General features: G+C 55.3%; 77 protein-coding genes and 4 pseudogenes (2 of these 81 cut by a window edge). 61 read left to right on the top strand and 20 right to left on the bottom strand.

What is annotated here, in order from left to right; translation table 11 throughout:
• The 4 genes from ACP26L_RS18875 to ACP26L_RS18860 all read left to right on the top strand — a co-directional run.
• Positions 1 to 119, top strand: partial view of an aminoglycoside phosphotransferase family protein gene (locus tag ACP26L_RS18875; protein ID WP_426445370.1) — the final stretch only. 916 nt of this gene lie to the left of the window's left edge; the window shows 119 of its 1,035 coding nt (coding positions 917–1,035); the start codon falls outside the window, past its left edge; it ends in the stop codon at positions 117 to 119.
• 253 nt (positions 120 to 372) lie between these two features.
• Positions 373 to 1,443: an ankyrin repeat domain-containing protein gene (locus ACP26L_RS18870; protein ID WP_426445368.1), complete on the top strand. Its 1,071-nt coding sequence runs from the start codon at positions 373 to 375 to the stop codon at positions 1,441 to 1,443.
• A gap of 84 nt (positions 1,444 to 1,527) precedes the next feature.
• Positions 1,528 to 1,926: an Imm10 family immunity protein gene (locus ACP26L_RS18865; RefSeq protein ID WP_426445366.1), complete on the top strand. Its 399-nt coding sequence runs from the start codon at positions 1,528 to 1,530 to the stop codon at positions 1,924 to 1,926.
• Between the two features lie 125 nt (positions 1,927 to 2,051).
• Positions 2,052 to 2,516, top strand: coding sequence for a hypothetical protein (locus ACP26L_RS18860; protein WP_426445364.1), 465 nt, complete (start codon positions 2,052 to 2,054; stop codon positions 2,514 to 2,516).
• A 1,146-nt stretch (positions 2,517 to 3,662) separates the two neighbouring features.
• Here the strand turns inward: ACP26L_RS18860 and ACP26L_RS18855 are convergent.
• Positions 3,663 to 4,064, bottom strand: a complete 402-nt coding sequence (locus tag ACP26L_RS18855; protein ID WP_426445363.1) for a VOC family protein — start codon at positions 4,062 to 4,064, stop codon at positions 3,663 to 3,665.
• Positions 4,065 to 4,350: 286 nt separating this feature from the next.
• Here ACP26L_RS18855 and ACP26L_RS18850 point away from each other — a divergent pair, with 286 nt between their 5' ends.
• The 7 genes from ACP26L_RS18850 (at position 4,351) to ACP26L_RS18820 (ending at position 33,473) form a co-directional block, all read left to right on the top strand.
• On the top strand, positions 4,351 to 4,575 hold the full coding sequence (locus ACP26L_RS18850; protein ID WP_426445361.1) for a hypothetical protein: 225 nt from the start codon (positions 4,351 to 4,353) through the stop codon (positions 4,573 to 4,575).
• A gap of 199 nt (positions 4,576 to 4,774) precedes the next feature.
• On the top strand, positions 4,775 to 5,257 hold the full coding sequence (locus ACP26L_RS18845) for an ASCH domain-containing protein (RefSeq protein ID WP_426445359.1): 483 nt from the start codon (positions 4,775 to 4,777) through the stop codon (positions 5,255 to 5,257).
• Entirely contained in the window at positions 5,254 to 5,466 is a 213-nt protein-coding gene (locus ACP26L_RS18840) for a hypothetical protein (RefSeq protein WP_426445357.1), read from the top strand. The genes ACP26L_RS18845 and ACP26L_RS18840 overlap by 4 nt, the downstream gene beginning before the upstream one ends.
• A complete protein-coding gene (locus ACP26L_RS18835; protein ID WP_426445355.1) occupies positions 5,444 to 5,725 on the top strand; it encodes a hypothetical protein in 282 nt (93 codons plus the stop codon). Before ACP26L_RS18840 ends, ACP26L_RS18835 begins: the two co-directional genes overlap by 23 nt.
• Positions 5,726 to 6,305: 580 nt before the next feature.
• Positions 6,306 to 6,677, top strand: a complete 372-nt coding sequence (locus tag ACP26L_RS18830) for a helix-turn-helix domain-containing protein (RefSeq protein WP_426445354.1) — start codon at positions 6,306 to 6,308, stop codon at positions 6,675 to 6,677.
• Between the two features lie 367 nt (positions 6,678 to 7,044).
• Positions 7,045 to 7,566 carry a GrpB family protein gene (locus tag ACP26L_RS18825; protein WP_426445352.1) on the top strand — a complete coding sequence of 174 codons (522 nt, stop codon included), beginning with the start codon at positions 7,045 to 7,047 and terminating at the stop codon, positions 7,564 to 7,566.
• Positions 7,567 to 7,985: 419 nt separating this feature from the next.
• Positions 7,986 to 33,473 (top strand): non-ribosomal peptide synthase/polyketide synthase, encoded by a 25,488-nt coding sequence (locus ACP26L_RS18820; RefSeq protein WP_426445350.1) that lies wholly within the window; start codon positions 7,986 to 7,988, stop codon positions 33,471 to 33,473.
• Between the two features lie 68 nt (positions 33,474 to 33,541).
• On the opposite strand, the gene ACP26L_RS18815 is transcribed toward ACP26L_RS18820, so the two are convergent.
• Both ACP26L_RS18815 and ACP26L_RS18810 read right to left on the bottom strand, forming a co-directional pair.
• Entirely contained in the window at positions 33,542 to 34,408 is an 867-nt protein-coding gene (locus ACP26L_RS18815; protein ID WP_426445348.1) for a hypothetical protein, read from the bottom strand.
• A 129-nt stretch (positions 34,409 to 34,537) separates the two neighbouring features.
• A complete protein-coding gene (locus ACP26L_RS18810) occupies positions 34,538 to 35,077 on the bottom strand; it encodes a cupin domain-containing protein (RefSeq protein WP_426445346.1) in 540 nt (179 codons plus the stop codon).
• Between the two features lie 294 nt (positions 35,078 to 35,371).
• On the opposite strand from ACP26L_RS18810, the pseudogene ACP26L_RS18805 reads away from it, so the two are divergent.
• The 5 genes and pseudogenes from ACP26L_RS18805 to ACP26L_RS18785 all read left to right on the top strand — a co-directional run bounded on the left by ACP26L_RS18805 (position 35,372) and on the right by ACP26L_RS18785 (position 42,978).
• A pseudogene (locus ACP26L_RS18805) lies at positions 35,372 to 36,001 on the top strand (X2-like carbohydrate binding domain-containing protein).
• Between the two features lie 226 nt (positions 36,002 to 36,227).
• Positions 36,228 to 36,454, top strand: a pseudogene (locus ACP26L_RS18800) (Crp/Fnr family transcriptional regulator); the annotation flags it as partial.
• A gap of 235 nt (positions 36,455 to 36,689) precedes the next feature.
• Complete coding sequence (locus tag ACP26L_RS18795; protein ID WP_426445344.1) at positions 36,690 to 40,499, top strand: S-layer protein; 3,810 nt, start codon at positions 36,690 to 36,692, stop codon at positions 40,497 to 40,499.
• 381 nt (positions 40,500 to 40,880) lie between these two features.
• Entirely contained in the window at positions 40,881 to 42,377 is a 1,497-nt protein-coding gene (locus ACP26L_RS18790) for a monooxygenase (protein ID WP_426445342.1), read from the top strand.
• Positions 42,378 to 42,492: 115 nt separating this feature from the next.
• Positions 42,493 to 42,978, top strand: a complete 486-nt coding sequence (locus ACP26L_RS18785) for a MarR family transcriptional regulator (protein WP_426445341.1) — start codon at positions 42,493 to 42,495, stop codon at positions 42,976 to 42,978.
• A gap of 8 nt (positions 42,979 to 42,986) precedes the next feature.
• Here the strand turns inward: ACP26L_RS18785 and cntE are convergent, their stop codons facing one another.
• Complete coding sequence (cntE, locus tag ACP26L_RS18780) at positions 42,987 to 44,192, bottom strand: staphylopine family metallophore export MFS transporter CntE (protein ID WP_426445339.1); 1,206 nt, start codon at positions 44,190 to 44,192, stop codon at positions 42,987 to 42,989.
• A 228-nt stretch (positions 44,193 to 44,420) separates the two neighbouring features.
• Between cntE and nikA the strand changes: the two genes are divergently transcribed.
• From nikA to nikE, 5 genes are read left to right on the top strand one after another with little or no spacing between them, the layout of a single operon-like run.
• Entirely contained in the window at positions 44,421 to 46,058 is a 1,638-nt protein-coding gene (gene nikA, locus ACP26L_RS18775) for a nickel ABC transporter substrate-binding protein (protein WP_426445337.1), read from the top strand.
• A gap of 18 nt (positions 46,059 to 46,076) precedes the next feature.
• Positions 46,077 to 47,021 (top strand): nickel ABC transporter permease subunit NikB, encoded by a 945-nt coding sequence (nikB, locus tag ACP26L_RS18770; protein ID WP_426445335.1) that lies wholly within the window; start codon positions 46,077 to 46,079, stop codon positions 47,019 to 47,021.
• Positions 47,018 to 47,851, top strand: a complete 834-nt coding sequence (gene nikC / locus ACP26L_RS18765) for a nickel ABC transporter permease subunit NikC (RefSeq protein ID WP_426445333.1) — start codon at positions 47,018 to 47,020, stop codon at positions 47,849 to 47,851. Before nikB ends, nikC begins: the two co-directional genes overlap by 4 nt.
• A gap of 16 nt (positions 47,852 to 47,867) precedes the next feature.
• Positions 47,868 to 48,701: an ABC transporter ATP-binding protein gene (locus tag ACP26L_RS18760; protein ID WP_426454998.1), complete on the top strand. Its 834-nt coding sequence runs from the start codon at positions 47,868 to 47,870 to the stop codon at positions 48,699 to 48,701.
• A gap of 21 nt (positions 48,702 to 48,722) precedes the next feature.
• Entirely contained in the window at positions 48,723 to 49,544 is an 822-nt protein-coding gene (gene nikE, locus ACP26L_RS18755; protein ID WP_426445331.1) for a nickel import ATP-binding protein NikE, read from the top strand.
• A 106-nt stretch (positions 49,545 to 49,650) separates the two neighbouring features.
• Here nikE and ACP26L_RS18750 read toward each other — a convergent pair whose 3' ends face one another.
• Complete coding sequence (locus ACP26L_RS18750; RefSeq protein WP_426454997.1) at positions 49,651 to 50,442, bottom strand: ABC transporter permease; 792 nt, start codon at positions 50,440 to 50,442, stop codon at positions 49,651 to 49,653.
• Positions 50,443 to 50,740: 298 nt separating this feature from the next.
• On the opposite strand from ACP26L_RS18750, the gene ACP26L_RS18745 reads away from it, so the two are divergent.
• The 9 genes from ACP26L_RS18745 to ACP26L_RS18705 all read left to right on the top strand — a co-directional run bounded on the left by ACP26L_RS18745 (position 50,741) and on the right by ACP26L_RS18705 (position 62,194).
• Complete coding sequence (locus ACP26L_RS18745) at positions 50,741 to 51,328, top strand: TetR/AcrR family transcriptional regulator (protein WP_426445329.1); 588 nt, start codon at positions 50,741 to 50,743, stop codon at positions 51,326 to 51,328.
• A 259-nt stretch (positions 51,329 to 51,587) separates the two neighbouring features.
• Positions 51,588 to 52,508: a TauD/TfdA dioxygenase family protein gene (locus tag ACP26L_RS18740; protein WP_426445328.1), complete on the top strand. Its 921-nt coding sequence runs from the start codon at positions 51,588 to 51,590 to the stop codon at positions 52,506 to 52,508.
• A 23-nt stretch (positions 52,509 to 52,531) separates the two neighbouring features.
• Positions 52,532 to 53,581, top strand: coding sequence for an aliphatic sulfonate ABC transporter substrate-binding protein (locus ACP26L_RS18735; protein WP_426445326.1), 1,050 nt, complete (start codon positions 52,532 to 52,534; stop codon positions 53,579 to 53,581).
• A gap of 52 nt (positions 53,582 to 53,633) precedes the next feature.
• Positions 53,634 to 55,001 (top strand): LLM class flavin-dependent oxidoreductase, encoded by a 1,368-nt coding sequence (locus ACP26L_RS18730; protein WP_426445324.1) that lies wholly within the window; start codon positions 53,634 to 53,636, stop codon positions 54,999 to 55,001.
• A gap of 466 nt (positions 55,002 to 55,467) precedes the next feature.
• Positions 55,468 to 56,949, top strand: coding sequence for a ribosomal protection-like ABC-F family protein (abc-f, locus tag ACP26L_RS18725; protein WP_426445323.1), 1,482 nt, complete (start codon positions 55,468 to 55,470; stop codon positions 56,947 to 56,949).
• A 488-nt stretch (positions 56,950 to 57,437) separates the two neighbouring features.
• A complete protein-coding gene (locus ACP26L_RS18720; RefSeq protein WP_426445321.1) occupies positions 57,438 to 57,905 on the top strand; it encodes a hypothetical protein in 468 nt (155 codons plus the stop codon).
• 116 nt (positions 57,906 to 58,021) lie between these two features.
• On the top strand, positions 58,022 to 59,425 hold the full coding sequence (locus ACP26L_RS18715) for an MATE family efflux transporter (protein WP_426445320.1): 1,404 nt from the start codon (positions 58,022 to 58,024) through the stop codon (positions 59,423 to 59,425).
• Between the two features lie 51 nt (positions 59,426 to 59,476).
• Entirely contained in the window at positions 59,477 to 59,956 is a 480-nt protein-coding gene (locus ACP26L_RS18710; protein WP_426445318.1) for a DUF6530 family protein, read from the top strand.
• Between the two features lie 33 nt (positions 59,957 to 59,989).
• A complete protein-coding gene (locus ACP26L_RS18705; protein ID WP_426445316.1) occupies positions 59,990 to 62,194 on the top strand; it encodes an AAA family ATPase in 2,205 nt (734 codons plus the stop codon).
• 76 nt (positions 62,195 to 62,270) lie between these two features.
• On the opposite strand, the gene ACP26L_RS18700 is transcribed toward ACP26L_RS18705, so the two are convergent.
• Entirely contained in the window at positions 62,271 to 63,107 is an 837-nt protein-coding gene (locus ACP26L_RS18700; RefSeq protein ID WP_426445314.1) for an alpha/beta fold hydrolase, read from the bottom strand.
• 302 nt (positions 63,108 to 63,409) lie between these two features.
• On the opposite strand from ACP26L_RS18700, the gene ACP26L_RS18695 reads away from it, so the two are divergent.
• From ACP26L_RS18695 to ACP26L_RS18645, 11 genes are all read left to right on the top strand, one after another.
• Positions 63,410 to 64,249, top strand: a complete 840-nt coding sequence (locus tag ACP26L_RS18695; RefSeq protein ID WP_426445312.1) for an SPL family radical SAM protein — start codon at positions 63,410 to 63,412, stop codon at positions 64,247 to 64,249.
• Positions 64,250 to 64,704: 455 nt separating this feature from the next.
• Complete coding sequence (locus ACP26L_RS18690; RefSeq protein ID WP_426445311.1) at positions 64,705 to 66,120, top strand: FAD-linked oxidase C-terminal domain-containing protein; 1,416 nt, start codon at positions 64,705 to 64,707, stop codon at positions 66,118 to 66,120.
• The gene (locus ACP26L_RS18685; RefSeq protein WP_426445310.1) at positions 66,113 to 67,510 is read left to right on the top strand and encodes a (Fe-S)-binding protein; all 1,398 of its coding nucleotides are present in this window, start codon (positions 66,113 to 66,115) and stop codon (positions 67,508 to 67,510) included. The genes ACP26L_RS18690 and ACP26L_RS18685 overlap by 8 nt, the downstream gene beginning before the upstream one ends.
• 181 nt (positions 67,511 to 67,691) lie before the next feature.
• Positions 67,692 to 68,285 carry a TetR/AcrR family transcriptional regulator gene (locus tag ACP26L_RS18680; protein ID WP_426445308.1) on the top strand — a complete coding sequence of 198 codons (594 nt, stop codon included), beginning with the start codon at positions 67,692 to 67,694 and terminating at the stop codon, positions 68,283 to 68,285.
• Positions 68,286 to 68,336: 51 nt separating this feature from the next.
• Positions 68,337 to 68,771, top strand: coding sequence for a DoxX family protein (locus tag ACP26L_RS18675; protein WP_426445307.1), 435 nt, complete (start codon positions 68,337 to 68,339; stop codon positions 68,769 to 68,771).
• A gap of 151 nt (positions 68,772 to 68,922) precedes the next feature.
• On the top strand, positions 68,923 to 69,330 hold the full coding sequence (locus ACP26L_RS18670; protein WP_426445305.1) for a MerR family transcriptional regulator: 408 nt from the start codon (positions 68,923 to 68,925) through the stop codon (positions 69,328 to 69,330).
• A complete protein-coding gene (locus tag ACP26L_RS18665) occupies positions 69,327 to 69,953 on the top strand; it encodes an NADPH-dependent F420 reductase (RefSeq protein WP_426445303.1) in 627 nt (208 codons plus the stop codon). Before ACP26L_RS18670 ends, ACP26L_RS18665 begins: the two co-directional genes overlap by 4 nt.
• Before the next feature lie 243 nt (positions 69,954 to 70,196).
• Positions 70,197 to 70,991, top strand: coding sequence for an SMI1/KNR4 family protein (locus ACP26L_RS18660; protein WP_426445302.1), 795 nt, complete (start codon positions 70,197 to 70,199; stop codon positions 70,989 to 70,991).
• Positions 70,992 to 71,009: 18 nt separating this feature from the next.
• Entirely contained in the window at positions 71,010 to 72,065 is a 1,056-nt protein-coding gene (locus ACP26L_RS18655) for a hypothetical protein (protein WP_426445300.1), read from the top strand.
• A 106-nt stretch (positions 72,066 to 72,171) separates the two neighbouring features.
• Complete coding sequence (locus ACP26L_RS18650; protein ID WP_426445298.1) at positions 72,172 to 73,827, top strand: DUF6138 family protein; 1,656 nt, start codon at positions 72,172 to 72,174, stop codon at positions 73,825 to 73,827.
• A gap of 73 nt (positions 73,828 to 73,900) precedes the next feature.
• Entirely contained in the window at positions 73,901 to 75,151 is a 1,251-nt protein-coding gene (locus tag ACP26L_RS18645) for an MFS transporter (RefSeq protein ID WP_426445297.1), read from the top strand.
• Positions 75,152 to 75,351: 200 nt separating this feature from the next.
• Here the strand turns inward: ACP26L_RS18645 and ACP26L_RS18640 are convergent, their stop codons facing one another.
• The gene (locus ACP26L_RS18640) at positions 75,352 to 75,603 is read right to left on the bottom strand and encodes a hypothetical protein (RefSeq protein WP_426445295.1); all 252 of its coding nucleotides are present in this window, start codon (positions 75,601 to 75,603) and stop codon (positions 75,352 to 75,354) included.
• A gap of 165 nt (positions 75,604 to 75,768) precedes the next feature.
• Positions 75,769 to 77,148: an NADP-specific glutamate dehydrogenase gene (gdhA, locus tag ACP26L_RS18635; RefSeq protein WP_426445293.1), complete on the bottom strand. Its 1,380-nt coding sequence runs from the start codon at positions 77,146 to 77,148 to the stop codon at positions 75,769 to 75,771.
• A gap of 145 nt (positions 77,149 to 77,293) precedes the next feature.
• On the opposite strand from gdhA, the gene ACP26L_RS18630 reads away from it, so the two are divergent.
• On the top strand, positions 77,294 to 78,199 hold the full coding sequence (locus ACP26L_RS18630; RefSeq protein WP_426445292.1) for a LysR substrate-binding domain-containing protein: 906 nt from the start codon (positions 77,294 to 77,296) through the stop codon (positions 78,197 to 78,199).
• Between the two features lie 82 nt (positions 78,200 to 78,281).
• Here ACP26L_RS18630 and ACP26L_RS18625 read toward each other — a convergent pair whose 3' ends face one another.
• On the bottom strand, positions 78,282 to 79,073 hold the full coding sequence (locus ACP26L_RS18625; RefSeq protein ID WP_426445290.1) for an AraC family transcriptional regulator: 792 nt from the start codon (positions 79,071 to 79,073) through the stop codon (positions 78,282 to 78,284).
• 235 nt (positions 79,074 to 79,308) lie between these two features.
• Between ACP26L_RS18625 and ACP26L_RS18620 the strand changes: the two genes are divergently transcribed.
• From ACP26L_RS18620 to ACP26L_RS18605, 4 genes and pseudogenes are all read left to right on the top strand, one after another.
• A complete protein-coding gene (locus tag ACP26L_RS18620) occupies positions 79,309 to 81,345 on the top strand; it encodes a carbohydrate-binding protein (RefSeq protein ID WP_426445288.1) in 2,037 nt (678 codons plus the stop codon).
• A 36-nt stretch (positions 81,346 to 81,381) separates the two neighbouring features.
• Positions 81,382 to 81,714 (top strand): annotated as a pseudogene (locus ACP26L_RS18615) (suppressor of fused domain protein); the annotation flags it as partial.
• An 856-nt stretch (positions 81,715 to 82,570) separates the two neighbouring features.
• Positions 82,571 to 84,004 (top strand): MDR family MFS transporter, encoded by a 1,434-nt coding sequence (locus tag ACP26L_RS18610; RefSeq protein WP_426445286.1) that lies wholly within the window; start codon positions 82,571 to 82,573, stop codon positions 84,002 to 84,004.
• Between the two features lie 269 nt (positions 84,005 to 84,273).
• The gene (locus ACP26L_RS18605; RefSeq protein WP_426445284.1) at positions 84,274 to 86,529 is read left to right on the top strand and encodes an ATP-binding cassette domain-containing protein; all 2,256 of its coding nucleotides are present in this window, start codon (positions 84,274 to 84,276) and stop codon (positions 86,527 to 86,529) included.
• A 316-nt stretch (positions 86,530 to 86,845) separates the two neighbouring features.
• Here the strand turns inward: ACP26L_RS18605 and ACP26L_RS18600 are convergent, their stop codons facing one another.
• The gene (locus ACP26L_RS18600; protein WP_426445282.1) at positions 86,846 to 87,736 is read right to left on the bottom strand and encodes an AraC family transcriptional regulator; all 891 of its coding nucleotides are present in this window, start codon (positions 87,734 to 87,736) and stop codon (positions 86,846 to 86,848) included.
• 296 nt (positions 87,737 to 88,032) lie between these two features.
• Here ACP26L_RS18600 and ACP26L_RS18595 point away from each other — a divergent pair, with 296 nt between their 5' ends.
• A complete protein-coding gene (locus ACP26L_RS18595; RefSeq protein ID WP_426445280.1) occupies positions 88,033 to 88,563 on the top strand; it encodes a hypothetical protein in 531 nt (176 codons plus the stop codon).
• A gap of 251 nt (positions 88,564 to 88,814) precedes the next feature.
• Positions 88,815 to 89,795, top strand: a complete 981-nt coding sequence (locus ACP26L_RS18590; RefSeq protein WP_426445279.1) for an aldo/keto reductase — start codon at positions 88,815 to 88,817, stop codon at positions 89,793 to 89,795.
• A gap of 103 nt (positions 89,796 to 89,898) precedes the next feature.
• Here ACP26L_RS18590 and ACP26L_RS18585 read toward each other — a convergent pair whose 3' ends face one another.
• Positions 89,899 to 90,780 carry an AraC family transcriptional regulator gene (locus ACP26L_RS18585; protein ID WP_426445277.1) on the bottom strand — a complete coding sequence of 294 codons (882 nt, stop codon included), beginning with the start codon at positions 90,778 to 90,780 and terminating at the stop codon, positions 89,899 to 89,901.
• 217 nt (positions 90,781 to 90,997) lie between these two features.
• Between ACP26L_RS18585 and ACP26L_RS18580 the strand changes: the two genes are divergently transcribed.
• A complete protein-coding gene (locus ACP26L_RS18580) occupies positions 90,998 to 92,071 on the top strand; it encodes a Gfo/Idh/MocA family protein (RefSeq protein WP_426445276.1) in 1,074 nt (357 codons plus the stop codon).
• Positions 92,072 to 92,270: 199 nt separating this feature from the next.
• Here the strand turns inward: ACP26L_RS18580 and ACP26L_RS18575 are convergent, their stop codons facing one another.
• Positions 92,271 to 93,152, bottom strand: a complete 882-nt coding sequence (locus ACP26L_RS18575) for a helix-turn-helix domain-containing protein (RefSeq protein ID WP_426445274.1) — start codon at positions 93,150 to 93,152, stop codon at positions 92,271 to 92,273.
• A gap of 219 nt (positions 93,153 to 93,371) precedes the next feature.
• On the opposite strand from ACP26L_RS18575, the gene ACP26L_RS18570 reads away from it, so the two are divergent.
• Both ACP26L_RS18570 and ACP26L_RS18565 read left to right on the top strand, forming a co-directional pair.
• Positions 93,372 to 95,066, top strand: a complete 1,695-nt coding sequence (locus tag ACP26L_RS18570) for an ABC transporter substrate-binding protein (protein ID WP_426454757.1) — start codon at positions 93,372 to 93,374, stop codon at positions 95,064 to 95,066.
• A gap of 16 nt (positions 95,067 to 95,082) precedes the next feature.
• Positions 95,083 to 96,458, top strand: a pseudogene (locus ACP26L_RS18565) (glycoside hydrolase family 43 protein).
• Between the two features lie 126 nt (positions 96,459 to 96,584).
• Here ACP26L_RS18565 and ACP26L_RS18560 read toward each other — a convergent pair.
• Positions 96,585 to 96,722 carry a hypothetical protein gene (locus ACP26L_RS18560; RefSeq protein ID WP_426454755.1) on the bottom strand — a complete coding sequence of 46 codons (138 nt, stop codon included), beginning with the start codon at positions 96,720 to 96,722 and terminating at the stop codon, positions 96,585 to 96,587.
• A gap of 325 nt (positions 96,723 to 97,047) precedes the next feature.
• On the opposite strand from ACP26L_RS18560, the gene ACP26L_RS18555 reads away from it, so the two are divergent.
• The 7 genes from ACP26L_RS18555 (at position 97,048) to ACP26L_RS18525 (ending at position 103,808) form a co-directional block, all read left to right on the top strand.
• Entirely contained in the window at positions 97,048 to 98,277 is a 1,230-nt protein-coding gene (locus ACP26L_RS18555; protein WP_426454754.1) for an MFS transporter, read from the top strand.
• A gap of 111 nt (positions 98,278 to 98,388) precedes the next feature.
• The gene (locus ACP26L_RS18550) at positions 98,389 to 99,627 is read left to right on the top strand and encodes an aspartate aminotransferase family protein (protein WP_426454753.1); all 1,239 of its coding nucleotides are present in this window, start codon (positions 98,389 to 98,391) and stop codon (positions 99,625 to 99,627) included.
• A 68-nt stretch (positions 99,628 to 99,695) separates the two neighbouring features.
• Positions 99,696 to 100,739 carry a zinc-dependent alcohol dehydrogenase gene (locus ACP26L_RS18545; protein WP_426454751.1) on the top strand — a complete coding sequence of 348 codons (1,044 nt, stop codon included), beginning with the start codon at positions 99,696 to 99,698 and terminating at the stop codon, positions 100,737 to 100,739.
• Between the two features lie 2 nt (positions 100,740 to 100,741).
• Positions 100,742 to 101,488, top strand: coding sequence for an HAD family hydrolase (locus ACP26L_RS18540; RefSeq protein ID WP_426454749.1), 747 nt, complete (start codon positions 100,742 to 100,744; stop codon positions 101,486 to 101,488).
• Positions 101,485 to 102,177 (top strand): uridine kinase, encoded by a 693-nt coding sequence (locus ACP26L_RS18535; RefSeq protein ID WP_426454748.1) that lies wholly within the window; start codon positions 101,485 to 101,487, stop codon positions 102,175 to 102,177. Before ACP26L_RS18540 ends, ACP26L_RS18535 begins: the two co-directional genes overlap by 4 nt.
• 136 nt (positions 102,178 to 102,313) lie before the next feature.
• On the top strand, positions 102,314 to 102,835 hold the full coding sequence (locus tag ACP26L_RS18530; RefSeq protein ID WP_426454746.1) for a DUF421 domain-containing protein: 522 nt from the start codon (positions 102,314 to 102,316) through the stop codon (positions 102,833 to 102,835).
• Between the two features lie 280 nt (positions 102,836 to 103,115).
• Entirely contained in the window at positions 103,116 to 103,808 is a 693-nt protein-coding gene (locus ACP26L_RS18525; RefSeq protein ID WP_426454744.1) for a GGDEF domain-containing protein, read from the top strand.
• 104 nt (positions 103,809 to 103,912) lie between these two features.
• Here the strand turns inward: ACP26L_RS18525 and ACP26L_RS18520 are convergent, their stop codons facing one another.
• From ACP26L_RS18520 to ACP26L_RS18505, 4 genes are read right to left on the bottom strand one after another with little or no spacing between them, the layout of a single operon-like run.
• Positions 103,913 to 105,700: an alpha-glycosidase gene (locus tag ACP26L_RS18520; protein ID WP_426454743.1), complete on the bottom strand. Its 1,788-nt coding sequence runs from the start codon at positions 105,698 to 105,700 to the stop codon at positions 103,913 to 103,915.
• Positions 105,701 to 105,751: 51 nt separating this feature from the next.
• The gene (locus ACP26L_RS18515) at positions 105,752 to 106,576 is read right to left on the bottom strand and encodes a sugar ABC transporter permease (protein WP_426454741.1); all 825 of its coding nucleotides are present in this window, start codon (positions 106,574 to 106,576) and stop codon (positions 105,752 to 105,754) included.
• Positions 106,573 to 107,886: a carbohydrate ABC transporter permease gene (locus ACP26L_RS18510; protein ID WP_426454740.1), complete on the bottom strand. Its 1,314-nt coding sequence runs from the start codon at positions 107,884 to 107,886 to the stop codon at positions 106,573 to 106,575. The genes ACP26L_RS18515 and ACP26L_RS18510 overlap by 4 nt, the downstream gene beginning before the upstream one ends.
• A gap of 45 nt (positions 107,887 to 107,931) precedes the next feature.
• Positions 107,932 to 109,263: a sugar ABC transporter substrate-binding protein gene (locus ACP26L_RS18505; RefSeq protein ID WP_426454739.1), complete on the bottom strand. Its 1,332-nt coding sequence runs from the start codon at positions 109,261 to 109,263 to the stop codon at positions 107,932 to 107,934.
• A gap of 311 nt (positions 109,264 to 109,574) precedes the next feature.
• Here ACP26L_RS18505 and ACP26L_RS18500 point away from each other — a divergent pair, with 311 nt between their 5' ends.
• On the top strand, positions 109,575 to 110,378 hold the full coding sequence (locus ACP26L_RS18500) for an aminoglycoside N(3)-acetyltransferase (RefSeq protein WP_426454737.1): 804 nt from the start codon (positions 109,575 to 109,577) through the stop codon (positions 110,376 to 110,378).
• On the opposite strand, the gene ACP26L_RS18495 is transcribed toward ACP26L_RS18500, so the two are convergent.
• The 3 genes from ACP26L_RS18495 to ACP26L_RS18485 form a co-directional block, all read right to left on the bottom strand.
• Entirely contained in the window at positions 110,375 to 110,872 is a 498-nt protein-coding gene (locus tag ACP26L_RS18495; protein WP_426454735.1) for a glycoside hydrolase family 2 TIM barrel-domain containing protein, read from the bottom strand. The two genes, ACP26L_RS18500 and ACP26L_RS18495, sit on opposite strands and share 4 nt — an antisense overlap.
• Before the next feature lie 21 nt (positions 110,873 to 110,893).
• A complete protein-coding gene (locus tag ACP26L_RS18490; RefSeq protein WP_426454734.1) occupies positions 110,894 to 111,373 on the bottom strand; it encodes a sugar-binding domain-containing protein in 480 nt (159 codons plus the stop codon).
• A 271-nt stretch (positions 111,374 to 111,644) separates the two neighbouring features.
• Positions 111,645 to 112,496: an AraC family transcriptional regulator gene (locus ACP26L_RS18485; protein WP_426454732.1), complete on the bottom strand. Its 852-nt coding sequence runs from the start codon at positions 112,494 to 112,496 to the stop codon at positions 111,645 to 111,647.
• A 165-nt stretch (positions 112,497 to 112,661) separates the two neighbouring features.
• Between ACP26L_RS18485 and ACP26L_RS18480 the strand changes: the two genes are divergently transcribed.
• A complete protein-coding gene (locus ACP26L_RS18480; RefSeq protein WP_426454730.1) occupies positions 112,662 to 114,053 on the top strand; it encodes a glycoside hydrolase family 4 in 1,392 nt (463 codons plus the stop codon).
• A 41-nt stretch (positions 114,054 to 114,094) separates the two neighbouring features.
• On the top strand, positions 114,095 to 115,343 hold the 5' portion of the coding sequence (locus ACP26L_RS18475) for a rhamnogalacturonan lyase (RefSeq protein WP_426454729.1). The gene runs 1,025 nt beyond the window's last position; only the first 1,249 of its 2,274 coding nucleotides appear in the window; its start codon is at positions 114,095 to 114,097; the stop codon falls past the right edge of the window.

Genomic DNA, 115,343 nt, shown 5'->3' with positions numbered 1-115,343 from the left:
TGGAGGGGTATCTCCACACAGAGGCTGATGACGAGAAGACAAAGCATTTTCAAACTCTCCAAAAAATCTATGAAATAAAGACCATACCCTTGACGGTCACATCTGGCTGCTTAACCTAAGGCTAAGAAAGGATTAGAAACTGAGTTACATCATATGCATAGCTCAGCACACCACATCACCTATAAATTAGGTGTACTGAATAACATGTGCACATATAAGTGATACATGAAAAAACGGGATGCTCTCCAGATGATGTGATGGAGGCATCCCTTTTTCGGCAAATTTGGTAATCTAACGGGTAGATTAACGCAATAATAGATCAGATTACTGATATAATGAAAAAATCTACTACTTCCAAAATCGGGGGAGCTTATGAAGGACTTTCTAGAAAAAGTACAAAAATATTTGAAGGAAGGCGATTACAGCAAGTTCTTGGATACGCTGAAAAAATACAACTATCCCAAAGGCTCTGTGTTACCGTTTCAGGTGTTGGGGAAAGCACTTGAATCTAACCGAATAGCTTGGGCTTCCGATATCCTAGACAGCTACAGCATTGATAATATAAATGATAAAAAAGAACCTGTGATCACTACAGCCGCTCGATATGGGAATAGGGCGATTTTCGAAAAACTCTTAGCGCACGGAGCAGATCTCCATGCACTGAATCATGTAAAGTCATCCGCTCTCTGGAGAGCCCTTGCTTTTAAGAATTATAAAGGTGTCCGTGCATTAATTGAGCTGGGCTTCGATTTGAAATCGAATGGCGGGGATGCTCTTCGAACTGCAGCTGGGGACGGTAAATTTGAAATGGTCCGTTTGTTCGTCGAACATGGGGCGGATGTCAATTTCAATGGCCCGGATCAAGTCTTTCCGTACTGTACGACTCCTGTCCAAATGGCCGCGAATGGGAATCACTTTGAAATCGTTACCTATTTGGTGGAGCATGGCGCAGACGTGACGATGAAGGATAAGTACGGGAATCGTGCGTTTCTGGAGGCGAAACGGCATAAAAATACAGAAATGATGGAGTATATTAAGCAATTTGAACCGTCCATTTGGCATGAAGCGGATAAAAGGGCGGCAGAACTCAAGAAAATGGGGTTGCCATCTGACATTATGAAGTGGCTTGGAACCGAAAATCGTCGTATTGACCTTCCTGAGACCTGTCCCGCACCATACATCGAGTTCGAAACGATTTTTGACGTTAAGCCTATAGAGTGGCAGGGTAGAGTTTTCCTCGACTTAACGAAAGAAGTGGAGGGCTATAACAGCACTGGTTTTGTCATTTGGATCCCTGACCAAAAATGTTTAGGGAGCTTGGATGTCGAGCATGAAGAATTGTACATTTATGGAGGCATGAAGTGGAACAAATTTATTAAAAAACTACCCATTATTGTAGATATCGTGTTGGACGGTCTTCCGATCGACGAACTTTATCAATAATGTTATACACTAGGAACACGGAAGTTTTGGGAGCGATAGTCCAGGGCAGTCGTAAATTTAGCGGAAATCAGGTGAAGGATACCCATGTTCATTCAAAACGCCCATTTTTTATATTCGAATGTTGATGAAGAGATAGATGTTGTACTGGTTGGTTTTGCCGATCAAGAATTTGAAACAAAAGAATATATCCTTCTTCAGAGATCCACAGTGAGTGATGACCAAGACAAGGCTCTAGGGCTTGATAAAGTGCATATCACCCTAAATAGAGAAGATTGTTCAGACTACTGCGATATCAAAGAAATCAAATTGCGTAGGGACTCCTTGGAGATCATCCTTGATGACACAACAGCCAAAGTGCACAGAGTACCCAATCATGTCGTAATTAGGTTCCATGCCGCTATAGATCAACTTCAATCCATAAGAAATCATCTTGAACTTATGTTTCAAAATGAGCCTGGGACGCTGAAGTGTACGGATATATAGCGATTGTGCTATTAAGCTCGCGGGGAACGGTAGTCCAACGAGACACGATGGCAGCTGGCCAGATGATCGGCTGCCGTTATCACTGAAAATAACCGGCAGTTATCATCATTTAATGAGGGGTAAATATGAAGCAATTTACGATTGCTGGATGGATTATTGAAGTTGATGTCGATAAGACAAGTGAATATTATGCAAGCGAACGAACACATGCTGAAGCTTGTAGTTGTATATATTGTAGAAATTACGTAATGGCTTTTGAAACAATCCCTAAGAGCGTGTTAATTTTCCTTAACTCTTTAGGTATCGACCCCATAAAACAAGTGGGCGAAATATTTGAGAGCTGCCGAAATGAGAATGGATCACACTTATATCACGGTTGGTATCATGTAGTGGGTCGAATTATTCAGGGAATAGATTGCATGGTTCCCCCAACAAATTGGCGTGAGATAGATTTATACATCGTTGATGGTATCAAGTTTGGTTTTACAAACAAACTTGAATTGGTCGCAGAAAATTTTCCTGAACCAACAATCCAGTTAGAGTTTGAAGCAAATATTCCATGGGTACTTAATGAACCGCCAGAATCATAAAAAATAAAAGTTCATCATTAAACAATCTGGGGACGATTGTCCAACAACCAGGGCGAGGATTGTCGCGCGGCTGCTGTTATTTAGTTACTAACGAAGTGGGTTGATTAATGTGAATGATTTAGTTGTTCGGAGAAACCAAGATTTAGAAGGAGTTGCAGTATCTTGTTCTTCTGAAGCTAATCTCAAATTCGAAGTTAAAATCATCAATCGTGGGCAAGAAGTCATTCAAGTTATTGGCATCTTAGAAGTGAGGAACTGGTTGGCTTCGCTTGTCCCATTTGTCCCAAATGTTACTTGCGTCATCTTGCGGATACATGCCTACTGTGATTAACATTGTTAAAACGATAACAACTATCCAAATGAAGGTTGAGCCAAATCGATTCAACTTATTACTTACAGTCAGTCCTAATATTACAACAGCGATATTCATTACAACGCTAAACGGCAACGCTACAATTAGCCCTAGCCCAGTGTTCGGAAATAACATGAGAAGCATTCGAAGTAAAATAAGACTTGGTGACATTAACAGAATCATCTTAACAATATAAGTTAACACGTCTCTTAGCATGCAATAAACTCCTTCGAAACTCAACTCAATTTGACTTATTTTTTTATTGTGCACGTATTTCTTTTTTTTCTTCTATGTGTGCAATAAAAATGCCCAATCTAAATGATGTGATGGGGCCGTTGAAGTAGCGGGGGACGATAGCTCAATGACCAGGGTCGCCGTGGCGCGGCAGCTGCTCCCTGATTTCATTGGAGTTACCCGAAAGGATAAGGTAATGTCTTCTTAGTAAAATAAGTCAATGATGCATTTTCCCAAGCGCAGCCTTTTCTTCCGCTAAGAAAGGATTAAGAACTGAGTACCATCTTATACATTGGTCATCACACTACTTCACCTATAACTTAGAGCACTAAAGAACATACGCACATATAAGTGCTACGTAATAAAGGGGATGTCCTCCAGATGATTTGTGGAGGCATCCCCTTTTTGGTAAAGTTGATTAAGCTAACCCAGGTGATTTGTATTCGTTTAACTCACAAATTTATCCTTCTAAGCAATGATATTGATTAGATGAAAGATAAGAGATTATATGGGGTGTAAAGAACGCCGGTGACCTTAAGCAGGTAACCGGCGTTTCCATATTAGCGTTTCGGCATTTTGCTCTTATCCATGTACAGCAGGTTCCAGCGGTGACCGTCCAGGTCGGCAAATCCTGCACCGTACATCCAGCCGTCAATTTCACTCGGCTTGCCAAAGATGCTTCCTCCGGCAAACTCTACTTTTTGAATCAAGGCATCTACTTCTTCTCTGCTTTCAGCGCCAATGGAAAATATTACTTCCGCGCTATGGGAAGTATCTGCGGTCTTTGAACCTGTAAATTTCTCAAACGCCGCATCCGGGAACAGCAGAATCGTTGTTTGGCCTATGGCAAGCTTGGCTCTCTCGTTACCAAAGCTCACCGCATTGAATCCAATCTCATTGAAAAAGGCAGTTGATCTCTCAACATCTTTGACCGGCAGGTTAATCCAAATCTCCTGTGACATGGCTGCAGCCTCCTGGAATATATTATCGCCTACTCCTATTATACTCCTTCTGGAAGCAGAAGCGAATCTTATAAAGCAACCGCAAGGTATGACATTCCTGTAAGGCAGCCGGAGCCCTCATGGTCGGCTGCCTTGTTCATATACAAACAGTACAAATAACGCAACTAAATTGCAAAATAATACGTTTAGACTGAGAGGGGAACCGTTAGTTGGGATGGGATTATTATTTTGGGGGTGCATCTTGAACAATAAGCCTCTGTATTCAGCCTTATTTCTGAGTGTTATAGTGAACGTCGTTATTTTGCTCATTTTTGTTACAATGCCAAAGGAAGAAAAAGAGTACCCTAGTAATTTTCGTGGAGATTTTTCAATTAACGAAGGTGGGATCTCTACTGCTGTAACTCCAGTCGGTGATCTCTGGATATACATCTCAAGTGAAAATAAGGTTTATAATGTCTCAAAAAACGAATCAGGAAAAATCGAAGTTTCGACAAGCCAACTCCCAAAATAATGGGCAAATGAGTGTATCGGTCCATTATAGCTAAATCAAAAACATGACTTCAACCGGCCCAAAAGACCGGCTGAAGTGGTTGCACTAACAGGAGGTCTTCTCCCTACAAAGGGAAAATTCGCTATTATCGAATAATATCTAGCAACGACTTTATAGTACTTATTGGTATAGATCTGAGAATGATTTTGGGGGGACAGTTATGTCTTATGACCCATCTGTTCATAGGATGTGGGAGAAATTCGTAGAAACCAGCAGAAAGAATGGGGTACAGCCCAGGTCGTATAAATTTGTCTTTCGTTTTGGAGACAATAAAGAGAGTTCGGATGGATTGCTATCATTAGTTCTTCAGCGGCGTAAGCCTACTGCTTATTCACCTTGGTTTTTCGAGCATGACGGACAGCCTCTGCCACAGGTTGGAGATTACAGCATCGTGACCAATTGGGAAGGTATCCCCCGGTGTATTATCCAAACTGTTCATACACGTACAGTACCATTTATCGAGGTAGATGAAGAATTCGCGAAAATGGAAGGAGAGGGAGATCTGAGTCAGTCTTACTGGAGAATGGCGCATGAATCATATCTGTCCAGGGAGTGCAAGCGTACAAAGAATATCTTCTCCCACCAAATGCCTGTATTCTGTGAAGTGTTTACCGTAGTTTTTGAGCAGGAGGTCCTGTATTGAAAAGATGGATTTCATTATTCCTTTTAGTCGGAATCATTTTGGGGATATCTTACTACTACATCTTCAATCAAGCCAAGGATGCACTCGCCATAGATGCCTCATACGGAATGATGGAGTCGGCTGCCCATAGTCTAATTAACACCGAACAGAAGTATGGTTTTAGGTTAGTCAACGAAAGCGATAAGGATGATCACGTTATTAGAAATTGAACTACAAGGTTTTGAAGGTATTAAGTTAAATGGTCTAACAATTGATGGGAACCCAATTACTCCCCTGCTAATACCTAGTCACAGAGTCTATATGAGTTCGGAAAATTGGTCAACCAACAGCCAAGGCGTTAATGTTGATTATCTTGCTAAAATTATGAAGGAAACGAGAAGGAACCCTGATAGTGCAAAAATCACATATCCCTACAAGGGAATTAAGTACAAACAGATCCTAAGAATGCCTGTAACTCAATTACGCTGACTGTGGATGATATAATAATTTGCAGGTTGTGGAAGTCGCACCCTCTTAATTGAAGTAAAGCTAACGTCATAATGGAGGTAATGGATTTAAGGATGATGAAAAGGGCCATTATTAGTTTTATTCTGACTGTAGTCATTTTTAGTGGGATTGTTTGGTATTCCCATAAGGCATATACTGGAGAAGTGGCGACTGTTATAGCGGTAAATGAAAGAAGTATTCTTGTTCGGAATTATGAGGGACGATAGACCAGTGTTTTATTACCGGAGGGTATAAGTAAGTTGATTAATCAAAATAAAGAATACTTAATCAGTTATGAAACACGAAGATGGAGCCAACCCGTTCTTGTACATATTGAGCCATTTTCAGAGTAGTTCATAAAGCTGGCAGCTGGCTAAGATGATGATAAGCTCCCTATACGGTAGACAGGTAAAAAAATAAAAACCTGCTGCAGAAGGGGAGCTTTTTCATGTCTAAAGTAAAATAGTGCTTCGGAGAAACTTGCTATCCTTGAAGAGATCTCAGTTGGAAAAATCGGTTTTCTTGCTGCAGCAAGGAAAACTCCAAACGGTGAAGGTTTACCATGAGAGGGGCCAAGAGTCGCTCTACAACATGGGATGAGAGGATCGATATCGTTCACTACCGCCTGGCGAATCTGCACGACTATCATAAGACAGCGGGCCAGTTTCAGGCTTCCTACCAGAAAGTATATCAATGGGTTAAGAAATTCGAAGCTGGCGGCCCGGATGCGTTAAAAGATGGCCGGGGGCAAAAGAAGACGCCAGAAGAGCTGGCGGAGGCAGATCACCAGAAGCTCGAGATGAAGAAGATGGACTACGAAAAGGAACGGCTTCGGGCGGAGAATGCATTTCTAAATATATATGGCATCTTAATCACTTTCAGCCGCTCATTCTCCTGCTCACGAGAGCTGGGTTTTGTGGGGATGTGGGCGTAATTTTTTTGCTTACGACCCAGCTTGCCGCGGCAGCGGGCCATTGATCACGGGTGAAACGAATCTGCTTTACGGATCATAAATTAGTCGTTATTACAAGTACTTGGCTGTAATCCAAGGGGGCATGTATTTGAGGGCGATCAAAAACTCGATTTTGAAAGAGAATTAGAATTAAGAGATCAGCTGAACTATTTTTTCTTGCTACGTCATCATTGAGAATCACGCTAAACGGGGAGTGATAGCATTATTAACCCATGAAGGCCGCCGACTTGGAGAATCGGCGGCTTTCGAGTGCTAAGGGGTAGGATAAACCAGTAGGATATGAGTATATGGAACATATACCGATAACCTGTTTCGTAGGAGGAGTATTATGAAGGTCAGACTCAGTGAATATACCGAGGATTGGAATAGGCTTTTTCAAGAAGAAGCCGGCTTCCTGATGTCGATATTCAAAGATGAGATCCTACAAATCGAGCATTTTGGAAGCACTTCAGTTCCTGGGTTAAAAGCTAAGCCTATCATTGACATGATATGTATTGTGAAAAGCATTAGTATTATTGATTTGTTTAACGATAAAATGCATTCCCTCGGCTATGATGCTGCCGGAGACTGGGGCATTCCGGGAAGAAGGCTATTCCGCAAAGGTGGAGAAAATAGAACGCATCACATCCATTTTTATCAAGCCGACAATCCTCAAATCGAAAGGCATTTAATATTCAGGGATTATTTGAAAAGTCATCCTGAGGAAGTGGCCAGATACAGCCGGTTCAAGGAAGAACTAGCTCAACGCTTTGAAAACACAAGCGAATATAGTCCAGCCAAGAAAGCCTTTGTGACGAACATGGAGAAGCTTGCACTAACATGGTTTGCAGAGACTCGTCAAAGTAACTAACCTTGTTGTTCATCTACCGGATAACATTAGTTCAAAGACAGAAGTGTATTTTGCCTAGGCAAGATACCCTTCTGTTCGTTGTCAATTGTCCCATCGCTCCAATATCGCAGCGGCATTTTTCGCGTTTGCGGGCGCTGTTCCTTCTTTGTTGTCATTCTCGTAAAGATTTAGTTAACAGAATGTTAAATTATAGTATAAGGACTTCAAAGCGCAAAAACCTGTGATATGATTTGGTTAATTCACCTTATTAAGCATAGTCTGACAAAATACTTCCTTCTCGTATGACCCAAACACATCACCTAAGCGAAACGTCCACACATCGATATCAATCCCTCCCGGCCCGGATTCACCTTCCTGTTGTTCTTGTTCATCAACCTGTTCAATTTCAATTCATAGTATCCATAGAGGAGAGAACGAGATTGAGACCCGAGACGACGAAAATCAGACCGCTTACAGAAGCCCAGCAGAGAATCTGGTACACAGAACAGCTATTCCCCTCAACAACCGCCTCGTGGATTGCCGGAAGAATTGTAATCCTCGGAACACTGGATGCCGGCATTCTGGAACAGGCCGTGTGTGATGTGATCCGGGAGCACGATGCGTTTCATATCCGGATCTCAACCGGAGAGGAAGGGGCGGGACAGTATGTGCAGCCGCCTGTGGATGACCTTCGTGTGCCTCTCTTGGATTTCCAGGGGGATAAGGAAGAGGCCGAGTGCTGGCTGAACACCGTCAACCGGACGCCCGTTCCTTGGCTGGACACGGAGCTCTATACCTTCTCGATCCTGAAGATCGGCGGGACGGAGCATTGGCTGCATTTCAAAGCGCACCATATCGCCTTCGACGGCATCTCCTCCCAGCTGATCGGCGAGCGGATCATGGAATGCTATATGCATCGGAAAGAGGGCCGCTCTTCTGCAATCAACAGACGCGGGTTTCTAGAGACGCTGTCCGCCGAGCAAGCCTATGAAGTCTCCGAACGGAGAGCGAAGGACCGTCAGTACTGGCTGAACAAGTTCAGTTCCCTGCCGGAAGGGGCGGAGCTCAAGCCCCGCCTGACCGCCGTGGAAGATACATCGGCCAAGCGGCATTCGGTTCATCTGGACAGCGGAATGTACAGCACCTTGAAGGAGCTTTGCGCAGCCCGGCAGGTGAGCCTGTTTACGTTCTTCTTCGCGGCCTATGCGCTCTATATCCACAAGGTCACCGGGGGTCTGGACATTCCCGTCGGAACGATATATACCAACCGGACCGGGCCGCAGGATAAAGAGCGCATCGGCATGTTCGCCAGTACGGCCGCTGCCCGTGTCGTCATCGACCCGGCTTCCAGCACCGCCATGCTGCTGAGGAGCACGGCGAAGGAGCAGTCAGGCATGCTGCGCCACCAGAAGTATCCCTATAACCGGCTGATCCAAGAGCTGCGGGAAGTTCTCCGCGCACCGGGTCTGAACCGGCTGTTTGGCGCCGCCATCGAATACCGCCCGATGAAAAGCCAGGGCTACGGAGATCTCTCGGCCACACTGCATACCGATTTTTGCGGACATGAGATCAATGATCTGCTGCTGCGGGTGGAAGAGCTCACCGATGAAGGGCAGATGCGGCTTCATTTTGATTTCCGGACCTCGCTGTTCAGCGAGGAAGAAATCCTCCTGATGAGCCGCCGGCTGTTGACCTTGATCGGCAGGAAGGCGGAGAATCCGGAGGCACCGCTGTCCACCTTATCCGTTATGGATGCGGGCGAAGAGGCGCAGCTTGCCGCGTTCCATCTGACCTCCTCCCCTTATCCCGCGGGAAGCACGATCCACGGCTTGTTCGAGGAGCAGGCGCAGCGGACGCCGGAGCATACCGCCGTCGTATACGGCGAGCGGGCCGTGAGCTACAGGGAGCTGAACGAGCGGGCGGGACGGCTGGCGCTCACCCTGCGGGAGCACGGACTGAAGGAAGGTGAGCTTGCAGCGCTTCTGGCCGACCGCTCGGTCGAGATGATCGTCGGCATGCTGGGCATACTCAAAGCGGGCGGAGCCTACGTGCCTGTGGATCCCGAGTATCCGCAGGAGCGGATCGCCTACATGTTGGAGGATTCGGGGGCGAAGCTGCTGCTCGGCGCAGCCGATATGCTGGACCTTGTCGCGTTTGAGGGGACCCGCATCCCGTTGACGGAAGATCGTGCCGCTGCTGGCGGCACGCCGAACCTGCCTTCCTTCGCCGGCCCCGGCTCGGCTGCCTATGTCATCTATACGTCAGGTACGACGGGCAGGCCCAAGGGCGTCGTGGTGGAGCACCGGGGATTATGCAATCTCCAGCCCTACTTCCGCCACACCTTGGGGATACGGGAAGAAGACCGGGTGGTGCAGTTCGCCAGCGCTTCGTTCGACGCATCCGCCTGGGAGATCTATATGGCGCTCTTCTGCGGAGCGGCGGTATGCCTGCCGGCCGCTTCGGACATCACGAACTACCGCTCCTTCGAAGCATACGCCGCAGAGCAGGGGATCACGACGGCGACACTGCCTCCGGCCTATGCCATCCACCTGGATCCGGCTTCGATGCCTTCGCTGGCAAGGCTGATTACCGCAGGTTCAGCGGCTTCCCCCGATCTCGTCCACCGCTGGAAGGAGCATGTCCGCTATTACAATGCGTACGGACCGACGGAAGACTCCATCTGTACCACGGTCTGGTCTCCGGAAGCGCCGCTGGACGCGTTCTTCGAGGTGCCGATCGGCTCGCCGCTGCCGAATCACCGCGTGTATATCGTGGATGCGGATCTCCAGCAGGTACCCATCGGTGTGGCCGGGGAACTGTGCATTGCAGGCGAGGGGCTGGCCAGGGGGTACCTGAACCGTCCCGAGCTCACCGCCGAGAAATTCGTACGCAATCCGTTCGAGCCCGGCGGACGGCTGTACCGCTCAGGGGATCTCGCCAAGCGCCTGCCAGATGGAAGCATCGTATACCTGGGACGGATCGACCAGCAGGTCAAAGTACGCGGCTACCGGATCGAACCGGCGGAGGTCGAATACCGGCTGAAGCGGGCCGAGCCCTCGATCCGGGAAGTCGTGGTGGCCGCCAGGGAAGACGGCAGCGGCCATTCCGTGCTAGCAGCCTATCTCACTTCAGAAGCGATACTTGAGCCCGGCAAGCTAAGGGAGGCCTTGTCCCGTGAGCTGCCCGCCTACATGGTGCCGACCTACTTCATGCAGCTGGAACGGATGCCCCTGACCCCCAACGGCAAAATCGATGCAAAGGCGCTGCCGGCACCTCAGGCGGAGCTGTCCGCAGCTGCGGCATACGAGCCCCCGAGCGGTCCGTCGGAAGAGCTCCTGGCTTCCGTGTGGCAGTCCGTGCTCGGCTCCGGGCCGGTCGGCCGGTTCGACCGGTTCTTCGACCTCGGCGGCGACTCGATCAAGGCGATCCAGGTATCCTCCCGGCTGCTGCAGGCCGGCTACCGGCTGGAGATGAAGGATCTCTTCCAGCATCCTACGATCGCTGAGCTCAGCAGCCTGCTGCACCCGGTAACCCGCCGGGCCGACCAGAGAGAGGTCCAGGGTGCGGTTCCCCTTACGCCGATCCAGAGCTGGTTCCTCCAGCAGCGCTTTGCGGAGCCCGGTTATTTCAACCAGGCCGTTATGCTGTTCCGGGAGGAGCGCTTCGAGGAAGGGGCTCTGCGGACGGCGGTGGAAGCCATGGTGAAGCATCATGATGCTCTTCGTTTGATTCTGCGCACCGGTCCAAGCGGGAAGATCGAAGCATGGAACCGCGGGGCCGGAGAGGGCGCACTGTTCCACCTCGAGACCGCCGACTTTACGGGGTGGCAGGGGGCAGGTCTGCAGGAGGCGGTTACCTCCAAGGCGGAGGAAGTGCAGAGCGGCATGGATCTGGAGCGGGGGCCGCTCGTGCGGCTCGGGCTGATGCGCTGCCCCGACGGTGATCACCTGCTGATCGCCGTGCACCACCTGGCCGTCGACGGAGTGTCCTGGCGGATTCTCCTGGAAGATCTGGCGGCGGGCTACGCGCTGGCGGCCTCCGGACAAGTGCCGGTCTTCCCGGCGAAGTCCGATTCCTTCCGCGACTGGGCCGAGGGATTGTCCCTCTATGCCGGCAGTGAAACCGCACAGCAGGAGCGAAGCTACTGGGAAGCAGCGGCAGCCAAAGAGAGCTTGCCTCTTCCCAAAGATGCCCAGGGAGGCTCTCTGAAGAATAAGGACAGCGAGACGCTCACCGTAGAATGGACCAAGGAAGAGACGGAGAAGCTTCTGACCGAAGTGAACCGCGCTTACCGTACGGAAATCAACGATATTCTGCTCGCCGCCCTTGAACTGGCTGTCGGGCAGTGGTGCTCCCTGCCGCGTGTCCGGATTACCTTGGAAGGGCACGGCCGGGAGCCTGTGGTTCCGGAGCTGGATATCTCCCGAACCGTGGGCTGGTTCACAAGCAGATATCCTGTCGTCCTCGAGACCGGGACGAAGGAGCCGCTGCCTGGAAGGATCAAGCGCGTCAAAGAACGGCTCCGCGAAGTGCCGGCCAAGGGAATCGGCTATGGCCTTCTCAAGTACTTGAGCGAGGACGGCTTCGAGACGGGCGAAGAACCTGAGATTTCGTTCAATTACCTGGGACAGTTCGATCAAGATCTGCAGGCGCACGGCCTGCAGATCTCTCCCTTTCCGGCAGGAAGACTGCAGAGCGGGGAAGGAATCCGAAGCGTACCGCTGGATATCAATGCCTGGATCCGGGATGGCGTGCTGTCACTGACGATCGCCTACAGTCCGGGGGAGTTCCGTAAGGAGACGGTGCAGCGGCTCGGCAGCGGGCTGCACCGCGATCTGCGGGAGATCATCGCGCACTGTGCTTCCAAGGAAGGGCAGGAGCTGACGCCAAGCGACGTGCTCGCCCAAGGCATCACGCTGGAAGAGCTGGAACGGTTCACGGCCGAAGTGCGGTCGGCTGGGGAGCTGGAGAACATATATCCCCTCACGCCGATGCAGCAGGGAATGCTGTTCCATTCGCTGCTCGATGCGGAGTCTTCCGCTTATTTTCAGCAGGCATCCTTTGATGTGCTAGGATCGCTCGATCTCGAAGCGTTCTCGGCGAGCTACCATGCCTTAGTCCAGCGGCACGACGTGCTCCGGACCCGGATTTTCACCGGATGGATAGACGAACCCCTGCAGGCGGTGCTCCGTAAGAGCACCGGAGAGCTGCGAGTGCTGGATCTTCGGGATACGGCTGAAGCCGCGATGGAACGCAAGCTCGATGCGCTGGCCCGGCAGGATCGAGCCAGGGGCTTCCGGATGGACCGGGAAGACCTCATGCGCCTGACGGTGATCCGTACGGGGCCGGAGGCTTACCGCTTCCTGTGGAGCTTCCACCACATCATCATGGACGGCTGGTGCCTGTCCCTGATCACCAAGGAAGTATTCGAGACTTATGCGCAGCTGGCGGGAGCTGCGAAGCCAGGGCCGTCCGCTGCGATCACCCCGTTCAGCGAGTATATCCGGTGGCTGGCGGAGCAGGACGCGGATGCGGCGGAGCGGTATTGGCGGGACGTGCTGGCCGGCTTCGAAGGGCCGGTACAGCTGCCGGACGCAGCCGAACCCGGGACGGTACAGGGCTATGACCCTCAAGTCCTTGTGCATGATCTGGACGGCGCCCTCAGCCGGGAGCTGGGCAGGCTGGCCAGGGAAACACAGGTTACGCTGCACTCTTTGATCCAGGCGGCCTGGGCCATTCTGCTTGCCAAATCATGCGGCAGGGAGGACGTCGTCTTCGGCACCGTGGTATCGGGCCGTCCGGCGGAGATCCAGGGCATCGAGCGGATGGTGGGGCTTTTTATCAATACGATTCCTGTACGGGTCTGCTGCGGCGCGGAAACCACGGTTGCCGAACTGCTGGCACAGATCCAGGCGGACGCCTTGGCTTCGAGGCGGTACGAGACGTACCCGCTCTACCGGATTCAGGCGCTGGCCGGCCCGTCGCAGGAGCTGTTCCGCAGCCTCGTCATCTTCGAGAACTATCCGGTGGAGGATCAGGTTCAGCAGTGGGGAGAGCGCACCGGTACCGGCCTGCGGCTCACGAATGTGACCCTTACAGAACAAACGAACTACGAGCTGAACCTGACCGTCATTCCGGGCGAGACGCTTCGCCTTCAGCTGGAATACAATGCCCTGGCCTTCGGGGCAGGTGCCATGGAGAGCATTGGGGACCGGCTGCTGCATCTTCTAAGCCAAATGGTCAGCCATCCGTCAGCCTCCGTGAAAGAGCTTAAGCTTGCGACGGAAGCGGAAACGGCACAGATGCTCAGCGGCTTCCATCCTGCCTTCCGGGAGGAAATGCCGCCGCATGCCGGAAAGACGGTTCATCAGTTATTCGAGGAGCAGGTGGAGAAAACCCCGGAGGAGCCGGCGGTAGTCTTCGGCGAAGAGACGCTGACGTACGGGGAGCTGAACCGGAGGGCCAACCGGCTTGCCCGGACGCTTCGCGCCCAAGGGATCGGCGCGGACCGGCCGGCGGCCATCATGGTTCGCCGCTCCGCCGGGATGATTGTCGGCATCCTCGCCATCCTGAAGGCGGGAGGGGCTTATGTGCCGGTCGATCCGGAGTATCCGCAGGAGCGCATCCGTTACCTGCTCGAAGACTCCGGCGCTGCCGTGCTGCTTACCCAGCGGGAGCTGGCGGAGCGGACGGTCTTTGACGGAGCGGTGGTCCTGCTGGACGAAGAGGCGGCCTACAGCGGGAGCCCCGACAACCTGGAGCCTCAGTCCGAAGCCTCCCACCTGGCCTACATCATCTATACCTCGGGCACAACCGGGCTGCCCAAAGGCGTCATGATCGAGCACCGACAGCTGGCGGCGACGGCAGCTGCCTGGAACGAAGCGTACCGTCTGGACGAAGGCGGTGTCCGGGTGCTGCAGTGGGCCAGCTTCTCCTTCGACGTGTTTACGGGCGATCTCGTCCGTGCACTGCTCCACGGCGGCCGGCTAATCCTGTGTCCTTCCGAGGTCCGCATGGATCCGGAGGGGCTCTACGAGCTCATGGCACGGCATCAAGTCAGCTTTTTCGAATCCACGCCTGCTCTGATTCTTCCTCTCATGGACTATGTCCACGGCCGAGGACGGGAGATCGGATTCCTGAAGACGCTCGTTCTCGGTTCCGATGTATGCCCGCCGGATGCCTTCGCGCAGCTGCAGACGCGGTATGGAAGACAAATGAGGATACTCAACAGCTACGGGGTGACGGAAGCCTGCATCGACTCCTGCTTCTACGAGCCGGCCGAGCCGCAGACCCGCCGCCCGCTCCCCATCGGCAGGCCGCTGCCCGGCGTGAGGATGTACATCCTGGATGAACAGTTATCCCTTCAGCCGGCAGGCATCCCGGGCGAGCTGTATATCGGCGGGCACGGCACAGGAAGGGGCTATTGGAAGCGCGAGGAGCTGACCGGGGAGAGGTTTATCGCGGACCCCTTCCTGCCCGGAGGACGGATGTACCGGACGGGCGACCTGGCAAGGTGGCTGCCGGACGGGAACATAGACTATCTGGGACGGATGGACCAGCAGGTCAAAATCCGCGGCTTCCGGATTGAAACGGGCGAGGTGGAGGCGGCGATTCTTCGCCACCCCGACGTGAAAGAAGCCGCAGCGGCCGCAAGGGAAGACGGGAGCGGGCAGAAGGTGCTGTGCGCCTACCTCGTCTCCCGCGACGAGTTGGAGACTCTGGACCTCGTCGGGCTGAAGGCCATGCTCTCGGGCGCGCTGCCCTCCCATATGGTGCCGGCCCACTGGATACAGCTTCAGCGGATGCCGCTTACACCGAACGGGAAGGTGGACCGCAAAGCGCTGCCGGCCCCTCAGGCGCAGGACCTGCCTGCCGCCGAATACGTACCGCCGCGCACCCCGCAGGAGCAGGCCGTCGTCTCTGCCTGGCAGTCGGTGCTCGGAGGCAGGGCCGTCAGCGTGCTCGACAGCTTCTTCGAGCTCGGAGGGGATTCCATCAAGGCAATCCAGGTCTCCTCCAAGCTGCTGCAGGAGGGGTACCGGCTCGATCTCAAGGATCTGTTCCGTTATCCGACACCCGCAGAGCTTGCCCCGCATCTGAGTGCGGCAGGGAGCCGCGTCGACCAAGGGGAAGTGTCCGGTGATGTGCCACTGACACCGATTCTGCATTGGTTCAAAGATCAGGACCTCGCCGAGCCGCATCACTATAATCAGGCCGTCATGCTGTACCGTCGGGAACGGTTCGAACCGGAAGCCCTGCGCCGGGCGGCGGAAGCCATTGCCGTCCATCATGACGCACTCCGGCTCGTATGGCTCACGGATGAGCACGGCGGCACGCAGGTGAGGAACCGCGCCGCAGCCGAAGGCGACGCCTTCCGCATGGAGGTCGTTGATCTGCGAAGGCAGGCGCCGGAGCACATTGCCGCAGCGGTGGAAGCCAAAGCGGAGGAGATCCAAAGCGGGATCGACTTCAGCGCCGGCCCCCTGCTGAACCTGTGCCTGTTCCAGTGCCCTGACGGCGACCATCTGTTCATCGCCCTCCATCATCTCGCGGTGGACGGGGTTTCGTGGCGCATCCTGTTTGAGGATTTGGCCGCCGGGTACTCACAGGCACAGAGCGGTCAGAACATCCGGCTGCCGCAGAAGTCCTCTTCCTTCCGGGAATGGGCGGAGCGGCTGCAGCGGGACGCGGAGAGCGGGGCATGGGAGCGCGAGTGGGCGTACTGGGAAGGAATCGAAGCCGCGGATCCCGGAAGGCTGCCGAAGGACAGCGAATGCCCGGCGCCCGTCATCGGCGACAGCGATACAGTCGTCCTTCAGCTGACGGAGACGGACACAAGCCGGCTGTTGAAGGAAGTTCACGGCGTCTACCATACGGAACCCAACGATATTCTGCTCACGGCGCTGGCGCTGGCCGTGCACCGGTGGAGCGGACTCCGTCAGGTGAAGGTGAACCTCGAAGGGCACGGCAGGGAAGAACTGCCCGGCGGGCCCGACCTCTCCCGCACGGTCGGCTGGTTTACGAGCCAGTACCCGATCCTTCTCCAGGCGGCGGAAGGCGTGCCGCTGGGCCGGCAGATCAAAACCGTGAAGGAGAACCTGCGGGCGGTTCCGTACAAAGGACTCGGCTACGGTATCCTGCGGTATATGTCCTCCGGGAAGCTGGAAGCGGCGGCGGAGCCGGAGATCTCTTTTAACTATCTGGGACAGTTCGACCAGGACCTGAAGGGGAGCGGCTTTGCGCTCTCTCCTTACGGGATCGGTGCGGCCGTCAGCCCGCTGGCCCGGCGTCCATATGTGCTCGATATCAACGGGATGATCACGGAGGGAAGGCTGTTCTTTGAGATCAGCTACTGCCGCAGCGAGTTCCGAAGGGAGACCCTGGAGAGACTGGCCGATCAGCTGCAATCCTCCCTCGAGGAAGTGATCGCCCACTGCGCCGGTCAGAAGACGGTGGAGCTGACGCCAAGCGACGTTCTCGTCAGGGGACTGGGCATCGAGGAGCTGGAGGTCTTCGCGGAAGAAGTGCGGGGGACCGGAGAGCTGGAGAACCTGTACCCGCTCACACCTATGCAAAAAGGGATGTTGTTCCACCACCTGCTTGGCAGCCGGCCGGAAGCTTATTTTGAGCAAACGGCGGTTGACCTCCACGGCAGACTGGATCTGGATGCCCTGGCACACAGCCTGCGCCTGCTTGTGGAGCGTCATGCCATTCTACGCACCAACTTCAGGCAGAGGGGAACCGGAGAGCCGGTGCAGGCGGTATTCCGCCGGAGGGAGCCCGAGCTCCGGTATACCGATCTGAGAGAGCTGGACGGGAAAGCGGTGCCGGCCCGTCTGGATGCGTATGCGTCCGAGGACAGGGCGGAGGCCTTCGAGCTCAGCTCGGGGACCCTGATGCGCGTGAGCGTGCTGCGGACGGGGGAAGAAGACTACCGCTTCCTGTGGAGCTTCCACCATATTCTGATGGACGGGTGGTGCCTCGCGCTGATTGTCGAGGAAGTGTTCACCGCGTATGCTTCCCTTATGGAGAAACGTATACCGGAGCTTCCCGCCGCAGCGCCTTACAGCAGGTATATCGATTGGCTGGAACGCCAGGATGCCGGACAGGCCTCAGCTTACTGGAGCGAATATCTCGAGGGGTACAGCGGACAGACGCAGGTGCCCGGCGCCCTGCCGGGCGGGACCGGAGAGCCGCAGGCGGAACGGGTTTCCTGCGCCATCGGCCGCGAGTTGACAGGCCGGTTGAGCCGGGCGGCGGCAGAGCGGCGGACTACGCTGTCCAGTTGGATTCAAGCGGCGTGGGGCATTCTGCTTCAGCATTATAACGGCTCACAGGATGTCGTGTTCGGATGCGTCGTATCAGGAAGGCCGGCAGAGCTGGCCGGAGCGGACCGCATGCTCGGTCTGTTCATCAATACGGTGCCCGTGCGGGTGGCATGCGGGCCGGACAGCACCTTCGCCGGCGTGGCCAAACAGGTGCAGCAGACGGCTGCGGCCGCCCGGGCATACGAGAGTTATCCGCTCTATGAGATCCAGTCCCGCTGCGGACAGGGGCAGGAGCTCGTGAATCATATCCTCGCATTCGAGAACTATCCGGCTGAGGAGCTCCTTGGAGGTACGGACGGACTTCAGGGAACCGGATTGACGGTGACCGGTGTCCATGCGTCCGAACAGACGAACTACGATCTCAATGTCATTGTCATCCCCGGTGACAATCTGCAGATTCATCTGGAGTACAATGCCCGGCGTTACCCGAGGGAGGCGGTGGAGCGGATCCGCGGACATCTCCTTTGCCTGCTCGAGCAGACGGCAGAGCAGCCGGATGGTCCAGTCGTCTCGCTTGATCCGCTTACCGCAGAAGAACGGGAGCAGATCCTGCAGGTGTTCAACGATACGGCAGCGGAGTATCCGCGGGAGCAGTCGATCTGCGCTCTGTTCGAGGAGCAGGCGGAGCTCTATCCGGGCCGGGCGGCCGTCGTTCTTGGCGGGAAGAGCCTTTCCTACCGGGAGCTGAACGAACGCGCCAACGGGCTGGCAGGCTTGCTGCGGGCACGTGGGGTACAGGAGGGAAGTGCCGTCGCCATTATGGCGTCCCGCACACCGGAGACCGTGATCGGGCTGCTCGCCATTCTCAAGGCGGGTGGAGCCTACGTACCGGTGGATCCGGCCTATCCGCAGGAACGCATCCGTTACATGCTCGAGGATTCGGGAGCGGAGCTCCTTCTGGTACAAGATCTTGTACAGGATCTTGTACAGGATGAAGAGAAGAGGGCCGCCGGCTTTGGCATCACCTGCGTTTCCATTGGAGAAAAGGCCGCCTTGGATGAAGAGCGCCGTAATCCGGAGCCGGCCGCCGGTCCTCGGAGCCTGGCCTATATCCTCTACACCTCGGGCACAACGGGACAACCGAAGGGCGTCATGGTGGAACACCGCAGTGTGGTGCGGCTGGTCCGGAATACGGATTACACCGAGTTCCGGCCGGATGACCGGATTCTGCAGACCGGGGCCCTTGTCTTCGATGCATCGACCTTCGAGATCTGGGGCGCGTTGCTGAACGGTCTGAGCCTTCACCTGGTGGAAGAGCATGCCTTGCTCGACGCCTTCCTGCTGGAGGAGACGGTATGCCGAGAGCGGATCACCGTCATGTGGCTGACTTCTCCGCTCTTCAACCAGCTTGTTCAGCAGAATGCGGCGCTCTTCATCGGTCTCCGTACGCTGATTGTCGGCGGAGACGCCTTGTCGCCCGTGCACATCCGCAAGGTCAAGGACGCGCATCCCGGGCTGCTGGTCGTCAACGGCTACGGCCCGACGGAGAATACCACGTTCTCCACGGCTTATCCGATCAGCGAGCCTATCGGCACCTCGATTCCGATCGGACGGCCGATCCGCAATTCGCGTGCATACATCGTGGACGCGAGAGACCGTCTGCTTCCAGTAGGCGTGGCGGGCGAGCTGTGCGTAGCGGGAGACGGGCTGTCCCGGGGGTACCTGGGCCGGCCGGAGCTCACTGCGCAGAAGTTCGTCGACGACCCGTTCTTCCCGGGAGAGCGGATGTACCGCACAGGCGACCTGGCCCGCTGGCTGCCGGACGGTACGATCGAGTATCTGGGACGTCTGGATCATCAGGTCAAAATCCGCGGCTACCGCATCGAGCTCGGGGAGATCGAAAGCAAGCTTCTAGCCCTCACCGGCGTGCGGGAAGCCGTCGTGGCCGCATACGAGGCCGAGGCCGGCCAGAAGCAACTGTGCGCTTACTTCACAGCGGACCGGACTTACACCGGACGCAAGTTGAAGTCCGCTCTATCCGCATCGCTGCCCGGGTATATGATGCCGGCCTCCTTCGTTCAGCTCGAGCAGATGCCGCTTACGCGCAACGGCAAGGTCGACCGGCAGGCCCTGCCATTACCTGAGCCTCGCGGCATGGAGGAAGGCGAAACCTACACCGCACCGGGATCACCGCTGCAGGTGCAGCTGGCGTCGCTCTGGCAGGAGGTGCTCGGCGTCAGCAGGGTAGGCCTGCACGATGATTTCTTCGAGCTCGGCGGGCATTCGCTCCGGGCGGCAGCGCTGGCCGCCCGGATTCACCAAGATCTGCAGCGCCGCATTCCGCTGGCCGACCTCTTCCGCTTCACCACGCTCGAAGGGCAGGCGGAGCGGCTGGAAAGCTTGGACCGTGCGGAGCTAGCTCCAATCCCCGCAGCGGACGTGCGGGAAACGTATCCGGTGTCCTCCGCCCAGCAGCGGATCTATCTCCTCAGCCTCCGGGAGGGCGGCGAGCTCAGCTATAACATGCCGGGTGCGCTGACCGTCCGCGGGGCGCTCGATCCGGCCCGGCTCGAAGCCGCGTTCCGGGAGATGATACAGCGTCATGAGTCGCTCCGCACGAGCTTCCATACCGTGAACGGGGAGACGGTACAGCGGATACACGACGAGGTGGACTTCCGGCTGGAGCTGCCCGCAGAGGTGATCGCCGAAGCAGACGATCTCACGGCTTGCATACGCCGGTTCGTACGGCCGTTTCCATTAGCGGAAGCGCCTCTTCTGAGAGTAGGCTGCGTCCGTCAGGCTTCCGGCTCCCATGTCCTGCTGTTTGACATGCATCATATCATCTCGGACGGGGTTTCCATGGGGATTCTCATGGAGGAATTCGCGGCCCTCTACGCCGGAGAGACGCTGCCTCCGCTGAACATCCAGTACAAGGACTACACACTGTGGCGTCAGGCGGAGCTGGAGAGCCCGGCGATGAAGCGCAAGGAAGCCTATTGGCTGCAAACCTTCGAAGGCAGCCTGCCCGTGCTGGAGCTGCCCACGGATTATCCGCGCGGTGCTGTCCGGCACTACGAGGGCGACGCGTTCCGGTTCACGATCGACGCGGATGCCGGCCGCCGGCTGCGGGAGCTTGCCGCCCGGACCGGCACGACCTTGTATATGGTGCTGCTTGCGGTGTATACCACCCTGCTGTCCAGATACAGCGGGGCCGATGATCTGGTGGTCGGCACCCCAGCGGCGGGGCGCCATCATCCCGATCTCGAACCGCTGATCGGGATGTTCGTGGACACGCTTGCCCTCCGCTGCCATCCGGTCAGCGGCATGACCTTCCTTGCTTATTTGCAGGAGGTAAGAGAGACAGCCCTTCAGGCTTTCGAGCATGGCGATTATCCGTTCGACAAGCTGGTAGAGAAGCTGGGAGCGGCCGCAGACAGCAGCCGCAGCCCGCTCTTCGACACGATGTTCGCTCTGCAAAATACGAAGCGGCAGGCATGGGAAGCGGAAGGGCTCAGGCTGGAGCCTCACGAGCCGGTCACCCCGGCAGTAAAGTTCGATCTGGTTCTGAACGCGGTGGAGCGGGAGGAGACCATCGAATGCACATTGGAATTCGCCACAGCGCTCTTCCAGCGGGAGACCGCCGAGCGGATGGCCGAACATCTGCTGCAGCTGGTTCGTGCCGTCTGCAGCGCCCCGGACACCAAGCTCTCGGAGCTGCCGCTGTTGACACCGGCGGAAGAAGCGCAGCTGCTTCACGGCTTCAATACGGCCGGCGGCGACAGCAGGCAGTGGAGGAGCACGCTGCATGAAGCCTTTGAAGCGCAGGAGGAGCGGACGCCGGATGGAATCGCCGTCTCCTTCGGCGACGAAAGGTGCACCTACCGCGAGCTGAACACCCGGGCGAACCGTCTCGCGCGTACGCTGCGACGGGCCGGTCTTAGTACCGGTATGCCGGCAGCACTGCTCACGAACCGTTCCCTTGAGATGGTCGTCGGCCTCCTGGCCATCCTCAAGGCCGGCGGCGCCTATGTGCCGATCGATCCGGATTATCCGGAGGCACGTATCCGCTACATGCTGGAAGATTCAGGGGCACGGCTGCTGCTCCTGCAGCAGGACCTATCTCCGCGGGTCTCCTACGAAGGACCGCGGATTGGGGTAGACGATCCGTCCTCCTACGATGAGGACGGCTCCAACCTGGGGTCTGCCTCATGCCCGGATGACCCGGCCTACATCATCTATTCATCGGGTACGACCGGGCGGCCGAAGGGCATCCTGACCGCCCACCGCAGCGTGCTGCGGGTGGTGAAGGGAACGAACTATCTGGCGCTCGATGAGCGTGACCGGATTCTTCAGCTTTCCAACTATGCGTTCGACGGCTCCGTGTTCGATCTCTGGGCTGCCTTGGCGAACGGTGGCCGGCTTGTGCTCCTTCCCATGGAAGAGATCCTGGATCTGCACCGGCTGGCCCGGACACTGGAGAGAGAAAAGATCACCGTGCTGTTCCTGACGACATCCCTGTTCAATGCCTTGATCGACACGGACGCGGGGGCGCTGTCGGGGACCCGGAAGGTTCTCTTCGGCGGCGAGCGGGCATCGGTGCGGCATGTCAGCATAGCGCTGGAGCATCTGGGTCCGGGACGGCTCATGAACGTGTACGGTCCTACGGAAACCACGGTGTTCGCCACATTCCATGAGCTGGACAGGCTGGAGGAACACGTGCCGAATGTGCCGATCGGGCGGCCGCTGAGCGGCACAACCGCTTATGTGGTGAGCAGGGAAGGCGCTCTGCAGCCGGTCGGCGTACCGGGAGAGCTGTGCCTCGGAGGGAGCGGACTTGCGCTCGGGTATCTGGGGCAGGAAGGCTTGACGGCACAGAAGTTCACGGAGAATCCGTTTGTCTCCGGCGAGCGCCTCTACCGCACGGGAGACCTGGCCCGTTGGCTGCCGGACGGTACGCTCGAGTATATCGGGCGGATCGACCAGCAGGTGAAGATCCGAGGCCACCGGATCGAGCTCGGTGAGATAGAGGCCCGGCTCCTGCGGCTGGAGGGGATCGAGGAGGCCGTTGTGAGCGCAGGGGAGCGTGCAGACGGCAGTATCGAGCTCGCCGCTTACTTCACCTCCGGCCGCGAAACGGCTCCATCCGAACTCCGGCAGGCTTTGGCCGCAGAGCTGCCCGGCTATATGATCCCCGCGTTCTTCGTGCAGCTTGAGCGGCTGCCGCTGACGCCTAACGGCAAGATCGACCGGGCGGCTCTGCCGGCTCCGGGAGAGCACAGCCGCGGTGGCATGGTCTATGAAGCCCCGCAGACGGCGACGGAGCTGAGGCTTGCAGGCATCTGGTTCGAGGTGCTAGGCGGGGGGAGCTATGGAAGGAAAGACAGCTTCTTCGAGGTCGGCGGTCATTCGCTGCGGGCGGCCGCGCTGTCGGCCCGTATCTACCGGGATCTGCACCGCAATGTGCCGCTTGGCGGCATCTTCCGCCACCCTACGCTGGAAGCCATGGCCGAGCTGATCGATGCCGGGGAGCAGGGCGCATACGTTCCCCTTCCCCGGGCGCAGGAGCAGGCGTATTACCCGGTTTCCTCCACGCAGAAACGAATCTATATCCTCAGCCAGCTCGTCGGCGGTGAGCTCAGCTACAATATGCCGGGCGTCGTATCCGTGGAGGGCCCGCTGGATCCTCTCCGGTTCGAGGAAGCGTTCCGGACACTTATCGCAAGACACGAAGCCCTTCGGACCAGCTTCGAGATGATCCACGGCGAGCCGGCGCAGCGTGTCCAGGAGGGGGTAGAATGGGCGGTCGAACATCTGCCGCCCCTCAGCGGTCAGAGTCCGGAAGAGATCGGGGCGCGTATTCGCGAATTCATCCGTCCGTTCCGGCTGGATCAGGCGCCGCTGCTGAGAGTCGGCCTGCTGGAGACGGCTCCCGGCCGATATCTGATGCTGTACGACATGCATCATATCATCTCGGACGGTACGTCCATGAACATCCTTACTCGGGAGTTCGCCGCGCTGTATGAAGGAAATCCGCTGCCTCCGCTGAAGAATCAATACAAGGATTATTCGGTGTGGCAGCGCGAAGGTCTGGGCCGGGCCGCGCTCGAGGCCCAGGAAGCCTACTGGCTGGGCATCTTCGAAGGGGAGCTCCCGCTTCTCCAGCTGCCAACGGATAAACCGAGGAGCGGGCGGCCCGGTTTTGAGGCAGGCACTGTGGATTTTGTCATCCAAGGGGCCCAGCTCTCCGGTCTGCGCCGTCTCGCGGCCGCTTCCGGCACGACGATGTATATGCTGCTGATGGCGCTCTATCATGTGCTGCTCGCCAAGTACAGCGGACAGGAAGACATCATCGTGGGCACCCCGGCAGCGGGAAGACCCCACCCGGACCTTGAGCCGCTGATCGGCATGTTCGTCGGCACCTTGGCTATGCGGAGCAGACCCGAAGGCCGCAAACCCTTCCTTGCCTTTCTTGGGGAAGTCAAGGAAGCCACGCTGGCGGCGCTCGAGCATCAGGACTATCCGTTCGAAGAGCTGGTGGACAAGCTGAACGTTCCGCGGGACACCGGACGGCATCCGCTCTTCGACACGATGTTTGCTCTGCACAATAGGGAGCGTGACATGACGGGAGACAGCGGTCTTGAACTGAAGCCTTATCCGTCGGCGGCGCCGGCGGCCAAATTCGATCTGACGCTGAATGTGTCGGAAGACCGGCATGAGATCCACTGCAGCCTGGAGTACCGCAGCGCCTTGTTCCATGAAAGTACGATCGAACGCATGGCGGCCCATTACCTGCAGCTCATTGACGCTGTCCTGGAAGCGCCGGGGTCCCCCGTGGCCTCCCTGGGGATCATTACGGCCTCCGAGACAAAAGAGCTCCTCCAAACGTTCAACGATACGGCTGCAGCGTATGAAGAGGAGCAGACGATTCACGGGCTCATCGAAGATCAGGCGGCCCGGACGCCGGAAGCGGCGGCTCTCCTCAGCGCAGCCGTTCAGCTAACTTACCGGGAGCTGAACGAGCGGGCCAACCGGCTCGCCCGGACCCTGCTGGGGCTCGGAGCAGGCGCAGGAAGCATCACGGCGGTTCTCGCCGACCGATCGGCCGAGTCGGTTATCGGCATCCTGGCGGTGCTCAAAGCCGGAGGTGCCTATGTACCGGTGGATCCCGAGTATCCGGAGGAACGCCTCCGCTTCATGCTCGAGGATTCCGGCGCCGGGCTGCTGCTTGTGCCGGGGAGCTGCCGAGCCGACGTTCCCTTCGCAGGCACAAGGATCGCGCTGGATGACGAGGCTTCTTACCATCCGGACGGCTCCAATCCGGATACGGGGGCTGCCCCCGGGGATCTCGCATATGTCATCTATACATCAGGAACGACGGGTCGGCCCAAGGGCGTCATGGTGGAGCACCGCGGCATCGTGAACTTCAAGCTGGCTTACGACGGAGTATTCGGTGTCCGTGGCGAGGACAAGGTCGTTCAATTTGCTTCTATGTCATTCGACGCTTCCGTGTCCGAGATCACCATGGCACTCTTCTGCGGGGCCGCGCTCTATCTGCCGTCCGCCGAAGAGGTGAAGGATTACCGCCTTCTCCGCGAGTATATCGGCCGGCACGGGATTACCGTCGCTACGCTGCCGCCCGCCTACGCGGCTTACCTGGCTCCGGAGGAGCTGCCGAGCCTGCGGATTCTGATTACGGCGGGCTCGGCGTCCACCAGCGAACTGGTCCGCCGGTGGAGCGGCAGGGTCGCCTACTTCAATGCCTACGGACCGACGGAGGATTCGATCTGCACCACGATCTGGCCGGCCTCCCTGGAGGCTGCGGTCGACCGGAGGGTGAGCATCGGCCGGCCCATCGCCAACCACCGGGTCTACATTCTGGGCAGCGAGGGCCAGCTTCAGCCGCCGGGCATTGCCGGGGAGCTCTGCGTCTCCGGTGCCGGTCTGGCCCGGGGCTATCTCGGAAGACCGGAGCTCACGGCCGAGAAATTCACGGACCACCCGTTCGTGCCCGGAGAGCGGCTGTACCGGACGGGAGACCTGGCTCGCTGGCTGCCGGACGGCACCCTCGAGCACCTCGGCCGCATCGACCATCAAGTCAAGATCAGGGGATACCGGATTGAGCTGGGTGAAGTGGAGGCCCGGCTGTCCGAGCTCCCGGGCATTGTGGAAGCGGTCGTGCTTGCACGAGTAGAGGAGGACGGCGAGAGTCAGCTCTGCGCTTACTTCACCGCGGAGGGAGAAGTGACCCCGCCGGCCGTGAGGGCCGCTCTCGCGAAGGGGCTGCCAGGCTATATGGTTCCGGCCCACCTCATTCGCCTGGAGCGGATGCCCCTGACCCCGAACGGCAAGATCGACCGCGGCCGGCTGCCGGCACCGCAGGATAGCGGACTCCGCTCTCCGGCAGCGGCAGGCCCCAGAACCGCGCTCGAAGCCTCGCTTGTCCGGATCTGGGAGGGCGTGCTCGGTACCCGGCCTATCGGGATTACAGACTCATTCTTCGAGCTCGGCGGGCATTCGCTGAAAGCTGCCGCACTTGCGGCCAAGCTTTACGAGGAGCTGGACATCAGCGTCTCCCTCAGGGACATCTTCGAGTCTCCGACCATCGAGGGCTTGGCGCAGGTAATACTCCATTCGGACCGCAGGACGGCGGCGCCTATCCCCGCGGTGGAACACCGGGAGTACTATCCCGTTTCCTCCGCCCAGCGAAGGCTGTACCTTCTCAGCCAGCTCGAAGGGGGAGAGCTCGCTTACAACATGCCGGGCGTACTGCTGCTTGAAGGCCCGCTCGATCTCACCGGGCTGGAGGATGCGCTCCGCGGCCTGATCCGCCGTCACGAAGCGCTGCGGACGAGCTTCCATCTGGTACAGGGCGAGCCGGTGCAGCGCGTGTGGGCGGAAGCTCCTTTTGCCATCGAACGATGGGAGCGGACAGCCCTTCCGACCGGGGCCGGTGAGGACGAGTCCATCCGTGCCGCCATGCGGCGCTTCGTGCGCCCCTTCAACCTGGAACAGGCGCCGCTGCTGCGCGCCGGCTTGATGGAGCTTGCGGACGGGCGGCATCTGCTTCTGCTCGACATGCACCATCTCATATCGGACGGCGCCTCCATGCGCATGCTGTCGGCGGATTTTGCCGGATTGTACGCCGGTCATGAACCTGCGCCGGTACAACGGCAGTATAAAGATTACGCAGTATGGCAGCAGGAAGGGGAGGGCCTGCGGCAGGCGCAAACCCAAGAGGACTATTGGCTGAACCGTTTCCGGGGTGAACTGCCGGTCCTGGAGCTGCCTGTGGACTTCGGCAGAGCCGCCCGGCGGAGCTTCGAAGGCTCATCGTTCGAGTTCCGGATTCATCCGGAGCGTACCCGCGGGCTGAAAGAGCTCGCCTCCCAGTCGGAATGCACCTTGTATGTAGTTCTGCTCGCCGTCTATACGGTGCTTCTCGCCAAGTACAGCGGTGCTTCCGATGTGATTGTCGGTACGCCGTCAGAAGGCAGAGGGCATCCGGACCTCGCCGCCGTCCAAGGTATGTTCGTCAATACCTTGGCCCTGCGGACCTGCCCGGTTGGAACCCAATCCTTCCTCGGCTATCTGCAGGAAGTAAGAGAGACGGCTCTCGGAGCCTTCGAGCATCAGGATTACCCCTTCGAGTCCCTGATAGACAAGCTTGAAATCCCACGGGACCCGAGCCGCCATCCGCTGTTCGATACGATGTTTGCCCTCCAGCAGGCCATGGAAGGTCCACTGGAAGTGGGCGGGCTCGTGCTGAAGCCCTGCGGCGGGGAATCGGCCGCAGCCAAGTTCGACCTGTCACTGACAGCGGAGGATCAAGGCGAGAGCCTCATCTGCACCTTCGACTTTGCGGCCGCCTTATTCCGGCCGGAGACGGTGGAACGCTTCGCTGAGCATTACCTGCAGCTGATCGATTCGGTGCTGGACACTCCGCAAGCGTCCATCGCTTCCCTGCGGATGATCACGTACGCGGAGCGCCAGCACCTCTTGGAACGTTTTGGTCAAATCGGAGAAGAAGCGGCCGGGGCGACGGCGCACACGCTGCATGGACTGTTCGAGGAACAGGCTGCCCGGACGCCGGGGGCCGTCGCCGTTGTCTGCGGCAAAGAGCGCCTGACCTATCGGGAGCTCAATGAAAGGGCGAACGGTCTGGCGGTAACTCTGCGGAGCCTGGGCATCGGTGCTGGGTCAGCAGCGGCCTTGATGACGAAGCCCTCGGTGGAGATGATCGTCGGCATCCTCGGTATTCTCAAATCGGGCGCGGCTTACGTGCCGATCGGCACGGAGCTGCCTCCGGAACGCATCCGTTACATTCTTGAAGATGCCGGGGCGCAAGCGGTGGTACTGCAGCAGGAACTGATGGAACGGATTCCCGGTACCCTGCGGGCCGTCCTGCTGGATGACGGTGCTTCGTGCACTCCGTCTTCCCGCAATCCCGAGCCGGCAGGCGGCCCCGGCGAGCTGGCCTACCTTCTCTATACCTCCGGGACGACGGGAAGACCGAAGGGCGTACAGATCGAGCACCGAAGTATCCTGAACACGGTCACGTGGTTCCATGACACCTATGCCCCTTACCTGCAGCCGGCGGTCATGCTGACCACGGAGTATACCTTTGACCCGAGTCTCGAGCAGATCTTCGGCACGCTGCTCTATGGGGCCGAGCTGCACTGTATCCCTAAGGAAACCCTGCTGAACGGACCGGTGTTCCGTCACTATATCGGACGGCATGGGATCAAGCTGCTCAATACGACGCCGATGCTGATGAGAGAGCTTCTCGCCGAAGAAGAACGGATCGAATCGCTTCAGGCCCTGATCTGCGGAGGGGAACGGCTCGAGGAGGAATTGAAGGATGCCCTCCTTGCCAAAGGCTACGAGCTCTTCAACCATTACGGACCGACGGAAGCCTCGGTGGATGTGCTTGTCAGCCGCTGCAGAGCGGATGAACGGGTTACCTTGGGCCATCCGATCAAGCATATGGCCGTCTGCATCCTGGATGAGTACGGCGGGCTGCAGCCGGCCGGCGCGGCGGGCGAGCTGTACCTGGCGGGCGCAGGGCTTGCCAGGGGATATGCCAACCAGCCCGGACTCACGGCGGAGAAATTCACGGAGCGTCCCGCGCTCCCCGGCATCCGGCTGTACCGGACAGGGGACAGGGCCCGACGGCTGCCGGACGGCAGCATCGAATTCCTGGGACGGACCGACGATCAAGTCAAAATCCGCGGCTACCGCATCGAGCTGGGCGAAATCGAAGATGCCCTCAGGCGGATCCGCGGCGTAACCCAAGCGGTTGTCAACGCCAAGGAGGACGGGAGCGGACAGATGCAGCTCTACGCCTACTACACGGCGGAGGTGGAGCTGCAGGCCCGGGATATCAGGGCGGGCCTCTCCCGCGAGCTGCCGGGGTATATGGTCCCTGCCGCCTGCATGCAGCTCGAACGCATACCGCTCACCGCGAACGGGAAGGTCGACCGCAGCGCACTGCCTGCCGCTGACCTCACTCTCATCAGCCGCGAAGCTTTTGCCGCCCCGCGCAGCGACACCGAGACGAGGCTTGCGGCACTCTGGATGGAAGTGCTCGGACTGCCACAGCCGGTCGGCATCAAGGACCATTTCTTCGAGCTTGGCGGCCACTCCCTTCGGGCGATGACCTTGGCAGCACGGGTCTACAAAGAGATGAACCGCACGCTTCCCCTGCGGGAGATCTTCCGCCTTCCCGTGCTGGAGGATATGGCTAAGGCGCTGGAACGGTCCGAACGGAGCGCCGATCTGCGCATTCAGCCGGCAGAGCCTCGCGAGGTTTACCCGGTGTCTTCGCCGCAGAAACGGCTCTATATTCTGAGCGAGCTGGCCGGAGAGCATACAGGATATAATATGCCGGGTGTCCTTCTCGTGGAGGGCCCTCTGGAGCCCGGCCGCTTGGAGGAAACGTTCCGTTCCTTGATCCGGCGCCATGAGGCGCTGCGGACGTCCTTCACTGCCTTGAACGGGGAACCGGTTCAACGCATCCTCCCGGATATTCCGTTCGAGATGCAGCGGTTCACAGACGATGCCTCCGAGCCGGAAGCGATCCCCCGGGTCATCCGGCGGTTCGTCCGTCCGTTCTCCCTGGCTTCGGCTCCGCTGCTTCGCGCAGGTCTTCTGCCGCTTGGACAGGATCGGCATTTGCTGCTCTTCGATACCCATCACATCATCTCGGACGGCATCTCGATGTCGGTGCTGGTCAGGGAGCTGGCCGCGCTGTATGCGGGCCATGCCCTGCCGCCGCTGCCGCTTCAATACAAGGATTATGCGGTGTGGCAGCAGGAGGAGCTGGCCGGGGGGATCATCCGCGAACAGGAGGAGTACTGGCTGGGCGTATTCCAAGGCGAGCTGCCGGTGCTCAGCCTGCCGGCCGATTATGCAAGAGGAGCGCGGCAGAGCTTCGACGGCGGACTTGTCGAATTCACTCTTGACGCGGCGGCAAGCCTGAAGCTGCGCCAGCTCGCCGACAGCTCCGGCTCCACGCTGTACATGGTCCTGCTGGCAGCTTACAGCATCCTGCTGTCCAAGTACGGCGGCGACGAAGACATGATCATCGGCACGCCGACCGCGGGAAGGCCGCACGCGGATTTGGAACAGGTCCTCGGCATGTTCGTGGGTACCCTGGCGCTGCGCGTCAAACCGAGACGGGATCTTACGTTCCTTGACTATCTTCAAGAGGTTAGGGAAACGGCACTCGGTGCGTTCGAACACCAGGAATATCCGTTCGAGCTGCTGGTGGAGAAGCTCGGCGTACGCAGGGACCTCAGCCGCAATCCGCTGTTCGACACCATGCTCGTGCTCCAAAATACCGAACGGCAGGAGCTTCAAGCCGGCGGATTGACCCTGAGCCCGTACCCGGCGGAGCATACCGTATCCAAGTTTGACCTAACCCTGAACGCAGCGGAAGAAGAGGATGGACTGCACTTCGGGTTCGAATACAGCTCGGCTCTCTTCAAAAGGGAGACGGTCGAACGCATGGCAGCCCATTTCCTCCAACTGATCGGCAGCTTGTTGGAGGCACCGGAGGGCAGACTGGATTCCTTCGACATCTTGACCGATGCGGAGAGGGTCCGGCTCACCGAAGATTTCAACGCGACGGAAGCCTGCTGGCCCGCCGCGCAGACCTTCCATCAGCTGTTCAAGGAACAGGCGCTGCTGCATCCGGACCGTCCTGCGGTGGTTGGCCGTGCAGGACGGCTCACCTACCGGGAACTGGACCGGCTCTCCGATCGTCTTGCCGCACGGCTGCGCCATCTGGGTGTCCGCGGCGAGGAGCCGGTCGGGCTGTTCCTGGAGCGGTCCGTCGAGCAGATCGTCGGCCTGCTCGCCATTCTCAAGGCAGGCGGAGCCTTCCTGCCCGTCGATCCGGCTTATCCTGCGGAGCGGATCGCCTACATGCTCGAGGACAGCGGCGTAAGCCTGCTGCTCACCCGACGCGAGATTCTCGCCGGGTATGGCGGGGAGTGGCACGGCGCAGCGGAGTTCGCAGAAAGCTGGCTGGCGGACGGGACGGAAGCCTCGCCGAAGGAGCGGGAGGAGGGTCAGCAGGAGCCAGCCGCGTCAGAGCGGCACGATGCCGATGAGGCGGCTCCGGAATCGGCCGCCTACCTGATCTATACCTCGGGCACGACCGGCCGGCCCAAAGGCATTGTTGTCGAGCATCGGGGACTCGCGAACTTGTCCGCCTATTGGAAGAACGATCTGGGCATCCGCCCTGAAGACCGCATCGGCCAGTTCGCCAGCATCTCATTCGATGCTTCCGTATGGGAGATCGGCATGGCTCTGCTTACCGGAGCCGCCTTATATATCCCGCCCGACGAAACGATCCGCGAAGCGGGCGCGTTCGAACGCTACGCCGCCGATGCCGCTCTTACCGTGCTTACACTGCCGCCAACGTACCTCGTGCATCTGCAGCCGGAGCGGCTGCCCGCACTCCGGCTGCTGGTTACGGCCGGTTCGGCCACCACGCCGGAGCTAGTCACGCGGTGGTCGGAGCATCTGACTTACGTCAATGCCTACGGACCGACCGAGACGACGATCTGCGCCACCGCGTGGAAGGCACCGGAGCCTGCCCCCTCCAACGGGGAGCTGCGGATCACGATCGGCCGGCCGCTGCCGGGTACGAGAGTCTATATTCTCGGGCCGGGCGACCGACTTCAACCGGTCGGGGCGGCAGGCGAGCTCTGCGTAGCCGGCGCAGGGGTAGCCCGCGGCTACCTGAACCGGCCGGAGCTCACGGCGGAGAAATTCACGGCAAACCCTTGGGTGAAGGGGGAGCGGCTGTACCGTACAGGAGATTCCGCCCGCTGGCTGGAGGACGGGACGATCGAATATCTCGGCCGCATCGATCATCAGGTGAAGATCCGGGGCCACCGGATCGAACCGGGAGAGATCGAAGCCCGCCTCCTGCAGGTGGAGGGACTGACGGAAGCCTTCGTAGCGCCCTACCTGGACAACCGCGGCGCAAGCGAGCTCTGCGCTTACTATACGGCGGATCGGAGCATCAGCACATCAGAGCTCCGTCCGGCCCTCGCAGCATCGCTGCCGGCCTACATGATCCCGGCCGCCTTCGTCCAGCTGTCCGCGCTGCCTCTGACCCCGAACGGCAAGGTCGACCGCAAAGCGCTGCCTCAGCCTTCGCACACCGCGGACATCGCAGCATACGAGCCGCCTGCCGGAGAGCTGGAAGAGAAGCTCGCCGCAATATGGGCGGACGTGCTCGGAGTGGAACGCGTCGGGGTCCATGATTCCTTCTTCGACCTCGGCGGCCATTCCATGAAGATGCTGGAGATGGTCGGCCGGGTGAACCGGGACACCGGGGCGGAGCTCGGCATCGGCGACGCCTTCGCCCACGCAACGGTTCGCGGGCTGGCCGCACGCCTGCAGGCACGGACCGCCGCTCAGCCTTGGACCTTGTGGAACGAAGAACGGGGGAACCCGGTCTTCTGCTTCCCGCCTGTCATCGGCTATGGTCTTGTCTTTGCCGGAATGGCTCATGAGCTCCGGGACCAGACGGCCGTGCTGGCCTTCGATTATATCGAAGAGGAAGACCGCATCGCCCGCTATGTCTCTACGATAACTGCGCATCAGCCGCAGGGGGAGATCCGGCTAGCCGGTTATTCGGGAGGCGGCAGCCTGGCCTACGAAACCGCCAAGGAGCTGGAGCGGCAGGGAAGAACGGTCTCCGCGCTGCTGCTATTTGACAGCTACCCGAGGCTGGGGCCTCTCCCTCAGCCGGTGGACCAGGAGCCGGGAGATCCCTTCGAGGAGCTGCAGAGCCACCTGTCCTCGTTCCATCCTTCAGTGGACCTGTCGCTGATCGAGAGCAGGAGGGAAGAGATCATCCGGAAGATGACGGCTTACGAAGCTTATCTCATCCAGCTCGAACAAACCGGCTGCATTCAGGCCGACATTCTTCTCGCTCAGGCAGAGATTGCCGGGGAAGAGCAGCGGGCCTTATGGAACGGACGGGCATCCGAATGGGGAAGCCTGACCCAAGGTACGCTGCAGATCGTGCAGGGTAGCGGGACGCATAACCAGATGCTGGGCCCCGTGAACTGTGCAGCGAATCTGGCTTTGGCGGAAGAGGTATTGCGCCCATCCCACGAGAGGGCTGCTGTAATCAGATAATCGGCGCCACCAATTCAAGAGCAAAACCCGCTCATTCTTGCTTAGGCAAGAGGGCGGGTTTTGTTTGTTTATTGCGCTTTTCCCTGAACGGGTTCTTTGACACGAACGTCGTTTAAGGTGAACTTCTCGAGCAGATAAATCACCAGCAAGCTCACGGCGCGGATCAGGATCAAGTATATCAGGTTCCAATCGTCATAGAAGATCAAGATACCCGCGTACACGAGAACGGCATCGCCTGCAGCCTGAATCACCAATGGAGCCGCTTTCCAGTAAGGATGCTTAGGCACGTACATACAATAGATGACGACAAAAGCCATTAGAACATGGTACAAGAACCCGCTGAATAACGTGCTGTCCCTGTAGATATTGTCGACCCAATGCACGAGGAAAAACTGTTTGTCAAAAAGCATCAGCACGCTGGTCGGCGTCTGCAAAATAATCCAGGCGATAGTCCAAAAAACGAAAATTCGCGGGGATTTCCGTTTGGTTTCGTGCAATAATCTGTACCCCTTCTTCATGAGAACCAAAAAAATAACGGAACTGATGCCGGTCATATAGGTATGCCACCAATGCTGGGTGTAGACACCGGCTTTGATAAATGTTACTTCGATCAGCATGAATCCGGCGCATAACAAACCGATCCAAACATAGGAAGACTGGAAACGCATGACCCAAACCGCGGCCGACGCCCATATGGCTGAATTCGCTATGATATGCCCGATAATATTCTCGGCAAAAGGATCCGAATAAAGTCCCGGTTTATAGGCGTATGCGTTGAACACGAAGAGTACGACCGCCTCTCCGACCCATGTCAAAGCCGTGGTAAACAAAAAATACGTGAGCAGATCCGCCGCGTTCCCTCTCCGATAAACCGTATAGCCGGTCAGGGTGACCCCGATCCCGATCAAACCATAGTACCAGACGATATTGGGCATGATTTCCCTCCTTCCGGATCAACGTACTTTTCATTGTTTCCATTGGTTGGTCATATCCATACCCTAACTTCTGCAGCCCGTAAAAAGAGGCCACCCTGAGGGTGACCGCCGGCTCTTCTTCTATTTGATTTACCTTCCATTCGGCGGCCCTATGATAACCGTCCGGTCAATCGGCTTGATGACTTCAGCCCACTGGTAAGCGTGGATGCCGTAGATCGTCTGGATGACCTCAGGAGGCGTCTTCCTCAGGATGTCGGATCCATAAACCGTCTCGAACTGATTATGATCAAAACTGACCACAAGCCGGGTTTGGTCCGTGACCGCGATGGTCCAGTGCCACCATCCGCTCGGGATATATACCGTTTGCTGCGGCCCGACATGGTAGCTGAGCAGCTGAAGGGTAAATGGATTCAGAATCGATTCGATAATTTCCCCCTGTATCATATAGAGGAGTTCGTTCGAATTGGGATGCCAATGAGGCTCAATGCTGTGTCCTCTGCTTAAAAAAACGTCAACCAGGCTTAAGCCCTGCATAACGGGCAACTGCTTTGCGGTTTGATAGAGCAGGTAGTTCTGACGGTCCTTAACGAAGTAGGGGGATGATCTGAGGTCAAAGGACAAATTCAGTGCAGGTGAAGTGTAATCGATCGGATTGCCGGTGTTCGTCATTCACCAAATCACACCTTTCCTCACTGGTGGTTGGCTGTAAAATATCGATCACATGGAAGTGTATTCCCGCGAAGCGCAAAACATGATGGATGAAGGAAGATTTTCATTGTCCACCGCTCCATGGGAGGGGCAGTATCAGTAGCGTCGCCGCCTGTCCGTCTATGAATTTGCACCTGAATTTACATCCTATTATGAGGGGAGCGGATGAAACCTCTTGGGGGAATCCCCGCGTAACCCAAGAGCGTTCCCGTGATCCTCGGCGAATACGGCCTGCTGGGCTTTGATCGAAGCCGCATGATCAAGGCAAGGTGGAAGGGCCGGTCCACAACGACGGCCACCGATCTGGTTTATGTGTTCAAAGGCCAACCGGTCCAAGATCAGACTGTGCAGCTCCATCCCAACGGCAACCAGGTGTTCGCAGTCAAGCTTAATGATACCGGTCTGATCAAGGGCCGGGATTACGAGCTGAACGGGGACGTGCTGAAGCTGAAAGCAGGCCTGCTTTCCTCGCTTACCGCATCCGGGATGCTCGGTGAGAGAGCGGTTTTGACGGTAAGATCGAAGTCAGGCGCCGACTGGAAGCTTCATGTGCTCTACGCCGATACGCCGGTACTCCGTGATGCTTCGGGCACCACGGCGGATTTTGCCATCGGGACGGCATTCAATGGAGATCGCCTGGCCACGATGGAGGCGGTGTATGCCGATGGCAGCAGCGCGGGCCCGCAGAACTGGACCTCCTTCAAGGAGTTCGCGGTTGCATTCACGCCTTCGTATGAAACGAATTAAATCAAGCTTCTGCCGGCATTCTTTAATGAGACGAAGGACGGTGAAGTAACTTTGAAGTTCCACTTCTGGAGCGGTAAGGTCATCTCGTACCACTTGACGAAGAACGCAGCGAACGTGACGGGCAGCGCAGCATCCTGAGCGGGAAGTAAGCCAGCCGGCCTTTGCCGGTTGGCTTTTCCATTTGGTTTGCATTGTGATCCAATTCACATCTTCGTCTCTCCAAGTATGCTATAGTAAAGACATGAAGGACAGCACCTTCATGAAAGAGACAAAGCGATCACCATACAAGAACTCGCACACAGCATTGTGAAAAGATTCACTAGGGTGCTGCTCATCATACATTAAAAACAGGGGACTTTTTACTATGCTGACTCGATTCTTCAAAGAAAATTGTATGCTGCCGGGCTGTTTCTCATTCTTCGGCTGTATGTCGGCTACCAATGGATAAATGCAGGTCTTCACAAGCTGACGGGCGGGTTCGATGCCGCCGGCTTCCTCAAAGGGGTTGTAGCCAAACCGGTGCTCGACAAGGCGACGAACGAACTCGTGTACCCAACCTTTACGGCATTCCTGCAGAACTTTGCTTTACCGGGTGAGGGGCCATCCCTCGCCTTTTTTTTGTGTAAAAATAACCGCAGAAGTAGTCAAAATAATGATATAAACACGGGAAGCCCTTATGAAATAATGAAGGCGCAAACCAAATAATGAAAAGATTGGTGGCATGGAGAGGAGGAGCTGAGGATATCACTCGTCATAGTCATCGGAGAGTGCAGACTTATGAAGGCGCTTTAAAAAATCCCGTGGTTGGAAAGGCTGGCTGATCATAATGGGTAGCAAACGAAAAAAGTGGAAGAGGACCATGGGGTATCTTGGAGTGACTTCCCTGCTGTTCGGGGCCGTTGGCCTAATGGATGCCCAGGTATCCAGGGCTGAAGCCGTCACCAAGACCATTACCATTGACGGCAGGAACGTCGATACATATAACCGGTTCAAAGGGTTTGGTACGGTGACCGCCAATAACACCTCCAGGCTGCTGCTGGATTACAAGGAAGAGAACCCGAAGGCCTATTGGGAGATCATGAACAAGCTGTTCAATAAACAAACAGGGGCCGGTCTGACGCACGTCAAAGTAGAGTTGGGCGGCGATGTCAATTCCTCTTCGGGAACGGAGCCCGCTACGATGCGGTATGCCGATGAGCCGGCGAACGTGCTCCGGGGGGCCGGGTTCCAATTCGCCGCGGATGCCAAATCGATCAACCCGGATCTTACCGTGGAGATTTTGCGCTGGGGTGAACCCCGCTGGTCCTGGAACGGTGCTGCAGGCAATGAATACGAGAACCGGTACCAATGGTATAAACAGACCATCGACGCCGTCTATCAAGAATATGGATTTAAACTGGATTACGTCGGCATCTCGCAAAATGAAAGGGCTATCAACAACAATGGCAAAAATGAAGTGGAATGGCTGAAATACTTCACGACTCGAATCAAACAAGAGCCCAACTACGATGCGGATTACAAAGCAATAAAGCTGGTTGCTGCAGACGGCTACCGGGATACGGCCACCATCAGCCGCACCCTGCTTGACCATCCGGACCTGATTGACGAGATTGATGTGATCAGCTCCCACTATGGCCTTACGGGTTCCAATGAACTGACGCAGCTGCAAAAACAGCTGATTGCTGCGGGCAAGCAGCCCAAAGAAGTCTGGGTGTCTGAGGGGATCGCTCCCATGATCAATGCCCGGTACCGGGACAACATGGAGCCTCAGTATCAAGGGCTCGGAGGCAAGGCCGGGATTATCGATGTCACCTCGCGGATCATCTCCGTGTATTCCTGGACAGGGGCAGGCAGTAATCCGCTGAACGCAGTCTCCTTTGATTTTCAGCCTTCCGTTGCCGCCTTCTATGAAGGCTCATCCTATAATCCGAAGCACCTCATCAGTGCGTATGATCCGTGGTCCGGTTTTTATGAAGCCGATGGCGGTCTGCAGGGAGTCCGTCATGTCATGAACTTTGTCGGAACGGATGATCACTCGACGCCCGAGAATGAAAGATGGATGATTGTGAAGGATGCGACGTTCAGTGACGGAGCCTTCTTCGACGGTGGTGTGGATGTCGATACGAGCACCCATAACTATATGACCTTAAAAGATCCGAAAACGGATGACTATACTACGGTTTTTGCGAACAACACCAAGGAAACGCGCAAATATCAGATCCATGCCGCCAACCTGGGCGGAAAAGAGAATGCACCGGTCTATGTCTGGGAAACCCGCGGGGCGGAAGATGGACAGCCCTACGATGCGAACTGGTTCCAGCCGATCCGCAAGATTACCCCCGCCAATGGGGTGTATGAACTTGAAGTGAAGCCGTATTCCATCGTGACGATATCCACGCTTGATAAGGAATCGGAAACCGAAGGCTTTGCTTATCAGTCCCAGCCCGTCGATCTCTCGAAAGACACCATTCTTCCGCTGCCTTATACGGATGATTTTGAATATCGTAATTACCCGGTTGATGACCGGGGCCGGGATTATGTGGACCGCCGCGGCGGGACGCCGCGTTATACTACCGACCAGACGGCCGCCTTCGAAGTGGTCAAGAAAGCAACGAAACCCCTGTCCGCCGGAAGCGCCGCACGAACGGATCTCGACATCCCGGATGCGAAGGCCCATGGAAACATGCTGCAGCAGATCATTACGCCGGACAACATCGGAGCCGAATGGGCGGTGTGGGGCGGCAAGGATGGAGCGGCGTCCTCCAGCAACCCAACGACCACCTTGGGCGATCACCGCTGGGTGAATTATAAAGCTTCCTATGACTTCTTACTGGACACGCACACCCCTGAGGCTGAAGGAAGAAGCAATTATGCCTTGATTGGGGTCCGGCAGGTGAAGGCCGGCGGGACCGACTCCCATGCCCCCTACAATGCGAGGGTCTATGCGGATGGAACCTATGAGATTCTAAAGCTGGGGAAGGTAGTGGGCAGCGGAACGATCGAAGGCTTTGACAACAAGATATGGCACAACCTGGCGTTCGAAGCCAAAGAAAATGTGTTTACGCTGTATCTGGACGGCAAAGAAATCGCGGCTTATACGGACGCCGACCGAACCGTCATGGCAGGAAGAATATCGCTTGGCTCCGGCTATTATGAGACCCTGATCGATAATTTGCGTGTGGAGCCTGTCAAAGGCTATACCTATGAATCCGACAAAGTCGACAGTGCCCAAGGGAAGAAATTCAGTACGGAAGAAGAAGCATTGAACAACACCGATCCCTTGAATCCCATCGGGTATGTCGGCCCATGGGATTATACCCAAGCAGGCTATGCGCATTATAACCGCACCCAGATGACGGCGAAGACCGACATTCCCGTATGGAACGGGGTCACCGTAGGCTTCAAGGACTCCACCAAGGCGCAGGGGACGCTCAACAAAGTCTTCTACTCCGGCAGCTGGTCGTCGAACAGCACCAATGCCTGGGGAGCCGCCGGGACTTCGTTTGACATCAAGTTTAAGGGCACGGAGCTCCGCCTCTTCGGGGTCACGAATCCGTCCAATGGAAAAGCCGATGTCTATCTGGACGGCGTGCCTGCCGGTGAAGCGAGCTATGTCAATAACAGTGAAATTCAAGGAGTGGTCTGGTCCGCCGAGAATCTCGAGGAACGGGAGCACACCCTGAAAGTGGTCGCCAAAGAAAAGTACATCAGCTTCACCAAAGCGGAAATCGAAACATCAGACCCGGTAACCGTAGTAACGAAACGGGCAGCCAAGGACATCGTGAAAGTAACGGACGAAGCGCAGATCGGGAATGCGGAAAATACCGTGTATGCTTTCCGTAAGAACGGCAGCACCTGGGGCTCCAATGATACGAATGCCTGGGCGCATTTTAACGACAATCCGTATCTGCTGATCAACTTCACAGGCACAGGCATCGATTATCTTGCCGGGACCGGAGTCAAGTCACAATACAGCTTCGAGCTGGACGGGGCGGATATGGGCAATTATGGCGTCAATCCCGACGGCGTGATGTATTCGGTATATGGTCTGCAGGAAAAACCGCATACCTTGAAGGTTTCCCTGAAGGATAACGAAAGAAAAGAAGACTACATGGATTACCGCGGAGTCCAGATCTACAGCTCCCCCAAGGCGAACCCTTCGGACAGCAGCCGGATGATCTTCGGTTTCAACGGATCCGGGTTCAATTTATTCGGAGCGACGTCGGATGCGCTGATCGACTTGTACATCGACGGCATCCTTATCGAAGAGAACGCCAGAATCCATGCCAAAGGGGACAGACAAACCTCTTACAGCATCCGGGGGCTGAGCGATGCCAAGCATACGGCGAACGTGGTGGTGAAAGGCGGAACCTTCGTCTTTGACGGAATGGATATCATCACAGGCTCGAATAAAGTGGAAGTCAATAAAGAGAAGCTGCAGCAGCTCTTTGATGCCAATCAAGGCAAAGAACCGAAACGTTACACCCGTGAAAGCTGGAAAACGTTCCACTCCGCCATGCAGGCAGCCAAAGCGGTGCTGCAGAATCCCAATGCTCCACTAGAGAAGGTGGCGGCAGCGGCAGGATCCCTCAAGGCGGCCGTCGAAGCATTAACCGAAATCACAGCGGTGAAGTAAGCATCTCCTCCTCGGATCGACCGTCAGTTTATTAACCCGATCCCACCTGGCCTGGGCTAAGCTGTTATGCTTAGCCCAGGCTTGTTTGGCGTCCAACCGCTGCACCGGGGATGACTTCACGGGCTCCCACCCCATAAGGAAGGATGCTTGAAATGCACGTGCGGCTGGATTGGCGGTAATCGGACGGAGCTCATGGCATTTCCGCGAATGTAACGCAAGTTTGGTCCTTAGGCGGGGCAGCGGCTAACTTACATCGCACATCCTGTTGCCGGCTGATCCTTTCTGTGCTACACTGATTTTGTTTCGCGCAAAACAATAATGACGGACATATTGTTTTGGACAAAACAATTTTATCCATATACATGGGAGGGAAAGCTCGCGATGGATTTTGAAGTGATGATCGTTGGCGGGGGACCGGTTGGCATGATGCTGGCCTCCGAGCTTGCTTTGGCCAACATTCAGGTAGGTGTCCTGGAACGGCTGGATGAAACCACACCTTATTCCCGGGCGCTCAGCATTCACCCGAGGACCTTGGAGCTGCTGGACCTGCGGGGGATGAAGCCGGAATTTCTAAAGAACGGCCAGCCACTCGCCTCAGGCCACTTTGCCGGACTCGATACCCGTTTGGATTTCTCCTTGATCGATTCCTCCTCCAATTACTCCTTGTTCATCCCCCAAGCGGTAACGGAAACCATTCTGGAGAAAAGAGCGGTCCGATTAGGTGCGCAGCTCTTACGCGGCATGGAGGTCTTATCCGTTGTTCAGGATGAGCACGGGGTACGGGTTACCGCAGCCGGAGCGCAGGGGGAGGTTCACCTGAGAGCCGCCTATCTGGTCGGCGCGGATGGCGCAGGCAGTATCGTCCGCAAACAAGCCGGTATTCCGTTCATCGGCCATAACGAGACCCTGACGGCCATACAGGGAGATGTCATCCTGAAGCATCCTCCAGCCACACCGGTGGTTTCGCGGTACAGCGAAGAAGGAATGATCATGATCGTACCCTTACCGGCAGGCAGGCACCGGGTCGTACTGATCGATCCGCAGAGGACCCATATCCCCAAGAGTGAGCCGGTGACTCTCGAGGAGCTGCGCTCCGGGATGCTCCGGATCTTGGGGGACGATCTGGGGGCAGGGGAGCCTTCCTGGCTGACCCGGTTCGGCAATGCGGCGCGGCAGGCGCAGCGGTACAGAGAGCGGCGGATATTTCTCGCCGGTGACGCGGCACATATTCATTTTCCCGCCGGGGGGCAGGGAATGAATGTAGGCATACAGGAAGCGTTCAATCTGGGCTGGAAGCTGGCTGCGGAGCGGAAGGGCTGGGCGCCTCCATGGCTGCTGGATAGTTACCATGACGAACGGTTTCCTGTCAATACCTCACTGCTGCACAATACCGAGGCGCAGACCTTATTGCTTGGCACCGGCTTCAGCCCCGGTATGATTCAACTGAGAAAGCTGATGTCGGCCATGTTGCAGTTACCGGAGGCTAACTATCTATTGGCAAGCCGGATCGCTGCGGTGGATGTCCGCTATGCCCCCACCTTTGCCGGTTCGTCCCATCCGTTAACCGGCAGGCGGCTGCCCGAGCTGGAGCTCCGCTCCGAACAAGGCGATGTCATCAGCAGCTTCGAGCTATTCCGACAGGGCTCCTTCGTCCTGCTTCACCTGGCTTCGGACGAGAGGATGAACGCCCGCCTTTGGCCCCCGCAGATCAAGGCGGCCAGCTATACCTTGGCGAACCGTGCCCATGACGAGTGGGCGGATGTCCATTCCGTTCTGGTAAGGCCCGACGGTTATATTGCATGGGCGGTATCCCGCTCCGATCCGGATCCACAGACGAAGCTGCGGCAGGGACTCGAGTATTGGTGCGGACCATCCTAAACCACTGCGGCATTATTGTTTCGCGCGAAACAATCAAAGTATACAGTAATTGTTTTCCACAAAACAATTACTGTATACTTCAGAAAGGAGATGCACAAAGAAGGGACTAACTCGGATGGAAAGAACGGATGTAACCAAGCAGTGGGTTCTCAAGCATTTTATTGAGCTTGTCAGCCAGCAGGAGATCAGGGAAAGCCTACTTGCGGTTCGATTTCGGGAAGAAATGCGGCAGCTGGAACAGGAGCTCGGAACACCGGTCCAGCTTACCCTTTCTGAGATCCACCTGGTTGCCTGCATTGGCGATTACAGTCCGATTAATGTGACCACGCTTGCAGAGAAAACGCAGTTAACCAAGGGATCGATAACCCGAATCAGCAAAAGGCTGTTAGAGCTTGATCTGATTAAAAGACAGCAGATCAATGAGAACAAGAAGGAGGTTTATTACACACTTACGGCAGCGGGACAAAAGGTACACCGGATACACCACCGCATTCATGGCGAAATCGAGCAGAGATTCCTGGCCTTCCTGGACCAATATACACCGGAACAGTTAGCATTCGCCCGCAGATTCATGAAGGATCTGCTCGAATGGGGCTATTAGGAATCGCCTCAACGGAGGGGCCCGGATTCACCGGACCTCATAGGATTCCGGTTCAGGAGCACAACGAGGCAGGCTGCTACACAGAGCCCGGCACATAGGGTGAACATGCCCGAGTACGTTAACTGCTGGGCCGCCATGCCCATGAGTAGTCCCCCGGATGAGAATCCGAGGTCATAAGAGGAAATAAACAAGCCCAGCAGCACCGCCCGGTTCCGGGAAGGCAGCACAAAGGACAGATAGGTAACGAGTGAAGGATACAGCAAAGCCACCGCTACTCCGTTACATACTGCTGACACATATAGAAGAGCCCCGGCCGATTCAAGCACGGCGAGGAGTCCCGAACCCGCGGCAGCGGAAAGCAGGAGTCCCGCGTATAATCCGGAATGCCAGCTGCCGTCGGAAGGAATATGCTTCCTTAAGACGAAGCGGCAGACTACCACGACAAGACCCTGCAGCATGAGATAATAGCCGGCATGCCCCGCGCCCGTCTTCTCCATATACAGCGGCAGGAACGTGGAGACGGCTCCGAACACGCACGAAGCAAACAGCATAACGACGGAGCAGACGAGCAGGATCCGATTGTGCCAGAGCTGGGTGAAGGACCGGAGCATCTCCCGGAAGGTAAAGGAACCTTCCCCCAGAGGCGTGACAGGCAGGGGAGCAAAGTGCCCGGTCAGCCAGGTTGTGACGCCCAAGGCTATCATAATTCCGATGAATAAGGAAGACTCACCGGTGTCCCATAAGTATAAGGCCAACAGGGGGCCGAACAGCTGGGGAATCATGGTAGAGAGGGTATACAGCGACATGCCCTGGGCCCGGTGCTCGGCTGAGAGCAGCTGCACCATCCCCATCTGCATGATCATGGAGAAGAAGGCGGTAACGGCTCCTTGCAGTGCCCGAAGCCATAGATAGCTGTCGATGCCCGCCAGGGAGTACAGCACCAGGCAGCTGCCGTGAACGATCAAGAGGACCCGCATGATCGCCAGCGCTCCGCAGCGGCTGAGCAGCTGCCCGGCCCATGGGCGGAACACCATGCAGGTAAGCATATAGGCGCCCATCATCAGGCCGATCTCGCCTTGTTCCATCCCCCCGGCGTCGCCCTGCAGAGGGAGAATGACGGTAAGAATGGCGTTGGCGGCAAAGAATAAGACGGCGAGCAGGTAGAGCTTGAGTTGTCCACGCGAGAGCGGACCTTGAACAACCACTAGTTTCATTCTCCTTTCCATAGGATGTGTAAGGCCTGTCCTATGAACGAAATATAGCACTCTTAAGCAGGAAGGACAACGCGGAAGGGGCTGTTCCTGCACCCAAGTACGAATTTTGTCGAAAGTCTTACAAAAGAGAGGGTATTTCATTGACATTCTTAATCTCATAAAGTATCATGCATTTATACTTGCCAATGATAATCATTATCATTGAATATTGAGAGGGGTTACTTGTTCATGTTTGCAACCAAGAGAAAGAATCTGCTTCTAGGCATGTCTTTGGCCATGGCCTTTTCCGCTGCGTTAGCCGGCTGCTCTGCCCAGAAGCCGGAGAGCACGGCGAACACGCCGACGGAAAATTCCGCGGCTGTGAATAAGGAAGAAACGGTTACGATGGCCTGGCCGCGGGATATTGGGCCGATGAATCCGCATTTGTATAACCCGTCCCAGCTGTTCGCACAGTCGATGATCTTTGAATCGCTCGTCAGTTACAAGGATGGGAAGATTGAGCCCCAATTGGCCGAGTCCTGGACCCTTTCTCCGGATGGCAAGGAATATACATTCAAACTCCGCAGCAATGTCAAATTCTCCGATGGCACCGCCTTTACGGCAGCAACCGTCAAGAAGAATTTCGATGCTGTGATGAATAATATGAAGTTACATACCTGGCTCGGCGTCATCAGTGTGCTTGAGAAAACCGAGGCCGTCGACGACGCAACGTTTAAACTCACGCTGAAAGAGGCATACTATCCAACCTTGTACGATCTTGCAGTCGTACGTCCCGTACGTTTTCTTGCCGAATCGGGCTTTCCGGACGATGGGGACACCTCCAAAGGAGTGAAGAATCCGATCGGAACCGGACCTTGGGTACTCAGCGAGTACAAGAAGGATGAGTACGCGGTGTTTACTCCGAATCCCAACTACTGGGGAGAGAAGCCGAAGGTGGACAAGGTTCAGGTGAAAGTCATTCCTGATGCGGAAACGCGTGTCCTCTCTTTTGAAAAAGGGGATTTGGATCTGATTTTCGGCGAAGGTGTGATCAGTTTTGACGCCTTCAAGCAGCTGGAGCAAACCGGGAAGTATGAAACGAAGCTGTCCGAGCCGGTGGGAACCCGGAACCTGGTGCTGAATACGATGAATGAGAAGCTTGCCGATCTGCGGGTTCGTCAGGCTCTTCACGAAGGCTTTAACAAACAGGCTATGGTGGAAGGCGTCACGCTGGGGATGGAGGAGAAGGCCGACAATATCCTGCCCAAAAACCTGCCTTACTCCAATATTGACGTGAAGCCGGTGGAGTACAATGTGGAACACGCCAAAGCCTTGCTGGAAGAAGCGGGCTGGAAGCTTCCTTCCGGCAAAACGGTGCGTGAGAAAGACGGGAAGGCGCTCGAGCTCGAATTGCTCTATGACAAAGCGGACCTGACCCAAAAGGCAATGGCCGAAACGCTGCAGGCCGAGTGGTCTGCGATCGGCGTCAAGCTGAATATTACGGGTGTTGAATTAACGGTATACATTCAGCGCAGAAAAGCCAATGAATTCGATATGAACTTCTACTCCAATTTCGGAGCGCCGTATGACCCGCATTCCTTCATGACCGGCGTTGTTCAGAAGGGCTTTGGTCTGTCGGATCCGCTGCAGGCATTACCGATGAAGGCTGAGATTGACCGGAAGATCAAAGAGGGCATGACCACAACGGATGAAAAGCTCCGTACCGAACTGTTCACCTCCGTTCTCACAACGCTGCAGGAGCAGTCGTCGATCCTGCCGATCTCTTATATCAAGAAGATCGCGGTGTATCAAAAAGACGTAAGCACCGTGAATTTCCCGTCCAACCGGGATGAACATCCGTTTTATGGAATCGATACGAAGCAGTAAAACCGCAGGAGGCAGCACATGGTCACCTATATAGGGAAACGGGTTCTTTCCATTATTCCCATTGTTCTCTTTGCCTCGTTTCTCATGTTCTGCATGATCAGACTCGGGCCCGTGGACCCGGCCGAAGCTTATTTGGCCGCGGCCCACATCCATCCCGACGATGAGGTGCTGGCCGCCAAGAGGCATGAATTCGGCTTGGATCAGCCCTTGCTGGTTCAATACGCTCAATCTGTGATGAAGATGTGCCGACTCGATTTCGGCATGTCTTATATTTCTAATGAGCCCGTTTGGCAGGAAGTGGCGCAGAAGATCCCGGCAACGATCCAGCTTGCATTGAGCAGTATTCTTCTCGCCATCCTTGTCAGTGTGCCCATCGGTTTTTTATCGGCCATTTACAAGAATGGCGCCATCGATCATATGAGCAGGGTACTTGCTTATATCGGCGCATGCATACCTATTTTCTGGCTTGGGTACTTATTGGTTTATTTCTTCTCGGTGAAGCTCGATTGGCTCCCCGTTGAAGGCAGAGGGACTTGGCAGCATCTCGTGCTTCCCTCGGTAACGCTGGCGCTGTGGCTCATCGCGATCTATACGCGCTTGCTCCGAACGACGGTGCTGGAGGAACTGCAGGAGGCCTACGTGCGTTATGCCCGGACGAGAGGGATCAAAGAAAGAGTGATCATGCTGAAATATGTGTCACGGATTGCCATCCTGCCAATGATCACAGGACTCGGCATGAATATGGGGAAGCTGCTCACGGGAGCGATCATCGTTGAGCAGGTGTTCTCCTGGCCCGGGTTTGGGCGCTACTTTGTTCAATCCATTGTCAACCGCGATATTCCGGTGATCCAAACCTATGTACTGCTTTCCGTTTGTACCATCGTTGGATGCAACCTCATCGTAGATCTGCTCCAATTGTACCTGGATCCCCGGATTTCACGGAAAGGTAGGGCTGACCAGTGATCGGCAGATTACGCAGAGGCTTCAAAAGTCAGAGGATGATTGCCGTTTGTACAAGCATCATCGTTTTTTTCTTTCTCATCAGTGTACTCGCTCCATGGATTGCCCCCCATGATCCGGTTCAGGTGAATCTGGCTGTCAAACTTCAAGTACCCTCATGGAACCATCCGCTGGGGACGGATCATTTGGGCCGAGATACGCTATCCAGACTCCTGTATGGCGCGCGTGTTTCGCTTGGCTTTGCTTCCTTAATTTTCGTCTCGTCGCTCGGGATCGGATTGCTCGTGGGAACCGCTGCCGGCTATAGAGGCGGGGGGCTGGATACCGTACTGATGCGGTTCTGTGAAGGCGTCATGGCGTTCCCCAGTCTGATTCTGGTTCTGGGTCTGGTCGGTATATTCGGTCCGGGCATGCTTCAACTCGTGATCGCTTTAATGATAGTGCAGTGGGTGTATTATGCGCGGATGTTCCGGAATATGGTGGTCAGCCTGAAGGAACGGAATTTTATTACCGCAGCGCGGGTAAGCGGCTCCACCCCGTGGCAGATCATCAGAAGGCATATGATCCCGAACATTCTGCCTCCGATTCTTGTTATCGGCACCCTCGAAATGGGCTGGGCGATCATGGATATCTCGGCCATGTCCTTCCTGGGCGTGGGCATTCAGCCGCCGACTCCGGAATGGGGAGCGATGGTCAATGAAGGGAAATCATTCATACGTAATCATCCTCAGCTCATGCTCTATCCCGGTTTATTGATCGTTGCCGTGGTGGCGACCTTTAATATGCTGGGCGAAGCATTGTCAGAGCGCTATGGGGTCAAACGACGTTTCTAGTGAAGGAATGAGCGGATTGGTAGAGCAAACTAGCCCTGTATTGCAGGTGGAGGGACTTAAGGTAAAGGTAAAGACGGAGCAGGGAACCCTGCCGCTTGTGCATGCTGTCGATTTTGAACTATACCCGGGCCGTGTACTCGGTCTTGTCGGAGAAAGCGGAAGCGGCAAAACCGTCACATCCCTATCCCTGATCCAAATGCTGGATCGAAGCATGACCGTCATCGAAGGCAGTATCCGGTTGAACGGACGCGAGCTGTGCGGACTGAAAGATGATGAACTGCGCCGGATCCGAGGGAAAGAGATCGCGTTTATTATGCAGAATCCGATGAACGCATTCTCCCCTGTGTATACCATAGGTACGCAGTTCATTGAAACGATCCGCACCCACACGGGCCTGAGCAAAAAGCAGGCAGAGCAACGGGCGATCGATGCGATGACGGACGTCAATTTATCCACCCCCTCCGAGCTGCTGCGAAAGTATCCGTTCGAGCTCAGCGGAGGCATGCTGCAGCGGGTAATGATCGCCTTGACGATATGTTTGAAGCCGTCGGTGATTATTGCCGATGAGCCGACTACCGCGTTGGATGTGACGAATCAGCTGCAGGTACTGCGGCAGTTAGACCGGGTCCGGCAGGAGCATGGAACCGCGATTCTGTTGATCTCCCATGATCTCGGCGTCATTGCCGAATTGGCCGATGATGTTGCCGTCATGCAGCAGGGCCGGATTGTGGAGCAGGCCGAAGTATTTGAACTGTTCGACCACCCCAAGCATCCATACACCCAAACTCTGCTTGCGGCAAGACCCATGCTTCAGATCAGCCCCGAAATGGCGGGCTGTATCTGGACATGACCCTGGAAAGAGGTGAGTCTAATGACATTGCTTCAAGTGAACGAGGTTACTCATGCTTACTCCTCTTCCGGATTCTTCAGACGTTCCCGGGCGGCCGCGGAGGTTCTGTCGGGCGTATCGCTCCGGATCGAAGGAGGGACATGCCTTGGGCTGCTGGGAGCGAGCGGAGCGGGGAAGAGCACCCTGGGAAGGGTTGTTCTCGGGCTTGAACAACCGATGAAAGGTCAGGTTCTGTTCCAGGGACATGATCTGTATGCGCTTGATGCCAAGACCCGCAGACAGCTGCGCCGGGACTTCCAGGTGGTGTTCCAGGATTGTTACTCCTCGGTCAATCCGAGGATGACGGCCGAACAAATCATCGGCGAGCCGCTCGAAAATTACGAGAACTTGTCGGTGAAGGAGCAAAAAAGGGTAGTGGGCGAGCTGCTGGAGCGCGTCGGGTTAAGCTCCGGGGACATGGGGAAGTATCCTCACCAATTCAGCGGAGGCCAGCTGCAGCGGATCAATATAGCGAGAGCGATTGCCTTAAAACCGAAGATGATCGTACTGGACGAAGCGGTAAGCAGCCTGGATATGGTGCATCAGACGAATATTCTGCATCTGCTCAATGACCTGAGATCCAGCTTCGGCCTATCCTATTTGTTCATTACCCATGATATCAAGGCGGCTTACACGATCTCCGATGCCCTGGCGGTTATGGAGAAGGGTCGGATCGCCGAGTACTGTGAGCAAAAGGAGCAGTTTCTGCTGTCTTCCCACCCCGCTGTAAAAGGCCTGCTGGGATCGATGCTGTCGGAGCATCCAAGGTATCGTTCCAAGGAACGCATGTCTGCGAGAACATGATTATGCAAAACGTGCCCGAACACGATAGACGTGTGGGCACGTTTTTTTGATAGGGAACCGAACCTGATGCCGCGGCTGAGCAAACAGGATTCGGGCAGCGGTGCGGTTACCCCTTATAGCTGTCCTGCCACCGCAGCAGCCGACTCTCCATATAACGGACAACGGAGTCCGACAGCTTGCCGACAAGGGCAAACAAGGTGATGCCGACGAATACGACATCCGTCTGCATGAAGGCGCGGGCATCCTGGATCATATAGCCGACCCCGGTGTCGGAACCCAGCAGCTCGGCTGTAACAAGGCAGAGCCAGGCGATGCTCAGGGAGAGACGGATGCCCAGCAGAATATTCGGGAGCGCCGCAGGGAGAACGAGCTTGGTGATCTGGTCGAACCGGCTGAACTCCAGCACCCGGCCCACGTCGAAGAGCTTGGCATCCACATTGCGTATCCCAAGGAACGTGTTGACATAGAGGGGGAAGAAGGAGCCGAGCGAGATCAGGAGCACCTTCGACAGCTCTCCGAAGCCGAACCACATGATGAACAGCGGGGTAATGGCCAGCAACGGGACGGTCCGCAGCATCTGCACGGTGGGATTCACGGTTTCCTCGACTGGGCGGTACATGCCGACGAACAGCCCCAATAGCAGACCGCAGCTGCCGCCGAGGACAAAACCGAGGGAGGCGCGCACCATGCTGGCACGCAGATAATGCAGAAGCTCCCCGGAGCGGATCAGCTCCGCGTATTGGTTCAGGATCAGCCAGGGGGAGGAGAACATCCGCTCCGAGATCAGGCCGGAAGAGCTGAGAAGCTGCCACAGCAGGAGGATGAGGAGGGGGAGCAGCGCTCCCCGGATCCCTAGCCGCCAAGAGGTTCCCGTGAATCGTTTACGCTCCCCTTGCATCGGCCGTACGCGGCTTTTTTTTAGTTCAGCGATAGATTGTGCCATGGTTCATTTCCTTTCCTTCTTGTTGACATGAATTCGCAAAAAAAAGAGACCGGTGGCGTGAAGCACGCCTGCCGAATCTCCAGTTGGTCTAGTCGATCCAGTTACAAACTGACTTAATAGTCATGTTGTGGATTATGTTAGCACCCGATATCATTCCCTGTCAATCCCCGTACTTCCCTTGGTGGTACGTGCCGCCACGCTCTGATACACTTGGATAGTCGAATGTATTGAACCTGCAGGAGGTTACACACTTATGCCACGGAATCCAGTGCGCGATCAACAGCTTCGCGAAGAACGCCGCAAGCAGATCCTGGACGCGGCCGCCCGTCTCTTTGCCCGTCAAGGGGTGCTTACCAAGATCAGCGATATCGCTGCCGAAGCGGGACTAAGCCACGGACATGTCTATAATTACTTCAAGTCCAAGGAGGAGATCCTGCTTGCCGTGATCGAACGCGGGCAGCTCAGCTACGGTTCCATCCTGCGCGGAGCGCTTGCAATGGCAGGAACAGCGGCGGACAAGTTCCGCCAAATCGCCAGACAGGCTCTGCCGAACGAACGAAGTGCGGACATTTACCTTGTGCTGCTGCAGGCCTTGTTTACGGATCAGTTGAACGACGAGGAGAAACGGATCATCCGCGAGCGGGCCGGGGCTAACCGGCGTCTGCTCATCGAGCTGATCGAGGAGGGCCAGCAGGACGGTACGGTCATGGCAGGCGATCCCGTGCAGCTCGCTACCCTGTTCGGAACGCTGATCCAGAACCTGATGCTGCTGGAGATGCGCGGACATCCTCCGGTGGGGGAGGAGACCATCGAACTGCTGATGCAGATGATCGGCCCTTGAACCGGCCATAGTATTCCTTTTGGAATTTGAGGTTGACAGCGTGCAATCCCGCCTGATAATATTTGTTCACACAACAGAATGACTTATTAATCATTTTGTGAATGAGCTTCCCCCGGGGTTGTCTCCCCTTCAAGCTGACAATCGACTGGACAACCAGAGATTCGGCACAAGCCTGATCTTTGTTTTGTGCAGTCTTTTTGCATGTCATTAACCGACTATTCCTATGGACTTTTACTTAATTATTGGAGGCGAATAACACATGAGCCATGCTGCTGTTGAATCGCGAAGCTATTTCCCGGCCAGAGAGCTTAAGGCAGGTGCCCGGATCCTGAAGCGGCTGCCGGATGATGTGGAGGAGCGGCCTTACACCTTGTTCAAGGTGAAACCGCTCGGCCCGATCATCGGGGCGGAGATCGAGGGAGTGGATCTGGGCGGCGAGCTTACCCCCGAGGTGAAGGCTGAGCTGCACCGCGCCTTCCTGGAGTGGAAGGTCTTGTTCTTCCGTAATCAATCCCTTACGAGCGGGCAGCAGCTGCAGTTCGCCAGGCAGTGGGGAGAGCTGGAGAAGCATCCGTTCCTTCCCCGGGGCAGCTCGGAGGAAGTGACCCGGTTCGAGAAGAATGCGAACATGACGGGCAATGAGAATGTGTGGCACACCGATGTGACCTGGCGGCTTGAGCCGGCTCTGGGCTCCGTGCTCCGGTTATCCGAAGTGCCGCCGCTTGGGGGAGATACGCTGTGGGCCGATATGGCTGCGGCCTACGATAATCTGCCGGAAGAGGTGAAGAGGCAGCTCGACGGACTGACGGCCGTCCACGATTTCACTTCGGCGTTCTCCCGCTTCCTGTCCCCCGAGCAGTTGAAAGCCAAGCAGGAGGAGTTCCCGGCGGCAGAGCACCCCGTCGTGCGCACGCATCCGGAGACCGGACGCAAAACCTTATTCGTCAATGCCGCGTTCACCGTCCGCATCGCAGGGCTGGAGGCGGAGGAAAGCGAGAAGCTCCTCGCTTACCTGTTCCGGCAGGCGCACATCCCGGAGTATCAGGTCCGCTTCCACTGGGAACCGAATTCGGTCGCCTTCTGGGATAACCGGGCGACGCAGCACTATGCGGTGTCGGACTATTTCCCTAACCGCCGAGTGGCCGAACGGATCTCCATCGCAGGGGACCGGCCGTATTAAAAAAAAGGAAGGGGCAGTAAGCAATGGCTGCTGTAACGAAGAGATTCAGGGGGGTGGTTCCCTTTGTCCTCGCTCTTGCGTTGGTAACAGGAGGGTGCTCCAACTCCAAGGAAGGGCTGCAAAGAGGCGGCCAAGGCACCGCTAATCCAGCCGCAGGCCAGGCGGAAGCCGCCGGCGATCCGGCCGGCAGTCCGGTTCGGGTGAACGTGGCTATTAACGGCAGTCTGAACCCGCTTCTGCTGGCGCAGGAGAAGGGCTGGCTGGAGGAAGCCTTCAAGAAGCAGCATGCGGAGGTCGTATGGAGCCAGTTCTCCGGTGGTCCGCCGCTGCTCGAGTCCGTCGTATCCGGCAGGGTCGACCTATCGTTCCTCGGTGACGGAGCGGCCATAACGGGGGCTTCGAACAAGCTGCCCTTTGAGGTCATCGGCCTCCTCAGCGAAGGCAGGCAGCTGAACTCGATCCTGGTTCCCGCCGCCAGCGGGATCACCTCGGTCGGGGAGTTGAAGGGGAAGACCATCGGCGTCGCCAAAGGGACGACCTCCCATGTGTACCTGGTCAAATCACTGCAGGCGAGCGGCCTCCAACAGGAAGATGTGAAGCTGATCAGCCTGTCTTACGAGGATGCCCAAGCCGCATTCGAAGCGGGCAAGCTGGATGCCTGGGTGACCATTGATCCTTTTGTCACGGTGAATGTACAGCAGAAAAAAGCGAAGGCTCTTCCTGTGGGCCTGGAGATCTTCGCGCCGGTCTCGATGATCGCCCACACCGATTTTGCCAAGAAGCATCCCGAGCTGGTCGTAGAGTACTTAAAGCTCTTCAAGCAGGCGCTCGACTGGCAGAATGCGAATACGGAGGAGGCTGCTCAGATCTATTCGAAGCATACCAAGCTTCCGCCGGACATTCTCAAGACGGTACTGGAGCGCAGTGCCACCCGTTTGTCGGCTTACACCCCGGAGGCGCTGCAGGCCCAGCAGGCTACGGCGGATATTCTGCTCGAGAACCGTTTCCTGAAGAAGCCGGTCACATTCAAGGAAGCGGTCAACGATACCTTCGTCCAGCAGGCTCTGAAGTAACACATTGAAGTAACACATTGAAGTAACACCAGGGAGAAAGGAACAAAACGTGATGGAAACAACCCAGCATCGTCAAATCAAGCTCGGCGCCTTCTTCTTGATCCCCGGGCATCACATTGCTGCATGGCGGCACCCCGATGCGGAAGCCTCGTCCGTGATGGACCTTAAGCTGTATCAGAAGCTCGCCCAAACGGCCGAACGCGGCCGGTTCGATATGATCTTCCTTGCGGACAGCTACTCGGTCTCGAACCGGTACCCCGCTGCGATCGAGCAGATCGTATCGGCCCGCCCCGAGCCGCTCACCCTGCTGTCCGCGCTTGCCTCGGTCACCGAGCATATCGGTCTCGCCGCCACGGCGTCCACAACCTATAATGAGCCGTTTCATGTTGCCCGCAAGTTCGCGTCGCTCGACCATCTGAGCGGCGGACGTGCGGCCTGGAACGTGGTGACCTCCAAGTATGACGAGGAGGCCATGAATTTCGGAGGTCAGACCCACCTGCAGCATGGGCTGCGGTATGAGCGGGCCGAAGAGTTCGTGAGGGCGGTCACCGGCCTGTGGGACAGCTGGGAGGATGACGCCTTCCTCTATGATAAGGCGTCGGCCAAGTACGCCGACCGGGCTAAAGCGCATCCGCCGAACCACCAAGGCCCCTGGTTCTCGGTCATGGGACCGCTGAATGTCCCGCGGCCACTCCAAGGGCATCCGGTCGTCGTGCAGGCTGGAGCCTCCGAGCCGGGCAGGGAGCTGGCGGCGCGGACGGCGGAAGTGATATTCACCGCATGGCCCGCGCTCCGGGAAGCGCAGCGCTTCTACGCGGATATGAAGGCCAGGGCAGCCAAGTACGGCCGCTCTCCCGCCTCCCTGCTCATCATGCCGGGAGTCTTCCCGGTCATCGGCCGGACTCGAGAGGAGGCGGAGCACAAGAGGGCGGCTCTGAACTCGCTGGTTCCTGTCGAAGCGGGAGTCACGCTGCTGTCTGCGCTGCTCGGGATGGATCTGACCGGCTACGATGTCGACGGTCCGCTGCCGGAGCTCCCCGGTGTGGAGGAGATGAACGGCGGCCGGAGCCGCCATCAGCTTGTGAAGGCATTGGCCGCAGAAGGGATGACGATACGTCAGCTGTATCAGCGGATCGCCGGAGGGCGCGGGCACCTGGAACTGACCGGTACGCCGGCCGAGATTGCCGACACCCTCGAGGAATGGTTCGTCAGCGGCGCAGCGGACGGGTTCAACATCATGCCGCCGTATTTTCCCGGCGGGCTGAATGACTTTGTAGAGCTTGTGGTGCCGGAGCTGCAGAAGCGGGGCCTGTTCCGTAAGGAATATGAAGGAACGACACTCCGTGACAGACTCGGTCTTGCCAGGCCAGTTCATCCGGCCGTACGGGCAAGGATGACGGAGAGCAGCGGGGCCAGATAGACCGCGGTCCTGCTGCCGGTCTGCAGCCTTGGCGCTTTGCTTCCTTTCCAAACCAGCCCTTTTTCCATGAAGAGTTACCGTTTTAGCAGCCTTACTAAGGCGTAAGCCGACTTCCGTTTCGAGACGGCAGGAGGGGATTCCAAGGGAAGCCGGCCGCGCTGACAGCAGAACACGGGTTGTAGACCCATTGGGTTTATGGTAAACTGGATGTAATTTTGATGACGGGAGTGGAACGGATATATGTAGAACTTTCTTGCTGTAAGATCACGAATGGAACGCACTCAGCGAACGGCTGCGCTCGTTTTATTTCGTCTTCTGCAAGAAAGGCCTGCATTTACTCTGCGCTCTCGATCCGGACACCTCCAGTCCCCTGTTACGGGACCGGACTTTTTTCCGTATGGATTTGAGCCGCGAGAAAGCACCTTTCTTGCGGCTCTTTTGATTTCCATACGAAAGGATGACCGCTATGACCGCCATTCAGGTATCCAATCTCACGTTTGCCTATCCGGGCAGCTATGACCCCATTTTCGATAAAGTGAATTTTCAAATCGATACGGACTGGAAGCTGGGCTTCACCGGGCGCAACGGGCGGGGCAAAACGACGTTTTTGAATCTGCTCCAGGGGAAGTACGAATACAGCGGCACGATCTCCGCGCCCGTCGAGTTTGACTATTTTCCCTTTCCTGTCGAGCATCCGGAGTATTTGACCGTCGATGTCGTCGAAGAGGCGGTTCCAGGCTATGAGCCCTGGAAGCTGATGCGGGAGCTGAACCTGCTGAAGGTGTCGGATGACGTGCTGTACCGGCCCTTCGACTCGCTGTCCCAAGGCGAGCAGACGAAGGTGCTGCTTGCCGCGCTCTTCATCCAGGACAACCGGTTCCTGCTCATCGACGAGCCGACCAACCATCTCGACCTGCATGCCCGCAAGCTTGTGGGCGATTATCTGAACACGAAGCGCGGCTTTATTCTGGTGTCCCACGACCGCGCATTTCTCGACCGGTGCGTCGACCATATCCTGTCGATCAACAAAACGAATATCGAGATCCAAAAAGGCAGCTTCTCCAGCTGGTGGACGAATAAAGAGCGGCAGGACGCCTTCGAGCTGGCGCAAAATGAAAAGCTGCACAAAGACATTCAGCGGCTGTCGGCCTCCTCCAAGCGTACAAGCGGCTGGTCCGACGAGATCGAAAAGTCGAAAAACGGTACACGTAACTCCGGCTCCAAGCTGGACAAAGGATATGTCGGGCATAAAGCCGCCAAAATGATGAAGCGCGCCAAATCCATTGAGCAGCGGCAGCACAACGCTGTGGAAGCGAAGTCGAAGCTGCTGAAGAATATCGAGCAGGCCGAGAGCCTGGCCATCTCCCAGCTGGATTATCCCAAATCCGAGCTGGCCGCGCTTGACGGCGTTACGATCTATTATGGGGACAAAGCGGTTTGTCCGCAGATCCGCCTGACGATCGAGCGGGGAGACCGGGTTGCGATCTCCGGTCCGAACGGTTCGGGCAAGTCGAGCATCCTTCGCCTGCTCTGCGGCGAGAAGCTGCACTACGCAGGCACATTTCGGAGAGAGCCCCAGCTCCGCGTTACCTATGTATCCCAGGATACTTCCCACCTGCAGGGTTCGCTCTCGGACTATGCTGCGGAGCACGGTGTCGATGAAAGCTTATTGAAAGCCATCTTGCGTAAGCTCGATTTCTCCCGGACCCAGTTCGACAAGGACATGGCGGCGTTCAGCGGCGGGCAGAAGAAAAAGGTGCTCATCGCAAGAAGCTTGTGCGAAGAGGCGCATCTGCATGTCTGGGACGAACCGCTCAACTTCGTCGATGTGATCTCCCGCATGCAGATCGAGGAGCTGCTGCTGGAGTACGCCCCGACTCTTGTGTTCGTGGAACACGATCAGGAATTCCGCGACCGGGTCGCCACCAAAACGATTGAACTCGGCTGACCGTGAGGGCGGCTGCAGTGATCCGCTTGCGGTTTATTGCGAACGTCAAGAGTGGGTAAGGATACAGCCTTCCAGCGTCCCATGAACGCATTCGTCCCTGACGAATGCGTTTTTTTTGTAAAGCATGGCGCCTTACTGATTCTTCGTGAATTTGCTCCGGAAGCGGAGGGAGAGAGCCCTTCCTTCCTGCTGAAGCAGGTGGAGTAGTGGGAGAGATGCAGGAAGCCAACTCCTCCGCTATGCGTGCGACCGGCCACGCGGTTTGAACCAGGAGGCGCTTGGACTGCTCGATGCGAAACTGCAGCAGGAAAGCCATTAGCGTGACACCGTAGATTTTCAGCATACATTTGGCCAGGTAGTTGGGATGATAATTCAGTTCCTTCTGCCACCGGTTAACTTACTGGAGCGTCGACCATGCAGGGAACAAGGAAGAGGCGCATGCTGCGGAAGTCCGGATCGACAAGACCGCTCCCGAGCTGACCATCCGCTTGGACCCTGCTGCGCTGAAGCCGGCCAACCACAAGATGGTATCCGTCACAGCTTCCGTATATGCCGGCGACAGCCAGTCGTCCGTTGCATCCGTGGTGCTCACTTCCGTCGTGAGCAGCGAAGCGGATAACAGCCTGGGCGATGGGGATACCGCAGAAGATATTCAGCAGGCCGAGTACGGTACGGCGGATACCCGCTTCCTGCTGCGGGCAGAACGGGCAGGCCGGGGCAGTGGACGTACGTATACCGTTACCTACACCGCGCTGGATCAGGCAGGGAACCAAACGGTCTCGCAGGCCATCGTAACCGTGCCCCATCATTGTTTAACTCATTCCGTAAGCCGGGTTTGCCTGCGGGCGGCCCGGGCCAAAACTAGGGGCTGCCACCGGGCGGCCCTTTTTTCTATTGGACAAGCTATCCTCGAGAAGTATAACAATATACATTTTATCATTATCGTCTATTTATAAATAGACAAATTAGTTATTTATCTATTTTAATAATTGACTTACATGATAAATGGGTTTACAATCAAGTCAATTCTTGGAGGCTCAGCCGCACCATAACCCAGAAAAGAGGAAGCGCAATGAAGCAACACTTTGGAAAAGATTTGACCACAGGGAGCATACCCCAGCTCCTGCTGCAATTTGCCCTGCCGATCCTCATCGGCAATCTGCTGTCTACCGGCTACAGCGTTATTAACGCGATTTGGGTGGGCAACCTGCTGGGCCAGGATGCCGTCGCTGCCGTTGCCGTGAGCTTTCCGGTATTTCTTGCCGTCGTTGCCCTATGTTCCGGAGCGACGCTCGCCACTTCGATCTTGGTGTCCAAAGCCTACGGGTCCAAAGATTATGCCAGGATCCAGCAGATTGTAAATAACTCGTGGTCTATGGGGATAGGAATCATCCTGGTCCTGATGACAGCGGGCCTGCTGCTGTCCGAAACGCTGCTGGGCTGGCTTGGAACGCCGGCAGAGATTATGCCGCTGGCAGATGGGTATCTCAAGCTGACGCTGGTCGGCTCTGCCGGGATGTACTTGTCATTTCTCGTTTCTTCCATCCTCAGGGGGATTGGCGATACCATGATCCCGTTGGTGTGTATCCTTCTTTCTACGGTACTGAATGCCGTGCTGGATCCGCTTCTCATCCTTGGGGCAGGACCACTGCCTGAGCTTGGGCTGAACGGGGCGGCGCTGGCTTCACTGCTCTCCTCCGGCACGGCTCTCCTCACGGGGTTGCTTTATATGAAACGCAAGTACAAACAAGAGCCGATCAATCCCACCGGACTGGCGCTGGACAAATCAATCGTAGGGGAAATCGTCAAGATCGGTTTGCTTTCCTTTGCTCAGCAAATGCTGGTTTCGATGGGATATGGCTTCATTACGGTGTTTGTCACCTCGTTCAGTGCGGCCTCCATAGCCGCTTTCGGGGTCGCGAGCAGGCTGGACTCGATCGCGGCCATGCCGGCGATGGCCATGATGATGGCCGTTTCCACGCTGACGGCCCAAAGCATCGGAGCAGGGAAGCCCGAGCGGATCAAGTCCATTCTGAAGTGGGGGATTCTCATGAATATCCCCATTATCCTCGCTATTTCTGCCGTATGCGTCCTCTTCCCTGAAACGATCATGCGCCTGTTTGTAAAAGAAGCGGACGTCATCCAGGCCGGCCTAAGGTATCTGAGAATTGTCGGAGCCGGCTATCTGTTCTTTATCTTTTTCTATGTATCGAACGGCATTCTGAACGGTGCTGGAAAGACGCTGTCCACCCTCATCATCACGCTCATCTCCCTGTGTGTGGTGAGAATCCCGCTGGCCGGCCTGCTGGCCCGTACGGAACTTGGCCTAGACGGGGTTTGGTATGCCATCGTCATCAGCTTTGCCGTGACCACCCTGTCAAGCTTGTTCTATTACGGATGGGGCCGCTGGGCCAAAGACATCCCGGGTAGGGAGCAGGGGACCCGAAACCAAGGGCTTGGCAGTGAACTTTCCTGATGATCTAAGAAGAAAGATCCAAGAAGAAAACCATAGGAGTGTGTGAATCGAATGAATATACCAAGAGCTTTGCAGCAAAAACCGGTTATTGTATCGGACAATTACGAGCAGGTGGACGGCCGCTATGCCCGAAACACGGATGCCAAGGGAATATCCCTGGGGCTGACCGATCGGAATGAGCGGGGAAAGGCAGAACTCTCGGCAGCTGTATGGAGGGATACAGGGGAACTGGACTCACCGCATTCCGAAGTGCTTCCCCTGCACCGCGTCCTTGATCTGGCTGTATTGATATGCAGAAGCAGTTTGCATTTTCAGGAGGCTTACCGTTTACCGAAGCTGTACGATCCGGATCACCCCATGATCGACCGGATCGGATTGCAGGGGGCTGCGATGAACGTATCGGTATGCACGGACAATCCCATGATTGATGAGGATCTGAAGCGGTTCGCCCAGGCTCTGAATGAAGATGGAGAGATGATCGGAGAACGTCTTCGCATCTTGTCCCAGCTTCTCGAGGAATTGGGGTACTAACCCTGAACAAGTATGGAGGAAAGGTGAGCACCAATGACTACGAAGAAAGCTTATGTATTGTCTCCTGCAAGAGAGCTGACGGATACGGAAAAGGAAATGATCTGGAAGAAGCCTTTATCCCATAAGGCAGGTGAGGAAGAGCTGCGGATTTGCCGGGAAATCAAACGCAATTGGCACCGCGGGGAGATGAAAATCGCCAATATCCTCTTGGAGGGCGATGCGGGCTCGGGTAAAACCCAGCTGGCCAAAGCCTTGTCGGCGGAGTTCGGGCTGCCCTATACGAAAGTGACCTGTTTTGCCGATATGGATAAATCCGATATCATCGGCTCTATTCTGCCCGTTATTTCCCAGGAGCGGCTGGAGCAGATGGAGCCCGCGGAGCAGACCGTATTGAAGGCCTTGTATGACAGCGACGGGTTTCAAAGCGCATCGGAGATATTGACGAGCGTGCTGGGGATTCCCCAGGAACAGGCTGCGTTGAAGGTCAAGGAATTATACGCCATGCTAACCCAACAAAAAGAGGAAGAGGTGGTTTCCTATCGATTCTACCCTTCGGAGATCGTCCGAGCCTACCGGCATGGGTATCTGCTGGAGATCCAGGAGCCAACGGTGATCCGCGATGCCGCCGTATTAATGGCGCTGAACTCGGCCTTGGAGCTCGACGGCAGCATCAACCTGCCAACGGAGCTGATACGCCGGCACCCGGATTTCATAGCGGTCATCACGACCAACCGAAGCTATGCGGGGACCCGGCCGTTAAATGAATCGCTGCGCGACAGAGTCCAGCACACCGAGAAGATGGATCTGCCGGCCAAGCCCGTCATGCTGGAGAGAGCGAGGGCCAAAACCGGTTATACCGATGAAGAAGTGCTGGACGTCTTGGCGGATATCATCATCCTCCTGGATAAGACTGCCCGCGCGAATGCGATCAAGGGTGTGGCAGGCATGCGTTCCTTTTTCTACTGGGCGGATGCCGTGGCCGCAGGGGCTTCCATGCATGAATCCCTTTACCATAAAGTCATCTATAAGATCACAACCGACTCGGAGGAAATCAAGATTCTGGAAGAGGTACTAAGAAGCCAAGGCTTGCTGGCTGTCTTAGACCAGACGGAAACGGAACGTAAAAAAAAAAGTACAATAGACGAGATTGAAATCCAAACTTGGGGTACGGTCGACGATTCGGATCCGGACACCGAGAGCGGGGAGCTGGGAATCGCTATAAAGAAGTCTGCGGATAGCGAGGAAAGCACCTCCGAGGCTCCCGATGACTCCACCTATATGGCCGCTTCGGACCAGGGAGAGCAGGGCGCCCCCCTCTATCATCAGGCTAACCCTGAACCCATGCCGGAGGAAACGATACGGCAGGAGCGGGAATTCCGTAAGAAGCTGAACCGGGATGCAAGGGCGGTGGCGGCCGGGTCCGTCCACGGGAAAGTGAAACTCGTCGTTCACCGTCCGGATTATACGCCCGAGTCCCAGCAGGAATATGCTCGTGTAAGCAAGGAGCTCATGCCTGTCGTACGGGAAATCGCCAGAAAGGCACTCCCGCTTCTCGAGCATGAGATTTCTTCCGACTTCGCACGGAATCAGTATTATGGGACCCAATTTTTGGCGGAACGCACCGCCTATCAAGACTTCCGCTATTTTGCCAAAAAACGCCCTCCCTCCGAGAAGCCTGCCTTGGTGGTAGGTCTCCGGGTGGATGAATCCGCGTCCATGTCTGCCTTTGGGCGATTGGAAGCGGCCAAGCGGGCTGTGACCGCTGTGTATGAATTTTGTCAGCTGTGCCATATTCCCATCCTGATCTACGGAGATACGGCCGACGTCTCCAAGCTGGAGCAAATGTCCATGTATGCTTATACCGACTTTGAGCGATGGGATGGCAATGACCGCTTCCGTCTTATGGAGATTCGGGCCCGAAGCAATAACCGCGATGGCATGGCTCTCCGCATTATGGCGGAACGGTTAGCATCCGCCGCGCAGCAATCCAAATTACTGATCAGCCTCAGTGACGGGCAGCCCAAAGCCATGGATGATTATACCGGCGGCTATGCCATTCAAGACATGCAGATGACCATCGCCGAATATGAGCGAAAGGGTGTCCGTTTTCTTGCAGCCGCCATCGGCCAGGACAAGGATGTGATTCACCGGATCTACGGGAGCGAGAGGTATGTGGATATCTCCAATCTGAGCGACCTGCCGGCGCAGCTGGTTCGGATGGTTGCCCGGTATCTGTGACGCTGCGTGAATTCGGAATCATACGAATGAAAAAGACCGTGCCCTTGCCCTTGGGCACGGTCTTCATTTTAAGGGCTTAGTCTCTTAAAAACTCAATCAGCGCTGCATTGAACTCTTCCGGATGTGTCGCATTCAGTCCGTGCGGGCCGCCCTTGATCACGACAAGCCGGCTGCCTGGAATCAGGTCATGCGCTCTTTGGCCGCTGACCTCGACCGGGACGATGGCATCGGAATCCCCGTGAATGACCAGTGTCGGAATATTGAACTTCGCTGCGTCCTGCCGGAAGTCGGTACGGCCAAAGGCATCGATGCAGTCCAAGGTTCCTTTGGGCGATGCGAAAGACGCGATCTCCAGGTTGTAGTGACGGAACGGTTCGCTCACCAAATCGGTCCGGCCGCCGGCAGCAAAAAAGTTTTTGGTGAACGATTCGAGGAAGGCGATCCGGTCTGCTTTGATACCGGCTTGAAACGATTGAATGGCCGCTTCATCAAGCCCGCCTTCCGGATGCTCATCCGACTTATAGAAATAGGGGACAACCGATGCGGCGAACACCGCTTTCTTCACCCGTTCGCTGCCGTAAGTGCCTACATACCGGGCCACTTCGCCTCCGCCCATCGAGAACCCGACCAAGGTCACATCGCGAAGGTCCAGGTGCTCGATGAGCCGATGAAGATCGGCCGCGAAGGTATCGTAGTCATAACCGTTCCATGGCTGGGACGACTTGCCAAAGCCCCTGCGGTCATAAGTAATAACACGATAACCGGCTTCGACCAAAGCCGGAACCTGAGCCTCCCAGGAGCGTCCGCTCAGCGGCCAGCCATGAATGAGCACGACCGGCTTCCCTGTACCCTGATCCTCGTAATAGATTTCTACTGGAACTGCATTTTCTTCTGCCACCGTTATGTAAGCCATATTCAATCTCTCCTCTCCAAAAGCAGCGCTTTGAACCAATTTTATCTTTTTATACCAAATGATATCAACCCCCATATTTCTATAGTTGGCATTCATATCTTCTATAGGTGAGCCGGCATGCCGCCAATCCTGGAAGAAGAATGCTTCTGCTGTGCATCAGAGCGAAACTATACACCGGCGCTGTTTTTTGATATAAAGCAAAGAGGAGACGCCGCTGCCTGCAGATTTCTTACGACAGCGAACGGCGGTTTCCTTCTCCATATGTTTCAATCCTGATCCTACCCGGGAGGGATGAGATTCGAATGTCCATTGAAATCAAAAACATCCTAGCCAAAACCATTCTAAGTGAAGCCACGGGTTACCTGGATATCGGATTCACCCATTCTCTGAATCCGTACAGCGGCTGCGCCTTTGCCTGCAAGTATTGTTACGTAAGAGAAATGCCGATTCAAAGGTTCAAAGAGCTTCCCTGGGGCGAATGGGTGGACATCAAAACGAATGCCGCTGACAATTACCGGAAAGAAATCATCAAGCTGCGTCAAAAGAATAAACGGGTAAATCTCTTCATGTCCTCAGCGACAGACCCTTATCAACCGCTCGAACGGAAGGCGGAGATTACGCGGCGGATTGTGGAGGCGATGATTGAGCATCCGCCTGATCTCCTTCAGATCCAGACAAGAAGTCCGCTCATTACAAGGGATATCGATTTACTCCTCCGATTAAAAGAGAAATGTAATGTCCTCGTATCCATAACGATCGAAACCGACCGGGAGGATATCAAGCGGATGTTTGCTCCGTACGCCCCAGGTATTAAGCTTCGTCTAAACGCACTGCGAGAAATCCATGAAGCCGGGATCAAGGCACAGGCTGCCATTTCTCCGGTGCTGCCGTTTACCCCTGATTTCCCCAAACGATTGGATGGCATCGTGGACCGGATTTGGATCGATACGCTGAATATCGGCGACGGTTCGATGGGCAAACGTTCAGACCGGCTCGGAATGCCAGCTATATTCGAGGCACACGGGCTCTCGGATTGGTACCGAAGGGATATCCATGTCAGAGTTGAGAAGTACTTCAAGAAGACGTTCCCCGAGGAGATGATTCACGTTTCGAAAGATGAAGCGTTCCCGCAGCGCCGCTGACCCTCAAAATCGAATCAATTACATCAAACAGCGGCGTCGAGGGCCATATGTGTCCCCGTTCGCCGCTGTTTTTTGGTTCGTGACTTCAGCGAAGCGGAATCCCTGCACGGCCTTCCGGCACTTAAGCAGGATACACCTATATAATTCCAAATAGTGCCATGCTATGATTTTCGCATGGAGAAGCAGACGGTGGAGAAGAGAATCCCCATAGGACCGCAGTCCCTCCGTCTGCCGGCAAGTACGAGCTCTCTGATGCATATTTGGGGTGCGGTCCTGCAGCATTCTTCCTCATGAGTTACGACCAGACCTTGGCCGGGGCAGGGGAAAGTATCTCCCCGATCCCAGTGGAAGCCGTATGAAAAATTGTGAATGAGATTCGTTGAGAAGCCTTCGTCCCTACTCATGACGAGGGCTGTTCTTCTCATCAGATATATAGTAAGGGAGAGACAACAGCCATGCTGGATCCGGAACTAACCCGAAAGCTTCGGCAGCTTGTCGGAGAGAAATACTACCGCGATGACCCGGAAGCTTTGGTCACCCATTCATACGACGGCACGCCCATGCTCCAAAGCCTGCCGGACGGCGTCATTTATCCGGAACATACCCGGCAGGTAGCGGAGATCCTCAAACTCCTTGCGGCACACCGCATACCGGTCATCACCCGCGGCTCCGGCTCCAATCTATGCGGAGGCACCGTTCCAGTCCAGGGAGGGGTCGTGATGGTGATGCACCGGATGAACCGGATCCTGGATATCGATATGGAGAATCTGACGGCAAAGGTGCAACCGGGCATCATTACCGCCGAGTTTATCGCACATATCGAGTCGCTCGGACTGTTCTATCCGCCGGATCCAAGCTCTATGCGGATCTCCACGATCGGAGGGAACATCGCGGAGTGCTCGGGCGGTCTCAGGGGCTTGAAATACGGTACGACGAAGGATTATGTCATTGGCCTTGAGGCGGTGCTCGCAAACGGCGAGATCCTTCGCACCGGCGGCAAGCTGATGAAGGATGTCGCCGGCTACGACCTGACCAAGCTGTTGGTAGGCTCCGAAGGGACGCTCGCCATCATCACGGAGGCCACCTTAAAGCTGATCCCGCCGCCCAAGAGCAAGATGACCATGACCGCCATGTACATGGATCTCTATGGAGCGGCAAGGACCGTATCCCGGATCATTGAAGCGAAGATTATTCCTGCGACGCTCGAATTCATGGACAACCCAACCATCCGGGTCGTAGACGATTTCGCCAAGCTGGGTCTTCCGCGGGAGATGGAGGCGATCCTGCTGATCGAGCAGGACGGAGACCCGGAAGCGGTCGAGCGCGACATGGAGCGGATCCGGGAGATCTGCGAGGCAGAGCGGGCGGATCGGATCGAAGTGGCGGAGAGCCGGGCGCATGCGGAGAAGCTGGTAACGGCAAGGCGCAGCGCCTTCACCGCGCTTGCACGGCTGCGTCCGACGACTATTCTGGAGGATGCGACGGTTCCCCGTTCCCAGATTGCCGCTATGGTGCTGCGCATCAATGAAATCGCCCAAAAATACAACGTTTCGATCGCTACCTTCGGACATGCGGGGGACGGCAATCTCCATCCTACGGCTGCCACGGATGCAAGGGATGAGGAGGAAGTCCACCGTGTGGAGCAAGCGTTCCAAGAGATTTTTGAAGCGGCGATCGAGCTGGGAGGAACCATCACCGGTGAGCATGGCGTAGGCATGGTCAAAGCTCCGTATCTGGAATGGAAGGTCGGAAGGGCGGGGATGGACGTCATGCGCGGAATCAAACAAGCATTCGACCCGCACAACCTGCTCAATCCGGGCAAGATGTTCGCAAAAGAGACGAGGAAAAGAGTGGTGATGACCCGTGCCTGATGCATATACCGGGGTGGGGCTCCAGAAGAAGCCGCCGGTAGAGCTAAGCAATCCGCTGGCGAAGGCGCTGCACCTGAAGCTCGACTACGATCAATTAACCAACTGCATGCGCTGCGGATTCTGCCTGCCGGCGTGTCCAACCTTCAAGGAAACCGGCGTGGAGCCGGAGTCCCCGCGGGGAAGAATCGCATTAATGAAGGCGGTAGCCGACGGCATCATGGATCCGGACCAGGCGTTCCAGGATCAAATGAATCACTGTCTGGGCTGCAGGGCATGTGAGCCGGTCTGCCCGGCCGATGTGAAGTACGGGCAATTGATGGAGCAGGCCCGCGATGCGATAGAGGATCATACGAGGCACAGCATTCCCGTGACCGGCCTTCGCCGGCTCTTCTTTAAGGGTATCTTTCCGCATCGAAGACGGCTGAAATGGCTTGGGAGATCGCTCTCCTTCTACCAAAGGTCAGGGCTGCGCACGGTGGCCAGAAGAAGCGGCATGCTGCGCCTGTTTCCGCAGCCTATGCGCGAGATGGAGCAGATCCTGCCGGAGGCGTCCGCTCAAGGCGTGGTCGAGCGGCTCGGAACCCTTTATCCGGCCAAAGGAGAACCGATTGCCCGTGTCGCTTTATTCCGCGGCTGCATCATGGATGTCCTGTTCTCACAGACGAATGTCAACACAGTGAAGCTGCTGTCGGAAGCGGGCTTTGAAGTGTACATCCCGAAGGAACAGGTATGCTGCGGAGCGCTCCATGCCCACAGCGGAGAAATGGAACAGGCACGGGTATTGGCCCGCAGGAACCTGGATGCTTTCAATGAAGCGGGAATCGAGCATATCGTCTCCAACGCAGGCGGCTGCGGCGCTTTGCTCGTGGAATACGGCCATCTGCTGCAGGAAGACCCCGAGTACCGCGGGCTTGCCGAGTGGTTCGCCTCCCGGGTAATGGACGTCAGCCGGCTGCTGCTCGAGCGCGGCAGAATCCCGGCTTTTGTGGAAACCTGTGCGAGCCCTGCCGAGCCGTTGACGATTACTTACCAGGATTCCTGCCACTTGCGCAACGTGATGAAGAGCCCGGATGCACCTAGACAGCTTATGAGACAGGTAGCCCATGCCCGGTTCGTCGAAATGAAAGAAGCGGACCGCTGCTGCGGATCCGCCGGGATATATAACATGACACAGCCCGAGATGGCCGGGCAGCTTCTGGAGCACAAGATGGAGCATGCGGGCCAAACCGGTGCCCGCTATTTACTCACCAGCAACCCGGGCTGCCTGCTTCAGATGAAGCTGGGAGTAAGGAAGCATGGCGCGGGCGGTCACATGGAAGTCCAACACGTGGTGGATTTCTTGTACGAAAGAATAGGGAAGCCCGATGGTCCGGTTCCACTGAAGGAATAACCCGGTTCACCGGTTCACCCGATAGTTCCATGAATTCAAGGGAGCTCGTTACAAGAGCGGCCCTTTTTTGTTTCGTTTAGATGGAAATGTCCATTTACAAACCGACGGTCGGTATATATAATGTGTATAACGAATCAAGTTGGCCTACGTCATTAGAAGGAACCACTTCGGAGGGATTGTTTTGAAACAAGAGGAACGCAGACAGCAAACCATCAGACTGCTGCTGGATACGACGAAAGAGTTAGTACAGGAAAAAGGCTGCCAATCCATTACGATGAAGGACATCATGGAGCGGTCAGGCTTGTCAAAGGGAGCTATTTTTCACTATGTGAAGACTAAGGACGAAATCTTTGTCCGGCTGCTCCAGGAGCGGCTTGAAGAGACGCACGAACGTTTTATGAACGAAGTGGAGCAGGGCAGGCTAACCTTCGAAGAGCCCATGCAGAAGGTCTCCGAGAGTATTTCAGCTTACGAAGATGCCCAAGATGCCACGAACAAAGTGCTGATGTATTTGCTGGGAAAAGAAGAACAGCCGATCATCGCAGAGGCGCTGAAGCAGTACTATGAGCGCTCCGTGTTCTTATCTCGGTTATGGATCCAAACCGGCCAGCGTCACGGCGTGATTCCCCAATCGGTCGATGCGGACAAAACAGCCGATATGTTTGTTCTTCTGACCTTCGGCTTGCGTGTCCGCTCCTCTATTCCCTCTACCGTGTCTGCCTTCAAGGCGAACGATTTCACATCGTTTATCATCGATATATTGAAGTCCCGATAAGGCCAATGCACACGGGTTCTGCCCAACAAAATGAGTAAGGGAGTGTTCGTAATGCTGCCATTTTATGTTCTGCTCTCAGCGTTTCTGCTGTTCAAGGTGCTTGGCCTGATCGGTCTGTCCTATTTCGAAGGATGGCATACCCCGCTTCAAGGAGCGGTGGCAGTCATGTTGATGCTTACGGCCTCCGCTCACTGGGGGAGCAGGCGCCCTGACCTGATCCGTATGGTTCCGCCGGCTTTTCCGAGGCCCGACCGGATCGTGACCCTCACCGGAATCCTGGAGATTGCCGGAGCTGCAGGCATCCTGTTCCCCGCTGCCTCCAAAGCAGCTTCTATAGGCTTGGCCATTCTGTTGGTCGCGATGTTCCCGGCTAACGTCCGGGCGGCCCGGGAACAATTAACGATCGGAGGAAGACCCGTACCCAAACTTATGCTCCGCATAGTGCTGCAGCTCATCTTTGTTGCGGCGGTTCTTTTGGCGGGGTAAGCTGAACCAACACCTGTTTGTCCGATGGAAACGTCAACCGAGAACGGCGGCTGTGGCCGCTTTTTTTTATTTTGCACTCATCCGGGGTTGACCTGGAGTCGGCTCCATCCTCTAGAATAAACCTATCCGGAACCGGAAGGGGGAGCATCAGATGTATTCGATCGGGCAGGCGGCGGAGCTGGCAGGTTTCAGCATTGATACACTCCGATATTATGAGAAAATCGGTTTGACGAAGCCGCCTAGGAGAGGGCCGGGCGGCCTGAGGCTGTATAGTGAGGACGACGTTCGGCTGCTGTCTTCCCTGCACTGTCTTAAGAAGACGGGGTTGTCGCTTGAAGAAATGAAGGCGTTCCTGCAGGAGGGACGATGCTTCGCGGATCCTCCGATCCCACTCAGCGGCGAAGACAGGGAGGCTATCGAAAGCCGAACGAACATTCTTTCAGAGCATCTGACCCGAATGGAAGCGCAGTACGCAGCACTGGCAAGCGTCATCGGGCAGACGAGAGAGAAGCTGGATTTCTACCATAGGCTGTTGGAGAAGGAGGCCGCGAACAAATGAAGATCGCTTCGATTGGTTCAGGGCATATGGGGGCAGCCTTGGGGAAAAGATGGGCGGCTCTCGGGCATGACGTGATGTTCGGCTCAAGGGATCCGCATAGCGAGAGGATAAAGCTCCTGCTGGAGGAGACGGGCTCTAATGCGCAGGCCGGCACGATTAGCGAAGCGGCGTCGTTCGGCGAAGTCATCCTGCTGGCCGTGCTGCCCGATGCGGTCGAGCAGGTCCTGGCCGAGGCAGGGGATCTGGATGGAAAGATCCTCATCAACTGCACGAACCGGTACGACGGCAGGTCGGCGGATGAGGAGGTCCGGCGTCTGGCCCAGAATGCGCGCGTGGTCCGCGCTTTTCACACGCTGCCTTGGGAGGTGCTGGCGAATCCGCAGTATGAACAGGGCACTGCGACTGCGTTCCTGAGCGGGGATGATCCCGCGGCCGCAGCAGTTGTTGCCAGGCTGATCACCGAGATCGGGCTCGATCCGGTGGATGTCGGCGGTCCGGACCGTATGGCGAAGGTCGAGACGGCGATCGGGACCCTTTGGGGCGTACTTGCCCCAAGGTTCGGGCGGGAATACAGCCTCAGCGTGCTCAGGCGTCAGGAGCCTGAAGCTGATGCCATCCGGTGAACGGGGATGTCTGACCCATCCTTGCACGTAAGGCAGCCGCGGAAGAGCGGCTGCCTTTTCTATGCTCCGTGACAGCCGCCTTGCGTAAGCAATGGGCTGAAGCATTCCCCGCCCGACGAATCAAATCAAGAAAAATTTAGGAAATCCTTCCTTCATGAGGGCGTTCTTGTATGATAGCATGGTAGAAGTCATCAGCATCGGGCTGACTGACGTAATTACGATTGGAGCTCATTCTCAAAGATCGTGGTGAAACCGATGGAGCGTACGTATAAAGAACTGGATGCGGTAATCGCGAAGATGCAGGCGGTATTAGAGGAAAAGCGGCAGCAAAATCCCGATTTTTACGCCAAATATCCCATGGGGCTGCTGACAGAGGCAGAGGAGCAGGCGATCCGCTCCGTCACCGACACTTGGAGCCTGCCTGAGGAATACTTGTATTTTTTGAAGCATTATGTCCCCGAATCGGTGGCCTGGAGTAACGACGAATACCTCTGTATACATATTTACGAGGCCAAGGATATCTTGTCAGGTCAATCGGGGTACAATTACAATCCGGTTACGGATGAAGTTCTTACGGACTGGCCGAGTGACTATCTCGTCATTGCTTCTGATGAAGGCGATCCTTACTGTATCGATCTGTCCAGAGGGGATACCGTTATTTATACAGCGAGGCACGGAGCGGGATCCTGGGATTTTTCCGCTGCGTACGACAATCTCGTGGAGTTTCTTCACAGTGTCTTACGGCCGGGCAGCTCCGAGGAGGGGGAGAACGATGAGAGCGAACAGTATAACTACTACAACGTTGTAATTACCGGGCCGGGCATGGACAAGATCAAAACCTTGGTGTTCATCAAAAAAATCTTCTCATGCGATTTTGCACAAGCGAAAACCTATTTAGAGGAGGTTCCCCTGATCGTGTATAAGGGCATTGAACCAGGAGCCTCTAAGATAGAGGACCAGCTGAAGAGCATCGGAGCCCACTATGAATTGCACCAAATCAGTCTCGATGAATTTCTGAGCCAGGAAGTTCGACAATAACGAATCGGGTGGGAGATTATGTACAGCCAAACATCCAAGGGCAGAATCGATATCAAGTCCAATCTGTCAGAAGCAGAAGTACAGGAGCTGGTGACCCTTACCGATCTGGAGGTCATCCAGTTCTCGGAACCCTTAGAACCTTACACATTTCAACTTTTAAACGATCAGTTGTTTGCCAAGCGGGAAGATGTTGAGCTGCGGGTGTACGGCTTTTATGACAAGACCTGCGATTTAAGCTTCCTCTCCGCGCTTCCTCATGTGACTCGGTTTACTGTGGATTGCATACGTGAGGTTGAGCATTTGGATGCCATCCTCCATCTGGGCCAATTGAAAGCACTGCATATTGGTATTTATCATCTGGACAGCTTTGATATCCTGGCTCGGATACCTGCAACGCTGGAGAGTCTGATGCTGGAGCAGACACGCTCCAAGAAACCCGATCTGGCGGTTCTGGAGCGGTTCAGCGGATTGACAACGCTATATATCGAAGGCCATACCAGGAATATCGACGTCATCGGCAAGCTTGCTCACCTGGAGGATGTCACCTTGAGGTCGGTTACAACGAGCCATGTCGAATTCCTGGCCCCATTGAAAAAGTTGTGGTCGCTCGATATCAAACTGGGTGGAATCCATAATTATTCCGCCATCGAAGGGATGGACAGCATCAAGTATTTGGAGCTGTGGCAGATCCGCGGATTGAAGGATCTGTCGTTCATCTCCACTTTAACCGGACTACAATACCTCTTCCTTCAGTCGCTCAGGAACGTAGAAGCATTACCTGCGTTGAACGGACTGACCAAGCTTCGAAAAGTACATCTGGACACCATGAAGGGCTTAAAAGATATAAGCAGCCTCGGTCAGGCGCCCTCCTTAACCGAATTCACGCATTGGTCCGCGATGAATATGAGGATGGAAGATTACATGGCGTTATGGAGTAATCCATCCGTACAGAGAGTCAAGGCCAGCTTTGACAGTGCCAAACGGAATCAAGAGTTTGAGGAATGGGCCCAGCGCTTCGGCAAAACAAGCGAAATACTGTGGAGTGGCGGCGAGTTTCCTTTTGATTCATTTTGAATAGAAACATACAACAGGGTGAGCCGGCAAAGGTGCCGCCGTCACAGAACAGGAAAAGAAGCGCAAAATCAAGATCTATGGATGCATAAAGGAGCAGGGGATGGGTATGGATTACAATCTCGAGACGCTGCTGGACGAAATGAAACAGGAGATTGACAACTGGGTGGCTTTTATTCGTGATAAGAACCCGGAAGAAATCGTGAAGCGAACCACACTGCAGGCGGGCATTCACGGTTCCGCTCTGCTCGAATATGCCGACGGCAGGGTAGACGTGATGGATGGGGATCTTGATTTTACGATCCGGGAACGGAAAGCGGGCCGGGGCGAGTCGTTGACCGAGCAGCAGGTGCGGGAGGGGCTCGTCCCTGAGCTTGCCGCTTATATGCGGGGGCAATTGAATGCGCTGCCGTCCGCATTAATCGATTATCATTTTACTTTCACAGGCAGGTTTCAGGTGCGGGAAGGCGAAATCTACGTTCGTATTCTCGAAGTCGTCGACGAGTTGAAGAAGAAAGGGCTGCTGGAACGTATCTCCCTCTATCTCACGGATAAGCTTGAAGCGGTAACTTATCCGACCGCACCCTTGGAGACGTTTTTCCTCTCCAGGCATCTGCTTGACGAGAGACTGTTTCCGGATGCGGAGCCCGGCCGGATCATAGCTGTCTTCGAGAGAATTCTACAAGTGAATCAAGGGAACAAGCACCTTGCGGAGCATCGCAGTACTTTGACTTCGGCTTTGCGGGATTGGGCGGAGCAGCATTGGCTGCCCCGTTATTTTGATCATATCGGCACCGAGTGGCAGATCGAATATCAGAAAAAAAGCGATGCCTGGCTGGAGCATACCGAGCAGGGTCCAATCGAGCTGGTCCTCTATGCCGCCACGTTGATTCTGAAATACGAGCCATCCTACAGCAGAAGTGCGGGGCTGACGATGTTGAACTGCGCTGTTGAGCTCGGAAGCGCCCGGGCGCAGCGTCTGATGAAGGAAGGCAGCGGTACGTTCGCCAAGGAAGACGTCAGCTTGCGTGACGAACGGGTGGAATGCTCAGCGAACGATGTGTTTGCCGAGGTGTCCATAGCCATGAAGCAGGAAACGGAGGAGAGCTACGCCCGGGTGCTCCGGTTCCTGATCCGCTTGCTGCGCCTGGGCTTCCCAAGAAGCTACCAGATCAAGCTGAATTCCGGCGTCAAGCAGTGGCTGCCGATCAAAGGGCTGGCCAAGTCGGGCACGCACCGCTTCTTTGCGGGCGCCCTGGTGTATCCGAATTTGCATCCGCTGCTGGAGGAGTACGCCCGGGCGGCGATGCAGCCATTCGAATGGTATACGGATACGGAAGGAGAAAAAAACTGCATGCCGGGCAGTTATGCGGTCTTCGGCCTGGGATTGGCGGATAAGGCTTACTTTCCGTTAGTGGAACAATACATGGAGAAGGTTGACAAAGAACACCAGTCCGTTCAGAACGACTTCACGGTCGCGTTGGTAGAACGTCATGGAGTTCACGCGGAGACGATTCCTACGCTGGTGAAGTGCATGCTGTACAGCACGGATTCAATGAAGCTGAAGATCAAAGGGGATCTGGAAGACGAGAGGCATCTTAAGCTGCTGCTCGATCAAGTTCGCGGCCTTGAGGAATATGAGGCGGAGCATCTCGTTTATTTGATCTGGGGCGGAACGGATAAGCTGAAGAAATTATCCGCCAAAGCCGAAGGGGACCGGGGAACTTGGCTCTCCGAGCTGGCGCAGGCCGCCAGCCGCGGCTAAAGAAAGCAATAGAAAAGAAATGGGGCGGGTCCGGGGTATGGTATAGTAAGGAGTGTAAAAGGAGGTAGGATTCGTGAACGAAGTTTATGAACAAGTGAAAGCCCCCAGTCTACTCGGCAGCAGGTTTGTGCAAACGATCCTGTTATCCAACGTCCTGCTGCAAATCGGCATCTGGGTGCGGAATTTTGCCATTCTGCTGTTTGTTGCGGAGAAAACGAACAATGATCCGTATGCGATTTCGCTGATCAGTGTAGCGGAATTCGCGCCGATCTTTGTATTCTCGTTCATCGGAGGAACGTTCGCCGACCGATGGAGACCGAAGCGTACGATGATATGGTGTGATCTGCTGTCCGCCGTATCCGTGTTCGTCGTGCTGCTGGCGATTCATTTCGGTTCCTGGCAATCCGTATATCTGGTTGCGTTCATCTCGGCCATCCTCTCCCAGTTCTCGCAGCCTTCCGGAATGCGGCTGTTTAAGCAGCATGTGCCTGAAGAGCAGCTGCAGCAGGGGATGGCACTGTTCCAGTCCCTGATGGCGATCTTCATGGTGCTGGGACCGATGCTTGGTACCTTCACGTACAGCACATTCGGCCTGGAAACATCCATCGCGGTAATGGGAACGGTATTCCTGCTGTCTGCCCTTGTATTGTTCCGTCTGCCCGCGGATAAGGTGGAGGAGCGGGGAGAGACCGTTCCGGGTCAATTCCGTCAAGAGTTCATCGAGGGTTTCCGTTATGTCTGGCACAGCCGGGTGCTCCGGATGCTTGGACTCGCGTTCATTCTTGCGGGGCTTGCCGTGGGCATTGCTCAAGCCCTCAACCTGTTCGTCGTTACGGAGCGGCTGGGCAGAGAAGAGAAGTTTCTTCAATATCTGCTGATGGTGAACGGAGCGGCCATGTTGATCGGCGGCGGGATCGTTGCCATGTACGCCAAGCGCGTCGCCCCGCAGATGCTCCTCGCTGTAGGTATGATTGTCGGCGCCGTCTGTACGGTGATCGTAGGGTATTCTACGAGCGTGCCCCTTACGCTGGTCGTGCAGTTTGTGAACGGACTCGTCTTCCCATGCATCCACATCGGGATCAGCACCATGATTCTAAAATGGTCCCATACTTCCATAGTCGGCAGGGTGAACGGGGTGCTGAACCCGTTGTTCGTCGGCATGATGGTCGTTTCCATGTCCTGTGCCGGTGCGCTGAAGGATGCCTTCTCCCTGGTTTCCATCTATTCCGGCGCGGGTCTCCTATTCCTTGTCGGTGCCTTGGCCATGCTGCCCATCATGAACCACAAAGCTCCCGAACACATGGAGAGCGTCCCGCAGCCATAGGTACATGCCGGCGCTTCCCAACAGAAGATCATCCCCAGAACTCAGCCCCGTTTGGGGCTGTTTTCGTTTCCCACATATGATAAAATGTCTGTTTTGCAATCTCTCGGCACCGCAGTGTCTTTGTACGCATGCAGCTGTTCTTTAACGTGCTGATCGTCGGCTGTATCTTGACCGTCGGCTTCGTATCGTATTTCACTTCTTCATCCCTGCTCATCAACGACGTCATGGAATCGAACGAGACATATATCGAGCAGGCGAGAGCCAATATTGATAAAGAAATCGAGGCGCTCGACAATGTAACCAAGCAGGTCACTGTACAGCCGCCCCTTCGCCGGGCGCTGTATATGCCGTACAGCAGCGAGGTGTCCAGCATCCTGGTGTTTACCGATGTGATTAAATATTTGAACAGTGTGAAGCTGCACAATCCCCTGATCAAAAGCTTGTGGCTTCAATTTGACCGGTTTCCCGTAGTCGTCAGCAATGAATCGAAATACGACGGCCGGTTTTTCTACTCAAAAGGGACTGGCGAGCGACAAGTCATGGAAATTGACTCGAACACAAATAAAGCCCTTCCGACTTCCCGCTGGGAAACGAAAGGGCTGTTAAGGCTGTTTATGTTACACTCCTTGAGCGATCATCGCCTCAGCGACCCGCACAAATCCCGCAATGTTGGCGCCGATGACCAGATTGCCTGGTACGCCGTATTCTTCCGAAGCTTTCATGCTTTCCCGATAAATATTGTTCATGATCGTTTGCAGTTTAGCATCCACTTCATCCATCGTCCAAGACAATCTTGCGCTGTTTTGGGCCATCTCCAAGGCGGAGACCGACACCCCTCCCGCGTTGGCCGCTTTGGCAGGAGCGAAAAGTACGTTATGCTCCAGGAATATATCAATGGCTTCTAAGGTGGAAGGCATATTCGCCCCTTCTCCAACGGCCTTTACTCCATTACGGACAAGCAGTTCAGCGGAGGCTTTGTCGATCTCGTTCTGTGTGGCGCATGGCAGTGCGATGTCGCACGGAATGGCCCAGATCCCCGCACAGCCTTCCGTATAGACCGCATCCGGGTGTTCCAATACATAATCGCGGCATCTTTTATTTTCTACTTCCTTTAACCGCTTGATGGTAGAAAGGTCGATGCCGTCCTTATGATAAATAAAGCCGCCGGAATCACTGCATGCAACCACTTTGGCACCTAACTGCATCGCTTTCTCCATGGCGTAGATGGAGACGTTTCCTGACCCGGATACGACCACAGTGCTGCCACGGAAGCTCAAATTCTTGTCATTCAACATGTGTTCCACAAAATATACCGCGCCGTATCCGGTTGCCTCTTTACGGCCGAGGCTCCCTCCGTAACCGATCCCTTTGCCGGTTAATACACCTGCTTCGTATGCGCCTGCCAGCTTTTTATACTGCCCGAACATATAGCCGATTTCCTTGGCTCCAACACCAATATCGCCTGCGGGAACGTCAATATCCGGACCGATATATTTTCTCAGCTCCGTCATGAAGCTTTGGCAGAAGCGCATAATCTCGAGATCCGACTTCCCTTTCGGGTCAAAATCCGAACCGCCTTTTCCGCCGCCGATCGGCTGTCCCGTTAACGAATTCTTAAAAATTTGTTCGAAGCCCAAAAATTTGATGATACTGGCGTTCACGGAAGGATGGAATCTCAATCCGCCCTTATAGGGACCGATCGCATTGCTGAATTGAACGCGGTACCCTCGGTTGACTCTTACTTTTCCCTTGTCATCTATCCAAGGAACCCGGAAAGAAATACACCGGTCCGGTTCGACCAACTGATCCAAGATGGCATGCTCGATGTATTTAGGGTTTTTGGCGAGTACAGGAATTAAAGAATGCAGCACTTCTTTAACCGCCTGGTGAAATTCTACTTCATTAGGGTTCTGTCTTGTTACGGTTTCGTATAAATCGTTGACGTAATCTTGCGCAATGCCCTTGTGCGTTTGTTCAATTTTTTCCAGCAATTTCATGAAGTCACTCCCCAAATTGTCGAATCAAATGAATACTTCTTTTTTTCATTGTGGTTTCATTCTATAATTTAATAATTAATCGCTCCAATATTCAAATCCGATGAAGTTGATGCGTTTTACGCATAAGCAGGGAGGGAAGCATCCGGTGGAAATTAGACAGATGAGGTATTTTATGGAAGTGGCCCGGCGGGAACATGTGACAGAAGCGGCGAATGCCCTCCATGTCGCGCAGTCATCCGTGAGCAGACAGATTTTTAATTTGGAGAATGAACTAGGGGTGGATCTCTTTATAAGGGAAGGGCGGAGAGTAAAGTTAACGCCGATCGGCAGGATATTCTTAGAACGCGTGAAGCAGGCAATGAACATGATTAACGAAGCGGAGAGGGAAGTCAAGGAGTTTTTGGAGCCGGAAAAAGGAACGGTTCGCATTGCGTTTCCAATCAGCCTGGCAGCTCATGTGCTGCCGACCGCCATCTATGCTTTTCGAGAGCGGTATCCGGAAGCCAAATTTCAGATGAGACAAGCACTCTATCGTGACTTGATTGACGGTGTGGTCCATGGTGAGTTTAACCTGGCCCTGATTGCCCCGGTACCGGAAGAAGAGAAGAAGATTAAGCAAAAGATCTTATTTACAGAACAAATCGTTGCACTTTTGCCGATTCATCACCCGCTGGCCAAGCGTTCAACCATTGGGCTTATGGAATTGAAGGATGTTCCCTTCGTCACCCTGCCCGAAGGAACTGTCTTTCGAGAGATCGTGCTGAGGGCGTGCGGCGAACTTGGATTTACCCCCCATATTGCGTTTGAGGGAGATGATATCGATGCATTGAAGGGGCTGGTCTCAGCAGGCCTCGGAGCCGCGCTAATGCCCGAGGTGACATTAGTGGACAACATTCCGCATTCCACTGTGAAAATCCCGATCGTAGATCCCCCTGTGACCCGAACCATAGGTGTGCTCTGTCCAACGCAGCGCAAGCTGCTTCCTACAGAGCAGTTGTTTTATCATTTTCTGTCGGACTTTTTTGCAGGGGGCCCCTCTGTCAGTCCATAGCGGCGAGCCCGCGAAAGTTCTTGTCTTCCGATCCAGACAAGAACTTAATCTGTACATTGACGGAGTCTTCAACGCCGATACCTCAGTTTTGGCGAACATGGTTCCTGTACTCCCTCGGGGACATCCCGTATTGGGCATGGAACACGCGATTGAATGTGCGCTGGCTGTCAAATCCGGCATTGCTGCTTACCGCCGATAAGGCTGCATCCGTCGTGCGAAGCAGCTTGGCAGCGTATTCGGCGCGGATCCGTCCGAGGTACTTCCTGAAATTCATTTTGATTCGGTCTGAGAACAGGTGAGAGATGTAGGATTTGCTGACACACAGTTCAGCCGCAAGAGAGTCGAGCGTAATCGGCTCGGTAAAATGATCGGCCACATACTCCAGCATTTTCTTGGACATATCCGGGACGGGCAGCCGTTTGCGCTGCTTCAGTTCCATATGGGGAAGGAGCTGTGACAGGATGACATAAGTCCAGGCAAGCTTTACGGCGAAACCATCTTTCTTTTTGATATGCTTTAGCGCATACACAGCCTCTTCGGGAATCTTTTCTTTTGGTAAAAAAGGCGTGAGGGGCTGGAATTTTTCGAAGTCCAAAAGCATCCCTCCGAGCAGCCGCGGGTTACATAGAATCAAGGTCGCATCAGCGGGCAGTTCCCCATGCTTATAGTAACGATGAACCTTGTCCGGGAAAATGACCGCCCCTTCGCCTGCATGGACTTCGTACGGCGCCCCCTCAATCTCAATAGTTTGGACACCGGAGAACACATACAGGATTTCGATACTTCGGTGCAAATGTGCAGGAAACGTCAGCTGTCTTGCTACCAAATGAAATACTCTCAAATCCTTCGCTTGGACCTCATAGAACGGTAACATGACGACCCCACCCAGTGCATTTTTTGGCTGATTTCAAATGCTTTCTGTCTAAATTCATAGCATGCGCTGTGATATAATTCAAGTAAATATTTCTTCCATTCCCGAATATGCACATGAGTTGAAGGCGCATACACAGGGAGTTGGAAGCGTTTTAATAGGAGGGGGGGGATCCATAATAAGAGTTGAACTCTTCGTTCGTTATGGCGTGTAACCATTTGAGGGAGGCATATAGCTTATGAAAAGAAAAGTGATAAGCAGTTTGGTGGCCGGCAGTCTGGTGGTCACTCCTACTTTCATCGATACGGGAAGCAAAGCAGAGGCAGCCGTGATTCAATCAATACCTAATACGACGAAGGTGGAGAAAAGCTATGAAAGCGGCTTTTTGTCGGTTCCCGGCTATGCCTCTTTAGGCGTGAAGGATCGAAGCAGTTATATCGGGACTTCTTATTATCGTACGGTCAGTAATGGAAAGGAATTTTTGCAGGCCCTCCTGGATGCGAGCAGCGGGACGGTTAAAGTCATTGAAGTGACGGATGATATTAACCTGGGCTGGACGGAATTAGCTCTCGATTCTACGGAAAGATCGAAATATAGTTTTGTCTCGAGGTATCCGAATCCATCCAACGGATTCACGAATCCGCTCCTGACCGCTTCGGGCGTATCCAAAGTAAATATATCCAATGTGGACGGATTAACCATTTTCTCTACATCCGGCAAAACCATCAGGCACGCTGAGTTGAAGCTGCAGGCATCCGCCAACGATATTGTCATCCGGAACCTCAAATTCGATGAAATGTGGCAGTGGGATGACTCCGGGCAGCACAAAGAGGTCGGCTGGTCCTTTATCAAAGTGAACGGCGCTAACAACGTCTGGATCGACCACTGCAAGTTCTCTATCGCGGCCGATGGAATGATCGACATGGAGAATGGCGCATCCAATGTGACGCTCTCGTGGAATGAGTTCGGATTGGCGGCGGATCCCAATCCATCGGTCACCTCATCCGTTTATCAGTCCATCAGCTTCATGGAGCAAAAATATGCGGCAGGTACACTGAACCCTTCAACCAGCGTGTACTATAAAATGCGTAATGAAGGCGCTACCACGAATCAGATCATGGCTTATGCGGCCTATCACTCTAAAGTTCACTTGGCAGGCTCAGGGGATAAGGATTATACGAACTATATCAGCCCGGCCGGAGTCGAAGTCAAAGACGGCAATCAAAGAATCCGATTGACCATGGCGTACAACAGCTATACGAATGTGGGACAGCGTTTGCCTATGATTCGCCAGGGCACGGGGCACCTGTATAATAACTATTTTGATAATTCGACTCATCAGGATGCCATCGACAGCGCTGCCGCGATCTCCAAATATGGCGGAGACCGATTATCTCGTGGAATTAATGCTAGAAATGGAGCTTCGATCGCAGGAGACACCAATGTGTATAATGCGTTCAATGAACCGATGATCGGTGCGGAACGGCAGGGTGATGATATAGGGAATATGAGTCTGCCTTTCAGCGAGTTATTCAAAGACGCGATGAACCACAGTTTGCTTGTCAATTCCAAAGTAACCAACAGCAGCGGAACCTACATAGGCAGCAGCTGGGACAACAATGGCGTGAATGCGTTCACCAAGGGCATCACTTGGTATGACAAATCCACCATCGGGAAGTGGGCCTGGTCTTCCCACATCAACGGGGTGGAAAATATGAGCAAAACGAACCCGCCAAGCACACCGTTCACTTTCACTTACGGATACGACGAGACATTGCCCTATGCGTATAAAACCTTTCCGTTATCCAGCGTTGTCCCAACCGTAAAAAAATTCGCAGGGGTTTCCAAAGTGAATTTCAGTCCCGCCGACTGGTTAAGAACGAATTATATTGACGGCTACTCGAAGATCGAAGCGGAAAGCTACGGCAGCATGTCGGGTGTGAAGGTCAAAACAGGCGGGGGCAGCCAGTACGTTGGGGATATACAGAACGGGGACCATATCGTGTTTCATGATGTACACTTTGGAACCCATGCTCCCAAAGTGCTGGAAACACGAGTTGCTCCTGAAGCGGGTGGAAACATTGAAATCAGACTTGACAGCCTGACGGGAGCTCTGGCCGGAACTTGCAAGGTATCGGATGCCGACCGCATGCAGACCTGGGAAACGAAATCGTGCTCCGTCAGCGGTGTCTCCGTCACGCACGATGTCTACCTGAAGTTTACGGGAAGATCAACAGGATCCCTGTTCAATGTCGATTGGTTCAAGTTTAAATAAGGATGAAAGCCGCGGAACACGCGGCTTTTTCGTCTTCCCCATGAATACGGCACCTGGCTCTACCATGCCCACACGATTCCAAACGGTGATCCGGCCCAGCCGTATGCCCGCAATACGAAACTGTCCGGCATGCTCGTCGAGCTGCCGACGATGGTGGACGACCCGCACGCCTTCTTCACTCTTCACATGGAGCCCGGCAAGGACGTGCATTTCTTCACCCTGATTCCGCTGTACGCTGAAGAGATGAATCTGAAGCTGACTCAGGGCACGGAAGCGCTGCTGGAGAAGCTGGCACAAGCCGGTGTCAACGAAATCGTGCAGCTCGACCGGAAGAACGCCGCCAAGAAAAAATGGTTCGGCCTATTTTGATCCTACGCCGCACGCGGGCCCGCTGCTCGGATCTGTGATGAAAGAAGCCTTTAATCCTATGGATATAGGGTTAAAGGCTTCTCTTTTTTATGGGCAAACCGCACATCGTTTCCCCTTTTTCATTGTATCTAAGTTGCTTTCTTAATGCCCCCAAGCTGCAACTACGTGATAAAGTGATAATACGAATCCGATGAGAATCGCAAACAAGAGATCGGTTTTCCATTTTGTTTTTGAAAACAAGCTGAAAACCCTAAACAAAATGAAAGCGATGAACACGATGGTAGACCAATAGTAGATCAAGACGATAGACTCCCTTTGAGTATTGTGCCAGTAAGTTCATTCAATGATAACATGTAGAACTCATCCGTAATAGACTGCGACGATACAAAAGGCGCTGCCAGTAATACCCAGGGCACAATGTCTTTGAAGTTTTTTGAAATTACACTGTCCGCTCGGGAACCGAAGCGGAGCGGGAGATGTCGCTCAGCGTTTGCGCGCCGCGCGGGGTTCGGCTGGACATTCGGCTGCCGGCGGGAATGAAAGGTACGGTTGAACGGAAGGAGGTATAGAAAGAACAGGGATCGGGGATGTAATAAAGGTACGGCATTTACATTGAATAATCATCTGTTTCATTATAAAATTACACTCACGCACTTAGGCTTGCGAGGGTGTTTTTTTGTGGAAGTTTAGGGATTGTTTTATTTTACATAATATTTACTAACCCCAATTCCATTTTTTCGATTACAATAAATCCTGCAGTCCGCACCGTATGGAATGGTCACCTGGCAGCTCGCACATTTCGTGTTACTGGGTTTAACATATATATTATGAAATGCATGGGAAGTGAAATGAAAGAATGAAAGTATACAATACGCGTGCCATCATGGCGTCACTCCTCATCTGCGGTTTCGTCGGCATGTTTAGCGAAACGGCACTGAATATTGCCATCAGCAACTTAATGGAAGTGTTTCAGATTAAGGCGGCGACCGCACAGTGGCTGACAACGGGGTTTCTGCTGACGCTGGGCATCTTAATGCCGATGACCGGGTGGCTGCTGCAGAGATTCACAACGAGGCAGTTGTTTATCGCATCGCTCGCCAGCTCGATCGTGGGTACCTTGATTGCGGCACTTGCCTTCAATTTCGAAATGCTGATGTTTGCGCGCGTGCTGCAGGCCGTTGGCATGGGGCTGTTGATTCCGCTGATGTTCAATACGATCCTGGTCGTGTATCCGCCAGAACAGCGCGGCGCGGCGATGGGCTTCGTCGGACTCGTCATCATGTTTGCTCCGGCGACCGGTCCGACCGTGGCGGGCCTCTTGATCGAATACTTTACATGGCACTACATCTTCTGGCTGTCACTTCCATTCCTGATCATAGGGCTGCTGGTAGGGCTGAAGAACTTGGATAACGTGACCGAAGTCGCGAAGCCCCATCTTGATCTTCTGTCTGTCATCCTGTCAACGATAGGGTTCGGAGGCGTCGTCTTTGGTTTCAGCAAGGCGGGGGAAGGCGGGGACGGATGGAGCAGTACGGTCGTTCTGGCTTCCATCGGCATCGGGCTGCTGGCGCTTGTATTCTTCGTGCTGCGGCAGCAGTCTATGCGTGATCCGATGATGAACCTGCGCGTCTTCAAGTATCCGATGTATATCGTTGGATTGTTTATGGTACTTTCTTGCATGATGATCATCCTGTCGAGCATGATTATTTTGCCCATGTTCCTTCAGAATGGCAGGGGCCTGTCCGCGTTCAGCGCCGGACTTATGCTGCTGCCGGGCAGTGCGCTGAACGGGATTCTGTCACCCCGGATGGGGCGGTTGTTCGACAAATACGGACCGAGATGGCTCGTCATTCCCGGCCTGGTCCTCGTTGCGGTGGCCTTATGGTTCTTCTCCGACATTACACCGGCGTCCTCGGTTGCTTTAATGGTCACCCTGCATATCGGTCTCATGGTGGGCATCTCGATGGTGTGGATGCCTTCGCAAACGAATGGCCTGAACCAGCTGCCGCCGGAACTTTATCCGCACGGTACGGCCATTATGAATACTCTGCAGCAGGTCGCAGGGGCGATCGGCACGGCGGTTGCGATCAGTATCCTTACGAGCGGGATGGAAGGGTACCTGCACAACTCCGCGGCACCGACGGCGCAGACCGAAGTGGCCAACGCACTCACGCTGGGATCACAGAATGTATTTGTCTTTGCGATGATCGTAACGCTGATCGGACTAGCCATGGCGTTCTTCATTCGCCGCGTCATCGTCAAGCAGGGAGTTTTGCATTCTTCGCATTAACATGATCGCTGTAAATGGAAGACGGGTAAGCCCTGAGGGAAGAGGGCTTACCCGTCTTTTCTTGTTGCATTAGTCACCTCGCTCATTAGGCTCGGCTATACAGGGGATATCCAGGTGTTTGCCCGAACGGCTGCGCTGAACATGGATATGCAGCCCTTCATCTCACGCTGACTCCGGTATGGAAAGATCGGATTTCAGACTATGTATGCACGATGAATGGTACAATGTGAAGAGGAGCTGCAGTTAACACAAGCGGAAGGGTGATTAACATGAGCGAATCGAATCAAGAGTTTATCGTCATCTCGGGCGCGCGGGAAAATAATCTCAGGAACGTATCCTTGCGCATTCCCAAGCGGAAAATCACAATCTTCACCGGGGTATCCGGATCCGGCAAGTCATCGATCGTTTTCGATACCATCGCCGCTGAATCCCAGCGTCTGCTCAATGAAAACTTCAGTATGTTCGTCCGCACCTTTCTGCCGCGTATTCCGCAGCCGGATGCAGACGCGATTGAGAACCTGAGCATGGCGGTTATCGTGGACCAGAAGCGGCTGGGCGGCGGTTCCCATTCCACGTTGGGCACGATCACCGATATCTCTCCCATTCTCCGTCTTCTCTTCTCCCGGGTGGGTCAGCCCTACATTGGACAAGCGCACATGTTCTCGTTTAACGATCCGCAAGGCATGTGTCCCGAGTGCAGCGGGATCGGCCGCAGGCTGGGCGTCGACCTGTGCAAGGCGGTGGATATGTCGAAGTCGCTCCATGAAGGGGCCCTTATGCTGCCGGACTATTCGGTGAACGGCTGGGAATGGAACATGGTGGTGCAGTCAGGGTCCTTTGATCCCGATAAGAAGCTGAGTGAATATTCGGATGCGGACCTGGAGCGGCTGCTGTACGGCAAGGCAAGGAAAGTGAAGATGGATTTCGCAGGCAAGGAAATGAATATTACGGTGGAAGGCGTCATCGAGAAGTTCACCAACAAGTACATCAAGCAGGATGTCAAGACGAAGTCCGAGCGCACCCAAAAAGCAGTGGCGCCGTACATCACCGAAGGTCCCTGCTCCAGCTGCCGCGGCGCGAGACTCAGTCAAGCCGCTCTCAGCTGCAGAATCCATGGGCGCAACATTGCGGAGCTGTCCTCCATGGAGGTCGGCCAGCTGATTCACGTCATTCGGGAGATGGATGACGCGATCGCCGCACCGGTTGTTAGAGCATTGACAGAGCGGCTGCAGCATCTGGTGGATATCGGACTGGACTACTTGACGCTGGACCGTGAGACGGATACCTTATCCGGCGGCGAGTCGCAGCGCGTCAAGATGGTGAAGCACCTGAGCGGCAGTCTGGTGGATATCACTTACATCTTCGATGAGCCGAGCGTTGGCCTGCACCCCCGTGATGTACACCGGTTAAATGGCCTGCTTCAGAAGCTGCGCGACAAAGGCAATACCGTGATCGTCGTCGAGCATGATCCCGATGTGATCAAGGTGGCGGATCATATCGTCGACGTCGGACCTCACGCCGGCAGCCGCGGCGGTACCATCGTGTATGAAGGAAGCTTCCAATGCCTGCTGGAGGCAGGTACTCTGACAGGCACCCATATGAAGCGGCCGCTCCAGCTCAAGCACGATTGCAGGCAGCCATCCGGCAGGCTGTCCGTCAAGAATGCCGTGCTTCACAACCTGAAGAACGTAAGTGTAGATATTCCAACCGGAGTGCTGACTGTAGTTACCGGTGTCGCCGGCTCGGGCAAGAGTACGCTGATTAACGAAGTATTCCTCAGCCAGCATCCCGATGCGATCGTCATCGACCAATCGGCGGTAGGCGTGTCCACACGCTCGAATCCCGCGACTTATACGGGCATTATGGATGATGTGCGCAAGGCGTTTGCTTCCGCGAACAAGGTGAACCAGGGCTTGTTCAGCTTCAACTCCAAGGGAGCTTGCGAGAACTGCCAAGGGCTGGGTGTCGTGTACACAGACCTTGCCTTCCTCGACAGCGTGAAGCTGCCATGCGACGTATGCGGAGGCAGACGGTTCAAGGAAGAGGTGCTCGCATACAAGCTGAACGGCAAGTCCATTGCGGAAGTGCTGGAGATGACGGTGGAGCAGGCATTGGCTTTTTTTGAGCTAAAAGAGGTCGTGCGCAAGCTCCAGGCGATGAGCGATGTGGGGCTGAATTATATTACACTCGGCCAGCCGCTCAGCACGCTCTCGGGCGGGGAATGCCAGCGCATCAAGCTGGCAAGCGAGCTGCATAAGAAGGGCAGCATCTACGTGATGGATGAGCCGACGACCGGCCTGCATATGTCAGATATCGGCCACCTTCTGGAGATCATGAACCGGCTTGTGGATGCCGGCAATACGGTGATCGTCATCGAGCACAATCTTGATGTGATCAGCCAAGCGGATTGGATCATTGATATGGGACCGGACGGAGGGAGCAAGGGCGGCCAGGTGGTGTTCGAGGGCCTGCCTTCGCAGATGATCCATGCGGATCAGTCGATCACGGGAAGATACTTGAAGTAATGCATTTGGCGGGGGCTGCGATCCGGCCCAAGTTTGCAATCTGGCTAATAGACGCTATAATATCATGGTAGTTTATTAGTCGGGGGTGGAAATTATGAAAGGTGAATTTATCGCCTTCGCATTTGGTATTGCGCTGATCTACTTTACTTTTAAGCCATATATTATGACATTGCTGGGTTAAGAGTTCAATGGTACTCGCACATACACGAAAGGAGCCGCGGATAACGCGGCTTTTTTCTTATTCAGAGCTCCTTGGCTTAGCTGTGCCAACGCAAGAATTTCTGATAGATATTAGAGCCTCAAAATCAAAATGTGATCACTTCAGCTTGACGGGAATGCAAAAATTCATCCGAACCGGATCTTCCGGATCACGGAACGGAGTTCCTGGGAAAATCGCCATCATGGGCCGGCTCTCATCCCACAGATAAGGACTGTGGGGAAGCCAGTGGATACTCGACATATGAATGAGCTCGTACAGTACATCGGCCGGTTCGTCCATGGACAGAACCGCATACTTCCCGCCGGCCGTCTCTACGGGTTGAACTTCCAAGGAAGGGGGGATGAGCTTGGTTGTCGTGAAGCACACCGCATACCTTTGCTTCGACTGCGGCGTTACGCAAGGATCGTCGAAGAGGAGACCGATCGCCTGACTGGTACGATCCAGCAGATCGTGAGCCCGCATCCAGGCTTCGAGCCTGCTGAACTTCTCGCCGACCCCCCGGTTGACCCCTCCCTGAACAAGCGTTCCCCGATGATGTACGCATGCGGCACGCCGCTCCGGCAGGTGGCAGACTTCGATCTTCAGCCTGCTATACCTCTCTTCCAGATTACGCAGCCGGGCGCTGCCGTTCTCACCCGCGACCAGTATCTCCCGAAACTGCCTGTACATCAGATCAAGGCCGAATCGCGTTCGGTAATCCGATGCGGACAGACCCATGTATCGGCGGAACGTTCGGGCAAAATGGGCGGGAGTCTGCAGACCGCAGTCCAACGCAATATCCGTCAAACTTCGTTCGGGTTGGAACACACACAATTTTGCCGCCTTCTCCACCCTCAGCCGATTGACGAAGTGAAGAACATTCTCGTTCATGGTGCGTTTAAAGACACGGTGAAAATGATAAACCGAGAAGGCGGAGATGTCCGCGAGCTCCTCGGCGGATAGCGGAGAAGACAAATGTTCGTCGATATAGCGTACCACCTGATTCATTCTCATTTGATATTCTTTATCCAGCAAAGGGACCGTCGACATAAATTCACCACATTTATCATTTTATTACATTATATCAAATCATCGCAGAAAATGTTAAACACTTCGCAGGAATGGGAAAGACCCAGACAAAGAAATAGATTATCATCAGTATCTGTAAGCAGCCTGTTCACTGTCAAGGAGAGGGGGAACCCATGACCAAATCATAAAAAAGATAGGGTATGGCAAGAGGTTTTCTGGATTACTAAAAATAAGATGGGTTTTCAATTAACCTAACCCAGGAAAAGAGGATATTGATGAAAAAGCTCTCCTTCTTATTGCTTGCGGTATTCATGCTTCAGTTCTCCATTGTCTCTGCAGCCTTTGCAAAGGACAGAATTGTAGTTGGCGAAAAGCTGGACATCGGTACTTCCTTGGTTTCGAATAACGGTGTATTCTCCCTGCATATGCAGGCGGATGGGAATCTGGTGCTTTATAAGAATCGTAATACGCCTCTCTGGTCTACCAATACCGATGGTGCTAATTATCGATATTATGATCCACTCGCAGGTCGTTATTTTACTGCCTGGCCCCATCATCTCCACTTTGCCCCTACCCCCGACGGAAATGTTATTAAAGTAAGTGATTCGACGGAGAGAGTTGCGTTCTGGAATTCAGACAACAGACAGTGGAGTAACAAACATTACTCTTATATTGGCAATATGCCGACAAACCTCAGCGGCGACACGCTGGTCGTTCAAGATGATGGCAATTTGGTTCTTGTTAACACAAAGGACCCTGTCAGAGGCTGGTATCCTGTATGGGCTTCGAATACCTACGGGCGATGAGCAGGTAGAGTACAGGTTACCGTAATGTCAAAGACCGCTGCAATGGATCGATGGGGAATCCCATTTCCAAAGCCAATAAAGACTTTCGGTCCAGCAGCAGCGGCCTATTCTAAAGGCGATTGCATCCCCGTATCCATGGGGGTGCAGTCGCCTTTATCGATTCCGGTATTGACTTGGAGCTAACTCCAGAAGGTAGAATGATAGAGGGAGTGGATCTCCAAACCCCATCCAAACCAAAGGAGCGAAATCGAATGGACTATGTTAAGCTCGGCCGCACAGGCTTAGATGTATCGCGGATTTGTCTTGGTTGTATGAGCTTCGGTGTGGCAGAGAAATGGACGCATCCCTGGGTACTCAATGAAGAAAACAGTCGTCCGATCATTAAAAAAGCCCTGGATTTGGGCATTAACTTTTTTGATACGGCGAATATTTATTCAGTCGGCTCCAGCGAGGAAATCGTTGGGAGGGCATTGAAGGATTATGCCAATCGGGACGAGATCGTTATCGCTACGAAAGTTCACTTCCGTATGCATCCCGGGCCCAATGGTGCCGGCCTTTCCCGAAAAGCCATCATGAGCGAAATAGATAAGAGTCTCCAAAGACTGGGTACCGATTATGTGGATCTGTATCAGATTCACCGCTGGGACTACCATACGCCTATTGAAGAGACCATGGAAGCTTTACATGATGTGGTGAAGGCAGGCAAAGCAAGATACATAGGTGCATCGGCCATGTATGCATGGCAGTTCCTCAAAGCATTGCATACAGCGGAGAAGAACGGATGGACCCGCTTTACAGCCATGCAAAATCACCTCAACCTCATCTATCGTGAAGAGGAGAGGGAGATGATGCCGCTGTGTAAGGAGGAAGGAATCGGCGTTATCCCCTACAGCCCGCTGGCATCAGGCAGATTGGCGCGTGATTGGTCTGTAACAACCTATCGTTCCCAAACCGACCAGGCACAGAAAATGAAGTATGATGCCACCGCAGAGGTGGACCGGTTCATCGCTGACCGGGTAACTTCGATAGCGGAAAAACGCGGCGTCCCCCGTGTTCAAATCGCGCTTGCTTGGTTATTGCAGAAGGAGCCGGTGACCGCTCCGATCATCGGTGCTACGAGTATTTCCCAGCTGGAAGAGGCCGTGGAATCTCTTTCGATGAAGTTAACACCTGGTGAAATCACATTTCTGGAAGAACTCTATGTTCCTCATCGAGTAGTTGGAGCGCTGTAAAGAACGCAGAGAGCAAGCGCGGTAACGTGGTCAACGATGGCAGCCGGTCTATCTCGGCTGCCTTTTCCATTCGCTCTATCGCTCGCAACCACACCTAATCCATTCAGCCCGAAGGTCCGGCCCATCTTTTGCGATACTGATGAGGGGTTAAACCCATATGCGACTTGAATACTTTACAAAAGTAGGAGGGGCTCATTAACCCTATCTCCTCTGCAATGAAGGAGATCGGTTTATTGGTGTTCGTTAAGAGCAGAATGGATTGATGAATCCGCCGGGTTGTAATGTATTCGGAGATGCTTATTCCTGTAGCTTCTTTAAACAGATGGGACAAATGATATGGAGATAAATGCAGGGATTTGGCCATTTCATCCAATCGATACGGAACGGTATAGTGAGACTCGATCCAGTTTAATATATTTTCCACCTGATGGTTTTTACGACGGGTCTGGTAGTCCCCGGCATGTACGTTGAGCTTATCCCACAACTGCTTTAGAGCACGAAAAAGGACGACCAGAAACAACGAAATCTCTTCATATTGTTCTGACTCCAATACGTGGGGCCATTGATCATGCATATTCCTGAATACGCTGTCCAGGATGGCAAGATCCTCGATCACATACAGGCATGGGAAGGGGAGTTTTCCTAAAAAGATGTATTTAAAGAATGCATGGAGAGACGGCCATTTTTCAAAATAAACTTCAAACATGGTAGGTTCAAAAATGGCCATGGAACGTTCGAAGCATTGATTGTCCGCATATTCAAGCTGCAGATGATGCAGCTGATACGGCTGAAATATACAAAGCATTCCCGGCTTGATGTCATAGCGGACGTTGTTTACAATCATGGTCCCTTTTCCTTCATGGATCAGCAGCAGCTCCACACCAAGATGGGAGTGGAACGTTTCTTTATGCTCGTAATTTACGCTTTTTCGTTTATAAGCAAATTGCAGTGGGATCTCACTGTAGTTCGTCGTAACCAACGGCAAGCCGGCCGCCCCCTCGTTTCATCAGCTTTCTTCAATGGATTACCTATTTCAATATATCGAAGCCATGGCGCACACACAATACAAAAACCGCAATCTAGTATCATTTTCATCCCTATACCGGAGCACAATTCCCATGTTGATTAGGATATGATCCTTGTAAGAGCCCAAGAGGATGAGGGACGCTTACAAAAACGAAAAACGTGGAGGTACCATCGAAATGCAGAAGAACGACGGAATGAACTACGCCCCCAAAGGAAAGCCCAATCCGGTGGTGGAGCCGGGGGAATTTATATTCGCCGCTATCGCGCTTGATCATGGCCATATCTACGGTATGGTCAATGGGCTGCTTGAAGCAGGCGCTGTATTGAAGTGGGTCTATGACCGCGACCCCGCTAAGGCGGAGGCATTCGCTCGCACCTACCCTCAGGTTAAGATTGCGGCGACGGAAGAGGAGATTCTTGATGACCCGCAGGTTCATTTGATCGCGGGTGCGGCCATTCCTTCCGAGCGCTGCGCGCTTGGACTCCGGGTCATGGACGCAGGCAAAGATTATTTTACGGACAAGGCTCCTTTTACCACGCTGGAGCAGTTGGAATCGGCCCGCACGAAAGTTCGTGAAACCGGTAGGAAATACATGGTTTATTACAGCGAACGGCTCCATGTGGAAGCGGCGGTGTATGCCGGGCAGCTCGTCGAGCAGGGCGCTGTCGGACGGGTTGTTCAAGTAACGGGGTTCGGTCCGCATCGGCTGAACGCTCCATCCAGACCCCATTGGTTCTTCCAGAGGGAACATTACGGAGGCATCCTTTGCGATATCGGCAGTCATCAGATTGAGCAGTTCCTCTTCTATGCCGGCTGCAAGAAGGCGGAGGTTCTGCATAGTAAGATCGCAAACTATAACGCTCCTCAGTACCCGGGGCTTGAAGACTTCGGTGACGCGACGCTGTTAGGTGATAATGGAGCCACGAATTACTTCCGTGTGGACTGGCTGACTCCGGACGGGCTGGGCACTTGGGGGGACGGACGTACCGTTATTTTGGGAACGGAGGGTTACATCGAACTTAGGAAGTATATCGATATCGCTCGGGATCGATCCAGCAACCATGTGTATTTGGTCAATCAGGAAGGCGAGTACCACTTTCATGTGAACGGCCAGGTGGGCTATCCTTTCTTCGGGGAGCTGATTCTGGACTGCTTGCATCGTACGGAGAAGGCTATGACGCAAGAGCATGCTTTCATGGCGGCGGAATTATGTCTGAAGGCGCAGCAGTTGGCCGTTCGAATCAACTGAGCGGCAAGCTGGCTGCATTAGGTATCGTGTTGAAAACAGAAGCCCCCGCTCAGCAGCAATGGCACTGAGCGGGCTTTTCCATCAGCAGCCTGCCGTGGTAAAACTGCGGCTCATTTTACAGTTTTCATTTGGAAGAAGAACCAGTCGACTAGGGCCGGTTCTTCGTTTTTTTATTGAAGAAGTCGGTTCAATGCGGAATTCACGCCGGGTTGAGCTCCTCTAGACTCTGCCGGTATGCCTTAGGGGAGATGCCGTATATTTTGGTAAACTGGCGGGTGAAGTAATTGCTGTCATTAAACCCGCTTTCATGCGAAATTTCCGATATAGGGAGGCCGGTCTTCTTCAACAGATTGCAAGCATGCTCCAAGCGGAGCCTCTGAAGGTAGGAGAAGGGGGTGGTTTGATAATAAGACCGAAAAATCCGGTTTAAGTGCCTCACGGAAATATTCGATTGGGCTGCGATCTCCTCCAGTGTGATGGTAGATAGATAGCGATCTTCAATATAAGAGATCGCATTCGCCACATGCATCAGGCTGCTGGGATCCCTATGCCATTCTTGATTCTCGTACTGCCTGCACAAATAGACGACGAGTTCCATAAAACGGGCGCTCAGCAGGGTCTGGTAACCCTGAAGCTTGCTCTTGTATTCCTCTACCATGATAGAAATGAGGGAGGAGACGTATTCCAGGCTCGAGACCTGCAAACTCAGCTTGCTCTGATAGGGATGAATATTGCGATAAAACGGTTCCAAAACGAAAAGTGCCTGATAGCCGTTGGACGTTTTCAAATCGGGCCCGGCGAGCCGCAGCATCTCCGGACGGTACATAATGTTGCATATCTTGAAATGATGAGGGTCTATGTAGGCATGGGAGACAGCTCCTTCAACGACGAATACGTCTCCCTTCTTGATAAACGAGGTTTCTGCATTGACCCTGTGGGTGGCGTTCCCGTTCAATACAATGACGAGCTCGGAGAAATCGACATGACGATGCAGGTCTGTATCTTCGTCATGACCGCCATATTGAATATAAAACAGAAACTGCTCATCGGTCGTAAACCAATTCAAATGTACATCGGTCAAATGTACGCCCCCCGTCCCCAAGCTCGGATTTCATTGACGCAAGAATGGCTGAACAACGAAACGCAACGTTTTCTTTGTTCCCTGATGTCTATATCATGCTATTTTGTGACCTTAAAATCAAGGTTTGGCTGTGATCTTGTAAACTATAATGATAGCTGACCGTACCGGCAGCAGAGCAGCTAGCGGCTGCCATACTTTCATGGATAGAGGGGGATACGAATGAGCAGGATCGGGACAACACCGAAGGTTAGCCTTGCATTGGCGCTGTCAATCAGCCTGCTGGCAGGATGTACGGGGAATGGCGGCAGCCATGATCCCCAGAGCGGCAGCACATCGAAGGATGAGGGTGCCTCTCCGGTTACCTTCACTTTCTTCAGTGCGGACCCGAATCCGAACTGGCAGAACATGCAGGATGAAGTAGGCAAAGAAATCACGAAGCGGACCGGTGTTACCCTGGACGCCGAATTTGCAGTCGCCGACCCGGCGCAGAAGGTCGCGCTCATCGCGACCAGCGGGCAGTACCCGGATCTGATCAGTCCCAAAGGGGAGCTGAACAAACTGGTTGACGCAGGGGCCATGCTGGATCTTACCGATCTGATTGAGAAGCATGCCCCGAATATCAAGAAGCTGATCGGCGATCAGTCGAAGCGTCTGCGCTACAGTATGGAGGACAAGTCGATCTACGTGATCCCGACCTACTCCGCTGTGGGAGGTGTTGCTTTTGCCGCCGGCGGCGGATTCGAGCTCCAACACCGTGCGGTGAAGGAAGCGGGCTACCCGGCCATAAAGACGCTGCAGGATTATGAAAACGTTATCCAATCCTATATCGACAAGCATCCGACCGATGATCATGGGAACAAGAACATCGGCCTGTCTCTGAACTCGGATGATTGGAGGATGTACATCTCCGTAACGAATCCGGCGGCCGAAACGACCGGCAAATCCGGGGACGGCGAATACTATATTGATCTCAGGACCTATGAAGCGAAATATCATTACCGGACGGAAGGGGAAAAGGACTATTTCAAATGGCTTAACCATATGTATGCCATCGGTTTGCTCGATAAGGAAAGCTTCGTCCAAAAGCATGACCAATATCAGGCCAAGATCGCTTCTGGGCGGGTAATCGGCTTAATTGATGCGGATTGGAATTATGCGGACGGCGAGAAATCGCTGAAGTCTCAAGGGAAACAAGACCAGACGTATGGCCACTATTCGGTCATGCTGTCCGATCAATATAAAGACAACCGCTTTCAATCCACGGGTTTTATGGCCGGCTGGGGCGTAGGGATTACCAAGGATTGCAAAGATCCGGTCCGTGCCATCCAGTTCCTCGATTTCCTGGCATCCGAGCAGGCACAGGTTCTGAACAACTGGGGCATCGAAGGCAAGCATTATGGGATCCAGGATGGCAAACGTGTCGTTCCGCAGGAGATCCAGCAGCGCATCATGATTGACAATACCGCATTCAGCAGGGAATCCGGCATCGGCTTCTACACCAATCTCGGCGCCCATTATGGTGACGGCGTCAGAGATTCCACAGGCAGCTATTACACCAAGAATTATCCGGAACAGATCATAAAGACGTATACCGATGCCGACAAGGAAACGCTTAAAGCTTACGGGGCTTTGACCTGGAAGGACCTGTTTCCGAAGGAGGACGAATTCCCGGTTAAGGCATGGGGCGCTGCGTGGAATATTGCCGTACCGGGCGACGATGATGTTACCATCCTTGCGAACAAGATGAAGGTACTAACGAGGAAACGGATTCCTCAAGCGATTATGGCCAAACCGGAGGAATTCGATGGGATATGGGAGGCGTATCAGCAGGATCTGATCAAGGCCGGTGTCGAGAAAATGGAGAAGGGCTTTACGACATATGTTCAAGACCGCATAAAACTTTGGAATGAATAGGAGGTGTGAGGGTTCTATGCAGTATACGAATCCGGTGATACCCGGCTTTTATCCCGACCCCAGCATCTGCCGGGCAGGTGAGGACTACTATCTGGTCACAAGCTCGTTTGAATATTTTCCGGGCGTGCCTATATTTCACAGCAGGGATCTCGTGCATTGGCGGCAGATTGGCCATTGTCTCGTATCGGAGAGACAGCTGCCGCTTGCGAACGCATGGAGCTCCGGCGGCAGCAGGGCATCGATCCTTCGCTTCTATTCGACGATGACGGGCGGGTATATTTTCAATCCGCCTGTTCGGGCGATCAAGGGGAGGGCATTTATCAGTGTGAGCTCGACATCTCGACCGGGAGCATGCTGACGGAGAGCCGGCTGGTCTGGAAGGGCACGGGAGGCATGCACCCGGAGGGCCCTCATCTCTACAAAATCAATGGCCTATACTATTTGATGATCGCCGAAGGCGGGACCGAATACGGCCATATGGTGACGATCGCGAGAAGTAACGATCCATATGGTCCCTATGAACCGTGCCCGGATAATCCGATCCTGTCGCACCGCAGCTTGAAGAGCAGCATACAAGCGACGGGGCATGCGGATCTTGTGCAGACCCCGGATGGAAGCTGGTGGGCTGTGTGCTTAGGGATCAGGCCGGTTTCCTATCCGATGCGTCATCACCTGGGCAGGGAGGTGTTTCTTGCCCCCGTCACCTGGACGTCTGAAGGCTGGCCGGTCATCGGTGCGGGCGGGAAGATCGAGCCGGTCATGGATAAGCCCAAGCTGCCTGAGGTCCGGTGGCCGGAGAAGGGATCCCGGGATGATTTCGACGAGGCGGAGCTGCGGTTCGACTGGACGTTCCTGCGGAATCCGAAGCGGGAGAGCTGGTCGCTGCAGGAATCTCCAGGACATCTAGCGCTGAGAGGAAACCAGGCTTCACTGGATGATACCGGTTCACCCGCCTTTGTGGGACGCCGCCTAAGCCACTTCTCATGCAGCATAGCGGCGGCACTGGAATTTGAGCCCGTGAACGAAGGAGAAGAAGCTGGGCTGACGGTGTATATGAACGAAAAGTATCATTACGATCTCGCCGTAAAAGAAAGGAACGGATGCAAGGCGGTCTTATTCCGACGAACCGTAGGAACATAAAGAACGGAGGAGTGGCACGATTGCGGCAGGGGACCCGTCGTATTCAAGATTGAGGCGCGGCCTGAAACCTTCACGTTCTCGATTCAGCAGGGTCAGTCCGGTTTCGTGGAGCTGGGCACGGGTGAAACCCATTTGCTGTCTACGGAAGTGGCTGGAGGGTTTACGGGGATCTTCGTTGTGATGTATGCCTCAAGTAGTACGGGTCAGGGCACCCCGGCGTTGTTCGATTGGTTTGACTTTGAGCCTGTTTGACAGGAATGGCTGCTGATTTATCGGCAGCCGTTTTTGTGTTGAATAGGGTACTTCATTGCCGGTGGGTAAGTGGAACATGTCGGTGTCCGACTTTTGAAGCAGCAAGATGTCAAAATATTCCACCCATTACAACAAAATATTGCTACTTATTCTAACATAATTGGTGTAATATGGATTTATAAACATTACCTTCCTTTCCGTTTCGCCTTCGCATTGTTCTTCAACCGCTTCTTCTGCATCCTCTCCATGATCTGTAACTTCCATCAGCCTGATCCGCGCGTCCTTTCACCAAGCTTAGCCCCTCGAACTCCGCCCTGAAGCTATGTCTCAGCGGACTGCAGGCATATAATCCGCACGGATAGGGGGTGTCATGATGGTCTTCCACCCGAATCGTCGCCGGCTTCCCGGCGGATGCAAAGCTCCGAGAAACGACCCTAAGTCCGGCTTGATCGAATGTTGTCCACTTGAAATTACGTAATGCGTTCGTCAGTATGCTGTGTCCTTATCCGGTTGGAGTACCGGTGTCTGCCTGCTCTTCAAGGTGAACTTGAGGCGGAGGCGGATGATGTCCAAGGAAAGGTTGAGCCTAATGAAGCGACTGTTCGCAATGAGCTGCTATTTTTATTTGTTAATTGGGATTACCAGCGTTCTGCTGGGTTCACTGCTGCCCAAGCTGCTCCCTCACTATGGGAGGGATTACAGCGACGGAGGGATGCTGCTTTTTCTCCAGTTCATCGGTTTCTTATGCGGAGTCATGACCTCGCCCTGGTGGTCCCAGCGGTTCGGCCGTAAGCATCTTCTCCTGATGGCCTTGCTCAACGTCGTTGTACCCTATACCGTCATCGGCTTTCTGCCGAGCTGGTATGCTGTGGTGGCGATGACCTTCTGCACAGGCTTCGGCTCGGGGATTATCGAATCGGCGATCGGCGCGTTTACCATCGAGTTTGCCGAAGGGCAAAAGTCGATTGCGATGACGAAGCTTGACGTTTACTTTGGTGTGGGCGCCCTGCTCATGCCGGCGGTCATCAGCGGATTCGTAGCACTGGACTTATGGTCCTACGCATTCTTTGCAGCAGCAGCGGCTGCAGCCGGACTGCTGCTGCTGTGGGTGACGATGCCGGCGCGCAGCTCCGAGCTGCTGCAGCTGCGCACGGCCCCGGCTTCGGACCCCGGCAGCGAGGGCAGTGGTGCGGCGCCGGCGGCAGCCGGGGGATACAAGGGCAGACAGCGGATCATTCTGCTGATTTATGTGGTGTTCTTCTTTGTGTACATGGGGCTGGAGCTGGGGATTATGAATTTTCTGCCTTCCATTCTTATTGAGAGTACGGGAGTCACCCCTTCGACCGCGGCCCTCGGGGTCACTGCCTTCTGGACCGCGATGGTGGTAGGACGACTGTTCGCCGGGCATTTGGCTGAGCGCGTCAGGTATATCCCATTTTTGCTGGCCAGCAGTGTGGGCACGCTGCTGCTGCTGATCGGATTGGCTGTCGTTCAGAGCCGGACAGGTATTTTCCTGCTCATTCTGGGTGTGGGTCTGCTCATGTCGGGATTATTCTCGATCGCGCTGGTACTGGCTAATGCGCTGCTCCCGGGCAAAATCGAACGCACAACCAGTATCCTGATCGCCGCCGGAGGCATCGGTGGCTCGGTACTGCAGTTCTTCATCGGCTGGAGCATGGAGCAGTGGAATGTCGGGTGGACGCTGTGGACTCTGGCGGGATTTGCCCTGATTCTCTTCCTCATCGTCTTCCTCTCGGAACCGCTGGGCGGGAACCGGGCGAGCGGGAACACAGCAGGGCTGCAGGCATCCAACCGATAATCCTCATTCAATCATACCCATTCCGGAAGGGAGGTGATGGAGCAGAATTGTGTTGACTCACGCGGCTCAGGCAGAATGGAGCGAATCCAAATCAAATGGAGGAACAATATAATGCAAACTCTGGTCAAGAGCATGTTCAAGTACGGCAAGGGCATCAAGCTGATCAACGAGGCCGGCGAAGAGTATATCGACGGGGTATCCGGCACCTTCAATCTCTCTCTGGGATACGACCACCCTCATGTGGTAGGCAAGCTGCAGGAGCAGATCGGCAACTTGTCGCACATGTCTTCCACCTTTACAGAGCCTTATGTTGCCGAGGTGCTGGACCAGCTGTTGGAATATGCCCCCCAGGGAATCGACAGCGGGTGGATGCGCGACATTACGGGCTCGACAGCCAATGAGTGCGCCGTGAAGATTGCCCAAAAATATACCGGGGCCGACGATGTGGTCAGTGTATTCATGTCACATCACGGGCAGACGCAGTTTACGACCGGACTATCCGGGAATGCGTTTCGCCGCAAGGCCTTCCCGAACTCCTCTGCAGCGAATCATCTTCATGTGCCTCCTCCATACTGCTATCGCTGCCACTATAAATTGACATATCCTGGATGCGGCTTCCAGTGTGTGGAAGCGATAGCGGACCATATCGAGTACGGGAGCTCCGGCTCAGCGGCCTGCATGATCATCGAGCCGATCTTAGGCAACGGAGGAAACATTATTCCGCCGGAAGGGTACTTCAGACAGCTGCGCAAGCTGTGCGACGAACACGGCATGCTGCTGATCTCCGACGAGGTGCAGACGGGCATCGGCCGGACGGGCTATATGTTCGCCAGTGAGCTGTTCGGCATGCAGCCGGATATCATTACGCTGGCTAAGGGACTCGGCGGGATCGGCATCCCGATTGCAGCCGTACTGATGCAGTCCCGGCTGAATGTCCTTGAGAAGCACGAGCACTCCTTCACCTCGGGCAGCAATCTAGTCTCGCTGGCCGCGGCCAAAGCGACTATGGACGTCGTATCCCAGCCGGGATTCCTGGATGAGGTCAAGCTGAAGGGGGAAATTCTGGGCAGTCTGCTCAATGAGCTGCCGATGAAATTCCGGTGCATCGGTGACGTTCGGGGCATCGGGCTGATGTGGGGCCTAGAGATCGTGGATGAAGAGGGGGCACCGGATGTGCGCAAGGCGAATGCCATCATCGACGCAGCTTTCTCCGATCAACGGCTGATTCTAAGAGGATCGAGATACGGCTTCGGCAACGTGGTCAAGGTTCGTCCGGCCCTCATTGCGACGGACGAGGAGCTCGCAGAAATCGTCGAGAGGCTGAGCGCCGTTCTTGCCAAAGTCGGGTAGGTAGTCCGTTCATGGGCCGAGCCCCAGTTTACAAATCGAAATCATATCAAATTCAGGGAGGATTCTCCATGCTGTCACTGATTTATAAATCCCAGTGGGATATTGCACTGGAGGAGCGGCCGGTTCCGCAGATTCAATCCCAGCATCAAGTGCTGGTACGGATCCGGGCGACGGGCATATGCGGAACGGACTTAGGGATCATCAGCGGGAAATATCATGCCAAGCCGTCCATCATCCTGGGGCATGAATCCGCAGGCGACGTTGTGGAGGTCGGCAGCGCAGTGACGACCTTGAAGCCCGGCGACAGGGTCGTCATCGATCCCACCTACTACTGCGGACAGTGCGCGAAGTGCCGGACAGGCAGGCAAAATCACTGCATACACAAGGGCGCGACTGAGACGGGTGTGAGCAGCGATGGAACCTTCACGGACTATTATGTGACCGAGGATCGCTTCCTGTACAAACTTGCCGATCACACGACTTACGAGGAAGCGACCATGACGGAGCCGCTGAGCTGCATTTTAACGGGAATCAATCAGATTCAGCTGCTGCCGAATTTCCGCACCCTGGTGCTCGGAGCCGGCCCCATCGGCATGCTGTACAGCTATGCGCTGGCATCCAAGGGGGTCACCGGAACGATTGTAGAAATCTCCGCAGAGCGCAGGGACATTGCCCGATCCGCCGCCCCGCAGGGATGGTATGTGCAGCATTCGCTGGAGGACGCGGTTCGGCTTCACTCTCCGGAGGACAGGCAGGTGGACTTGATCGTGGATACGACAGGGCTGCTCGCTACGCCGTCCATTGCCTGCCTCGCCCATGGAGGGTATCTCATGCTGGTCGGGCTCCGCGATGGGGAATCGACCTTCAACCCCAAGGAGATTGTGGACCGCAGTCTGAAGATCATTGGCTCCATCGATTCGCTGGGCACCTTCGCAACAGCTCATTATCTGATTGAGCAGGGCATCGTACCGGCGAAGAAGCTGATTACGCATGCTTTCCCCGTCACGGATTACAATGAAGCTTTTGCCGTGCTCGGCTGCGATCTTCAAGGGCGTCTGTTAAAATCGGACTCCACGGCAGTCAAGGTCGTGCTGCATTCCGGAGGTGTGTGATCGTGGCCATTCGAGCAATCACGCTGGACCTGTGGGACACGCTCTATCACGATTGTCCGGTTCGGGACGGCGTCCGCAAACAGCGGCGGGAAGACCTCATTCATCAAAGGCTGTATGAGCTCGGTTACGCGGTAGAGCGGGCTCGGCTGAACGCGGCGATCCGCCGGGCAGCGGCTGCGAGCAGGAAGCAGTGGGATGAGGACTACTATACTCCGAGTGCGCAGGAGAGGCTGCTGCACGCATTGAATCACATGCAGATCTCCCTACCTGAGGATGAACTGGTTCGTCTTTCGGAGGAGTTGGCCGAGATCGGCTGCTCTTATCCGCCACTGCCCTTTGAGGAGACGAAGAAGACGATTGAAGAGCTGGCCCGCTCCTTCCCACTGGCCATTATTTCGGATACCGGCCAGACGTCGGGCCAGGCCCTGCGACGGGTGCTGCAGCGGGACGGCCTGCTGGAATATTTCAACGTATTTACGTTTTCAGACGAAACAGGAGCTTCCAAGCCGCATGCCCGAGCCTTCGCTCTCACACTGGAGAAGCTTGGCGTATCTCCTCATGAGGCCGTTCATGTCGGAGATCACGAGACCAAGGATAGCGTAGGTGCTCTGAACGCCGGCATGCGTACCATCCATCTGTCGCCGTCTCCTTCCGTATCCCTTGAGCCGAACAGCAGGTATTACCATCTGGAGCGGATCGGCCAGGTGCCGGGGCTCCTAAGCTCACTGTGTGTAGAGGCTGGTCGATGAAGCAGCTCCAGTTCGGGCAGCTGCTGGAGGAGCTCCTGCAGGGGTATGAGGAGAGGAAGCGGGAACATCGTCATCTGCTGGTGTGCATCTCCGGTATTGACGCTTCGGGGAAATCGACACTCGCATACCGGCTGCAGGCCAGCCTGCAGGAGCGGGGGGCTGCGGTGCTGCCCGTCTCAGGGGATGATTTTTTCTTCAAGCGGGAGGTGCGGTATCGCAACCCGGACCCGGCTCTGGGGTATTACCGGGAGTCCTGTGATTACGGAAAGCTGTTCGGGGAACTGCTGCTGCCGCTGAAGGGTGGAGGAGCTGTACGCAAAACCTTGACGCTCGTGGATTGGGAATCGAACGAGTATCGCGAGGCGGTCTATGCCGTAACTGAACCGGCCATAATCCTTGTTGAGGGGGTGTTCCTGCTGCGCCGGGATTTGCCCGATGTGTTCGATTACAAGGTGTGGGTCCATGCCACATTTCTGGCCGGTGTCAAGAGGGCGTGCAGCCGGGAGCGGGATCTGCAGTATTATGGATCGGCGAAGGCCATCCGGGAGCGGTACTTGAAGCGGCTGTACCGGGGACAACTGCTGCATCTGAAGCAGGATTACCCGTGGGAGCGGTGCCAGGGAATCGTATTTACGCAGCAGCGTCTTGACCGTCAAGAAGAGCAAGCCGGATGCTGTTGCCCCCTATGAGGGATGAGAGTGTTCCGAGGGAACGACGAAGAAGAAGAGATCTAGTTCGAGGAACTAGGTCTCTTCGTTATGGGTAAAATCCAGCTGAAATGGGAAAGATAGGCGGGGTTTCATCCAGGAAGGAGGAGGACGGCGGATGGATTTATCCTGGCAACTGGTCTGGAAGTGCGCGCTGCTTGTCTTGACGGGCATCGCACTGCTGCGAATCTCAGGCCGAAAATCAATCGCGCAAATGAACGTCGCGACGACTGTCATTATGATCTCTATCGGCGAGTTGATCGCGCAGGGAATTATAGAGAAGACCGTGTGGCGGGCGATTGCCTCGGTCGCTTTGTTTTTGATCGTACTGGTTGTGCTGGAGTTTGTTGAAATTCGCTCCGTCAAGCTGCAGAAACTGATCACGGGAGAGGCCGTTGTCGTCATTCGGGATGGGCAGCTGGATATGCAGGCGCTGCGGAAGCTGCGCATTACGGTCAATCAGCTTGAGATGCGGCTTCGCCAGCTGGGCATCGCCAGCATAGCCGATATCAAACAGGGGACCATCGAAATGAACGGGGAGCTTGGCTATGAGCTGCAAGAAGCGGCAAAACCCGTGACCAAGCGTGATCTGGAAGTTTTGCTGGCCCGGCTTGGCAGTGATCCCGACGGCGCAAAATGATGGTTTGCATCGTCTCACAAGAGACAATCGAACCATGGAAACCGCTAAGCAGCCATCATATCCCCCTTAGACTTTGTCTAATTCGCTCAGGAGTATCCCATTTTCACCTTCATTGACTTGCGGGACGAGGAGGCTTTAGCTGCCTCTTTTTTGTGCTTCCGAGTGCGCCGCACCTTCAAATTTTCGACATCACTGTCGAATAATATGTATAATGAAGTGAAGAGGGGGCATTTTTGGTGATCGCTTAAACTAACAATAATGAATCGGAGAGAATTTCAGCATGAAGTACAAGGGCAGAATGGCCTCGGTGGGTATAACGTTCCTTATTCAAACCATCTTCGTGAGTTACTTTGTTATGCTCGGAGAGATATATCTGCCTGCATTTATTTTGGGGTATGTCATCTTAATTCCGATTTCATACTGGACGGGCCTGCAGTACGATAAAGCGATTTATTTTTCCGAGAAGGATGTCTTGACCCATCTGTACAACCGTCGGTTTATCCTTACACATTTCGATAAAATGGTGCTGGCAGCGAAGCGAGCGCAGCGCAAACTTTATATTTGCATTTTGGACTGTGACCAATTCAAGCAGATCAATGACATCCACGGTCATGCGGCTGGTGATCAAGTACTAAAAAGCATAGGGGAGGTGCTGATCCGAACATTAAAAAAGCGGGATTCTGCCGCCCGATGGGGTGGCGACGAGTTCATCATCATCGGGGAGTATGAATCGGAAAGGGAGCTGCAAAGGTTCCATCAGCAATTGGAAGAAGCATTCTCGAACATGGCTGAGCGGTTTCAATTCCCTTCCATCGTTTCCGTAGGCACTGCGCTTTATCCCGAGCAGGGTGTGCAGCTGGAGGTGCTGCTCAAAATGGCCGATGCCGATATGTATGAGCGAAAGCGGAAGAAGAAATTACAGATGACAGACAACGGTTCCATATCAACCGATCACGCCGAAAGAGAGACCTAGTCAGAAGAGCCTAGGTCTCTCTTTATTTTCATCTCCTAGAGCTCATGTTGGATGAGCGAAAAGTGCGTAAACCTTACCGTCAGCCTACAGACTTATCACGCCATTCATGTTTCGACCAGCAGCACGCAGCCGAAGGGCGGCAGCTTCAGCACCTGCCGCGCCGCGGGAGCATAAACCGCTCCCGACAGGACATCGGTCAGCACCCCGCCGCCGCGTCGGCCGGCCGGCAGCTCGAGCTCCAGTTCCGCCGGGTTCGGGCTGTGGTTCAGCACCGCCAGCACCTGCTCCGTGCCGTCGTCGCGGATGTAGCCCAGCACCCCGAGCGCCTCCTCCTCGAGCCAGCTGCGAAACGTTCCCCGCCGCAAAGCGCGGTGGCTCCGTCGCAATGCGATCAGGGTGCGGAAGAATTCGAACAGCTCCCGGTCCTGCGCTTCCTCCTCCCAGATCATCGGCCGCCGGCAGTCGGGATCATAGCCTCCCCTCATGCCCACTTCATCGCCATAATAGATCATCGGCATACCGGGATAGGTCAACAGGAAGAAGACGGCGAGACGGAGCCGCTCCACGGCATACTTCTTGTCATTCCAACCCAGGCCATGGCGCTCGCACAGCGTCAAGAACCGGTCGGTGTCGTGGCTGCCGATCAGGTTGAACATCGCCTGGTTGGCGGCATCGCTGTGCATCATCCGGTTCAGGGCCAGCCGCGCGGAAAACTCGCGCACCCCGATGGCCTGCTTCGCGAAGAAATCGACGAGCGCCTCGCGAAGCACATAGTTCATCACGCCGTCGAATTGGTCCCCGCGCAGCCACGGCCCGGCGTGATGCATAATCTCGCCGATGATCAGCGCATCCGGCTTTACCGACTTCACCGTCTGGCGGAATGCGCGCCAGAACCCCATATCGACCTCGTTGGCGACGTCGAGGCGCCAGCCGTCGATGCCCGTCTCCCGGATCCAGTAGGCAGCCACCTCCAGCAGGTACTGCGCCAGTTCGGCATTGGACGTGCGGAGCTTGGGCATCGTCTTGATTCCCGTCGCGAAGGTGAGATAGTTCGGCTCCGGCTCCCCGGTGACCGGGAAACGGTCGGCGTAATACCACTGCCGGTAGCTGGAGTTCTCGCCATTCTCCACCAGATCGCGAAAAGCGAAGAACTCATCGCTTGAATGGTTGAACACCGCATCGAGCATCACCCGCATACCGAGAGCGTGCGCTTCGTCCACCAAGGTCCGCAGCAGCTCCATGTCACCGAACTGCGGGTCGATCTGAAGATAATCCGAGATATCATATTTGTGTGTCGAGGGGGACAGGAAGACCGGCGTCAGGTATAGCAGGGTGACGCCCAGCTCCTGCAGATAAGGGAGCTTCTGCCGAATGCCGGCCAGATCACCGCCGTACCACGAGTCGGGACGGGGACGGGCTTCCGGCGTCCAGGCTTCCGGCTGCGCGGGATCGTTGGAGGTATCCCCGTTGCAGAACCGCTCGGGAAAGATTTGGTATACAACCGCGTCGTGAACCCAGTCCGGTACTTCATGCACATTCGACGGGTGAAGGTAAGGAAAGTGGAAGTGCCCGGCCTTATCCCGGTGCACGGACGCCCCGAGCTCTCCGTACCATACCGCACGGCCCTCAGCGTCCTCCAGCAGGAACAGGTAGCGCACTCGGAACGTGGACGTCTCGATAAGCCCCTCGAAGTAATCATGGCCGGACGTCGATGCGGCAAGCTCCAGCTCCAGCGGCACCTCATGCCCATACGGGACATAGCGGTCCGAATGCAGCACCCGCGCTCGGACCACCTCACCGCGCTTGGCGCGGATGCGCACCTTGATAGCGTCAGGACACACGGCAAAGGCATACGGGATATCGTCAATATGATAGATCGATTCGAGATTCATAGCGGGTTCTCTCCTTTATTTTCTCACTTATCAGAAACATCCCATCCGTCTCTAGCCCTTCGCCGCACCGGCGGTCAGGCCGTCCACGAGGAACCGCTGCAGCCAGATAAACAGGATCATGACCGGCACGGCGAGCAGAACCGCGCCGGCCGCGAAGATCGTGAAGTCGGTGGAGTTGAACCGGCTTACCATGTCATAGAGTCCGATGGCAAGCGTCGTTTTGTCCCCGGTGCGCAGGATCAGCTTGGCGAAGATGAAGTCCACCCAAGCTCCGTTGAAGATCACCAGGCTTACATAGGTGAGCATCGGCTTCGACAGGGGGAGCATGATGCGGGTGAAGACCTGCCAATTCGTCGCACCATCGATGCGGGCCGCCTCGTCCAGACTCTGGGGAATCGTGTCATAGAAGCCCTTGGCAACGAACACGTTGGAGAGGAAGGAACCCGAGCTGTAGACCAGGATCAGTGCCCAGTGGCTGTTCAGCAGATTGAGCTGCAGGAGGAAAACATAGATGGCGATCATCGACATGAAACCCGGAAACATGTTCAGCACGAGCAGTCCCATAAGGCCATACCGCCGCCCCGCGAACCGGAAACGGGCCACCGCATAGGAGCCAAGCAGCGTAAGGAACGTACCGAAGAGAGTGGAGAAGACGGCGACTTTCAGTGTGTTCCGGAACCAGAGCAGATAATCATATTTGCGCCCGGACAGCAGCTCCCGGTAATGATCCAGAGTCAGGCTCCGCGGCAGCAGCGTCTCGCTGTACAGGCTGGTCCCCGTCTTGAACGAGGAGAGAAGAATCCACAGCGCGGGGTACAGACTTGCCAGCGAGGCGGTGATCAGGATGAAATAGGTCAGGATCAATCTAAGGTTCATACCGACATATCCTCCTCCCGGTACGAACGGCTTCGCCGGTAATGGATGATGGACAGGCTTGCCACGACGATGAAAATGAGGATGCCGATCACCGCAGCCATATTATACTGCCGGTTGTTCAGCGTCAGCTTATAGAGCCAGGTCACGAGCAGGTCCGTGCCCCCCGCGTACTGGTAGTCCGAGATGGCGGGATTGCCCTCGGTCAGCAGAAAAATCACATTGAAGTTATTGAAATTCCCCGCAAATTGCATGATGAGAACCGGCGCCGTGGTGAACAGGACCAGGGGTAGGGTGATACCGCTGAACCGCTGCCACGGGGAAGCACCGTCTACCGTGGCCGCTTCGTACAGATCCCGGGGGATGGTGGTCAGCACACCCGAGATCAGGATCATGGACAGCGGCACCCCGATCCACATGTTGACCGCAACGACCGTGACCTTCGCCCAGAAGGGGTCGGTCAGCCAGGGAAGGCCCTCCAGGCCAAGGAGCCGGAGGGTCTGGTTCACCGGGCCGAACTGGTTGTTGAGCAGATTGCGGAACACGAGCAATGACACCAGGTTCGGAAGGGCAAAGGGGATAACCAGCATCGTGCGCCACAGCGCTTTCAACTTCACATCCGGCTGGTGGATCAGCACCGCCAGCGCCATCCCGCCGAAATAAGTCGTGACCGTGGATAGCAGGGTCCAGATCACGGTCCACCCGAACACCCCGAAGAACGTTCTGCTCCAGGTTTGGAGGGAAATCAGGCTGCTGAAGTTCTGCAGACCGACCCAATGAACAAGCTTGGCGGGGGGAAGGTTGGGAGCGGCAAAGTCGGTAAAAGCGAGCAGAATGCTGAAGAGCAGCGGAAGCACGGACAAGAAAAGGGCGGCGACGAGGGGAAGCGCCAGAATGATATAGGGAAAATGCCGTCCGCCAAGCGCCCTCAGGCTCTCGAGGAAGGTCTCCAGCCTCTCGCCCCGCTCCGCGCGGAAGGCCTGCCGCTTCGCATCCCGGATGCTGAGCACATAGATGCCTGCCAGAAGCAAGAGGAGAATCAGGGCGATCAGTCCGTCGATCATAAGGAAGATCGAATGGTCGCCGTCCGTCATCCGGTATTGATTGCCCGTTTTGACCATCTGTCTTGGCGTGGTGCCGAGTGTGATCAGGCCGTGCAGGCGGCGGACCAGGCCGGCCGCCCCCCAGCTGACGGCCGCGGCGCCGACCGCCGCAAATGCGAAGCCTTTGATATACTGCCGGTTATACAGCTGTCCTGCGCCCATCCACAGGGCGGACAGTGCAGCGGCCTTCGTGGACCGGTTCCAGTTCATGTGCTCATGGCCTCCTGCCAAAAGGTTGAGTGGGAAGGGTGATCCTTATCTGGCCGAGGACCGGTTCTGATTCTGATCCCGGATGGTCTGGACCGCCTTGTCCAGGGAAGTCCGTACGTCCGCTTGGTCATTCCAGATCGCTCCGATGGCGGCCTCCATCGGAGCCCAGACATTGGCCATCTCGGGAAGGGAGGGCATGGGATGGGAATGACCGAACTGTTCCAGGAAGCCGCTCACGATAGGATCCTGCTTCAGAAGCGGATCTTCCGTCGCTTCCTTATGGGCCGTGATGCTGCCGGTGGCCTTGAAGTTCGCCAGCGCATTCTCCTTGTCCGTCAGGAAATCGGCCAGCAGCTTGGAGGCATTCGGGTACTTCGTATACGAATTGACATAGTAGGCTCGAATACCGGAGAACGATATGCTGTTCTTCCCCCCGGGCAGCTGGGGAAGTGGAGCGACTCCGAAGTTCACATGATTCCGGAAGCTGCCTATGGACCAGGGACCGTCGATGTTGAAGGCCAGCTTGCCCTGTTGGAACAGCTGTGTCTTCACGTCGTAGGTGACATCAGCCGTCTGTACCGGCAGGATGGACTTCAGGCTCTGGAAGTAGGTCATGCCCTCCACGGCCTTCGGATGATTCAAGCCGATATCCGAAGGATCCGTACCGTTCCTGCCGTAGACGTATCCGCCGAGAGCTGTAATGAAGGGATAGTTATAATACAAGCTCTTGTTCTCCCACATGACGGCGTACCGATTCACGGCGGGATCATTGAAGGTGCGGGCGAACTGGGCAATCTCCTCCCAGGTGCGGGGGGCCTGCTTCACAAGGTCTTTGTTGTAGTAGAGCGCATAAGTCTCTATGGATTTGGGATAACCGTAGAGGATACCGCCAAATGTAACCGCTTGCAAGGCGGTCTCGAGCTTCGTCTGACGGGTACTCTCCCCGAGTACATCATTGGGGAGTACCAGATTGGCGCTGGCCACATCCCCCAGCCGGTCATGCGGCAGCAGCACAACATCCGCCGCGAGGTTGGCCGGACCGTCGTTGGCCAGCTTGTTGGGCTGGTCGGGCGAAGGGACTTCCTCCATCGTTACGGGCACGCCGAAACTCGCTTCGAACGCTTTGAGCGCGGGGAGCAGGAAGGCGGATTCCGACTTCTCCTCCCAGAGGGTGAGCGCTGCCCCCGCTTCGGGCCTCAGCTCAGCCGCTTCGGCAGATCCGGCGCTCTGCGGTCCGGTCTGCTCCGGGGCAGGGGTGCCGGCGGTATGACCGCCGGAGGAGCCGCTGCCGTTCAGACTGCAGCCGGACAGCGAGCATGCGAGAAGAACGGCCGTGGCACTACGGAACCACACCTTGCGTGAACAATTCAAACTCATCGTATGAGCCCCCCAAGGGTATGAAATTTTCAGGAAACCGGTTTCCACGAGAACAAAAATAGCATAATCTTCCTGAAGGCGCAATCCCATTTTTTTCGCAGGCCTTTGAAGTTCAACCCTGCCGGAACTTCACGTTCCTCCGTTTGGGGTATTGCGCATCGGCCGCAACTGCTGGTATAATCCGGTATCAGAAAGATGTGTAAACCAAAGGGCAATGCTTCCCGGACGCATCCGGTGACAACCCCGCTGAGAACAGCGGGGTTATTTCGTGTTGACGGAGAGCAGGAAGCGAATAAAGGAGGCAGCAGAACATGGGAGAAACGGTTGAACAGAAGGCGGTACTGACGCAGGCAGACTTGGCGGAGGGATGGAAGAGGTGCGGCCTGGCGCAGGGACACGCAGTCATTGTCCATGCGTCGCTTAGCCGGCTTGGGTATGTGGTCGGAGGGGCCGAAACGCTGATCCGGTCGCTGCTCGAGGTGGTCGGAGAGGAGGGTACGATCCTGATGCCATCCCAGACCTGGCGGAACCTGGATCCCGCTGCCGGCGTGCATTGGGAGGCTCCCGTAGAGAGCTGGCCGGTCATCCGCGCCCACTGGCCCGCTTACGATAAGGACATTACCCCCGCAGTCGGCATGGGGGCCGCAGCGGAGATGCTCCGGAAGTGGCCCGGTGCGCAGAGGTCGGACCATCCTGCACGCTCCTTCGCAGCTGTCGGCCGGTACGCGGAGGAGCTCACCGAAGGGCATGACCTCTCGAACATCTTCGGCGACGACTCTCCGCTGGGGCGGCTGTACCGGCGCAGCGGATATGTCCTCCTGATCGGGGTAGGGCATGACAAGAACACTTCGCTGCACCTGGCGGAAACCCGGGCACAGTTCGCCTCCAAGCGATACTCGGAAGAGAGCAGCGCCATGTGGATCAATGGGAGGAGGGAGTGGGTCACTTATACTACTCAGGTCGTTGACGACAGTGACTTCCTGCGCCTCGGCGAAGCGTACGAGCGGGAGAGGGGCCTGGCAGTCCACAGGATCGGCGGAGCGGACGTACGGCTGCTGGAACAGCGTCCGCTGGTCGACTGGGCCGCCGCGTGGATGGAGCGGCATAGGTCCTAGGCTGCGCTGACGGAAAGCGGTGTTTTCAAGTTATTTTCCTGGATGAACGCTGAGAGAATCCGACTGCGGATTCTCCTTTTTTTCGGGTTCGGCAGGAAGGCTCCCCAGATCGGAATCTCGCTCCAGAAGATGAGGCCCTGCTCATCGAGCAGATCCAGCCAATAAGGACTCTGAGGATAGTGTGAGCCGCGTACGGAATTGCTGCCCAGCTCCTTGATGATATCGAGGTCCTTCTGCATCAGCTTGGGCGGGAAGGCGAAGCCCCATTCCGGATGCTCTTCATGGCGGGTTACACCCTTCAAGTAGACCGGCGAGCCGTTGATGAGGATCCGGTGGTCCTTCGTCTCGATCCGCCGGAACCCGATTCGGTCGACTTTGTCGTCAGCATCGGTCCGGGCCCGGATCGTATACAGCTCCGGCCGCCCGACATTCCACAGCCGCACATCGGTCCAGCGGAGCTTCACGGTACGGTGAACCGTCTGTCCTGCGTCCACTTGGACCTGCTCCGAGTAGATCTAGCGGTCACCTTCAATCAATGTCAACGCCGTACTCAGCTTCGTCTGCGACAGGGATCGAATCCGCACCTGAATGAAGACGTCGGCATCGGCATCATGCAGCTCATAGTCGATCTTGAGCTGTTCGATGTACAGATCCGGCAGCCGCTGCAGCTCGACCGGACGGATGATGCCCCCGTAATGGAACCAGTCTACATGTTCCGTCGGAATGGTCAGCCGGTCCAGGGTACTGTCCGTACGAACGACAAGCTCATGAACGCCTGCCGCTAAGGAAGGAATGACGAATTCAAAGGGCGTATAGCCGCCAAAATGATAACCGAGATGCTGTCCGTCCAGATATACATCGGAATGACCCAGCACCGCATGAAACACCAGTCTGACATGTTGCGTGTCCTCAAGCCGGATCGTTGTCCTGTACCAGGCGACGCCTTCATAGTCGAACAGGTTCAGCTCGTTATTCCAGCAGGCCGGAACGTACATGGACCCGGAGGCATGTGAAATCGCTCAAACCATTTGTCCCGAAGACCTACATCATCCGGATCTTTAATAAAATCCCACCGGCCGTCCAAAAGCTCCGCTGCTCGAATGTGATGCTCTTTGAAAGTCCTGACCAAGTGTGTTCCCCCTCGACATATAAGCTCTGCACAGCCAACCGGATGTTAGACCGATCATATGGATCGTACCATGCAGAGCCCCGGTTCTGAATAGAAAAAAACGAGGAGCGCTTGTAAAAATCGAGCATCATGCAGCATTACACAAACTTGGACGGGGGGACGTCATAATACTTTTTAAAAGCCTTGGAAAAGGTGAAGGGGTCGGGATAGCCGAGAAAGCCGGCAATTTGGTGGACCGTATACTTGTTTTCGTAGAGATAATCTCTCGCCCGGTTCATTTTAATCTGGTAGATGTACTGCCCTGGAGTAATGCCCAGGGCCTTCTTGAAATAAGAGATGAAATACTTTTCGGATATGCCGACCAGCGATGAGAGCTCATTCATTCGGATCGATTGATGGAGATGGTTGTGGATGTAGTGGAACACCGGCTGCAGAACGTCGAGTTTCCCCTGGGAGTGACCTGGTATTTTATCCTTTGGAAATGTGCCGTGATATTGATCTTTTCCATAGAGTTCAATGATCTTGGCAATCAGGGCGGTCATGCAGGCCTTGAGGTGTAACCGATTGCCGGAGGTGCCGCCGAGGCGCTCTACTTGTCTAAAGGAGTTATCGAACAGGACGGCTTCGTCCCGGATCAGCTCCCGCGCTATAATGCCCGACAGCCCAAAGTCATTGAGTATTCGCTGCTGCGTTCCCATTCCAAAGTCAAAATGAGCATAAATGAAGCGGCAGCCCTTATCCGTGGAAGCTGCTCTATAGGGAACCCCCGGGTAAAAGAAGACGACATCCCCAGGGTTTGCCGTATGCTCGGTTTCACCGATATGAATGTTGACGGTTCCCGATTGAATGAACCAGAGATCATAGTCGGAGTGTGCCTTATGCTCATGCCAATCCCTGTCGTGAGTCAGCTCCTTGCAGGATTTCATGCGAAGGGTAATGAACTCTGACAATTCATTAAAAATGTCCATGACCGGCATGGTTGAATTCATGGGTTCACCTCTACCATTAGACATATGACGTGCCGGAGTATTATACCACGGAATCGGAAGGATCGTGGAAAGCGTACTATTTGACATGTTTCTGAAACCGCCTCCCATTCTGTTTTGAACTCCTGTTCTTATAATGAGAATATAACCTGTGAGGAGGGCTTGATCATGAACGAAACGAGAATTTCGAAACCGAAGGTCGTCGTCATCGGGGCGGGCAGTTTATTCTTCGGGCGCCAGTCGATTTGGCAGATGGTGCAGTCCCCCTACTTGAATCAAGGGACCCTTGCCTTGGTAGATACGGACGAAGAAAGGCTGTCCAAGATGGTAACGCTTGCTAAGATGGTGGCAAAGGAAAACGGTGTGCCGCTTCAGGTCGAAGGCTCGACGAACCGGAGAGAGGTACTGCAGGGAGCTGATTTCGTCGTGCTCAGCTTTGCCAAGGATTCAGTCAAATATCGGGGGATCGACTGCCAAGTGTCCTTAAAATACGGAATCCGCATGTGCTCCGGGGATACGATCGGACCGGGCGGGATCTTCAGGGCGATGAGGGAGCTGCCGGTCATTATGGAATGCGCCAAGGATATCGAAGAGCTTTGTCCGGATGCCTGGGTGATCAACTATATTAATCCCTCCACCGTGCATGGGATCGCCTTAAGCCGATATGCCCCCAAGCTCAAATCGTTCGCGCTGTGCGACAGCCACCACATGCCGCATAAGAAAGCCCATTACGCAGTTCGGGCAGGAATTATTGGGCATTCAAGCGAATTCACCGAAGAGATCGACCGTAGATTCGATATGCGCATAGCCGGCGTCAATCATTTCACCTGGCTGCTGAAGGCGGAGTATGACGGCAAGGATGTCATGGCTCCAATCGCCGAAGCCCTGCGGAGGGCGGCCGGAACGGAGAATGACGGCGGGGATAAAGGAGCGAAGGCCCTCCATAACGACGCCATCACCTATCAGCTTTATGATATTTTCGGGTCGATCCCAACCTGCACGGCCCACACCAAGGAATACGTCCGTTATTGGCAGGGACTCGGCAAGACGGAAGACGCCATTCCGCCTTTATCGATCTGGGAGACGGAGGACCGGTATCAGCGTCATGAGGAGATGTGGCGGCAGGTGGATGACTTCATCTCCGGCCGAACGCCTATCGCAGATTATATGACGATCCTGGGACCTGATCATGCGACGGATATTATCGAAAGCATGGTGGGCAATCTGGGCAAACGGTTCTTTATCAATACGCTCAATCACGGTGCGGTATCCAACATGAACGATGACGCCTTCCTGGAGCTCCTGAGTGAAGTCAGCTTGACGGACGGAATCAAGCCGCTTCCTGTGGGCGACATGCCGCGGGGCATCCGGGGAATGCAGGAGCTGGTGCTGGACACGCACGAATTAACCGCCGAGGCGGTGGTGGAGCGCAGCTTTACCAAATTGAGACGGGCGTTCATGACCGACCCGCTGGTGAATTCCATCCATGATGCGGATCTGATCATTAAGGAGCTGTTGGAGCAGGAAAAGGAGATCATCCCAAGGAATTGGTATAAGTAGGGGATGAACCCAATTCACAGGTGAAGGTGGAAAGCGCTTTTATGAAAACAGTCCATGCCATTCCTAATAACGACGTCAAGAAGAATTCGAAGGTGCAGCTGGAGCACCTCTCCAGGGGATTGGCGGCTGCAGCTGTATCCGAAGGAGTATTTCTCAGCTGGCGGCTGCTCGGCACGGAAGTGACCGGCTATCGTGACAGAGGGATGGCCGGCACCGACTTTACCTTGTATCGGGACGGGGTCTGCATTGCATCGGTGAAGGACAGCACCAACTATCTGGACCGCAGCGGGACGCTGGCATCGGTTTATTCTGTCCGTGCCGTCGTGGACGGACAGGAAATCGACCAAAGCGCCGATGTCGTCCCTCAGCCGGCCCCCTATTATGAACTGCCGCTGCGCAGACCGGCTGATGGCATCACGCCAACCGGCCAAGCTTATACCTACGCAGCGAATGATATGAGCGTCGGGGACGTGGATGGCGACGGGGAGTATGAGTATTTCGTAAAATGGGACCCGTCCAACGCGAAGGACGTATCGCATTCGGGCTACACCGGTCCCGTATATATTGACTGCTATAAGCTGGACGGAACCCTGCTCTACCGGGTGGCGCTCGGTGTGAATATCCGGGCCGGCGCCCATTATACGCAGTTTCTGGTCTATGATTTTGACGGAGACGGGAAAGCCGAGCTGATGTTCAAGACGGCTCCCGGTACGAAGGTCATCCGGTACGACCGGGAGGGGAGAGCGTCTTCTGAAACCTACATAACAATCCCCCCGGAGGATGTAGCTGCTGGGTACAGTCATAAGGATGACTATCGGATGAGCAGTGCGGACTATTATGAGCATATTGTCCGGGTGTTTATGCACTGGCATGAGCATGAAGAGGTGGCGGCCGGGCGCTGGCCTTCCACATTGGAAGCATGCTTCGGGATTGATGCGCTCTACAGCTATCCGTTGTCGAAGGAGGATGCGCAGCGGCTGGCCGATTACTTGATCGACGTCTATGCCCCCAGCCGGAGCGGGCGCAACAACCTGCGGGCATTCGAGGGCTTCATTCTCGAGGGGCCTGAATACTTGACCGTGTTCGACGGACAGACCGGTGAAGAATTGGAGACGATCCCCTATAAGCCGGGCCGGCATGATGACGGTCTGATGTGGGGGGATTACTCCTGGAACCGTATAGAGCCCGGCAACCGGGTGGACCGTTTTCTCGCGGGTGTGGCCTATCTGGACGGCACAAAGCCGTACGCAGTCTTTGCCCGGGGCTATTACACCCGGGCCGCCGTCGTAT

Source organism: Paenibacillus sp. S-38, from assembly GCF_049942825.1.
Lineage (GTDB): Bacteria > Bacillota > Bacilli > Paenibacillales > NBRC-103111 > Paenibacillus_G.
Note: the sequence above shows the minus strand (reverse complement) of the source record. Positions and strands in the feature narration are given on the sequence as shown.

Excerpts from the sequence above, each read along its gene's own strand:
- ACP26L_RS18870 (WP_426445368.1), top strand. The coding sequence starts at position 373 with ATGAAGGACTTTCTAGAAAAAGTACAAAAATATTTGAAGGAAGGCGAT.
- ACP26L_RS18865 (WP_426445366.1), top strand. The coding sequence starts at position 1,528 with ATGTTCATTCAAAACGCCCATTTTTTATATTCGAATGTTGATGAAGAG.
- ACP26L_RS18860 (WP_426445364.1), top strand. The coding sequence starts at position 2,052 with ATGAAGCAATTTACGATTGCTGGATGGATTATTGAAGTTGATGTCGAT.
- ACP26L_RS18855 (WP_426445363.1), bottom strand. The coding sequence starts at position 4,064 with ATGTCACAGGAGATTTGGATTAACCTGCCGGTCAAAGATGTTGAGAGA.
- ACP26L_RS18845 (WP_426445359.1), top strand. The coding sequence starts at position 4,775 with ATGTCTTATGACCCATCTGTTCATAGGATGTGGGAGAAATTCGTAGAA.
- ACP26L_RS18835 (WP_426445355.1), top strand. The coding sequence starts at position 5,444 with ATGATCACGTTATTAGAAATTGAACTACAAGGTTTTGAAGGTATTAAG.
- ACP26L_RS18830 (WP_426445354.1), top strand. The coding sequence starts at position 6,306 with ATGAGAGGGGCCAAGAGTCGCTCTACAACATGGGATGAGAGGATCGAT.
- ACP26L_RS18825 (WP_426445352.1), top strand. The coding sequence starts at position 7,045 with ATGAAGGTCAGACTCAGTGAATATACCGAGGATTGGAATAGGCTTTTT.
- ACP26L_RS18815 (WP_426445348.1), bottom strand. The coding sequence starts at position 34,408 with ATGCCCAATATCGTCTGGTACTATGGTTTGATCGGGATCGGGGTCACC.
- ACP26L_RS18810 (WP_426445346.1), bottom strand. The coding sequence starts at position 35,077 with ATGACGAACACCGGCAATCCGATCGATTACACTTCACCTGCACTGAAT.
- ACP26L_RS18795 (WP_426445344.1), top strand. The coding sequence starts at position 36,690 with ATGGGTAGCAAACGAAAAAAGTGGAAGAGGACCATGGGGTATCTTGGA.
- ACP26L_RS18790 (WP_426445342.1), top strand. The coding sequence starts at position 40,881 with ATGGATTTTGAAGTGATGATCGTTGGCGGGGGACCGGTTGGCATGATG.
- ACP26L_RS18785 (WP_426445341.1), top strand. The coding sequence starts at position 42,493 with ATGGAAAGAACGGATGTAACCAAGCAGTGGGTTCTCAAGCATTTTATT.
- cntE (WP_426445339.1), bottom strand. The coding sequence starts at position 44,192 with ATGAAACTAGTGGTTGTTCAAGGTCCGCTCTCGCGTGGACAACTCAAG.
- nikA (WP_426445337.1), top strand. The coding sequence starts at position 44,421 with ATGTTTGCAACCAAGAGAAAGAATCTGCTTCTAGGCATGTCTTTGGCC.
- nikB (WP_426445335.1), top strand. The coding sequence starts at position 46,077 with ATGGTCACCTATATAGGGAAACGGGTTCTTTCCATTATTCCCATTGTT.
- nikE (WP_426445331.1), top strand. The coding sequence starts at position 48,723 with ATGACATTGCTTCAAGTGAACGAGGTTACTCATGCTTACTCCTCTTCC.
- ACP26L_RS18750 (WP_426454997.1), bottom strand. The coding sequence starts at position 50,442 with ATGCAAGGGGAGCGTAAACGATTCACGGGAACCTCTTGGCGGCTAGGG.
- ACP26L_RS18745 (WP_426445329.1), top strand. The coding sequence starts at position 50,741 with ATGCCACGGAATCCAGTGCGCGATCAACAGCTTCGCGAAGAACGCCGC.
- ACP26L_RS18740 (WP_426445328.1), top strand. The coding sequence starts at position 51,588 with ATGAGCCATGCTGCTGTTGAATCGCGAAGCTATTTCCCGGCCAGAGAG.
- ACP26L_RS18735 (WP_426445326.1), top strand. The coding sequence starts at position 52,532 with ATGGCTGCTGTAACGAAGAGATTCAGGGGGGTGGTTCCCTTTGTCCTC.
- ACP26L_RS18730 (WP_426445324.1), top strand. The coding sequence starts at position 53,634 with ATGGAAACAACCCAGCATCGTCAAATCAAGCTCGGCGCCTTCTTCTTG.
- abc-f (WP_426445323.1), top strand. The coding sequence starts at position 55,468 with ATGACCGCCATTCAGGTATCCAATCTCACGTTTGCCTATCCGGGCAGC.
- ACP26L_RS18715 (WP_426445320.1), top strand. The coding sequence starts at position 58,022 with ATGAAGCAACACTTTGGAAAAGATTTGACCACAGGGAGCATACCCCAG.
- ACP26L_RS18710 (WP_426445318.1), top strand. The coding sequence starts at position 59,477 with ATGAATATACCAAGAGCTTTGCAGCAAAAACCGGTTATTGTATCGGAC.
- ACP26L_RS18705 (WP_426445316.1), top strand. The coding sequence starts at position 59,990 with ATGACTACGAAGAAAGCTTATGTATTGTCTCCTGCAAGAGAGCTGACG.
- ACP26L_RS18700 (WP_426445314.1), bottom strand. The coding sequence starts at position 63,107 with ATGGCTTACATAACGGTGGCAGAAGAAAATGCAGTTCCAGTAGAAATC.
- ACP26L_RS18695 (WP_426445312.1), top strand. The coding sequence starts at position 63,410 with ATGTCCATTGAAATCAAAAACATCCTAGCCAAAACCATTCTAAGTGAA.
- ACP26L_RS18690 (WP_426445311.1), top strand. The coding sequence starts at position 64,705 with ATGCTGGATCCGGAACTAACCCGAAAGCTTCGGCAGCTTGTCGGAGAG.
- ACP26L_RS18675 (WP_426445307.1), top strand. The coding sequence starts at position 68,337 with ATGCTGCCATTTTATGTTCTGCTCTCAGCGTTTCTGCTGTTCAAGGTG.
- ACP26L_RS18670 (WP_426445305.1), top strand. The coding sequence starts at position 68,923 with ATGTATTCGATCGGGCAGGCGGCGGAGCTGGCAGGTTTCAGCATTGAT.
- ACP26L_RS18665 (WP_426445303.1), top strand. The coding sequence starts at position 69,327 with ATGAAGATCGCTTCGATTGGTTCAGGGCATATGGGGGCAGCCTTGGGG.
- ACP26L_RS18655 (WP_426445300.1), top strand. The coding sequence starts at position 71,010 with ATGTACAGCCAAACATCCAAGGGCAGAATCGATATCAAGTCCAATCTG.
- ACP26L_RS18650 (WP_426445298.1), top strand. The coding sequence starts at position 72,172 with ATGGATTACAATCTCGAGACGCTGCTGGACGAAATGAAACAGGAGATT.
- gdhA (WP_426445293.1), bottom strand. The coding sequence starts at position 77,148 with ATGAAATTGCTGGAAAAAATTGAACAAACGCACAAGGGCATTGCGCAA.
- ACP26L_RS18625 (WP_426445290.1), bottom strand. The coding sequence starts at position 79,073 with ATGTTACCGTTCTATGAGGTCCAAGCGAAGGATTTGAGAGTATTTCAT.
- ACP26L_RS18620 (WP_426445288.1), top strand. The coding sequence starts at position 79,309 with ATGAAAAGAAAAGTGATAAGCAGTTTGGTGGCCGGCAGTCTGGTGGTC.
- ACP26L_RS18610 (WP_426445286.1), top strand. The coding sequence starts at position 82,571 with ATGAAAGTATACAATACGCGTGCCATCATGGCGTCACTCCTCATCTGC.
- ACP26L_RS18605 (WP_426445284.1), top strand. The coding sequence starts at position 84,274 with ATGAGCGAATCGAATCAAGAGTTTATCGTCATCTCGGGCGCGCGGGAA.
- ACP26L_RS18600 (WP_426445282.1), bottom strand. The coding sequence starts at position 87,736 with ATGAATCAGGTGGTACGCTATATCGACGAACATTTGTCTTCTCCGCTA.
- ACP26L_RS18595 (WP_426445280.1), top strand. The coding sequence starts at position 88,033 with ATGAAAAAGCTCTCCTTCTTATTGCTTGCGGTATTCATGCTTCAGTTC.
- ACP26L_RS18590 (WP_426445279.1), top strand. The coding sequence starts at position 88,815 with ATGGACTATGTTAAGCTCGGCCGCACAGGCTTAGATGTATCGCGGATT.
- ACP26L_RS18580 (WP_426445276.1), top strand. The coding sequence starts at position 90,998 with ATGCAGAAGAACGACGGAATGAACTACGCCCCCAAAGGAAAGCCCAAT.
- ACP26L_RS18570 (WP_426454757.1), top strand. The coding sequence starts at position 93,372 with ATGAGCAGGATCGGGACAACACCGAAGGTTAGCCTTGCATTGGCGCTG.
- ACP26L_RS18560 (WP_426454755.1), bottom strand. The coding sequence starts at position 96,722 with ATGGAAGTTACAGATCATGGAGAGGATGCAGAAGAAGCGGTTGAAGAA.
- ACP26L_RS18555 (WP_426454754.1), top strand. The coding sequence starts at position 97,048 with ATGAAGCGACTGTTCGCAATGAGCTGCTATTTTTATTTGTTAATTGGG.
- ACP26L_RS18550 (WP_426454753.1), top strand. The coding sequence starts at position 98,389 with ATGCAAACTCTGGTCAAGAGCATGTTCAAGTACGGCAAGGGCATCAAG.
- ACP26L_RS18545 (WP_426454751.1), top strand. The coding sequence starts at position 99,696 with ATGCTGTCACTGATTTATAAATCCCAGTGGGATATTGCACTGGAGGAG.
- ACP26L_RS18535 (WP_426454748.1), top strand. The coding sequence starts at position 101,485 with ATGAAGCAGCTCCAGTTCGGGCAGCTGCTGGAGGAGCTCCTGCAGGGG.
- ACP26L_RS18530 (WP_426454746.1), top strand. The coding sequence starts at position 102,314 with ATGGATTTATCCTGGCAACTGGTCTGGAAGTGCGCGCTGCTTGTCTTG.
- ACP26L_RS18525 (WP_426454744.1), top strand. The coding sequence starts at position 103,116 with ATGAAGTACAAGGGCAGAATGGCCTCGGTGGGTATAACGTTCCTTATT.
- ACP26L_RS18520 (WP_426454743.1), bottom strand. The coding sequence starts at position 105,700 with ATGAATCTCGAATCGATCTATCATATTGACGATATCCCGTATGCCTTT.
- ACP26L_RS18515 (WP_426454741.1), bottom strand. The coding sequence starts at position 106,576 with ATGAACCTTAGATTGATCCTGACCTATTTCATCCTGATCACCGCCTCG.
- ACP26L_RS18510 (WP_426454740.1), bottom strand. The coding sequence starts at position 107,886 with ATGAACTGGAACCGGTCCACGAAGGCCGCTGCACTGTCCGCCCTGTGG.
- ACP26L_RS18505 (WP_426454739.1), bottom strand. The coding sequence starts at position 109,263 with ATGAGTTTGAATTGTTCACGCAAGGTGTGGTTCCGTAGTGCCACGGCC.
- ACP26L_RS18500 (WP_426454737.1), top strand. The coding sequence starts at position 109,575 with ATGGGAGAAACGGTTGAACAGAAGGCGGTACTGACGCAGGCAGACTTG.
- ACP26L_RS18490 (WP_426454734.1), bottom strand. The coding sequence starts at position 111,373 with ATGTACGTTCCGGCCTGCTGGAATAACGAGCTGAACCTGTTCGACTAT.
- ACP26L_RS18485 (WP_426454732.1), bottom strand. The coding sequence starts at position 112,496 with ATGAATTCAACCATGCCGGTCATGGACATTTTTAATGAATTGTCAGAG.
- ACP26L_RS18480 (WP_426454730.1), top strand. The coding sequence starts at position 112,662 with ATGAACGAAACGAGAATTTCGAAACCGAAGGTCGTCGTCATCGGGGCG.